108 protein-coding genes and 6 pseudogenes are annotated in these 113,081 nt (G+C 52.4%); 43 read left to right on the top strand and 71 right to left on the bottom strand.

The window, feature by feature from the left end; all coding sequences use genetic code 11:
• Positions 1 to 286: 286 nt before the first annotated feature.
• From CTZ24_RS23250 to CTZ24_RS23265, 4 genes are all read left to right on the top strand, one after another.
• Positions 287 to 913 (top strand): hypothetical protein, encoded by a 627-nt coding sequence (locus CTZ24_RS23250; RefSeq protein WP_208726778.1) that lies wholly within the window; start codon positions 287 to 289, stop codon positions 911 to 913.
• 194 nt (positions 914 to 1,107) lie between these two features.
• Positions 1,108 to 2,565 (top strand): undecaprenyl-phosphate galactose phosphotransferase WbaP, encoded by a 1,458-nt coding sequence (wbaP, locus tag CTZ24_RS23255; protein ID WP_208726786.1) that lies wholly within the window; start codon positions 1,108 to 1,110, stop codon positions 2,563 to 2,565.
• A gap of 29 nt (positions 2,566 to 2,594) precedes the next feature.
• On the top strand, positions 2,595 to 3,119 hold the full coding sequence (locus CTZ24_RS23260) for a hypothetical protein (RefSeq protein ID WP_208726788.1): 525 nt from the start codon (positions 2,595 to 2,597) through the stop codon (positions 3,117 to 3,119).
• Between the two features lie 44 nt (positions 3,120 to 3,163).
• Entirely contained in the window at positions 3,164 to 4,216 is a 1,053-nt protein-coding gene (locus CTZ24_RS23265) for an acyltransferase family protein (RefSeq protein ID WP_208726789.1), read from the top strand.
• 117 nt (positions 4,217 to 4,333) lie between these two features.
• On the opposite strand, the gene CTZ24_RS23270 is transcribed toward CTZ24_RS23265, so the two are convergent.
• Positions 4,334 to 5,326, bottom strand: a complete 993-nt coding sequence (locus tag CTZ24_RS23270; protein WP_208726792.1) for a sugar phosphate isomerase/epimerase family protein — start codon at positions 5,324 to 5,326, stop codon at positions 4,334 to 4,336.
• A 534-nt stretch (positions 5,327 to 5,860) separates the two neighbouring features.
• Between CTZ24_RS23270 and CTZ24_RS23275 the strand changes: the two genes are divergently transcribed.
• Positions 5,861 to 7,318 (top strand): hypothetical protein, encoded by a 1,458-nt coding sequence (locus tag CTZ24_RS23275; protein WP_208726794.1) that lies wholly within the window; start codon positions 5,861 to 5,863, stop codon positions 7,316 to 7,318.
• Position 7,319: 1 nt separating this feature from the next.
• Here CTZ24_RS23275 and pckA read toward each other — a convergent pair whose 3' ends face one another.
• Positions 7,320 to 8,939 (bottom strand): phosphoenolpyruvate carboxykinase (ATP), encoded by a 1,620-nt coding sequence (gene pckA / locus CTZ24_RS23280; RefSeq protein WP_208726797.1) that lies wholly within the window; start codon positions 8,937 to 8,939, stop codon positions 7,320 to 7,322.
• Positions 8,940 to 9,156: 217 nt separating this feature from the next.
• Here pckA and CTZ24_RS23285 point away from each other — a divergent pair, with 217 nt between their 5' ends.
• A complete protein-coding gene (locus CTZ24_RS23285) occupies positions 9,157 to 10,050 on the top strand; it encodes a LysR substrate-binding domain-containing protein (protein WP_021185381.1) in 894 nt (297 codons plus the stop codon).
• Here CTZ24_RS23285 and CTZ24_RS23290 read toward each other — a convergent pair.
• The 5 genes and pseudogenes from CTZ24_RS23290 to CTZ24_RS23310 form a co-directional block, all read right to left on the bottom strand.
• A pseudogene (locus CTZ24_RS23290) lies at positions 10,047 to 10,805 on the bottom strand (Fic/DOC family protein). The gene CTZ24_RS23285 and the pseudogene CTZ24_RS23290 sit on opposite strands and share 4 nt — an antisense overlap.
• Positions 10,802 to 11,185: a hypothetical protein gene (locus tag CTZ24_RS23295; protein WP_303464873.1), complete on the bottom strand. Its 384-nt coding sequence runs from the start codon at positions 11,183 to 11,185 to the stop codon at positions 10,802 to 10,804. The pseudogene CTZ24_RS23290 and the gene CTZ24_RS23295 overlap by 4 nt, the downstream one beginning before the upstream one ends.
• Before the next feature lie 7 nt (positions 11,186 to 11,192).
• Positions 11,193 to 12,068, bottom strand: coding sequence for an MBL fold metallo-hydrolase (locus CTZ24_RS23300; protein ID WP_208726799.1), 876 nt, complete (start codon positions 12,066 to 12,068; stop codon positions 11,193 to 11,195).
• A 27-nt stretch (positions 12,069 to 12,095) separates the two neighbouring features.
• Positions 12,096 to 13,085 (bottom strand): zinc-dependent alcohol dehydrogenase family protein, encoded by a 990-nt coding sequence (locus tag CTZ24_RS23305; protein ID WP_208726800.1) that lies wholly within the window; start codon positions 13,083 to 13,085, stop codon positions 12,096 to 12,098.
• An 85-nt stretch (positions 13,086 to 13,170) separates the two neighbouring features.
• Positions 13,171 to 14,088, bottom strand: coding sequence for a LysR family transcriptional regulator (locus CTZ24_RS23310; RefSeq protein ID WP_208726802.1), 918 nt, complete (start codon positions 14,086 to 14,088; stop codon positions 13,171 to 13,173).
• A 131-nt stretch (positions 14,089 to 14,219) separates the two neighbouring features.
• On the opposite strand from CTZ24_RS23310, the gene CTZ24_RS23315 reads away from it, so the two are divergent.
• Entirely contained in the window at positions 14,220 to 14,432 is a 213-nt protein-coding gene (locus tag CTZ24_RS23315) for a hypothetical protein (RefSeq protein WP_208726804.1), read from the top strand.
• A 193-nt stretch (positions 14,433 to 14,625) separates the two neighbouring features.
• On the opposite strand, the gene CTZ24_RS23320 is transcribed toward CTZ24_RS23315, so the two are convergent.
• The 4 genes from CTZ24_RS23320 to CTZ24_RS23335 all read right to left on the bottom strand — a co-directional run bounded on the left by CTZ24_RS23320 (position 14,626) and on the right by CTZ24_RS23335 (position 22,403).
• A complete protein-coding gene (locus CTZ24_RS23320; RefSeq protein WP_208726806.1) occupies positions 14,626 to 16,554 on the bottom strand; it encodes a hypothetical protein in 1,929 nt (642 codons plus the stop codon).
• Between the two features lie 83 nt (positions 16,555 to 16,637).
• A complete protein-coding gene (locus tag CTZ24_RS23325) occupies positions 16,638 to 18,569 on the bottom strand; it encodes a hypothetical protein (RefSeq protein WP_208726807.1) in 1,932 nt (643 codons plus the stop codon).
• A gap of 234 nt (positions 18,570 to 18,803) precedes the next feature.
• Positions 18,804 to 22,016 (bottom strand): hypothetical protein, encoded by a 3,213-nt coding sequence (locus CTZ24_RS23330; protein WP_208726809.1) that lies wholly within the window; start codon positions 22,014 to 22,016, stop codon positions 18,804 to 18,806.
• 234 nt (positions 22,017 to 22,250) lie between these two features.
• Complete coding sequence (locus CTZ24_RS23335; RefSeq protein WP_036627069.1) at positions 22,251 to 22,403, bottom strand: Hok/Gef family protein; 153 nt, start codon at positions 22,401 to 22,403, stop codon at positions 22,251 to 22,253.
• Positions 22,404 to 22,917: 514 nt separating this feature from the next.
• Here CTZ24_RS23335 and CTZ24_RS23340 point away from each other — a divergent pair.
• From CTZ24_RS23340 to CTZ24_RS23350, 3 genes are all read left to right on the top strand, one after another.
• Positions 22,918 to 24,531, top strand: coding sequence for a dipeptide ABC transporter ATP-binding protein (locus CTZ24_RS23340; RefSeq protein WP_208726811.1), 1,614 nt, complete (start codon positions 22,918 to 22,920; stop codon positions 24,529 to 24,531).
• An 82-nt stretch (positions 24,532 to 24,613) separates the two neighbouring features.
• Entirely contained in the window at positions 24,614 to 25,819 is a 1,206-nt protein-coding gene (locus CTZ24_RS23345) for an RHS repeat-associated core domain-containing protein (RefSeq protein WP_208726813.1), read from the top strand.
• A gap of 86 nt (positions 25,820 to 25,905) precedes the next feature.
• Positions 25,906 to 27,087 carry an RHS repeat-associated core domain-containing protein gene (locus CTZ24_RS23350; protein ID WP_208726815.1) on the top strand — a complete coding sequence of 394 codons (1,182 nt, stop codon included), beginning with the start codon at positions 25,906 to 25,908 and terminating at the stop codon, positions 27,085 to 27,087.
• A 10-nt stretch (positions 27,088 to 27,097) separates the two neighbouring features.
• On the opposite strand, the gene CTZ24_RS23355 is transcribed toward CTZ24_RS23350, so the two are convergent.
• Genes CTZ24_RS23355 through CTZ24_RS23385 form a run of 7 tightly spaced genes read right to left on the bottom strand, consistent with a single transcriptional unit; the run spans position 27,098 to position 34,529 of the window.
• Positions 27,098 to 27,907, bottom strand: coding sequence for a rhodanese-like domain-containing protein (locus CTZ24_RS23355; protein ID WP_208726817.1), 810 nt, complete (start codon positions 27,905 to 27,907; stop codon positions 27,098 to 27,100).
• Positions 27,897 to 28,868 carry an ornithine cyclodeaminase family protein gene (locus CTZ24_RS23360; RefSeq protein ID WP_208726819.1) on the bottom strand — a complete coding sequence of 324 codons (972 nt, stop codon included), beginning with the start codon at positions 28,866 to 28,868 and terminating at the stop codon, positions 27,897 to 27,899. The genes CTZ24_RS23355 and CTZ24_RS23360 overlap by 11 nt, the downstream gene beginning before the upstream one ends.
• Positions 28,869 to 29,867 carry a 1-aminocyclopropane-1-carboxylate deaminase/D-cysteine desulfhydrase gene (locus CTZ24_RS23365; RefSeq protein ID WP_208726820.1) on the bottom strand — a complete coding sequence of 333 codons (999 nt, stop codon included), beginning with the start codon at positions 29,865 to 29,867 and terminating at the stop codon, positions 28,869 to 28,871.
• Positions 29,851 to 31,278 (bottom strand): M20 family metallopeptidase, encoded by a 1,428-nt coding sequence (locus CTZ24_RS23370; RefSeq protein WP_208726821.1) that lies wholly within the window; start codon positions 31,276 to 31,278, stop codon positions 29,851 to 29,853. Before CTZ24_RS23370 ends, CTZ24_RS23365 begins: the two co-directional genes overlap by 17 nt.
• A complete protein-coding gene (locus CTZ24_RS23375) occupies positions 31,275 to 32,189 on the bottom strand; it encodes an ABC transporter permease (RefSeq protein WP_208726822.1) in 915 nt (304 codons plus the stop codon). The genes CTZ24_RS23370 and CTZ24_RS23375 overlap by 4 nt, the downstream gene beginning before the upstream one ends.
• 1 nt (position 32,190) lies before the next feature.
• Positions 32,191 to 33,039 carry an ABC transporter permease gene (locus CTZ24_RS23380; protein ID WP_208726823.1) on the bottom strand — a complete coding sequence of 283 codons (849 nt, stop codon included), beginning with the start codon at positions 33,037 to 33,039 and terminating at the stop codon, positions 32,191 to 32,193.
• Positions 33,036 to 34,529, bottom strand: a complete 1,494-nt coding sequence (locus CTZ24_RS23385; RefSeq protein WP_208726824.1) for an ABC transporter substrate-binding protein — start codon at positions 34,527 to 34,529, stop codon at positions 33,036 to 33,038. Before CTZ24_RS23385 ends, CTZ24_RS23380 begins: the two co-directional genes overlap by 4 nt.
• 165 nt (positions 34,530 to 34,694) lie before the next feature.
• Here CTZ24_RS23385 and CTZ24_RS23390 point away from each other — a divergent pair, with 165 nt between their 5' ends.
• The gene (locus CTZ24_RS23390; RefSeq protein WP_208726825.1) at positions 34,695 to 35,351 is read left to right on the top strand and encodes a GntR family transcriptional regulator; all 657 of its coding nucleotides are present in this window, start codon (positions 34,695 to 34,697) and stop codon (positions 35,349 to 35,351) included.
• Between the two features lie 41 nt (positions 35,352 to 35,392).
• Here CTZ24_RS23390 and CTZ24_RS23395 read toward each other — a convergent pair whose 3' ends face one another.
• The 3 genes from CTZ24_RS23395 to CTZ24_RS23405 form a co-directional block, all read right to left on the bottom strand.
• Positions 35,393 to 35,656, bottom strand: coding sequence for a Txe/YoeB family addiction module toxin (locus CTZ24_RS23395; protein WP_208726826.1), 264 nt, complete (start codon positions 35,654 to 35,656; stop codon positions 35,393 to 35,395).
• Positions 35,653 to 35,898 (bottom strand): type II toxin-antitoxin system Phd/YefM family antitoxin, encoded by a 246-nt coding sequence (locus tag CTZ24_RS23400; RefSeq protein WP_208726827.1) that lies wholly within the window; start codon positions 35,896 to 35,898, stop codon positions 35,653 to 35,655. Before CTZ24_RS23400 ends, CTZ24_RS23395 begins: the two co-directional genes overlap by 4 nt.
• Positions 35,899 to 35,967: 69 nt before the next feature.
• Positions 35,968 to 37,266 carry a glycoside hydrolase family 10-like protein gene (locus tag CTZ24_RS23405; RefSeq protein WP_437180290.1) on the bottom strand — a complete coding sequence of 433 codons (1,299 nt, stop codon included), beginning with the start codon at positions 37,264 to 37,266 and terminating at the stop codon, positions 35,968 to 35,970.
• A gap of 127 nt (positions 37,267 to 37,393) precedes the next feature.
• Here CTZ24_RS23405 and CTZ24_RS23410 point away from each other — a divergent pair, with 127 nt between their 5' ends.
• Complete coding sequence (locus CTZ24_RS23410) at positions 37,394 to 38,761, top strand: hypothetical protein (protein ID WP_208726828.1); 1,368 nt, start codon at positions 37,394 to 37,396, stop codon at positions 38,759 to 38,761.
• A gap of 137 nt (positions 38,762 to 38,898) precedes the next feature.
• Complete coding sequence (locus CTZ24_RS23415) at positions 38,899 to 39,207, top strand: hypothetical protein (protein WP_208726829.1); 309 nt, start codon at positions 38,899 to 38,901, stop codon at positions 39,205 to 39,207.
• Here the strand turns inward: CTZ24_RS23415 and CTZ24_RS23420 are convergent.
• The 3 genes from CTZ24_RS23420 to CTZ24_RS23430 all read right to left on the bottom strand — a co-directional run bounded on the left by CTZ24_RS23420 (position 39,204) and on the right by CTZ24_RS23430 (position 41,606).
• Entirely contained in the window at positions 39,204 to 39,863 is a 660-nt protein-coding gene (locus tag CTZ24_RS23420; protein ID WP_208726830.1) for a DUF1345 domain-containing protein, read from the bottom strand. The genes CTZ24_RS23415 and CTZ24_RS23420 overlap by 4 nt on opposite strands.
• Positions 39,864 to 39,943: 80 nt before the next feature.
• A complete protein-coding gene (locus CTZ24_RS23425; protein WP_208726831.1) occupies positions 39,944 to 41,230 on the bottom strand; it encodes a methyl-accepting chemotaxis protein in 1,287 nt (428 codons plus the stop codon).
• Between the two features lie 31 nt (positions 41,231 to 41,261).
• Entirely contained in the window at positions 41,262 to 41,606 is a 345-nt protein-coding gene (locus CTZ24_RS23430; protein WP_208726832.1) for a hypothetical protein, read from the bottom strand.
• A 559-nt stretch (positions 41,607 to 42,165) separates the two neighbouring features.
• Here CTZ24_RS23430 and CTZ24_RS23435 point away from each other — a divergent pair.
• The gene (locus CTZ24_RS23435; protein WP_208726833.1) at positions 42,166 to 43,338 is read left to right on the top strand and encodes a hypothetical protein; all 1,173 of its coding nucleotides are present in this window, start codon (positions 42,166 to 42,168) and stop codon (positions 43,336 to 43,338) included.
• Here the strand turns inward: CTZ24_RS23435 and CTZ24_RS23440 are convergent.
• From CTZ24_RS23440 to CTZ24_RS23470, 7 genes are read right to left on the bottom strand one after another with little or no spacing between them, the layout of a single operon-like run.
• Complete coding sequence (locus CTZ24_RS23440) at positions 43,279 to 44,034, bottom strand: SDR family NAD(P)-dependent oxidoreductase (RefSeq protein ID WP_208726834.1); 756 nt, start codon at positions 44,032 to 44,034, stop codon at positions 43,279 to 43,281. The two genes, CTZ24_RS23435 and CTZ24_RS23440, sit on opposite strands and share 60 nt — an antisense overlap.
• Complete coding sequence (locus CTZ24_RS23445) at positions 44,031 to 44,996, bottom strand: zinc-dependent alcohol dehydrogenase (RefSeq protein ID WP_208726835.1); 966 nt, start codon at positions 44,994 to 44,996, stop codon at positions 44,031 to 44,033. The genes CTZ24_RS23440 and CTZ24_RS23445 overlap by 4 nt, the downstream gene beginning before the upstream one ends.
• A 9-nt stretch (positions 44,997 to 45,005) precedes the next feature.
• On the bottom strand, positions 45,006 to 46,292 hold the full coding sequence (locus CTZ24_RS23450) for a hypothetical protein (protein ID WP_208726836.1): 1,287 nt from the start codon (positions 46,290 to 46,292) through the stop codon (positions 45,006 to 45,008).
• Complete coding sequence (gene hisD, locus CTZ24_RS23455) at positions 46,282 to 47,610, bottom strand: histidinol dehydrogenase (RefSeq protein WP_021185414.1); 1,329 nt, start codon at positions 47,608 to 47,610, stop codon at positions 46,282 to 46,284. Before hisD ends, CTZ24_RS23450 begins: the two co-directional genes overlap by 11 nt.
• Before the next feature lie 15 nt (positions 47,611 to 47,625).
• Entirely contained in the window at positions 47,626 to 48,387 is a 762-nt protein-coding gene (locus CTZ24_RS23460; protein ID WP_021185415.1) for an ABC transporter ATP-binding protein, read from the bottom strand.
• On the bottom strand, positions 48,387 to 49,232 hold the full coding sequence (locus tag CTZ24_RS23465) for an ABC transporter permease (protein WP_208726837.1): 846 nt from the start codon (positions 49,230 to 49,232) through the stop codon (positions 48,387 to 48,389). The genes CTZ24_RS23460 and CTZ24_RS23465 overlap by 1 nt, the downstream gene beginning before the upstream one ends.
• A gap of 17 nt (positions 49,233 to 49,249) precedes the next feature.
• Positions 49,250 to 50,239, bottom strand: coding sequence for an ABC transporter substrate-binding protein (locus CTZ24_RS23470; protein WP_208726838.1), 990 nt, complete (start codon positions 50,237 to 50,239; stop codon positions 49,250 to 49,252).
• Between the two features lie 607 nt (positions 50,240 to 50,846).
• Here CTZ24_RS23470 and CTZ24_RS23475 point away from each other — a divergent pair.
• Positions 50,847 to 50,975 carry a Hok/Gef family protein gene (locus CTZ24_RS23475; protein ID WP_244634085.1) on the top strand — a complete coding sequence of 43 codons (129 nt, stop codon included), beginning with the start codon at positions 50,847 to 50,849 and terminating at the stop codon, positions 50,973 to 50,975.
• Positions 50,976 to 51,527: 552 nt separating this feature from the next.
• On the opposite strand, the gene CTZ24_RS23480 is transcribed toward CTZ24_RS23475, so the two are convergent.
• Positions 51,528 to 52,262, bottom strand: a complete 735-nt coding sequence (locus CTZ24_RS23480) for a FadR/GntR family transcriptional regulator (RefSeq protein WP_021185419.1) — start codon at positions 52,260 to 52,262, stop codon at positions 51,528 to 51,530.
• Between the two features lie 270 nt (positions 52,263 to 52,532).
• On the opposite strand from CTZ24_RS23480, the gene CTZ24_RS23485 reads away from it, so the two are divergent.
• Genes CTZ24_RS23485 through CTZ24_RS23515 form a run of 7 tightly spaced genes read left to right on the top strand, consistent with a single transcriptional unit; the run spans position 52,533 to position 57,814 of the window.
• On the top strand, positions 52,533 to 53,060 hold the full coding sequence (locus CTZ24_RS23485) for a RidA family protein (RefSeq protein WP_244634083.1): 528 nt from the start codon (positions 52,533 to 52,535) through the stop codon (positions 53,058 to 53,060).
• Positions 53,044 to 53,706, top strand: coding sequence for an amino acid ABC transporter permease (locus tag CTZ24_RS23490; RefSeq protein ID WP_208726840.1), 663 nt, complete (start codon positions 53,044 to 53,046; stop codon positions 53,704 to 53,706). The genes CTZ24_RS23485 and CTZ24_RS23490 overlap by 17 nt, the downstream gene beginning before the upstream one ends.
• Positions 53,707 to 53,708: 2 nt before the next feature.
• The gene (locus CTZ24_RS23495; RefSeq protein ID WP_021185422.1) at positions 53,709 to 54,365 is read left to right on the top strand and encodes an amino acid ABC transporter permease; all 657 of its coding nucleotides are present in this window, start codon (positions 53,709 to 53,711) and stop codon (positions 54,363 to 54,365) included.
• Complete coding sequence (locus tag CTZ24_RS23500; RefSeq protein ID WP_021185423.1) at positions 54,346 to 55,074, top strand: amino acid ABC transporter ATP-binding protein; 729 nt, start codon at positions 54,346 to 54,348, stop codon at positions 55,072 to 55,074. The genes CTZ24_RS23495 and CTZ24_RS23500 overlap by 20 nt, the downstream gene beginning before the upstream one ends.
• A gap of 18 nt (positions 55,075 to 55,092) precedes the next feature.
• Positions 55,093 to 55,878 (top strand): transporter substrate-binding domain-containing protein, encoded by a 786-nt coding sequence (locus CTZ24_RS23505; RefSeq protein WP_208726841.1) that lies wholly within the window; start codon positions 55,093 to 55,095, stop codon positions 55,876 to 55,878.
• A 2-nt stretch (positions 55,879 to 55,880) separates the two neighbouring features.
• Positions 55,881 to 56,873, top strand: a complete 993-nt coding sequence (locus CTZ24_RS23510; RefSeq protein ID WP_208726842.1) for a succinylglutamate desuccinylase/aspartoacylase family protein — start codon at positions 55,881 to 55,883, stop codon at positions 56,871 to 56,873.
• Positions 56,873 to 57,814: a threonine ammonia-lyase gene (locus CTZ24_RS23515; protein ID WP_208726843.1), complete on the top strand. Its 942-nt coding sequence runs from the start codon at positions 56,873 to 56,875 to the stop codon at positions 57,812 to 57,814. Before CTZ24_RS23510 ends, CTZ24_RS23515 begins: the two co-directional genes overlap by 1 nt.
• Before the next feature lie 220 nt (positions 57,815 to 58,034).
• Here the strand turns inward: CTZ24_RS23515 and CTZ24_RS23520 are convergent, their stop codons facing one another.
• Positions 58,035 to 58,181, bottom strand: coding sequence for a Hok/Gef family protein (locus CTZ24_RS23520; RefSeq protein WP_071783599.1), 147 nt, complete (start codon positions 58,179 to 58,181; stop codon positions 58,035 to 58,037).
• A 448-nt stretch (positions 58,182 to 58,629) separates the two neighbouring features.
• Here CTZ24_RS23520 and CTZ24_RS23525 point away from each other — a divergent pair, with 448 nt between their 5' ends.
• On the top strand, positions 58,630 to 58,944 hold the full coding sequence (locus CTZ24_RS23525; protein WP_208726844.1) for a helix-turn-helix domain-containing protein: 315 nt from the start codon (positions 58,630 to 58,632) through the stop codon (positions 58,942 to 58,944).
• The gene (locus CTZ24_RS23530) at positions 58,941 to 60,209 is read left to right on the top strand and encodes a type II toxin-antitoxin system HipA family toxin (protein ID WP_208726845.1); all 1,269 of its coding nucleotides are present in this window, start codon (positions 58,941 to 58,943) and stop codon (positions 60,207 to 60,209) included. The genes CTZ24_RS23525 and CTZ24_RS23530 overlap by 4 nt, the downstream gene beginning before the upstream one ends.
• A 50-nt stretch (positions 60,210 to 60,259) precedes the next feature.
• Here CTZ24_RS23530 and CTZ24_RS23535 read toward each other — a convergent pair whose 3' ends face one another.
• Positions 60,260 to 60,907, bottom strand: a complete 648-nt coding sequence (locus CTZ24_RS23535; protein ID WP_208726846.1) for an SDR family NAD(P)-dependent oxidoreductase — start codon at positions 60,905 to 60,907, stop codon at positions 60,260 to 60,262.
• Positions 60,908 to 61,161: 254 nt separating this feature from the next.
• On the opposite strand from CTZ24_RS23535, the gene ompC reads away from it, so the two are divergent.
• Positions 61,162 to 62,289 (top strand): porin OmpC, encoded by a 1,128-nt coding sequence (gene ompC / locus CTZ24_RS23540; protein WP_021185429.1) that lies wholly within the window; start codon positions 61,162 to 61,164, stop codon positions 62,287 to 62,289.
• Between the two features lie 125 nt (positions 62,290 to 62,414).
• Here ompC and CTZ24_RS23545 read toward each other — a convergent pair whose 3' ends face one another.
• The 12 genes from CTZ24_RS23545 to CTZ24_RS23600 form a co-directional block, all read right to left on the bottom strand.
• Positions 62,415 to 62,630, bottom strand: coding sequence for a YdgH/BhsA/McbA-like domain containing protein (locus CTZ24_RS23545; RefSeq protein ID WP_208726847.1), 216 nt, complete (start codon positions 62,628 to 62,630; stop codon positions 62,415 to 62,417).
• 111 nt (positions 62,631 to 62,741) lie between these two features.
• Positions 62,742 to 63,515, bottom strand: a complete 774-nt coding sequence (gene fecE, locus CTZ24_RS23550; protein WP_208726848.1) for a Fe(3+) dicitrate ABC transporter ATP-binding protein FecE — start codon at positions 63,513 to 63,515, stop codon at positions 62,742 to 62,744.
• Positions 63,516 to 64,472 carry a Fe(3+) dicitrate ABC transporter permease subunit FecD gene (gene fecD, locus CTZ24_RS23555; protein WP_208726849.1) on the bottom strand — a complete coding sequence of 319 codons (957 nt, stop codon included), beginning with the start codon at positions 64,470 to 64,472 and terminating at the stop codon, positions 63,516 to 63,518.
• Positions 64,472 to 65,437, bottom strand: a complete 966-nt coding sequence (gene fecC, locus CTZ24_RS23560) for an iron-dicitrate ABC transporter permease FecC (RefSeq protein WP_208726850.1) — start codon at positions 65,435 to 65,437, stop codon at positions 64,472 to 64,474. Before fecC ends, fecD begins: the two co-directional genes overlap by 1 nt.
• Complete coding sequence (locus tag CTZ24_RS23565) at positions 65,434 to 66,300, bottom strand: Fe(3+) dicitrate ABC transporter substrate-binding protein (protein WP_208726851.1); 867 nt, start codon at positions 66,298 to 66,300, stop codon at positions 65,434 to 65,436. The genes fecC and CTZ24_RS23565 overlap by 4 nt, the downstream gene beginning before the upstream one ends.
• 14 nt (positions 66,301 to 66,314) lie before the next feature.
• Positions 66,315 to 68,618, bottom strand: coding sequence for a TonB-dependent Fe(3+) dicitrate receptor FecA (gene fecA, locus CTZ24_RS23570; RefSeq protein WP_244634084.1), 2,304 nt, complete (start codon positions 68,616 to 68,618; stop codon positions 66,315 to 66,317).
• 87 nt (positions 68,619 to 68,705) lie between these two features.
• The gene (gene fecR / locus CTZ24_RS23575; RefSeq protein WP_208726852.1) at positions 68,706 to 69,659 is read right to left on the bottom strand and encodes a ferric citrate uptake sigma factor regulator FecR; all 954 of its coding nucleotides are present in this window, start codon (positions 69,657 to 69,659) and stop codon (positions 68,706 to 68,708) included.
• Position 69,660: 1 nt separating this feature from the next.
• Complete coding sequence (fecI, locus tag CTZ24_RS23580) at positions 69,661 to 70,182, bottom strand: ferric citrate uptake sigma factor FecI (RefSeq protein WP_208726853.1); 522 nt, start codon at positions 70,180 to 70,182, stop codon at positions 69,661 to 69,663.
• 168 nt (positions 70,183 to 70,350) lie between these two features.
• On the bottom strand, positions 70,351 to 71,481 hold the full coding sequence (locus tag CTZ24_RS23585; protein WP_208726854.1) for a hypothetical protein: 1,131 nt from the start codon (positions 71,479 to 71,481) through the stop codon (positions 70,351 to 70,353).
• A gap of 391 nt (positions 71,482 to 71,872) precedes the next feature.
• Entirely contained in the window at positions 71,873 to 72,082 is a 210-nt protein-coding gene (locus tag CTZ24_RS23590; protein ID WP_208726855.1) for a response regulator transcription factor, read from the bottom strand.
• Positions 72,083 to 72,128: 46 nt separating this feature from the next.
• Positions 72,129 to 72,590 carry an autoinducer binding domain-containing protein gene (locus tag CTZ24_RS23595; RefSeq protein ID WP_208726856.1) on the bottom strand — a complete coding sequence of 154 codons (462 nt, stop codon included), beginning with the start codon at positions 72,588 to 72,590 and terminating at the stop codon, positions 72,129 to 72,131.
• Positions 72,591 to 72,716: 126 nt separating this feature from the next.
• Complete coding sequence (locus tag CTZ24_RS23600) at positions 72,717 to 73,796, bottom strand: LacI family DNA-binding transcriptional regulator (RefSeq protein WP_208726857.1); 1,080 nt, start codon at positions 73,794 to 73,796, stop codon at positions 72,717 to 72,719.
• Between the two features lie 198 nt (positions 73,797 to 73,994).
• Here CTZ24_RS23600 and CTZ24_RS23605 point away from each other — a divergent pair, with 198 nt between their 5' ends.
• The 4 genes from CTZ24_RS23605 to CTZ24_RS23620 are packed head-to-tail and all read left to right on the top strand — an operon-like array spanning position 73,995 to position 77,510.
• Positions 73,995 to 74,807, top strand: coding sequence for an ABC transporter substrate-binding protein (locus CTZ24_RS23605; protein ID WP_208726858.1), 813 nt, complete (start codon positions 73,995 to 73,997; stop codon positions 74,805 to 74,807).
• A gap of 57 nt (positions 74,808 to 74,864) precedes the next feature.
• Positions 74,865 to 75,668: an amino acid ABC transporter permease gene (locus CTZ24_RS23610; RefSeq protein WP_208726859.1), complete on the top strand. Its 804-nt coding sequence runs from the start codon at positions 74,865 to 74,867 to the stop codon at positions 75,666 to 75,668.
• Positions 75,661 to 76,404, top strand: coding sequence for an amino acid ABC transporter ATP-binding protein (locus CTZ24_RS23615; RefSeq protein WP_021185444.1), 744 nt, complete (start codon positions 75,661 to 75,663; stop codon positions 76,402 to 76,404). Before CTZ24_RS23610 ends, CTZ24_RS23615 begins: the two co-directional genes overlap by 8 nt.
• Before the next feature lie 14 nt (positions 76,405 to 76,418).
• Positions 76,419 to 77,510, top strand: coding sequence for an NAD(P)/FAD-dependent oxidoreductase (locus CTZ24_RS23620; protein ID WP_208726860.1), 1,092 nt, complete (start codon positions 76,419 to 76,421; stop codon positions 77,508 to 77,510).
• A gap of 52 nt (positions 77,511 to 77,562) precedes the next feature.
• Here CTZ24_RS23620 and CTZ24_RS23625 read toward each other — a convergent pair whose 3' ends face one another.
• Positions 77,563 to 78,831, bottom strand: coding sequence for a hypothetical protein (locus tag CTZ24_RS23625; protein WP_208726861.1), 1,269 nt, complete (start codon positions 78,829 to 78,831; stop codon positions 77,563 to 77,565).
• A 170-nt stretch (positions 78,832 to 79,001) separates the two neighbouring features.
• Here CTZ24_RS23625 and CTZ24_RS23630 point away from each other — a divergent pair, with 170 nt between their 5' ends.
• From CTZ24_RS23630 to CTZ24_RS23640, 3 genes are all read left to right on the top strand, one after another.
• Entirely contained in the window at positions 79,002 to 79,604 is a 603-nt protein-coding gene (locus CTZ24_RS23630) for a cupin domain-containing protein (protein WP_208726862.1), read from the top strand.
• Positions 79,605 to 79,798: 194 nt separating this feature from the next.
• Complete coding sequence (locus CTZ24_RS23635; RefSeq protein ID WP_208726863.1) at positions 79,799 to 80,116, top strand: type II toxin-antitoxin system RelE/ParE family toxin; 318 nt, start codon at positions 79,799 to 79,801, stop codon at positions 80,114 to 80,116.
• A gap of 2 nt (positions 80,117 to 80,118) precedes the next feature.
• A complete protein-coding gene (locus CTZ24_RS23640; protein WP_208726864.1) occupies positions 80,119 to 80,427 on the top strand; it encodes an addiction module antidote protein in 309 nt (102 codons plus the stop codon).
• A 40-nt stretch (positions 80,428 to 80,467) separates the two neighbouring features.
• On the opposite strand, the gene CTZ24_RS23645 is transcribed toward CTZ24_RS23640, so the two are convergent.
• From CTZ24_RS23645 to CTZ24_RS23660, 4 genes are all read right to left on the bottom strand, one after another.
• A complete protein-coding gene (locus CTZ24_RS23645; protein ID WP_208726865.1) occupies positions 80,468 to 83,614 on the bottom strand; it encodes a CusA/CzcA family heavy metal efflux RND transporter in 3,147 nt (1,048 codons plus the stop codon).
• Positions 83,607 to 84,842 carry an efflux RND transporter periplasmic adaptor subunit gene (locus CTZ24_RS23650; RefSeq protein ID WP_208726866.1) on the bottom strand — a complete coding sequence of 412 codons (1,236 nt, stop codon included), beginning with the start codon at positions 84,840 to 84,842 and terminating at the stop codon, positions 83,607 to 83,609. The genes CTZ24_RS23645 and CTZ24_RS23650 overlap by 8 nt, the downstream gene beginning before the upstream one ends.
• A gap of 75 nt (positions 84,843 to 84,917) precedes the next feature.
• Entirely contained in the window at positions 84,918 to 85,196 is a 279-nt protein-coding gene (locus tag CTZ24_RS23655; protein ID WP_244634087.1) for a copper-binding protein, read from the bottom strand.
• Between the two features lie 77 nt (positions 85,197 to 85,273).
• On the bottom strand, positions 85,274 to 86,656 hold the full coding sequence (locus CTZ24_RS23660; RefSeq protein ID WP_208726634.1) for a Cu(I)/Ag(I) efflux RND transporter outer membrane protein: 1,383 nt from the start codon (positions 86,654 to 86,656) through the stop codon (positions 85,274 to 85,276).
• Positions 86,657 to 86,839: 183 nt separating this feature from the next.
• Between CTZ24_RS23660 and CTZ24_RS23665 the strand changes: the two genes are divergently transcribed.
• From CTZ24_RS23665 to CTZ24_RS23680, 4 genes are all read left to right on the top strand, one after another.
• A complete protein-coding gene (locus tag CTZ24_RS23665; RefSeq protein ID WP_021185311.1) occupies positions 86,840 to 87,523 on the top strand; it encodes a copper/silver response regulator transcription factor in 684 nt (227 codons plus the stop codon).
• Positions 87,513 to 88,952, top strand: a complete 1,440-nt coding sequence (locus CTZ24_RS23670; RefSeq protein WP_208726635.1) for a Cu(+)/Ag(+) sensor histidine kinase — start codon at positions 87,513 to 87,515, stop codon at positions 88,950 to 88,952. Before CTZ24_RS23665 ends, CTZ24_RS23670 begins: the two co-directional genes overlap by 11 nt.
• A 367-nt stretch (positions 88,953 to 89,319) precedes the next feature.
• Positions 89,320 to 89,721, top strand: a complete 402-nt coding sequence (locus CTZ24_RS23675; RefSeq protein ID WP_208726637.1) for an H-NS family histone-like protein — start codon at positions 89,320 to 89,322, stop codon at positions 89,719 to 89,721.
• A gap of 178 nt (positions 89,722 to 89,899) precedes the next feature.
• Positions 89,900 to 90,676 (top strand): TraX family protein, encoded by a 777-nt coding sequence (locus CTZ24_RS23680; RefSeq protein WP_208726641.1) that lies wholly within the window; start codon positions 89,900 to 89,902, stop codon positions 90,674 to 90,676.
• Here the strand turns inward: CTZ24_RS23680 and CTZ24_RS23685 are convergent.
• Genes CTZ24_RS23685 through CTZ24_RS23705 form a run of 5 tightly spaced genes read right to left on the bottom strand, consistent with a single transcriptional unit; the run spans position 90,673 to position 95,686 of the window.
• Entirely contained in the window at positions 90,673 to 91,563 is an 891-nt protein-coding gene (locus tag CTZ24_RS23685; RefSeq protein WP_208726642.1) for a metallophosphoesterase, read from the bottom strand. The two genes, CTZ24_RS23680 and CTZ24_RS23685, sit on opposite strands and share 4 nt — an antisense overlap.
• Before the next feature lie 12 nt (positions 91,564 to 91,575).
• Positions 91,576 to 92,370 (bottom strand): carbohydrate ABC transporter permease, encoded by a 795-nt coding sequence (locus CTZ24_RS23690; RefSeq protein WP_208726645.1) that lies wholly within the window; start codon positions 92,368 to 92,370, stop codon positions 91,576 to 91,578.
• Positions 92,367 to 93,278: a carbohydrate ABC transporter permease gene (locus tag CTZ24_RS23695; RefSeq protein ID WP_208726647.1), complete on the bottom strand. Its 912-nt coding sequence runs from the start codon at positions 93,276 to 93,278 to the stop codon at positions 92,367 to 92,369. The genes CTZ24_RS23690 and CTZ24_RS23695 overlap by 4 nt, the downstream gene beginning before the upstream one ends.
• Positions 93,278 to 94,555 carry an ABC transporter substrate-binding protein gene (locus CTZ24_RS23700; protein WP_208726649.1) on the bottom strand — a complete coding sequence of 426 codons (1,278 nt, stop codon included), beginning with the start codon at positions 94,553 to 94,555 and terminating at the stop codon, positions 93,278 to 93,280. Before CTZ24_RS23700 ends, CTZ24_RS23695 begins: the two co-directional genes overlap by 1 nt.
• Positions 94,556 to 94,582: 27 nt before the next feature.
• A complete protein-coding gene (locus CTZ24_RS23705; protein ID WP_208726655.1) occupies positions 94,583 to 95,686 on the bottom strand; it encodes an ABC transporter ATP-binding protein in 1,104 nt (367 codons plus the stop codon).
• A gap of 351 nt (positions 95,687 to 96,037) precedes the next feature.
• On the opposite strand from CTZ24_RS23705, the gene CTZ24_RS23710 reads away from it, so the two are divergent.
• Complete coding sequence (locus CTZ24_RS23710) at positions 96,038 to 96,298, top strand: hypothetical protein (protein WP_021185320.1); 261 nt, start codon at positions 96,038 to 96,040, stop codon at positions 96,296 to 96,298.
• A gap of 95 nt (positions 96,299 to 96,393) precedes the next feature.
• On the opposite strand, the gene CTZ24_RS23715 is transcribed toward CTZ24_RS23710, so the two are convergent.
• The 3 genes from CTZ24_RS23715 to feoA form a co-directional block, all read right to left on the bottom strand.
• Positions 96,394 to 96,744, bottom strand: a complete 351-nt coding sequence (locus CTZ24_RS23715; RefSeq protein WP_208726657.1) for a hypothetical protein — start codon at positions 96,742 to 96,744, stop codon at positions 96,394 to 96,396.
• 212 nt (positions 96,745 to 96,956) lie between these two features.
• A complete protein-coding gene (gene feoB / locus CTZ24_RS23720; protein ID WP_208726659.1) occupies positions 96,957 to 99,299 on the bottom strand; it encodes a Fe(2+) transporter permease subunit FeoB in 2,343 nt (780 codons plus the stop codon).
• On the bottom strand, positions 99,296 to 99,523 hold the full coding sequence (gene feoA, locus CTZ24_RS23725; protein WP_208726660.1) for a ferrous iron transporter A: 228 nt from the start codon (positions 99,521 to 99,523) through the stop codon (positions 99,296 to 99,298). Before feoA ends, feoB begins: the two co-directional genes overlap by 4 nt.
• A gap of 645 nt (positions 99,524 to 100,168) precedes the next feature.
• Between feoA and CTZ24_RS23730 the strand changes: the two are divergent.
• The 3 pseudogenes from CTZ24_RS23730 to CTZ24_RS23740 all read left to right on the top strand — a co-directional run.
• Positions 100,169 to 100,703, top strand: a pseudogene (locus CTZ24_RS23730) (IS5 family transposase); the annotation flags it as partial.
• Positions 100,699 to 100,939 (top strand): annotated as a pseudogene (locus CTZ24_RS26945) (integrase core domain-containing protein); the annotation flags it as partial. The pseudogenes CTZ24_RS23730 and CTZ24_RS26945, both read left to right, overlap by 5 nt.
• A gap of 175 nt (positions 100,940 to 101,114) precedes the next feature.
• A pseudogene (locus tag CTZ24_RS23740) lies at positions 101,115 to 102,323 on the top strand (IS256 family transposase).
• Between the two features lie 58 nt (positions 102,324 to 102,381).
• On the opposite strand, the gene traI reads toward CTZ24_RS23740, so the two are convergent.
• Both traI and mobA read right to left on the bottom strand, forming a co-directional pair.
• Positions 102,382 to 104,343 carry a TraI/MobA(P) family conjugative relaxase gene (traI, locus tag CTZ24_RS23745; RefSeq protein ID WP_208726662.1) on the bottom strand — a complete coding sequence of 654 codons (1,962 nt, stop codon included), beginning with the start codon at positions 104,341 to 104,343 and terminating at the stop codon, positions 102,382 to 102,384.
• The gene (gene mobA / locus CTZ24_RS23750; protein WP_208726664.1) at positions 104,343 to 104,684 is read right to left on the bottom strand and encodes a plasmid mobilization protein MobA; all 342 of its coding nucleotides are present in this window, start codon (positions 104,682 to 104,684) and stop codon (positions 104,343 to 104,345) included. Before mobA ends, traI begins: the two co-directional genes overlap by 1 nt.
• Before the next feature lie 239 nt (positions 104,685 to 104,923).
• Here mobA and CTZ24_RS23755 point away from each other — a divergent pair, with 239 nt between their 5' ends.
• Positions 104,924 to 105,238: a hypothetical protein gene (locus CTZ24_RS23755; protein WP_208726666.1), complete on the top strand. Its 315-nt coding sequence runs from the start codon at positions 104,924 to 104,926 to the stop codon at positions 105,236 to 105,238.
• A 134-nt stretch (positions 105,239 to 105,372) separates the two neighbouring features.
• On the opposite strand, the gene CTZ24_RS23760 is transcribed toward CTZ24_RS23755, so the two are convergent.
• The 3 genes from CTZ24_RS23760 to CTZ24_RS23770 all read right to left on the bottom strand — a co-directional run bounded on the left by CTZ24_RS23760 (position 105,373) and on the right by CTZ24_RS23770 (position 106,803).
• Positions 105,373 to 105,783, bottom strand: coding sequence for a hypothetical protein (locus tag CTZ24_RS23760; RefSeq protein WP_208726668.1), 411 nt, complete (start codon positions 105,781 to 105,783; stop codon positions 105,373 to 105,375).
• An 11-nt stretch (positions 105,784 to 105,794) separates the two neighbouring features.
• Positions 105,795 to 106,142, bottom strand: a complete 348-nt coding sequence (locus tag CTZ24_RS23765) for a hypothetical protein (RefSeq protein WP_208726670.1) — start codon at positions 106,140 to 106,142, stop codon at positions 105,795 to 105,797.
• A gap of 88 nt (positions 106,143 to 106,230) precedes the next feature.
• On the bottom strand, positions 106,231 to 106,803 hold the full coding sequence (locus CTZ24_RS23770; RefSeq protein ID WP_208726672.1) for a hypothetical protein: 573 nt from the start codon (positions 106,801 to 106,803) through the stop codon (positions 106,231 to 106,233).
• Positions 106,804 to 106,980: 177 nt separating this feature from the next.
• On the opposite strand from CTZ24_RS23770, the gene CTZ24_RS23775 reads away from it, so the two are divergent.
• The gene (locus CTZ24_RS23775; RefSeq protein WP_244634080.1) at positions 106,981 to 107,949 is read left to right on the top strand and encodes a group II intron maturase-specific domain-containing protein; all 969 of its coding nucleotides are present in this window, start codon (positions 106,981 to 106,983) and stop codon (positions 107,947 to 107,949) included.
• Positions 107,936 to 108,019: an HNH endonuclease gene (locus tag CTZ24_RS26780; protein ID WP_244634089.1), complete on the top strand. Its 84-nt coding sequence runs from the start codon at positions 107,936 to 107,938 to the stop codon at positions 108,017 to 108,019. The genes CTZ24_RS23775 and CTZ24_RS26780 overlap by 14 nt, the downstream gene beginning before the upstream one ends.
• Positions 108,020 to 108,305: 286 nt before the next feature.
• Here CTZ24_RS26780 and CTZ24_RS23780 read toward each other — a convergent pair whose 3' ends face one another.
• The 7 genes and pseudogenes from CTZ24_RS23780 to CTZ24_RS23810 all read right to left on the bottom strand — a co-directional run bounded on the left by CTZ24_RS23780 (position 108,306) and on the right by CTZ24_RS23810 (position 112,596).
• On the bottom strand, positions 108,306 to 108,671 hold the full coding sequence (locus CTZ24_RS23780; RefSeq protein WP_208726674.1) for a type II toxin-antitoxin system PemK/MazF family toxin: 366 nt from the start codon (positions 108,669 to 108,671) through the stop codon (positions 108,306 to 108,308).
• Positions 108,671 to 108,943 (bottom strand): AbrB/MazE/SpoVT family DNA-binding domain-containing protein, encoded by a 273-nt coding sequence (locus CTZ24_RS23785; RefSeq protein ID WP_208726676.1) that lies wholly within the window; start codon positions 108,941 to 108,943, stop codon positions 108,671 to 108,673. The genes CTZ24_RS23780 and CTZ24_RS23785 overlap by 1 nt, the downstream gene beginning before the upstream one ends.
• 133 nt (positions 108,944 to 109,076) lie before the next feature.
• Entirely contained in the window at positions 109,077 to 109,250 is a 174-nt protein-coding gene (locus CTZ24_RS23790; protein WP_208726678.1) for a hypothetical protein, read from the bottom strand.
• A gap of 278 nt (positions 109,251 to 109,528) precedes the next feature.
• Positions 109,529 to 109,846, bottom strand: a complete 318-nt coding sequence (locus tag CTZ24_RS23795) for a HigA family addiction module antitoxin (protein WP_208726680.1) — start codon at positions 109,844 to 109,846, stop codon at positions 109,529 to 109,531.
• Positions 109,846 to 110,126, bottom strand: a pseudogene (locus CTZ24_RS23800) (type II toxin-antitoxin system RelE/ParE family toxin). The gene CTZ24_RS23795 and the pseudogene CTZ24_RS23800 overlap by 1 nt, the downstream one beginning before the upstream one ends.
• A 47-nt stretch (positions 110,127 to 110,173) precedes the next feature.
• Positions 110,174 to 110,389, bottom strand: a pseudogene (locus CTZ24_RS23805) (plasmid SOS inhibition protein A); the annotation flags it as partial.
• 1,208 nt (positions 110,390 to 111,597) lie between these two features.
• Positions 111,598 to 112,596 (bottom strand): RepB family plasmid replication initiator protein, encoded by a 999-nt coding sequence (locus tag CTZ24_RS23810; RefSeq protein ID WP_036627116.1) that lies wholly within the window; start codon positions 112,594 to 112,596, stop codon positions 111,598 to 111,600.
• Positions 112,597 to 113,081: the final 485 nt, after the last annotated feature.

Below are 113,081 nucleotides of genomic sequence, written 5' to 3' on the forward strand. Positions count from 1 at the left end.
GTTCTCCGCAGAACGATTCCAACTTGAACTGGGCAACTATATTCAAAGTAAATGGAAGGCATTTAAGCTGAGCAAAGAAGTGAGCTATTCCTGAGTTTAAGACTACTCATTAATACTTGTTGATATATAACAATTAATGAGTGCGATTCGTCTTATTATCATCTCGATGGGTTAAGGTTTTCCTATGTGTAGAACAATGTTAGTAGTGGTTTTGTATGGTAAAATCTATAAAGACTCACTAACACTAAATTCTTTGATGAACAAAGAATTCTCTAATGTGGATCTGATGATTGTTAACTACGGGCCTAACCCACTAGAATTTGATAAGGATTTTATTCACACACTGGGGTTTTATGTTCGGAGTATTATTCTAAAGCAGTTCTTGGATGGTCGATTGGTAAGTTTTATTTTTAATTCTATCATTGATGAATACAATGAGTACGAGCGGTTCATATTTTTTGATGATGAGAGTTATGTAGGAAGAAAATATTTAAAGAATCTGGATTTTTATTACAGAGATCATGTCGACCTGCAAGTGCCCAACATTATTGGGAGGGGGGATGGAAAGGTTCATTTTCCTATTATTGATGATTCTGCACTGAAGAGTAATGATGGTGTCGAAATTAATGCAAAAAAGTTATTGCGTTCCTTGGGAACAGGATTAGTAATCTACTTTTCTCTTGTGGCTAAGTTTAAAGCTATCAACGTGGAGGTTTTTGACAGCAAGTTTACTCTTAGAGAAGTCAATTGTGGGTTCTTTGAACGCCTCGGAACTTTGGATTTACAATCATCTGAAATAACTATCCAGATTGTTAATACACTTGGTCATTCTTTGTTTAGAAATGATAGCCCAACAAATAAGTCACATGCCATAGAGCGCATTCTTGCTAGTTTAGCATCAACTAAAATATGACCTTGGTGCAACCAGATAATAGTTCATGTTTTCAAATGCAAATTTATCTTGATTTCTATATGGTAGGGATATTCAGAAGGGTTTTTATCAACTCATCATTAAAGACACAAAGTGTCTGATAGATTTCCCTCTAATATAATATTTAAATCAAATTAAGTTAATCATTAACGGTTTAACTGATCGGGTCTATTCATATGAATACACTACAGCAACGCATACACATTACCTCAGACTTTACTTATAAAAACTTGCTCACCAAGATCTCTCTGGCTTTTTCAGATTTGATATTTTTCAATGCCGCCTTATTTATTGCGTTGGCATTAATTGAGTCACTCTCTCATTCTCCACTTGCAGATATCTCTGCAAAAGACCTCAATCTTAAAATCGTCACGCATATTTGTTTGTCAATTGTATGTGTTGGATGGTTCTGGGTTCGTCTGCGCCATTTCACGTATCGCAAACCTTTCTGGTTTGAGCTTAAAGAGATCTTCCGCACTGTCCTCATTTTTTCGGTAATAGACTTGTCAATTACTGCGCTATCACAGTGGCAAATGTCACGTTTCGTCTGGGTACTTACCTGGTTACTGGCCTTAATTGTGATCCCCGTAGGGCGGGCGATTGCACGACGCTTGCTGAATCATTTTGGCATGTGGAAAAAACAGACAGTGATCATTGGCAGTAGCAAAAATGCTCAAGAGGCTTGGAAGGCACTGCAAAGTGAGGAGGTTATGGGGTATGACGTCGTTGCCTACTATGATGTTGATGGCAACTGTCCACAGGCTAATATTGAAGGTATTCCGGTATTAAGAAATGAGCAGGATCTTTGGTTAATCACAAACGCAGAAACGCAGTTTATTGTTGCCGTTGAGTCAGAACAAAGCCAGCATCGGGATAACTGGTTGAAAAATCTTGCGAGACGTAATTGTCGTTCAGTTTCAGTTATCCCGACACTTCGTGGTGTGCCGCTTTATGGCACAGATATGGCGTATATTTTCAGTCATGAAGTTATGATTTTGCGTGTAAATAACAATCTTGCGAAACGTACATCCCGGTTCCTTAAACGAACATTCGATATTGTTGGCGCACTGGGTATCATTATCGCGTTATCTCCGGCTTTGTTAATTTTGGGTTATCTTGTCAGCCGGGATGGTGGCACCCCGATCTATGGGCACGAACGTGTCGGTCTCAATGGACGGAAATTTAAGTGTCTTAAGTTCCGTTCAATGGTAATCAATTCGAAAGAAGTTCTGGAAGAGGTGCTGCGAACTGATCCGGTTGCACGAGCTGAATGGGACAAAGATTTCAAGCTGAAGAATGACCCACGCATCACTAAAGTTGGTCATTTTATCCGCAAGACTAGCTTGGATGAATTACCTCAGTTGTGGAATGTAGTCCGTGGAGATATGAGCTTGGTAGGCCCGCGTCCGGTTATTGAAGATGAACTGAGTCGTTACGCTGGCGATGTCGATTATTATCTGATGGCAAAACCCGGCATGACCGGCTTGTGGCAGGTCAGCGGTCGTAACGATGTTGATTATGAAACTCGCGTTTATTTTGATTCCTGGTATGTAAAAAATTGGTCGTTATGGAATGACATCGCGATTCTGTTCAAAACGGTTGGCGTAGTGCTAAAACGCGACGGTGCCTATTAATATCCTCTGACTTATTTAATGGAGTTAATGTGATAAAACTCGAGCCACTTATCACTCATCTGGAAAATAAATTCATCGAATATGCAATAGAGAAACTTTCTCGTGACATGCCGTATAATAAGATGAACTTATTTGTCTGTGATATTCACCATTTCCTTTCGGCATTAAGTAGAGGGGAGATTAATTCAAAGTCCAGAAATATTGTCTTAATTTTTAATAATGAGCTTGAGGTGTTTATTCTTCAATCTGTTTGTGATGTTTCCTTTATAGCCCTTGATGTCCGAACGCAAGATGTGTTTGATTACTTTCAAGGTGCTAAGTTATTTAAAAAAGTTAGACCTTTTAAACATAAAGATGATAGCGCCAGAATGCGAGTTTTCCTGCTAATCTTGCGTGGTTGGGATGATGAGAGAATCTGTGATACTTTACTCATTACGTTGAAAAAATTGCGTGAATATAAGTCACAACTTACCTATACCTTCTTCGAAAAGAGAAGGAACTTGTTTTACCTGACATTAAATGGTTTCCTACAAACAGAAATATTGGCAGCATAATGCTGATGGGTATTAAGCAGGCATCCTAAGAGAAGAATGCATATATGATGAAGGAAAGAGATTTATCAATTGATATTCTCAGGTGTATCGGCCTTTTCTTAATAATATTGGCGCATGTCAGGCCTCCTGGCGTAATAGCGCAATTAAGAAATTTCGATGTTCCAATGATGGTTTTTGTCTCAGGCTTATCTTTTGCTCTCTCGAGCGGAGGTAAAGGTTTCCTGGAGTATATACATGCGAGGATAAAAAGGCTAGTATTCCCTGTTTGGATATTCGTTACCTTTTTCTACCTGGTTGTTCATTTCTTCTTTCCTGTTTTTTTTGAAAAATACAATACTATCAGCTCTTATCTCAATACGATTCTATTTATAGATTCAACGGATGGTTTAAGTGACTCATTGGGTTATACATGGATAATCAGGATATTTTTACTGATAGCCATTGTTGCACCAATGTTGAAAGTTATTACATTTAAACTCTCACAGTGGAGTGTTTTATCTTTTGCAATGATTCTTCTTGTTATGAATCAGTTTGTTTATGTCCATGAGAGTGTTTCCTGGCCAGGGTGGGTTGCTAATGTACTTAACAACTATTTGTTGCCTGTTTTATCTTATGGTGCTGTTTTTATGTTGGGTGTAAATCACCATAAGTTTTCTCGAATTACTAAGGTTTTGATCGCTTTTTTATCATTCATTGCCTTTGTTACTTTTTTGTTTTTATATAAGTCAGAGTTCAACACTGTTGTATCAACTCAAGAGTATAAGTATCCGCCAAGCGGGTATTATCTAAGTTATGCGTTTTTTATGATATTCTCCCTTGGTTTGTTTGTTAATAAGGTGGCCGTCGTTGCTAATGGAATGATTAAGGATTTTATTGTCTTTGTGTCATCTAACAGCATATGGATATATTTGTGGCATATACCTGTAGTGGAGTTTTTCATCTCCTCTCATGTTCAATATAGTTTCTTGGTTAAGTATTTTATCGCATGTTTAATTTCCATCATAATTATGTATATTCAAACTTCCATGATTTCAAGGTTGCGATCAAGACTTTCCCCTCCTGTATTTAAACATGTCAGGGATGTGTTTACTGGTTGATTTACTGACTTTATTTTAATATTTCTACTTGATAGCCGAATAAGCCGACGTTTACGTATGGTTTTACCACGACCTGAGCCTGTTTTAATCAGGCTCAGGTTGCATCCTGTGATCCCATCATTCCTCAATAGCCGTCAGCAACGCATTCTGAATAATCCTCTGCGCCAGCAGCGGATTCTGCTCCACCTGCGCAACCTGCAACGCCACAATATCCAGCTTATCCAACGCACGATAGACATGCTTCAAAAACCGAATCGACAGGTTAGCTGCTTCCACATTATCCTCGCGGAACGGGAACTGATCCAACTGCCAGACACCCTGCCAGTTATTGATCTTCAGTACGTAGAAGAACTCGAAGATCTCGGTCATATGTACCGTTCCCACCACCAGGTCATCATCCCAGCCGCGTAGGTTATCGTTCACATCCATGCCGAACAGGCGGCCATGATCGATAATCAGTTGCGCGGAACCGGCAGGGGATTCTCCGGCAAATAAGGCATGACCGAAATCCAGCAGGATACCCACATTATCCAGCCCCATTTCCTCAATACCCAGTAATGTACGTGCAGCTGAATCCCAGGTCATTTTTACCCGAGGCTCACGCGGTTTGTATTCAATGGCAAATTTAACATCCGGGTTCGCACTCGCCAGCTCGCGCATGCCATCAACCGCCAGTCGCCAGAGATTTTTATGGTCGACCTGGAATGGATAATCCCAACCATCCTGACCTGGCCAAACCTTGACATAGTTAGCCCCCAATTCGCGTACCACACTGACGGCTTCATGCATCAGTTCAAATGCCTGTTTGCGCAAAGTCGGATCCGGGTTGGTAAATGCACCTCGCGAAAAACGACGTAAGTAGATCTCCGGGGTAACACCGATAGCTTTTAAGCCGGCGTCCGCCAGGGCCAGTTTGACATCGCTGACACTGACACCTTCGGTAAAGGGATAGGGGACATCAACATACGAAAGATCTTCTACTGTACCAGCGATGCGAATCTGTTCCAGCGTACTCAGCGCGGGTCCATAACCATCCACCGCATAGCGGTCAACATAGTTAGCGAAGTGCCACAGGCCCGCGCCAAATTTTGGGTAGTTCCAGGTACTCATAAGATGTTCTCCTTAAACCACGGCTATGATGCGAATGCCGATGTCCGGCTTACATGCCGATCCATGCAGCTCGTCGAAGTATCCTGTACTACATGAATATATATTCATGTAGGTATATATATTCCATTGTGTGAGATCCAAGCACCTGTCAGCTAGCGTGATAATGCGAATTTGTCGTGGGAATCACAAAAATGGTCTGATTCACCTCTTTCAGATAACTTTCATGGTGAAAAAACGCCCCTGGTTTGACGTTCGTTCTTCTGATGACAGGGAGAGCCTAAGGAACTGAAAAGGTGGGAAATTACTCTTAATAACGCAGGTTTTAACATCTCATATCATGAATTGCGCCTGTCATGCTGCTATTCAACATGCGACTCCTCTCACTACTGAGTTATTATCGTGGTTGAGAAAGATCATCGGATATGTGCACTATAATAACGACGCTATTCGAGGGCGTATCTTCTCTTTCATGGAATAAATTTGTGGCGTCCTGGGTTTCAATTTTCAGCGTCCCGGCTTTCAGTGGGGGTTTTTATGATCAGAATGCCTGCATCAAATGTCATTTCAAACGCGTCGGCCCCCCTGTCAACGGTAATTCCTCTTCAGCTACCCTTACAGAAGATAACGGTATCGCAAAGTTCTACGAGTATATCTTCTGTAATTTACACCAGTACAACGGAACTTGATGATATTATTATACAAAAATTTCAGTTACTGCGTGATCCCCTGACCCAAATTGAAGCGTTAAAGGACATTATTTTCCATTGCGATGACTGTATATTAACGGCGCCGAAAATAAAAAAATTGATTTCTAAAATGCAGTGCCGTGGTTTGACAGTTAATCAGGAAGTGGTCGAGGGAATCATTAGGTATAAACATAAGCGCATTGATGAAGATTTTGTTGAAATATACAATAACATCAAGGGTATGTATCCTGAACTGGATCAGAGAAGAACCATGTTTTTTATGGCCGAGAGGTTAATTGAAAAAAATATCTTACTCACCCCTTCTGCCTGGCAGCAAAAGCTAAAAGCATGTGGCACTCATATACCTCATTTTAATCTTCTTAGTACTTGCTGGAGTATCGCTGACGCCGATATTACAACTGACATGAGTCTTTGGATACAGCACAATCAGCCCGGAACATTGGTTCGAAAGGTGGCTCAGCAATTTGAATGGCTTGTAAATTTTCTGAACGCGTTTCCGGATGAGCAATTTACCTGGCATCGGCTGACAAAAGTCGCTTTTTGCGCTGGTATCAATCCACAAGAGAAAATTGTCCGTAATGTAATAAAATATGCAAACGCTGAAAAAGCTCGGCTTATGGTTGCGTCAGCGTGTGACTATGAAACGCGCCTGATGGAGGCGCGTCTTCCGTCGGCAATCATAACAATGGAATCAGGTTTACCCTTTATCTCGCAGTTACCCGTATATTTAGCACCAGTTGACGGTGCTGTTCTCCCCGGGTCAGATCAGATTTTGTTGTGCTGGGAGTGCGTGAAGAAACGCTGTCATCTGTTGCAAAAGCTGTTGAATATTATTATTAGCGATGAAATAAAATGGCTGATGTTAATTCATGAAGTGCAGTTACTTACGCCTGATAAGGACACACTCTGTTTAGAAAAGATCATCACGTCGCTGGTTGAACATATTCACGCAGGAGAGTTAAACGAGGCTGCGGCTAAAGCGGCATGGGATGCCAGCAAAGCTGATTTGTCAAAGCTGGATCTGTCGATGTGTTCCGCATTTTTGCGCACAATCGATGTTAAGTCGGAGGCTGAAACAAGGGACAGCATCAGGACATTGTTTATAAACTTTCCCTGGTTAAGGAATGAAACACCGGGAGCGTTAATGCTGTTGTTGTATCGATACGAGATGTTGACGCATTCCGTCTCGCTGCTGAATTCCGTGAAGTACGAGCTGAACGACAACCCTCAACTATTACGGCAGCGTGACCCGTCATCTGCAAGCGCAGTGACGGGTCGCAGATAAATTACGCCAGGTTTGGCCCCGCCAGTGCAATCCGGGCACCTTCCGGGGTCTGCGCATATTGACTGAAGTTAGTAATAAACAGGCTCGCGAGTTTGTCTGCTGCATCGTGCCATTGTTCCGCGCTTGCCCAGCCGTTGCGTGGGTCAAGCTGGTGAGACTCCACCTCTGGCACAGCATCCGGGATCAGCAGGCCAAATACCGGCAGCGTGTTATCACCGAGAACGATACTGTCGTCCAGAATGCCCCGAATAATATTGCGGGTATCACGCAGAGAAAGTCGTTTACCTTCGCCATTCCAGCCGGTGTTGACCAACCAGGCTTCAGCACCACTTTCCGCCATTTTCTCCGCCAGCACTTCCGCGTATTGCGTCGGATGCAACATCAAGAAGGCAGCACCATAGCAGGCAGAAAAGGTTGGGGTAGGTTGGGTAATCCCACGTTCCGTCCCGGCCAGTTTAGAGGTAAAGCCAGACAGGAAGTGGTATTTCATCTGGTCGGTCGTCAGGCGTGATACGGGCGGTAACACACCAAAACCATCTGCCGCGAGGAAAATCACTTTGGATGGATTGCCCGCACGGGAAACCGGTTTAACGATGTTTTCAATATGTGCCAGCGGGTATGAAACACGGGTGTTCTCGGTTTTGCTGCCGTCGGCATAATCGACTGAACCATCTTCACGCACCACCACGTTTTCCAGTAGCGCATCACGGCGAATAGCACGGTAAATCTCTGGTTCTGCCGCTTCGCTCAGATTGATGGTTTTGGCATAGCAGCCGCCTTCAAAGTTAAAGACACCTTCGTTATCCCAGCCATGCTCATCGTCACCAATCAGCTCACGCAGCGGATCGGTGGAGAGGGTGGTTTTACCGGTGCCGGAAAGACCGAAGAACAACGCCACATCGCCCGCAGCACCACGGTTGGCGGAACAATGCATAGAGGCGATACCGCGCTGCGGCAGAAAATAGTTCATCACCGAGAACAGGCCTTTCTTCATTTCTCCGCCGTACCAGGTGCCGCCAATCAGCTGCATCTTTTCGGTCAGGTTAAATGCGACGAAATTTTCAGAGTTCAGACCCTGCGTCTGCCAGTGCGGATTGGTGCATTTTGACCCGTTCATCACAATAAAATCAGGTTCAAAATTTTCCAGCTCTTCCGCTAAAGGCGGGATAAACATGTTTTTCACAAAGTGGGCCTGCCAGGCTACCTCGGTAATAAAGCGCACCGCCAGTCTTGAGTCATTGCTGGCACCACACCAGGCGTCCACCACGTAAAGTTGCTTGCCAGATAACTGGTTTGATACCAGATGACGCAGCTCAGCCCACACCGACGGGGAAAGTGGCTTGTTATCATTACGGCCAGTACCCGCATCAGACCACCAAACGGTATCTCTGGTTAGCTCATCACGGACAATATATTTGTCCTTCGGCGAGCGGCCGGTAAATTCACCGGTATCGACCGCGACCGCCCCGGAAGCCGTCATGACACCGCGTTCATAGCCGTTAAGCGTTGCCGAGGTTTCATGTGCGATAAGCAGGTCATAATCGGGGTTGTAGATCACTTCGCTTACGCGGGTAATCCCTAAATCTGACAGGGCTGTTTTAATCTTCTCAGAGCTGGACATGTTATACCTGACTGATTGCTGGCTGAATATTGGGCTGCATAGCACTGCGGCCGATAGTTTGTTTGATAGTTAACTGAGCTGTTAATGAAATGGCGAAGTTCAGTTATGCAACTGTTCAGGATACTAGCACCAACATTCAGATGCATTGATTGCATAATTTCTATATGCCATGCATAATTTGCATGGCGACAAATAAGATTTTGTGAGAATCAGCGCGATGGTCAGTAATCTGGAAGTGAAGTGGTTTTATGATGTTATCGCTCTGGAAGAGACACGGAGCTTCACGTTAGCCGCTGAAAAGCGCAACATTTCCCAGTCTTCATTCAGCCGTCGTATTCAGTCGCTGGAATCAGCGATTGGCTTCGCCATTTTCGATCGCAGCGTTAATCCATTGCAACTTACCCGCCAGGGTAAAAGTTTTGTCGGCTACGCGCGCAATATGCTGGATGATATGGATTACCAACTGAATCGGATCAAAGGACTGGACAATTTCCGTCAGAGTATCAAATTCGACGCCGCTCCCTCACTGTCGGTTTTGTTGCTTCCGACGTTAATTGCCGGTTTTGCCGACAGCGCTGAAAGGATTCACTATGTCGAATCCATCAACGTGGATGAGGCGGTATATAACCTCAAAGAAGGGAAAAGCGACTTTATCCTGACCTTCTACAACGAAGAGTTTATGAATTACCCCTTTATCCACCACAAAATATTCGATTCATTTTTGCATCTGGTTTCACCCTGTGATGTTGATGGCAGACCGTTGTTTCGGCTCAACGACGGCGGGTTGCCATTGATGAAATATGCCAACGACAGTTATATGGGACGTCAGGTGAATCAGGTGATCGATAAAATCCCTGACAATACCTTTACCCTCAGCTTCGTCTCCTCGATGAGTGAGTTGCTTAAACGTATGATTGTAAACGGGCATGGGGTGGGGTGGCTGCCGCAATATTCGATTCAGCGTGAACTACGTGAGGGCAAGCTGATGATTCTGGATGGCACCTTGTCGTTACCGATCTCGGCCTATGTGTATCGGTCGGGCGCGAGGCTGAATCTGGCGGCGGAACGTTTTTGGCAACATATTAAATCGCAGAATATCCGGGTAAATTAATCATTGTCGTATTTTTTTACACGATATGAGAAATATGACTCCTTTTTATATATTCGTTGTACTTCAGGAACATCCAGACTTTCATACGTCACATCATCTTTATCGAGGCCGTCTAATCCTTTTATTCCGCCAATCATTTTAGGCCAATCATTTCGGCTTGAAATTTCAACGATTAATGGATTCAAATATTTATCAAGATGGCCTTTAGAAGGCTCCGCTATTTCTTCACTAAGCGCACTTAGATATTCATCTTTGTTGGTCTTCCCCTAATCTATTGAGAAGCCAGCCCGATATGAAAGTTCCATAAAAACAAGAAGTAATGTTCGCCCATTGCCATCGAGTAAGGGATGTGCAAAAGCTAATGCCCCCATCACTTCCCCTGGCTTATTTTTAAAACCATCTTGATTTGAAGCCAGGCGTAAAACGTAGTCAATTGCAGGTCGGATATAATAGGGGTGTTCGAAAGTGGTATGTCGAGGATTTTCTGGAGAACCTTTAAAAACTGCCAGATGGGGAACTAATGCATTTCTGTCTTTACCTGCCCAAGGGTAAAAGCCAGAAAACAGGATCTCATGAACCTTCAGTACATCATCATAATCAATGACTTCGAGACTAGCCAGGTAATCCAGCGCATCTTCAATACTTGATTCAAAAGCCAGATGTTCTGATTCCTTAACTTCATTTGGATTTTTCAATCCTAACGAGTTCTGTAAGTAACCAGCAGTGTTGAAATCACCAAAAGGATCGAATGTCATGCATTCAGATTCTTACCAGCATCTCTTTTTTCTCTGAGATAATCTGCCTGGATGGAAAGAGTCTCCGATTTTGTGAGGACGCCTTTACGTTTTAAATTCACAAGCATCTGTTCCACAGTGTCCAGTTCGACGGTATCACCAGCAAGACGTGTTATCGCTACAGCCATTCTGCTGGTATCGTCGCGACTTGCAGAAACATGGTGAGCTGCTGCAAGGTTACGTACTTTATTTTCTACAGTTAAGTAAGCTGTTTTAGGCATGAGCAAGACCGCTGGTATCTTGATAATTTTAACATGCCCCAGCTGGGCTGTCTTTAAAATTGGGCCATTTCGCCAATCCTTATGGAGATGTGATTGTAGCGGCGCGATGTAACGCGCCACCCACTCTTCACATCACCGGTGACCAGAGGTCATAGTTGAGTGCGAAGCTATTGCCCTCGCGTACCACCTTACCGGTAGTTGGCAAGTTAAAATGCATTCCGCTGACGGCAAGGTTGTCACTGGCGGCGCGATCCAGCAGTTTGCTGCGAACCTGCGCGGCAGCGGCGGGATCGCTGTCAAACGCGATGGTGACCTCAGGTTGTGTCACCTGGATATGCGGGAAATGCACAATGTCACCCCAAATCAACAATGATGCTTTCTCATCCCCGAGCAGATAGCCGCTGTGTCCCGGCGTATGCCCAAACAGCGGGACGGCCTGAATGCCCGGTAAAATCGCTTCCTCGCGAAAAGGCACCAACTGCTGGTCGTAAGCGCCAAACGCATTACGCGCCAGCTCAAAATAGGGACGAAACCCATCCGGGGCGCTGGCCGCAATGGTTTCATCACGCCAGAACGCTAACTCCTTTTCATGCACAAACAACTGTTGCACATGACGAAATAGCGGCGTCTGCAAAGGCCCAGCGAGGCCACCAATATGGTCAGGATGGGCGTGGGTCAGCAAAATGGTGTCAATCTGGAGTGGGTCGATCCCTGCTGCCGCCAGCGCCACCGGCAATCTGCCTCCCCAGCCTTTAATTCCGCCAGCACCGCTGTCGATCAGGATGGTACGCTGCGCGGTCTGAACCACATAAACGTTGATGTTGATGCGCGGGGCGACCGGTGCACCGCGTCGCTGGAGTAACGCTTCAGCTCTTGAGCCATCAATGCCCGACAACAACTCAAAGGAAACATCGAGATAGCCATCACTCAGCATGGTGACGAGCATATCGCCGACTTGTTTACGATTAATTGCCGGTGCCTGCCAGTTGGGTTGCATATTCATTCGGTACTCCCTGATTTCAGTGTTTTTTCAGATAGTCACAACAATCTTGCCCACCTGACCGTTCGCTTCCATATAGCGATGGGCTTCTGCAATCTCATCGAGACTGAAGGTTTTATCAATCCAGGGTTGCAGCTTGCCGCTACGTAACCCCTCAAGCACGAAGGATTTTGCACGCGCCAGTCTTTCTGCATCAGTCGTGATTTCAAACAGTTCATAACCGCACAGCGTGAGGTGTTTACCAAGAATATCAAATACCGGGACAACCATATCGCGACTGTCGAGTGCGCCATACTGGAAAAACATCCCCTGGGATGCCATCACCTGAGTCAGTTTTGCCACATCCGGGCCGCCGACAGGATCGAAAACGATGTGCGCTCCTTGTCCTGCGGTGGCCTGCTGAAGTTCCGCTACCATATCCTGCTCGTCGGTAGCGATCACCGCCGCCGCACCTGCCTTTAACAACATCTCTCTTTTTTCGCTGGTACGGGTCAGGGCGATCGGTTTGGCACCGAGCATATTGCTAATCTGGATTGCTGCCAATCCGACGCTGCTGGATGCCGCACGAATAATGACGTTCTGGCCCGCCTGCACATTACCGAATTCCACCAGCGCGCCATAGGCAGTGACATACATCATCCAACTGGCCGCTGCGGTGGCGAAAGAGAGATTCTCAGGGTGTTTTACCAGGGCGTGAACCGGGGCATTAACGACCTCGCCATACATACCATATTCGTTGAACATGAAAGAAGGTATGACGCTGACGGCATCACCTGGGTGAAATTCCGTGACGTTGTCACCAGCGGCCACAACCACACCGGCAGCTTCATAGCCAAGGCGGGCCGGGAACACCGGGTCAATAACGTACTGACCGTTGCGGTACATGATCTCGGCGCGGTTTAACCCAATCGCGTGAACACGAATTTGCACCTCATCAGCCGCGGGAGCAGGGACCTGCTCATTGATGATTTCCAACACGTCCGGTCCCCCGGTGCGGTTAAACCTGACAACTTTAGACATTTTCAGACCTCGTAATTAAGTGGCGTAGCCAATTACTCTACGGGGTGACTGACGTGGCAAAAATGTTTGTTCGGGAACTTCAGTGTTATTGGTTTGGTAACAATCCGCGTTGTTGGATGAACAGTTCACTGAACCAGTCGATAAAGACGCGCACTTTGGGGGCAAGATGGCGTTTGTCCGGGTACATAATCGACACCGGTTTAGCAACGCAAGGATAATGCGGCAGTACGACCTTTAACGCCCCTAATGCGATATGCGGAGCCAGCGCGATACAACTGGCCTGGATGACTCCCAACCCCGCCAGCGCGCACGACAGCAAAATATCCGAGTTGTCTACCAACAGGTTGCTGGTGGGGCGATACGCGACTTCTTCACCCTCAACGATAAATCTCCACGCCATCACTTCGCGGCTATTTTCGCTGAAGAAATTCACCGCCTGATGTTGTGCCAGATCATCAAGCGTGTGTGGATCTCCGTGCTGTTGCAGGTAAGCCGGTGCGGCACAGGTCACCATCTTGATCTCACCCAGTCGTCTGGCGATAAAACTGGAATCCTGTAGTTCGCCAAGGCGAATCACACAATCGACGCCTTCGGCGATCAAGTCACTCCTTTTGTCTGACGATCCCAGTACCACCTCAATCTCAGGATAGCGGTTGATGAAGTTCGGCAGATGGGGGATGAGCAGCGTGTGGGCCAGCGCGAGCGGGACATCCAGCCGGAGTCGGCCACGAGGTGGTTGAGTGGCAGAGAAACTGGACATCATATCGTCCACATCGGTCAGCAGCAGTTTGGCGCGATGATAGAACGCATCACCTTCGTCGGTGACGTTGAGTTTACGGGTGGTACGATGTAACAGCTTTACCCCAAGTTCAGCTTCCAACTGCTGAATCGCTTTACTCACCGCAGGCCGGTGTAATTGCAGGACATCGGCCGCTTTGGTGAAGCTGCCCAGCTCCACCACCTGGGTAAAGATCTGGATAAATTCGATCATATTGGCACGCATGATTTAGCCTGGTCCTTGTGCGCTCAGCATTTGTCGCAATCTGGTGTTCACTTTGCCTCACTTCACGTTTTTGTCAGCCAGGCGTTGGGTAAATTCTGGGTGAACCAGAATCTCTGATAAGGGTATGTAAAATGAAAAAAGTAACATTTAGCGCCCGTCCAAATCCAGCAGGGGTAACTAAAGCGATCCTTTCCGTGATGGCGGCAGAAGGTTGGGAATTACTCGATGCGCAACATGCCGCTGAGCCAGGCGAGATTGGTCAGTTAGATGATGTGACGGCTGAAAGGCTGAGAAAAGCCATTGAGGATGCGGCGGGGGATAAAGTGAAAATCGAGGAGGAGTAAGCTGATACGGCTTTCCTGACTTAATCTGTTTTCAGCGAAAGTCACATTACACATCCAATAAATTTCCTGTTGTGGTTATAAAAAGCGCACCAAATTGCCGATGTGCTTAAAGACGAAGGGATAACAGATATAAAAATCTCTGGTTGATCTCCGACTCCTCTCCCTGACGACAGGTCAGGGAGAGGGCTGATCACTACGGCTTCACGCGATATTGCACGGTATAATCTGCATTGGCCGGAACCCATAGCATATTGCGGTAATAGCTGACAGGGAAGCTCAGTTCATCACCATGCAACCTTTCACCGGCAGCAATTGGCAGATTCAACAGGTTAGCCTGCTGATTGATAAAACGCGCCAGATCGGCAGGCCACAAATATTGGCTGCCCCGCGTGACTTTAAACACCGGCAATGGACGTTTGCTCCCATCCGGTTGCGTTACCGTCACGTCAATTTCGGTTCCGGGTGCCAAATCACGCTCTGCGGTAATACCAGATTGTGCTGCATTCAGTTTCCACGCAGAGACGGTCTCCGGCTGGGGTGTGACCTGTTGCTCCAGGTTAAAGCCTTCGTCTTTATAGCGGTTAAAAACCCAAATCTTATTACGATATACACTTGCCAGTGGGCGAATCACGCCATTCTCATCTTTTTCGCCAATGCGTAACAAATCGCTGTTTTTATTCACATGTTCCGCAAGGGCTAATGGCCAGTGATATTGATTCAGCATGGTGGTATTGGCGTTATCAATCGTGACTTCTCCTGTCTCACGAGGAGGGCAGTGATCACAGGCTTTTCCGGTTCCCCAGCCAAACGTGGTTGTTGACCCAGGTAAAGTGTATCCAGAGAGTGTTTTCCCGGTATCAGAAAAATCCATCATATAGGAGAGATCATAATGGAATACTTTTCCCTCAACCCCAATAGATAATACGCGGTCTTGTACGGAAATATCAGCATCTTCCAGCCGGTTATAATCATGATGAAAGGAAAACAGTACATGGTTTAGCGCCCCGTTGGGCGGCAACAGAAATACGCGTAGCTCATTTGCCAAAAATGGTTGGTCCAGTACGTATGCCCAGCCGCTGGCCGCATCAAAGAGGATTTTTTTAATACCCGCATCCAGGCGAATCTGTTTAATCGTCTTACCTTCAGATTTAGTCACCCAATTCAGGGTGCCATTCTCATCCCAGGCATAGAAAATATCCCGTCCAGGTGGCAGGGCCAGATCCAGAGCCGCATTCATCTCTTTGACCCATGCCAGCTCAAATGGAGAAACACTATTGAACAGATTAAGTTTGAATAGTTTGTTCTTCGCCACACCAAAGACAGTTTTACCGTCATCCGAGGTGAGCGTAAGCGTTTTTTGCAAGGTTCCATCTGCCAGCGCAGGCGGCAATACATCCTCACTGATAATGGTACCGCTGGTTAAGTCCACCACGTAGAAATGCGTGTCGCTTTGCAGATAGAGTTGGCGCTCATCACTGCTGATCACCTGAGCCAGCACGATACTGTCAAAGCGGATTTCATGCCAGTTTTTGCTACTACCATCAAGGGACGTTTGCGTCAGCCAGGAACGGTTGCCATCCTTTCTGGTGCCATATACCGCGTTATTTTTTTCAGATATGCGCAAAGGCGTGGTAAATCCGCATTGGGTGATAGCCTTATTCTGGCATTCGGTTCTTAACAATAATTCCGGTTGTTCACCCTGTGGAGAGAGGCGATAAATCACCAGTTCCTCATAAGTACCATCTGGAGATGAAATCGAAGGTTGCTTGCCGTATTGGTTTGCCAGATACATATTGGTATCGGAACCTAACGTGGATGAACGGGACAGGATGTGATTGCGATATCCTTCTGCGCTTGCCAGCGTTACTTTCTCTACCGGATTGTTACGCGAAGTTTTATACAGGCTATCACTGACCTCATTAAGAATGTAATTTGTTCCTTGTGGCGTGATAAAAATTCTGGAGATTCGTTCCTTGTCAGAAGTGAATACCTCCCATTTGTCTTTATAATGCGGTGGTTCAGCAGTGACGGAGGCCCATGTGTTCGAAGCAAGGGTGAGAGAAGATAGCAATAATGTGCGGTAAAGCAAACTTGTTGATGCGTGGGAAATCCGGGTTTTCATAATAAGTAAGGTCCATTATTTATAGTTCTTGCGAGGAAATATTTGATCCGGATGAAAAGTCGGTCAGCAGGATCAAATAAGGGTTACGGTTTTATGCTATATTGCAGCGTATAACTCTCATTAGCAGGAACCCACAACATATTGCGGTAATGGCTGGAGGGAAATGTCAGCGCATCGCCACTCAGCCTTTCACCTGCGGCGATGGGCAGATCAAGTAGACTCGCCTGGCGATTGATAAATCGGGCGAGATCGGCGGGCCAGAAGTATTTGCTACTGCGCGAAACTGTAAAGTCAGGCAGCCGGCGTTTGCTGCCGTTGGGCAGGGTCACGCTAAGTTCAATTTTGCTGCCGATCGCCAGATTACGCTCCGCCGTGATACCGGGCTGGAGAGGATTCAGTTTCCATGAGGAGACTATTTCAGGTTGTGGTGTAACCTTGTTAGCCAGAATATATCGGTATTGCTTATAGAAATCTAATATCCATATTTTATTGCGGTACTCGCTCGCTATCGGTCGAATGATTCCGTCCTCGTCCATTTCCCCAATGCGAATAAGATCACTATTTTTATTGACATTTTCCGCCAGGAGCAATGGCCAGTGATATTGATTCAGCAAGGTCGTATTGGCGTTATCAATAGTCACGGTGCCTGTTTCTTGTGGACACCACAGGCTACAATCTTCGCCAATTTCCCAGCTAAACCTGGTGGTGGTGCCAGGTAGACCATACCCTGTCAGATTCTTACCACTGTCTGTATAATCCATTATGCCGCTTAAATCGAAATAATAGACTTTGCTTTCGACAGCGATGGATAAAATATTATTTTTTAAATTAATATCTGAATCCATCAGTGAGGCATAATCAGCACTGAATCTGAATATAGCATCGTGAATTGCCCCACTGGGTGACAACAGTGAAACGGTCAGTTGGGCACCAGGCAGTTTACGATACATCACATACGCCCAACCGCTCACAGGATCGAATTGCATTTTCCTGATGTTGTCATTCATGTCGCGTTTTTTTGAGGTATTCCCTTCTGTTTTGGTTACCCAGCGTAATTCGCCTTTCGCATCCCAGGCATAAATTACATCCCGATTTGGCGGCAGGGCGATGTCCTGAATTTCGGCCATTTCTTTGACCCATGCCAGTTCAAACGGGGATGTGCCATTAAAAATATTCAGCCTGAATAATTGGTTGCCCGTCGCGCCAAATGCCGTGCTCCCGTTGTCGCTCCTAAGAGAAAGGGGTGTTGCTGGCGGGTTTTCTGCCAGTGAGGGGGGTAACTCACCCTGAGTAGTAATGTTCCCGCTATCCAGATCAACAATATAGAAATGTGAATTGCTTTGCAGATAGAGTTGGTGGTCATCTGCACTGATGATCTGACCGGTCACGACAGTATCAAAACGGATTTCGGGCCAGCTTTTATTACCGCCATCCAGTGCGGTTTGCATAAGCCAGGAGTGATTCCCATCCCTTCTGACACTATAAATGGCGCTGTTCTTCTCTGACACCAGCAACGGAACGGTAAATTGGCAATCGCTTAATTCCGGATTCTGGCAGTCGGACTGGTGTAATAACTCCAGTTGATCTCCCGCTGGAGTCAGGCGGAAAATCTCCAGCGACTTCATCTGTTCCGGAGCGCCCTGAGAATAAGGGGCATAGGTCGAGTTTGGCAGATAGAGTCTATCATCGTAACCTAATGTCGCTTTATCGGCTCTCAGGGTTCTTTTGAACCCTGTCTCATCAGGAACCGTTATCTCTTGCACTGGTGAATTGCGTGAGACTTTATAAATAACTTTACTGTAGTGATTGAGAATATAATCAACCCCTGTGCGCGTGCTAAATTGGCGGGAAATTCGTTCATAATCAGACGTGGTGATTTCCCATTTTTCTTTATAAGGAAGCAGATTGCCTTCTATTACCGCTTGAGCTTCACCAACATAGGTAAGTGAAGCTAACGCTAAGGTGCTGTAGATAAAGCCGGAAGAGAGTGGTGAGTGAAACACCCTGGATTTCATATTGAATCCCTTTTTAATGGTAGATATGTGAGGCGCTGATGTTGTCGTGGAGATAAATATGATCTTTTATTCGGAAGGAATTTTACCTCTGAGCGTTTCGTGTCAACTTGATATTAGAGTGATTTATCGCTGAAATCAGCTTTATCACAGTAGCGCTGCTACGTTATCACGACTGCGCAAAACAGCGCGATAAATCGCGCTGCGGCTGACAAGGAATAGCAAAGCCCGGGGGAATTAAGGCGACTCCCCAAATAATTGTATATACTTTTCACGGGATAAATTTTTTCTGACGGTTTCCAGATGCTGCCGTAAGAGATCCATATCCATATTCGCCAACCATACTCTGGGCTTACATGCTAATTCATCCGCAACCATATGATGGAGCGTTTCTACCATAAATGTTGTAAGACCATATTCCGCCAGTCCCTGACTGATGCTGATAAATAATGAGTCACTATTGGCAGGGACGTGACTATATTGCCCATCCTGGCGGTTCAGTTCCCACCAGGCGGCCGTAAAATTCCCGATATGCATATCCTGGTTTGCTACCAGCGAAATCACCTTGTCATTAGCTGTGGGAGTCGTGTTCGGTTTGCGCAGTTGCATATTATTGTCTACGCCGTATCGCCGGTCAGTAATGTTAAGCACCACATCTTTTGGGAATTCAACGCTGGCAACCAGCATGCGGAGTACCCATTCAACGTGTTGCTTATGAATACCTCCTGGCTGGCGAAATGTCCCCTCTGCCAGCAGGATGATATCGTTGTCCGAAGGAAACCAGGGTGTTTCTTCGGTCGATAAGTCTGGCTCGAGCAGTGGCAACTCCAGCGGGTCAGCTCCGACATAGAGTTGGGCGAGGTCGGAGTGGAGTGAGGGTAAATCATCAAGCCAGCCATCCCGGCGCGATGCGGAAGAACGTATGGAGGGTGGCGTCATGCGAATATCCTCGGGATAAGGTGTCACCAATGCGGGTAGCGGTGATATGGCAGACGATGGCATCTGGAGGTGCTGCATGGGTTCGGGAGCGTGAACAATAATCTGCGGCGAAGTCATGGGCACATCTTCGGTGTCAGGTGTTGCCAACGCAGGCGGCGGCGATAGGGTATCCGGTTGCGGCTGGGCAAAGGGTATGAGGGGGGGAGGGTTGATCATCGCCGGCGGTGGGGAAAAACCAACGTAGCCAACGGGGACGAGCGATGGCTGTTCAAAACCTGTTGGTTCATACCATTCCTCCATACGGAATGTAACAGGAGCAGCCACGAATGCGGTTGGTGTTGTGGGCGAAGTTCCGTGGCTTTGCGCAGCAGATAAACGTCTGTTAACCGCAATCGTTGTCGATCTTCTGGTGGCCGCGGCGGTGTTGATGACAGAACTGCCCACCGCGCTGGCGATTTTGCTGGCAGATGCCGCGCGTCGTTTTTTTGCGCGTCTTGCGACCGCTTTCGTAAACCTCGGCGCGAATTTATTGCCAAACAACGCAGCAAAATCGCCACGGTCATTTTTGTCTGCGCGCATTGAAGTCACTCTGTAACCGGTTACTCGGGAAATTTCTGCGGCAGAGAGATTGGGACGGACTAAATGGAGATACAGCGAGTACTGGTAATCATCCCGACTATCGCGTGGGACGTTTTTTTCTGCCTCACGGGCTTCAGGGGTCCATTCGAGATAGTCAATCTCTGAGGAGATTGTCCAGGTGTCCAACTGCGTAATGGTACTTAATTGTTCGAGGGTTATGCTGTAGTCCTGTTGACGTATGTACAAAGCCCAATCCAGTGGATGCCGACCCTCCTGCGGATAAAGTAATTTTAGTGCTTCGGTTTCGGCGGTGGGCTTTTTAAGTTGCCAGCGGCCTCTGATGGTGGATAAGCTCACGCGGCTAATCAGTGAGATATCAGTAAGCGTCAAATCCGGCATCGTTGGATCGAGGTTATACGTCTGGAAGAGGCGGATGGCGAACTCTTTCTCTGTTTCAGGTTTCTCCCCATTGGGGCCATGTTCGCGTCGCCGTGTTTCTTTTTGAAAGGCCTTCACACCCTCCTCTGACAACTTCCAGAACAGGGGATGTTGTGCCAACTCCGTCTGCGTTATACCGGTCAGGGCGATCAGGTCTCGCGGGTTAAGGGAAGGGTTTTTCCTCTTGTACTTCATCGCCTCTTCCAATGGCGTTTTGCATTTGGTCACATCGGTCCTGTTTATTGCCAGAAGCGATCTTTTGTGCAGTATCTTGATAATTCCCCAGTCTTGTAGGGTGCGTTGAGTCCGGTCCAGAATTGCGCATTTTTGTTGGTTGGAAAGGTTAAGGTGTCGTAAACGCTTATCAAGCTCCAGTGCATACGTACGGTAAGATTCGAACATGTTCTCAGGAGGCATTGCATTCTTTATCGCCATCGCTTCAGCAGGGACATTCGCGAAGCGCCCGGTGTAACGTAACATGTCGGAAGCGTATCCGGTGGTTTCCTGGATGACTTGATAAGAACAGCCCAGACCCCGCAAACGATTCACCCATTGCTCTTCGAGTTCACCGTCTTTTTGTTTCAGCTCCTCATCAATGCTTTCCTTACGACGAGAGAGTTTAGCCATTTGTGGCGGGGAATCATGGTGTCCGGGTACTTTGCGTTTGATGGGGGGAGTAGTGGTAGGCAGCACAGCGGCGGTTGATGTGCGCGTTTCAGCAGCGGTTGGCGGCACTGAATCGGTAACCCTGCCAATCAGCTCGCCCAGCTTCACTTGCCGAATATATTCTTTGAGTTCCTGCTGGGTGCTGTGTGGCGCCTGCCTTTGTAGCACGGTTGCAAATGCATCTACTGTAGCGTCGGAGAGGGCCTGGCCAGACATGTTTGCACCAAGCCTGTTCAAGGCATGCTTCAGTAGGTTGTCCTGAAACGGACGAAAATGCGAAAAAGTGGCATTGGCGATGTTCTCCAGGGTGGTGACCATCTGATCTTCCGCATCTTTCTTTGCCTGCATCTCTGGTGTCAGCACCACTGCCGGGCGTTCCGTTCGTCTTATCCGTCTTGAAGGGGTTGGCAACCAGGCATTGTTGATTCGATTTTCAATGACATCCCGTTGGGTTCGAGTGACATTCGGTATATCGCCGCGAGCTGGGGGCGCAGTTGTGTCCGTAAAAATCTGTTCCAGAAGGGCACCCGTACGGGGGAGAACCAGATGTTGCGTTCTTAGTATCGAGCCAGACAACTGAGGAGGTTGCGCAGAGGCTGCTAACGAGTGAGCCAACGCAAAGTTATGCGCGGGAGATTGGACGTTAACGGCGGTGGGTTGAAATGCCGTGACAATGGATTGTGTGCCACCAAAAGACGATGAGAGTGTGACCTGAGCCATATTAAGGTTTGCGATTTGGAACGTTCCCGGTGTGGTGACTATCCGATCATCTGTCCGTGCTAAGGTATTTGGAGAAAGAAGGCTAACCGTGCCGTTGGCTGGATACATATAAGTCCCTTTATCGTGTTTTTGCTAACAATATTAAGTTAACAACTTAGTATGATGATGGGTTTCGCGGTTTTGTGTCTTTATCACAGTATGGGCAAAACACGGGGGATTATAGGTCAGTACCCGTCCGTCAAGGTATTGCGGCACCAGAGGAATGATGCGGAAAGAAGGGTGCCTGAGAGCCTGTGCTTTGCAACAACCGGAACGGCGGGGCGAACCCCGCCGCGATTGCTCTTACTTCCTGGATTCGTAAGCCAGTGAGACAGCAACCTCCATAACGCCGGTTCGGAATCGCACCTCACAGAGTTCCTTCCGGACGACCAACAAGACAGCCGTGGCCGTCACAAGGATAAGGGCGGTGATAATGATCACCGTCTGCTGTTTCATTGATACTCCTCCTTGTCTTTCGACAGGTAAGAGGCTACCTTTATGTTGCTTGGCATAAAGGGGGCCTCAGGTTGATGGATATTAACCTGGGGCTTTTCTCTTTCTGCCGTCAGCGAAAGCAATGCTTAAGACAGAAAGTCTCAAGCACCCGCCGCGAGTCTACTTATTCCCTGTCACAGCTGCAATTAACAGAATGCGCGAAATTTCGACGATTTTTTACAAGAACTTATATTTTTTATCATTTAAATCAATATGATGAGAAAATATAAAATAATATGATTTATTTTGTCGAGAGAAGTTATTTGTGGGCAATTTCTCTGTATAAACCATCAGAAATGATTGTTACATCACCATTCGGTGATTAACCTCACAATAATGCCGATTTACTCGTTTTTATCCCGTTTTTCTGTCACGCGCTTATATTCCTGACTTTGGGGTCATAACCTAACGTTCTTGTTAGCTTTTCTCTCAGGATATATCCTGTATTTTTCCGCTTTTACGGACCGATAGCCTTATGAATGCAACGACGCGCCTCCTGTCTGTGGAACACCTCAATCTGGCAACGGAAGACCAACGTCTGCTGGTGGACGATGTTTCGTTCCATCTCGATCAGCGGGAAATTGTGGCGCTGGTGGGGGAGTCAGGCTCCGGTAAGACACTCACCTCGCTGGCATTGATGAATTTGCTACCGCCGGGCGTGCAACAAACCTCGGGTATCATCCGTTTTCAGGGCGAGGAACTGGATGCGAGGCGCACGGCCACATTACGCGGTTGCCATATTGCGACGGTGTTTCAGGAACCCATGACCAGCATGAACCCCACGCTGCGTATTGGTGAGCAAATCGCCGAAGTACTGGTACGTCATCGGCAATTCAGCTGGAAACAGGCTCAGCACGAAGCGGTGGCATTGCTGGATCGCGTCGGTATCGTCAACCCGGCGCAACGCGCGCGCCAGTATATCCACCAACTTTCAGGTGGCATGCGCCAGCGTGTGATGATTGCCAGCGCCATCAGCGGGCAACCGGATGTGTTGATCGCTGATGAGCCGACCACCGCGCTGGATGTCACCATTCAGGTACAAATCCTGTCATTGTTGCAGGAGTTGCAACAGGAGATGGGGATGGGCATGTTGTTGATCACCCACGATCTCTCGGTGGTGGCGCGTTATGCGCATCGGGTATGCGTGATGCAACAAGGGAAGTTGGTTGAACAGGGGGATGTACGCAGCACCCTCGGGACGCCTGCGCATCCCTATACCCAAAAACTGATCAATGCTTCTTTATCACCTCTTCCCCCCACTTCTCCGGTGCGTGAGCGTCAGACACCGTTGCTGACACTGCGCGACATCTGTAAAAGCTATTCAACGCCGGGACGCCTGCCGCTGATGCCGGGCAAGCGCCAGACGGTGCTGCATCCCACCAACCTGGAGATTCAGCCCGGAGAAATTGTTGGTCTGATTGGTGAATCTGGCTCAGGTAAAACCACCCTGGGCAGTGCAGCGATCGGCCTGATCGCCGCCGACAGCGGTGAGGTGTTATTTGAAGGGAAAGCGTTGAAAGGTCGCCAGTTGAATAGCCTGCGTCGCCACAGCCAGATCATCTTCCAGGATCCCTACGCCAGTCTGAACCCGAAGATTGCCGTCGGAGAACAGATTGCCGAGCCGTTACGTGTCTGGCAGTTACGCCAGGGGGCGGCGATCAACGCGCGTGTCAACGAATTGCTGACGCTGGTGGGTTTAAAACCGGAACATGCAGATCGCTTACCCAGCGCCTTTTCGGGTGGACAGCGTCAGCGAATTGCGATTGCCCGAGCGTTGGCGATGGAACCCAAACTGCTGGTGGCGGATGAGGCGGTCGCCGCATTGGATCTCTCGGTGCGCGGGCAAATTCTGGCGTTGTTCAGCGAGTTGCGTGACAAACTTGGCTTGTCTGTGTTGTTTATCAGCCACGATCTCAGCGCGGTTCAGCAATTGTGCGATCGTGTCATTGTGATGTATCACGGCAGGATTGTGGAATCCGGCGCGACCGCTCAGGTGGTGGAGCAACCTCAGCAGGAGTACACACGACAGCTTCTCGCTGCCGCGCCGAATGTGCAACAGGCGCTTACGCAACGTGCCATTTGTCCGTAGCCGCGTGATTTATCGCGCCGTGACGGGTTTTTATAGATTGCCGGTGACATAGATTTTCCCTTTTTAATACAGGAGAAAATGTATGTCACAATCCCATGAATTTTACCGTTACGCTGCTCCCGGCGAGCGCCAGCTTAAGTACCATCACGGCACCCGGCAGCAGGTGCGTTACCTGCCTGGCGTGGAGCTGCGCAGCGGCGCGCAACAGCGTCTGCGGGTGATCGCTGTCGGGAATAGCCATATCTATCAGGCTGACGGTGAGAAAATTGTGCATTTTAACCTGGCTGACAGGCTCGCCAGTCTGAGCGGCATAGTGGATGAAGAGGGCATACTGGTCAGCCGCGAAATCTGGTATCCGTTCGGTGGCACTGCCAGTTGGTTAACCGGTGTGCAGGCTGGCGCTGCGCTTAAATTTAAGCGTTATGCAGGTAAAGAACGTGATGCCACCGGGCTGATATATTTCGGCTGGCGCTGTTATGTGCCGTGGAAAATGCGCTGGCTGAACTGCGACCCAGCAGGCACCATTGACGGATTAAACCTGTTTTGCATGGTGAGTAATAATCCGCTTACGCTGCGCGATCGGGATGGCAGGGTGGGAGAGAATGAACCGCTGGATGTGAGTATGGGAGGCGATCTGGGGGCGACAAATCCTGGAGACAGGTCGTTACCACCGATTAAGCGGTACCTGAGGATGCTCGCCATATCGCAGCCGCCGCAAGCCGAGGCCATCCCGCTCCCCGATCCCATCCCCCAGCCACCTGTGGCCCCGGTAACGGAGGACCGACCAGAGACACTGCAACCCGGCACATCAACCGACTCAAAGACAAAGAATAAATCCTGGTGTCGTAAGTGCGTTCCACCGAAATCTTTTAGTTCGTACAATAAACGTAACTTACATTTATTGCAGGTGCATAAGATTGGATTTGAGTGTAAGCATGACGGCTGTGGGAAAACATTTGCCGATAAACAACACTATGAAAGTCATATAAATGTCCATGCTGGTGAAAAGCCATACATTTGTGAAGTGGAGGGATGTGACAGGCGATTTTTCTCCATGAGTGACCTTTGCCACCATAAACATACTCATGATGAAGCTGGAGAATTTAACTGCACAAAATGTGAGAAAAAATTTAAAACCTCAAGGACCTTATCGGCGCATAATAAATATACTCATGGAATGAATGAAAAACGACATCCCTGCAATGAGAACGGGTGTAATGTGGTGAGTTACACTTTAACGCAATATAAAAGGCATGAAAAAAGCCACCGTTCTTCAGTGCGGCATTAATATTCTGCGCAACTGATGTAAATCGCTGAGATTTTTATAGATTCACGCTGATGTACATTTTCGCCTTTCACTCTCGGAGAAAATGTATGTCACAACCTCATGAGTTTTATCGTTACGCGGCCCCCGGCGAACGCCAGGCTAAGTACCACCACGCCAGCCATCAGCAACAGGTACGTTATCTGCCGGGCGTAGAACTGCGCACCGGCGAACAACAGCATTTGCTGATGATTAAAGCAGGGAACAGCCATATCTGGCTGGAGGGCAGTCAGAAGATGACGCATTTTAACCTCGCCGACAGGCTCGGTAGTCTGAGCAGCGTGGTGGATGAACTGGGTGTGCTGGTCAGCCGCGAAACCTGGTATCCATTTGGCGGCACGGCGAGTTGGCTAACCGGCGTGCAGAGCGGTGCCGCGCTTAAGTTTCGGCGTTATGCAGGTAAAGAACGCGATGCCACCGGGATGATTTTTTATAACTGGCGCTATTATGTGCCGTGGCTAATGCGCTGGCTGAACAGCGATCCGGCAGGCACCGTGGACGGGTTAAACCTGTTTTGCATGGTGGGGAATAATCCCGTTACGCTGCGCGATCTGGATGGCAGGATGGCTAATGAGGAGCCACTGGATCTAAGAATCAATAAAGCGAAAGATCTTCCTCAACAGCCTGTACCGGATGGCGTTCAGCCGCCCATAGCCGTGCTCAATCTTACCTCTGACAGTTTACATCCACCGCCGCCTGCGGCTGTTGCGACTTTGGTGACACCAGAGTCACCAAAGCCCGGTCCTTCATGCGATCCTGTGCCCACGCTGACGCCGACGCAAAAGGCGTTCGTAAAGCGGTGTCAAACCTGTAGCCAGGTTTTTAAATCTCAATACTTATATACAAAACATAAAAATCAGGAAAACAACACGCCCCTTATTTGCAGCCAATGTGGGATAAACCTTTATCATGCGCGAGATATGACCAGCCATATGCACATACATAGCGAAGACAAACCCTACATTTGTCAGAACGATGATTGCAGAAGGGCTTTTAAGAGAAGTTTTGAACTGGCTGTGCATATAAAAACACATGATCCTGAAAAGACGTACATTTGCGGACTGTGCAATAAACTATATAAAAATGCAGGAACGTTAGCTTGCCACAGATCGAAAATTCATAATAATAAAAAGCGTTTTCATTGTGACCTTTGTCCAGCTTCATTTACGATGGAAAATAAGCTGGTGACGCACAAATTAATTGTTCATCAGGACAGTTCGTTATTGAAATAAGCGCGTTGAATCACAAAATGGGCAGTTCATCATGTTCTGCCCATTCATGCCAGGAACCCACATAAATCGCTACTTGCGGATAACCCGCCAGTTTTAGAGCCGCCAGCACGGTGGCGGCGCGTGCGCCGCGATGACAATAGACCTGTAACTGTGCACCCCGTGCCAAACCTGCCGCTTCAGCTCGCTGGGCGATTGCCGCAGCGGTACGAAAGCGGCCATTTTCCAGCACATCTTCCCAGAACAGCAGGCAGGAATGCGGGATACGCCCGGCACGATGGCAGCAATCGTGCACGAAACTGCCATCAAATTCTGACGGACGCCGTGCGTCAACGTTAATCACCGTTTTGCCATCGGCGTTGATGACCTGTTGACGGCTGCTGACCCAGCGGCTGTCCCAACGCACGACAGCGTGTTCTGAATTTTGTGTGACGGTGTAACTTAGTCCCTTGCCGGGTTCCAGGTCGTCACCTGTCTCCCGCCAGGCATCCAATCCGCCATCGAGAATCAAGGCATCGTCGCGACCCAGTAGCCAGGCGAACCAGGCACCGCGCGGCGATCGCATCCCCACCTGCTGTTCAAAAAACACCGGCGTTGCGGCCGGATAGTGATCAAACAACGGTTGCAGCGCGGCAGCAGCATCGGCTGCCATCGCCGCCAACCCGGCAGGGGTGCTGTCGGCGATAAAATAATCGTAAACGTTGCAGTGCTGCGCACCGGGCAGCGTATTGGCCTGCCATTCAGCCACGTCACGCACATCAATCAATAAAAAATGTTCGCCGCGTGACTGTCTCAGCCGCAGCGCACTGGCCTTAATGATCATGCGTGACTCCATTAAATAATGTTTGCCAGTTACCAGACTGCTGCTGCTCGGCCGCTGTCAGCACGCGGGCGGCGAGGGCGATATCGAAAACGTTCAGCCCGAAGGAGGAGAAGTACACGCTATCGGTAGCGTCAGGCCGCCAGCCATCTATCACCAGCGAGGTGAGATCGGCCGCGACTTCGTGCTCAGCGAATTCTCCCGCGCGGAACATCTGGAACAAACTTTTGGCGCTGCGCTGGGCGAAATCGCCCCACGCATCCACTACCACCTGGCGACTGGCTTTGATCGCGGCAAAGCTCACTTCGTGATAGCCCACCTGGATTATCAGACGGCCCGCACGTACCGCAGACGCATCGACAATCGGTTGCGCCGCGCTGGTACAGGTGATCACCGCGTCATACGGCTTTGCCAGTGCCGCGGCGAGATCGGGTTCGGGGGTGATGCCGTTCAGGCCAGACATATTTTCCGGCGTGCGATTCCACACGCCGATTTGCGCCAGCGTCGGAAACAAGGTCTGCAACATACGCAGATGCGCCCGGGCGTGAAAACCGGTACCCAGCAGTAACACGCGTTTTACCGCACGGGGCGCGGCATATTGCAATGCCAGCGCGCTGACGGCAGCGGTACGCGCGGCTGTTAATGCGCCACTGGCAACCAGGCCGCGTGGCACGCCACTGGCGGCATCGTTGATTAGCGTTACCGCCAGGGCGGCAGGTAGCGCGTCGGGTCGCTGTGGGCGGTGGGCGGTCCACTTGACGCCCGCAGCGTTAAAATGTCCGCCAACCCTGGCGGGAAGTGCGTAGGCTTTGCCGAGCGGTGTCGCAAGGTCGATATGGTTTTCGGCAGGCATCTGCGTTTCACCGGCGCGCATTAGCGTGACAACGTCACGTACATCGGCCAGCGCTAACGCCGGATCGTCGCCGCCGAGCAGCGCCACCGTAGCTTCGTCCAGCACGCGCATTTATTGCTCCAGCAGCCGGTCGGCAAACGGATAGAGCGCGGGAGAACCACCGCAATGCACGAACGTCACGTTGGCACCTTGCGGAATACGCCCCTGTTTGACCAGCGATATCAGGCCGTGCATCGCTTTGCCGGTATAGACCGGATCGAGCAACACGCCTTCCTGCTGCGCCAGTTGGTAAATGGCGTCGATACCGCCGGCTGATGGGATGCCGTAAGCTTCACCGACATAGCCATCTTCAATCCAGATATCGTCGGGTTGCCACTGTTGAGGCCATTGCAGCAAATCAGCACAATCCTGCGCCATGCCTGAAATACGCGGCTGGAACCAGTCGGCTTTGGCACTGACGCTGATGCCGATCACTTTTGTCTCAGGCCAGTAACGGCGCGTACCAACGTGCAATCCCGCGAGGGTGCCGCCGGAACCGGTCGGTGCTACCACAAAATCCGGCACCGGGGCGGCGCGCTCAGCAAGCTGCGCGCTGATTTCCTCAACCGCACGTACATAACCCAGCGCGCCGAGCGGTGTGGCACCGCCCAGTGGGATGATCATCGGCTTCTCGCCGCGGGCGCTGGCCGCATCGGCGTGCGCCTGCATCGCCCCTTCGATCTGGGTGAAATAACCGTCCGGGTCGAGGAATTGCACCTCGGCTCCGAACAGCTTATCGAGCAGCAGGTTGCCCTGCCAACTGGCAGGCGGGTTGCCGCGCAGCACCAGCACCGGACGCATACCAAACTTACGCGCCGCCGCTGCTACCATGCGGGCGTGGTTTGACTGATGTCCACCGGTGGTGATCACCACGTTGACGCCCGCCTGGCAGGCCTCTGCCATCAGGTACTCCAGCTTACGGACTTTGTTGCCGCCGCCGCCGAAGCCGCTGTAGTCATCACGTTTGATGGTGAGATTTATGCCTAATACCTCCCCAAGCCGCGGTAGCGGCTCCAGCGGCGTGGGGAAGAACCCCAACGGCACGCGTGTAAACTCATCGACTGTCTTCATTAAAATTACCTGTAATATTTTGTTTTAGTACTTCTCTGGTGTTTCCCTGGTGTGGCGCGACCCGACCAAAGGTCGAGTCAGAAAATGCGGTGAGCCACAGGCTCAGTGACTGCTGGAAGCGCTCCAGTCCAGTCAGGGTGACAAATTCGTTTACGGCGTGGGCGTTGCCGCCGTGCCCCAGGCCGCCAATTAAAAAAGCGGGGGCGATGGCAGCGAAGGCATACGCCGGGGCGCAACCCGGTGCCCACGGCCAGATTTGCGGCTGTGCGCCCAGCGTCTGATAGCTGGCGATCAGTTCATCGACGCCGCTGGCGTGGCGACCGAAACGAATTCCCGGATAGCGATCAACCAGTTCCAGCCGGGTGCCGGTCAAATCCGGCTGTGCAAGGCGCTGCTGCGCGGCTGCAATCATCGCATCCTGATCAAACGCAGGCGGGATACGGAAAGCCAGTTCGGCGCTGGCCCGGAACGGGATCACGCCACGACCACCGACCGGATCGCTGTGCAACTCGGCCAGCGTCAGCACGGCGCTGCCGAGCAAGGTTTGCAAACAAGTGACCGCGTCACCGCTAATCATCAGACGCTGGCTGCGGCGGAAACGCAGCTCATCATCGATGCTGAACGACTGCGCCAGCGTTGCCAGCAGCGCGTTAGCCTCGGCATCCGGCGCGATGTAGCCCAGTACACCGCTGTCAGCGGCGGGGGCGATGGCGTCCAGTGCCTGCACCAGACGCCAGGCGGGATTGGCTATCCATCCGGCGTTACTGGCGTGAATGGCGGAGGAAGGGCCACCCCAGTCGCCGCCGTTGACGCTTAAGCGACCGGTGGCGAGGCCGGTAAAGCCGAGATAGACGCGAGGCGCGCCGCCGCCATATTCGCACAGCGACGGAAACAAAACCGCCTCAGCCGGTGCCACCGGACAGGGCTGTTGCGCGAGGTAACGCCGCAGCGTGCCGCTGCCGATCTCCTCTTCGCCTTCCAGCAAGATTTCGAGGTTGACCGCCAGTTGGTTGTTCTGCAACAACTCCCGCAGCACAATCAACATCCCCGCCAGCGGGCCTTTGTTGTTCTCTGCACCGCGTCCGACGAACACATCGCCTAAATCGTCCCAGTGACAGACGCCACCGACGAAGGGCGGCACATCCCAGCCCGCGTCATCCGCAGGCATCACGTCGTACATGTTGTACAGCACCACGGTTTTGCTGGCACCGGTATCAATACGGACATGCACCACCGGCGGCTTGTCGGCTGCCTGACTGGCAACCGGATAGATCACGCGGGCGTTCAGGTGCGTCACCATCCAGGATTCGAGCCACGCGGCCAGGCCGTGTTGCGCGTCAAGCTGTCCCGACACGCTTGGCCAGCGTGTCAGTTCGCTCAGCAGTTCCAGGGTGGCGTCGAGTCGGTTCACAGGCGGATCCTCGGGTTCAGCACCAGATACAACAGGTCGATCAGCAGATTAATCACCACAAACACCAGCGCGGCCAGCAGGACGATCGCCTGTACCAGCGGGAAGTCGCGGTTCTGAATCGCCTGAATCGCCAGGCGACCAATGCCTGGCCAGGCAAAGATAATTTCTGTCACCAGCGCGCCGCCGAGCAGCGAAGCGAAGTACATACCCTGCACCGTCACCACCGGGATCAACGCATTACGCAGGCCATGTCGCACCACGATACGCCACTGACTTAACCCTTTGGCACGCGCGGTGCGGATATAATCCTGTTGCAGCACTTCCAGCAGGCTGGCACGCGTCAGACGTGCCACCGCGCTCATATAAAAGGCACCGAGGCTGACGGCGGGCATAATCAGCGCAGTGAAACTGCCGTAGCCACTGGAGGGCAGCCATTGCAGGTGCAGGCTGAAAAATAAGATCATCAGCAGTCCGAGCCAGAACACCGGGATGGCCTGACCACTGAAGGCCACCAGGCGGCAGATCAGATCCCAAAAACTGTGCGGGCGCAGGGCGCTGATGATGCCGAGCAGCAGGCCGAGCAGAGAACTCCAAACCAGTGCGCTGACGGCCAGTAGTGCCGTCGCAGGCAGACGTTCACCGATTAATGCCAGCACCGGCTGGCTGTAGCGCAACGATTCACCAAAATCGCCCTGCAACACGCCACTCAGGTAGTGGCCGTACTGCCACAAAAGCGGGCGGTCAAAGCCCATGCTGTGACGAAAGGTATCAATCTCCTGCTGGCTGGATCCGGGGGGCATCATCAGCGCAGCCGGGTCGCCGGTCAGGTGCAGGCTGAAGAAAATCAGCAGCGATACGCCGAATAACACCAACACTGATTGTCCGAGGCGATTGAGTAAAATGTTCAGCATGTTAATCCAGCCTCGTATGGGTGCGACGCAGCAGGGCATCGCCCAACAGGTTGCAGCCAATCACCAGCGCGGCAATCACCAGACCGGGATACAGCACCAGCCACTGTGCCAGCAACATATACGAACGGCCTTCACCGATCAGATTGCCGAGGGTGGGCGTCGGCGGCTGAATGCCCATGCCGAGAAAACCCACTGAGGCTTCCAGCACAATCAGACGCGGAATATCCAGTGTCAGCAGCACCACCAACGGGGTGAGCAGATTAGGCAGGATATGACGCAACAAAATACGCAGTGGCGAGAACCCCATCGCTTTCACCGCCTGGATATACTCCAGCTCGCGAATTTCCAGCGTTTTGGCACGCGCCACGCGGGCGTAGATCGCCCAACTGGTCACCCCCATGATGACGATAATGTTGGTGGTGGACGTTCCCATCAACGCAATCACCAGCAGGATCAGCAGGATAAAGGGCACCGCCAGTTGGATATCGATCAGGCGCATAATCAGGGCATCAACCCAGCCACCGGCATAACCGGCAATCATGCCGAGCGCCACACCGACCACCGCACCAATCGCGGCGGCCAGCACCACCACCAACAGCGACAGACGCGTACCGGCGAGGATGCGGGAGAGCAGGTCGCGGCCCAGTTGATCGGTGCCGAGCAAATGGCCGCCAGTGCCGGGCGGCAGGAACATCTCGGTTAACTGGTTGGTTAACGGGTCCGGCAATGGCAGCCACGGAGACAGCAACGCCGCCACGATCACCACCAGCAGCAGCGCGCTGCCGATGATGGCATCACCGTAAAAAATACGGCGTGGCCGACGTTGTAAGGCTGCTGCCGGGGTAATCATTTCAGCCTCAGATCAAACAGCGGGATACGGGCATCGACACGGCCTTTAAAGGTCAGTGCGTCGCTGTGCGCGTAAAGCGTGTCTTCACGATATAACGGGATCAGCGGCTGCTGTTCAGCAACGCGTTGCTGAATCTGTTGCAGCAGCACTTTGCGCTTCGCGGCATCCACCGTCTGGCGGCTCTGGTCCAGCAACTTATCCATTTCAGGATCGTTCACCGTCGAGTAGGGTTCGCCGCTGTGCAGAATCGGGAACAGGGCGGCATCGGCGTCCAGTGTCTGGGTCGATCCCCACGCCAGCATATACATCGGGGCTTGCTTCTGTGCCGCGACCTGCTGGGTATAAACCGACCATTCAGGCACTTCGAGCTGGGCTTTGACGCCGATCGCGGCCAGATCCTGCACGATCGCCTGGGCGACATCCGCGCTGGCGATATAACGACGTGGTGCCTGGAAGCGCAGGGTAAAGCCATTCGGATAGCCGGCCTGCGTCAGCAGGGTTTTGGCTTTGGCGACATCCTGGGTGGTGGCGGGTACCGCCAGATAACCGAAATCATTAGCTCCCGCCATAGTACCGGTCGGCGTGCCGTAGCCATGCAGCAACTGCTGGGTATACGCCTGACGATTCAGCGCCAGCGACAGTGCCTGACGTACACGCACGTCGTTCAACGGTTTTTCGTTGTTTTTCAGACCGAGATAGATAGTTAACCCACCGCCTTTGACCTGCTCCAGTGCAACACCAGGGCGATTTTTCAGCGCAGGCACCAGATCGGCAGGCACGCTTTCCACCAGTTGGACTTCACCGGTCAGCAATGAGGTGATACGGGCGGTGGCCTCCGGGATCGGACGCCAGGTGACGCGGTCAATGGCAGGTTTGCCACGCCAGTAAGCGTCATTGGCGACCATCACCACTTTTTCGTCCGGGATAAAGGTATCCAGCTTGTAAGCACCGCTGCCAATCGGTTTGCGGGCAAATTCGCTGGCACCCACTTTTTTCACATAAGCGGGTGGGACGATATAGGTCGGATAACGGCTCATGCGGGTTGGCAGCAGCGGATCCGGACCGTTAGTATGGATCAACAGTTGGTAGTCGTTGACCACCTCGACCGATTTAATGGTGCGGATGTAGGAGATGGTCGGTGCGTGGTTGACGGGGTCAAGAATGCGGTCAATGGAGAATTTTACCGCCGCGGCATTGACCGGCTCGCCATCGGTGAAATTCACCCCTTTGCGCAGGTTAAATTGCCAGGTGGTGTCATTGATGGCTTTCCAGTCGGTCGCCAGGCCCGGTTGCAGCGACATATCATCGGCGCGGCGTACCAGGGTATCGAAAATATTATCCACCAGCGTGGCGGCTTCTTTGAGAAAGCCGGGATCCATAGCCGTGGCTGATGCGGGCTGGGCGATGGTCAACTCTGCCGCCTGCAAACTGGCGGGTAACAGGGCAAAAAGCAATGCGGTGGTAGCAAACTTCACTGCAGGTAGTCTCATAAACTTCATCCCAAAATGCATTCGGTAACGTAGTGAAAAGAGTGTTGCTGTGTTGATCGTGCTTCGCTTGTTTTGTAATACATGATATATCCTATAGCGGGACGTTTTGGCAACAAAACATTTAAACTTCTTACCATTTGCACAATCCGGGAAAGGAAAAAACGCATGATTGAGATGGAAAAAGCACAGCGACTCAGCCTGACTGCCCAGGTAGAAGCCACGCTGCGTAGCGCCCTGATTGTCGGTAAGCTCAAGCCCGGCGCGCGCCTGGTCACGCGTGATCTTGCGGCCCAGCTAGGTACCAGCATCACCCCGGTGCGTGAGGCGTTACTGCGCTTAGTTTCCGCTGGCGCACTCAACGCCACCCCGGCGGCAGCGTTTTTGGTGCCAGAAATGACTCTGACGCGCTTTCAGGAGATCACTCTGATACGTAAGCAGCTGGAAGGGTTGGCGGTGCGGATGGCAACACCGAATATCGCGAAAAAACAGCTCTCTGAGCTAAAAAAATTGTGCGATCGCTTTATGCAGGCCAAGTTGAGTGGGGAGGTGGAAACCGCGCTGGAAGCCAATCGTGCGTTTCGTTTCACCCTGTACGGCTATGCGAAAATGCCGACGTTGCTGCTATTGATTGAACAACTGTGGGTGCAGATTGGACCCTGTCTGAATTATCTCTATCCGCAGTCAAGTGAAATGGCCAAAGGGCATAATTATGATCACCTGCTGGAGGCGTTGCAGACCAAAGATGTGGTGCTGGCGGAGCAAGTGGTGATGAAGGCGATTGATGACGGCGCGGCGATTTTGCTGAGGACGTATTTTGTTTGATGATTTTCTGGGGCGCGATAAATCGCGCCGCTACAAAAAAGTTAAAGCTCGTAATGGAACCGACACGCAACTATCGTGATTACGCCATCACTGACGCTGTAAACCAGACGATGCTCCCGGTTTATACGACGTGAATAAAGGGCAGGGTTTTTGTAATGCCTTAACCGTTCAGGTTTACCAATACCCTGCAACGGATTCTCATGAGCGGCTTTGATCAACTCTCTGACGCGTTCAAACAACTTTGGATCATTCTCTTTCCAGTAGTTGTAATCTTCGGCACCACGTTTGGTGAATAACGTTTTCAAACGTCGATTTCAACCAGATCGCCCTTGTCCAACTCGTCAAGCGAGGCATTCAGATGTGCGGCATTAGCAGGATTGCTGAACAGATACAGCGTTTCTATCATGGCGTCATATTCCTCTGCATCAATCATCACCACATCTGGTGCATCGCGACGTAAAATGCGCACGGGTTCGGCATTATCAGACACGCGCTGCATTGTATCCGCGAAATGGTTGCGTGCTTCCGTAAACGTTAGTGTATGCATGATGGTCGCTCTTTAATGAATGTGGCCTGGTATGATTATAAACATGTACGTATATAAGTACAAGAAAACTTAACTCCCCCAGCGGCTACGCAGATAATTCACCGCCTGCTGCGTTTGCGGCTGATTAAGGTAGTTTTCTCTGAACAGAATCGTGCCGCTGATTTGCGGCAGTGATTCATTTAAATCCAGCTGTTTTTTCAACTCCGGCACACCGCCGTTGACCGTCCAGTCCGGTTCACTCTTTGAGGGTTCACCCACTTTATACAATGCCACGCCGATATAGAGGCGGGTATGCGTCGGTTTCACCACATTCGCCCACCAGTTTGCCAGCACATCATAGCGCGCCGCCTGACGTGAGAACGGCCAGTAAATTTGCGGGGCAATATAATCCAGCAAGCCCATTTGTACCCACTGACGGGTGTCGGCAAAAGCCTCATCATAAGCTGCCGCACCTCGGGTATCGGAACCGGAGGGATCATGCGACAGGTTGCGCCATACGCCAGCCGGGCTGACGCCAAACTCGACACTGGGCTTCAGTTGTTTGATGGTGTGAGACACCTGCTCGATCAACAATTGCGTATTGTGACGTCGCCAGTCGGCTTTGGACGCAAATCCCTGACCATATTGGCGGAACGTCTGGCTATCATTCAGGGCAGATCCCGGAGATTCGGCGTAAAAATAATCATCAAACTGCACCCCATCGACCGGATAATGGCTAACCACTTCCGCCACAATGCTGGTGATCCAGTCGCGTGCCGCGGGTATGCCAGGGTCAAGCACAAAGCGATCGCCGGCGGTACGGATCCAGTCACGATGCAACACAAACACACTGGCAGGATGAAGCGACAGGGTGGCGTTCAGTTCAGCCACGGTGGATGGCTTGGTGTTGACCGAAACGCGATAGGGGTTAAACCAGGCGTGCACTTTCATGCCACGCTTATGCGCTTCGTCCAGAATAAATTGCAGCGGATCATAGCCGGGGTCGGCACCGATCTTACCGGTCAGCATATCGGACCAGGGCAAAATTTTAGAAGGCCACAGCGCAGTACCATCCGGTTTTACCTGGAAAAATACGGTGTTGATACCGAGGCTCTTTAACTTATCCAGTTTATCGGTGAGCGCTTTTTGCTGCTGGCTGATGCGGCTGGCGGCACTGCTGGCATTCACCGACGCGACCGGCGGCCAGTCAAGGCGTGAAACGGTTGCCAACCAGACGCCGCGCATCGGTTGCTGATCGGTTAACGGTTTCGTCGGTAAAGATGGCTGCGCAACGGTCGGTAGCGGGGTAACCAGTGATTTTGGCGGTTGCGACGCGCAGCCGGCAATTATCAAAGCGACCGCGACAAGCCAGCCACTCCTTTTCAGCAAGAGGGTGATGATAAGCTCCGGTTGTTCTGGTGATCATATAAAAAAAGACATTTTCTGAGTTAGGCGGTCAAAGTCAAGCCAGGCGCTATGCTTTTCGTACATGGACAAATTTCGCACAGGAGTTTTTATGCACAGCATTAACGCACTGAATTTACCTCCTTTCATCCCCTCTGGCGCACCGCAAGCCTGTGAGGTGGCGTGTTGCGTCACCAGAGTCTCTCAGGTTCCTGATACACCTTCATCGTTAGTCCCCGTTGTTCCAACAGAGCGGCCAGAAATGTGGCCAGTTTTCATCATGCATAAGGCGAAAAGCCTTCTTCTGGATAAGAGTTTAAAAGATAAATCATTTGAGGAGCAGTTGTTGGAACTCGGTGAACATAGGCTGGAAACTGAGAAAACCCTTTTCAAAGACGTTCCTGATAAGGTTAAACAGGGAATGTTAATGCAACTCCATAAACTAATCGAAATCATTTGGCAAAAGATAGACCCTGACAAAAATGCCAAGGCTAAATTTACGCAGCTGGTGCTGATGCTTAATACCCTGGGCATCCGGCTGACATCGGCGGACATGAATCAAGCAATTAGCACGCTTATGAAAGGGGAACTATTTTTGTCAAATGCCCGACAGTTCCAGATAATGGCTTGTCTCTACGCAAAGGTACCTCCTCAGATAATCAAATTACTCTCGAATAACGAACCTGAAGCAAAGGAACTTAAACTTACTGGCATAGGAAATCATCTGCGACTGCTATTACCCTTACAGAAAGATCCGGGCTATTTCCATGCCAAATGGAACGAGTGGGTAAGGGCCGTGAAAGATATTTGGGGGTTAACGATATCTGATGAGACGGCACATTTATTTTGTCTGGTCTTTGAGACAAAAATACATCAGGAGCAAGCTGGCTGGTTTGCCGGTTTAGCAGATGCGCATGATTTTTTTTATGCATTAAAGAATGATGCTCATCGCCCCGGAATGCACTGGACCCAGGCATGGGTGTTATTTTATCAACATACCGGAATATGTGTATCTCAAAATAGAGTAAGAAGGGCCATGGAGGGAAATCATTGTAGGATGGACGCGTTTGTCAGCAAAGTATGGAGCAAGTGTAGGGATATGAATGTAGTGAATCAGGTCGATATGGGACATTTATACCAGATAAAATTTCTTTCTAAGATAACAGAGATAACTCAGGAAGAGCTGCAACGTACTTTGACATTACTCTGTTTCTCCTTTAATCAATGCGAGCTTGATCTCTTCTTTGCGGCGTGTAGAGAGAAGGTGAATATACCTGTCAGTGCAAAACGTAAGAGGTTAACTTATGGTGGAGATTCCACTCGCGCTTTCTGCTCTTTGATCGAACATATACAAATCCACCAATGGGTTCCGGCTCGGGCACTGGCCATATTATGGATTGATAGTGTGTTTCCCTCCAGTGCAGATGATTTTGCCCACTATCTTGCGCAGGCTAAGACATGGGCGGATAAAAAAACGTAATGCGCAACTGAGCTAAATACACGCTGGAGCAACGGTTGATAGTTTTACATTTGGCAACCAATTAAAATGCTTCTACATGAAGCATCAACACCACGATGAAATGTGGCCCATCAACGACAAGATTAAGGACAAAGGCGATGAGCGATAAAAAAATGATTTCAATCGATCAGTTCAATCCTGAGGAGCGGCTGGCGGTAGAGGAGGCGTTCAGGGGGCTGGTAGAGAAATACCACCAACGTACAGGGAAAGAACCGGATGCAAAGAAAGAGAAGGAATTGACCGCCGAAGCCCGGCAGCAGGTTATGACACTGAAACAAGCAAAAGAGAAAGCGCTGGCGGAGAAAGCGAAAAAGAAACCGTTGAAGAAGAAAAAACCAGAGTCGCAGGCGGCCAGTGAAGTTAGTGATTTCAACTGGTCGGCCTCGATGATGAAAGGGCGACGTTAACTCAACAATCCCGCGCCAACATTTACTGACAATCCAAGAATCGCCAGATTGAAGACAAACGAAATCACCGACTGAAGCAGCGCAATCTGGCGAATGTCGGTGGTGCCGGTAGCCACATCGGCGGTTTGTGCTGCCACGGCGATGGTGAACGAGAAATAGAGAAAATCCCAGTATCCCGGATTGTCCGGCTTCTCAGGAAAGATCATCGGAGTGACCTTATGACTTCGGTGCAAATAGTGATGATGGGCGTAATGCAGGGCGAACGATGTTGGCAACAACGCCCATGAAACCACCAGGGTGCTGGCCGTCAGCAACAGATGTAACACGCGCGGCGTGCCGGTAAGGTGTTTTAACGAGGGCAGCTCGATAAGGATAGCCATCAGACTGACCAGACAACCCAGCGTCACCAGGCTTAGCACCAATGTCGCACTCTCATCCTGTTGTTTGGCGATCTGCGGAATATCTTTCACGTTGGTACGTAGCATGCGAAGCCAGACGAGGATCAAATACAGCCACGCCAGTACATTCCAGCCAATCAACAACCGTTGCAGATAACCCAGTTGGGTGGGAAGCAAAAAAAAGCACAGAATTCCGGCGACAATAGAAACCAGAAAACGCAATCGGGTGCGTAGGTGAGTTCGGAAAGAAAAATCCATTGTTATTATTGCCCGACAAAATAAGCGTATAGATTAACTATAGGCGTGGAGGGCAGCGTAGTGTCCCTCCACGCCGACAATCATACATCCAGCCGATGAATTACATTTACAAACTCGTGCACACCGCGATTAATCTCTCGCAGGCTGCGTGATAAATCGCTGATTTTATCCTGTTCCGACACCACAAAATGTTTAACCTCATCCAGCTGGTGATACATCTGCTGGATCAGCCGTGCATTTTCCTCCACGACCTCGGTGATTTTATGTGTGGCGGTAGCGGTAGAAGCCGCCAGTCGCCGCACCTCGCCTGCGACAACGCTAAATCCACGTCCGGCCTCTCCAGCTCTGGCTGATTCGATGGCGGCGTTCAGCGCGAGGATATTGGTTTGTGAGGCAATCAGGTTAATGGAGGCGACCACTTCGCTGATACTTTTCGCTGACGCGCTCAATTGCGCGCCGATCTCAGTAGCGGCGTTGACCTGCACCGACACCAGTCCGGAATTACGGACAGTCTCTTCAAGTACCTCGTTGGCGTTATGGGTGATTTGTGATGTCTGTTCTGAAGTGGTTACTGCGATGTCTGCCACCCGTTTTGCTGCCTCGACGCGGGCGGTGATATCCGAGGCGATCTTGATCACCTTGTAGACTTTGCCGTCAGCGTCGAATACCGGATTGTAGCTGGCTTCAAGCCAGATGCGTTCACCGCTGGCGGTTTTACGTTCAAAGCGACCGACAAAGTGCTGACCCTTGGCGATTTTCTGCCAGAAGTCCGGATTTTCACGGTAAAAATTGTCATAGCAGAACAAGCGGTGATGTTTGCCGATAATCTCCGGCAGGGTATAACCCATATGCGTAAGGAAATTGTCGTTAGCAGTGAGAATATGGCCGTCGGGAGTGAATTCAATCACGGCCATAGAGCGATCCAGCGCTGTGATTACCGCTTCTTTTTGCTCCAGTTCCTGATGCCGCGCGGTGATATCGCTTGCCACTTTAATCACCTTGTACACCTTGCCTTTATCATCGCTGACCGGAAAGTAAGTGGCGCTGAGATAAAATCGCTGATGCTGATGGTTAAAGCGTTCGAAAATACCGGTTACTGACTCGCCTGAGGCGAGCTTCTGCCAGAAGTGGCGATAGTCCGCAGAGTGGATGTAAGCAGGGCTACAGAAAATCCGGTGATGTTTGCCCTGGATTTCTCCCAGGTTGTAGCCGGTAACATCGAGAAACTGCTGGTTGGCGCTGAGTATTTCGCCATCGGGCAAAAACTCAATCCATGCCACATGTTGTTTGATCGCCTCAATATCCTTCGCAATGCCGCCATCTCTGGAAAAATTCAGAAAAGAGCCCGACTTTTTAACACCAAACATAAGACACCCCAGGAGGTTATCGTTATCCCGATTAATAAAGCGCCTGCCGCGTATGACGGTTGCGCATGATTTTCCCTGCCGGACACTTGATCATCCGCCTGATATGGCGAAAGAGGGGGTCTCTGCTGCGCAAGGCGCAGGCCGGGATGTGTTGATCGTCATTTGTCTGGTGTTGTGAGCGTAAACTGAAAGCATCGTTGCACATTTCAGTATCGGCAGAAAACACAGAAACTTCATGAAAATTATCGCTCACATCAATAAAAATCGGGAGATGGATTTTATTAAAGCTTCTGGAGAGAAAAGCCTGGAAGATGCCGTTAGTAAATTTCATACGGGCGTCGATTTCAAGAAAGCTGTCACAATTAATAATGCTCATACAATATCAATATTAGCAATGGAGTTGCATTACGCTTTTTTAACTTTGTCGGATAATGCTGCTGGTGCATGAAGTGACGGGACTTGCAAAAAATAGTGTCGTTACGTGAATTCTGAGAGAAATGCAGGGGGATTGGGCAGGAGATTTTGCGTAGCGCTGCCAGGTGTGTTCCGGTTATTCCGTAGCGGCGCGATTTATCGCGCATCATCCAGCGGTGGTGACGTAAAACCTGCGCGATAAATCGCGCCGCGACGGGATGGGTGTAGGGTTGGTGATTAACTGGATATCGTATTTAACATAATCATGATTATGCGAACTCAATCTGTAATGGCTAAATTGGGATGTCCGCCTGGGAGATGCGGATGTTTTCCTGGACTAACCTTAGATCGCCTCAGGTTCAGCTCGCGTGTAACTATGAAATTGTTACTGGTGACGCGGGTAAAATACATATGGGGTTGTGTCACCTATTATCATAATAAGTTTTTTATATGACACGATCGTTAAATTAACCCTACTTTAACAATACACACTTATCTCGATCATAAAAATGGATGTCATAATGTCTGTGGTCACATGTTCCCGTAGCTCTCATGCCTCTGTTGTTTTCTCCGCGACCAACAATAATGCTTCTAAATTGCGTTCATTGACCTTCGTGGCCAATACCGCAGACGCCCAATATTCTGGTGCCAGGATTACACGGCAACGATCGTATTCATCTCCGGCCCAAATCAGCGGTTCATTACCGGAGTCGCAAGCTAGCGGGGGCAAGGACTTTATTGTTATTGATATACCGGATCAGGAAACTGAGCGGCCCGCTGTTCAGTCTTCTCATCTGTTAAGCAATATCGGTAATGTTGCCGCACGTAGCCTGGCGTCGGTCGCGGTGTCTACCGGGGTGCGTGAAGTGGTCAGACGCGTGGTGCTCCCGGCGGTGGCACCTGCCACGCTCAGCGCATTGGCGGTTGGCTGCGGTACGGTATCTCTGGTAATGCAGGGCGGAGCCCTGGCCTGGGATTGCTATCAGGGAAGACAGACCACGCAGAACGTTTGCGCGCGCGTGGGAAGCATCCTGTTGGCAGGCGGCTCGATGGTTGGGTTGGTATGCAGTGGCGGTCTGTCCCTGGCCGCGGCACCGTTAATCTCTGCCGTGGTAGTGTATGTTCCGATCCGCGATTTCATTCAATATTTCCTGCCATTACGTGACAATGTCACCTCAGAGGCGGATTTTCGGGCGATACTCAGTGCAGCGGCAGCGTATGCCGTCAACCAAACGGCCGTCAGTCTGGGGATGATAAAATTTGCCGATGTGCTGGAGCCGCAGCTTGGCCCGATAGCGGCCAATATCGCAGCCGTGACCAGCCTGAATTTTCTCGGCGAAACCGCAGAAGAATTAATTACCCGCCACATCAAAGCCTGGTACGCTGGCGAGCCAGACTTGCGGATTGATTTGCATCCACGTTGCGCCGAGGAGGTTACCTGGCAAAGCGTATGCGACACCTTTACCGATCCGGTCGCTGGCCGAGCTTCATTATTTACGGCAGGTTTTGCTAACTCTTTTGCCATCCCCGGCGGTGACCTGGCGGCCAGTGGCGCTGTTGGCCTGACGCTGGGGGTGGGGTTTCCGTTGTTCACCTATAGCGCCGATCATCTCCCTCCCTCCACACCTGCGCTGTCAAATCGCCGCGAGATAACCACCATCGACATAGATTACCTGTCCGGTGAGATACTTTGACGCATCGGAGCAGAGGAAAATGGCGGTGCCAACCAAATCATCCAGTTCACCAAAGCGGCCAAGCGGGATTTTTTGCAGCATCGCAGCGCACCAGACGCTGTCTTCATAGAATTCGGCAGTCAGATCGGTGCTGAAATAACCTGGTCCGAGACCATTTACCCGAATCCCCTGCCCGGCCCACTCCGTTGCCAGCGTGCGGGTTAACCCCGCCAGCCCCGATTTCGAGGCACCGTAGGCGGCCGCACCGGGCACACCAACCTCGCTGGTCAACGAACAGAGATTAAGGATCGCCCCGCCGCGCCCCACCATACCGCGTGCGGCAGCCTGGGCGACGAAAAACGCGCCTTTCAGGTTAGTATCCACGATGCGTTGCCACAGCGCTTCATCGACGTCGAGCGACGGGCACAGTTGCTCAGTCCCGGCGTTGTTGATCACCACATCAAACGGCGGCAGGCGGGCAAAAAAATCGCGGATCGCCTGTGGTTGTGAGACATCCAGCGGCCAGGCTTCGGCTTGTGGATCGATCTGGCGCAGCGCGATCAGCGCGTTATCCAGCGTGGCCGCATCGCGCCCACACAATGTTACCTGTGCGCCCGCCTGCGCCAGACCCGACGCCAGCGCAAAGCCTATGCCGCGTGAGCTGCCTGTCACCAGCGCGCGTTTTCCCTGGAGCGAGAATTGTTCTAATCCTTTCATGGGGTGATCACCGTTTTTAACCAGGGGCTGCGACCAGCAATCAAATGTGGGTAGATGCCCGGCACGTCATCAAGGCCGATGGCAGGCGCGACCAGCGTCGCCAGTTTATCCGCCAACTGTGGCAGCAAGGCCAGCGCCTGGCGTTGTTCATCACGAAACACGCTACAACCTACCAGGATGATTTCCCGCTCCACCAGGCGGTTCATATCAAAATCCGCTGAATGGTGGAATAACCCCACCAGCGCAATCCGTCCCCCGCTGCTGATCTCTTCCACCAACTGGCTCAATACCGCATTGATCCCGGTGGCCTCCACGGCAAAATCAAAAGGGCCGAGTGGCTGCAACGGGACCAGGTTTGCCAGCCGCTGGTAACGTTCAGCATTTGGCTCAACCAGTTGCACCTGGCAATGCGCCACCTCGTGCAGCAGCAAGGCGACCAGCCCGCCGATGGTGCCACCCCCGGCGACCCGCACCCGCGCCCCTGCCGCAAGCTGCAACTGGTTCACCACCCGCAGCGCCACGCCCAGCGGTTCGCTGAGCACTGCAATCTGCGGCGGCAAATCGTCTGTCACCTGAAGCAATCCGCGCGCCGGTAACAGGGTTTGCTCGGCGAAGCCGCCATCGCACACTTCCCCGACAAAGCCCAGCTTCTCGCACAGGTTGAAGTGCTGCCGGGCACAGGCCGGGCACTCACCGCACCAGACGCGGGAGTCCGCCACGACCCGATCGCCCGGACGAAAATCGCTGACGTCCGGGGCGCAAGCCATCACCTCGCCCATCACCTCGTGGCCCGGTGTCACCGGCAGATGGGCAAACCATTTGCCGGTACGGTAGTTATGTAAATCGGAACCACAAATTCCCGCTGCCAGCACACGAATCTGCACCTGACCTGGCGCCAGCGTGGGGGCAGGAACCTCCGCCACGCTCAACTGCTCAATGCCTGCTAACCGCACAGCTTTCATGCCGTCTCCTTACACCAGTTGATTGATCCAGCGATTGAAATCATCATCCCCTTCACTCCCCAGCATCACCGCCAGCGCCAGTCCCAGCGAGGAGGTCAACGGCGTATGCCCGCTGCCGCCGCCAGCCCGCAGGTCCAGTACCAGCGTCGGACAACAAAACATCGCCAGCCGCACCACCCGCTGCCAGTTACCCGGTAACCAGCCTTGCTCACGCAACGTTGCCAGCAGCGGCCGCCAGTAGTTCTCCCCTTTGCTGTCAAGGAACGCAGCACGCAACGGCGTCAGTTGCCAGTTGTGGCTGACATGCAACGTATCGCCACGGCGTACCACCGTGGCCTGATAGCGCCCGTCGGCCTGCGCGGGTTCATACAACCACAGGGGATGGGCAAAGATGTTATGGAAGGTGGCTTTCACCTCCGCCAGCAATGCCGGAATATGGCTGCCAGCGAAGGCGGGATCGAAACTGACCAACCGCGGTTGTTCGCCCTGGGTGTCATACCAGACATTGGCGTTGTGCGCATCGCCATGCGCCACGACCACACCATGCTGCGCCAACGCTGCCGGGGCCAGCAGTTGCCCGGCTTCGAGAAACAACTGACGCAGGCTGTGAGCGTAGCGCACCCCGTTGATCTCCCACTGCAACTGGCTGAGGGTTTGCCATGACAGCGTCTCGCCCGCGAGGATAAATTCTTTATCGACGTAAAAACGCTGCACGCGCCCGCCCAGTCCGGCCGGTGCATCCGGTGAAATCAACCGGTGCCAGAACAGCTGATGGATGGGTTCCGCCACTACCTCATCTACGCTGCCACGTTGCAACGTGGGCAGGGTTTTTTGCAGAATATCGCGGTCAGCGTGTTGCTGTGCCGTGATCACCGCCGCCTGCAACGCAGGATCGTCCCCCGCCTCAATCTCACGACAGACATCCGCCAGTCGCCGATCGTTACGCAGGGTGTAGAGCAAAATCTGTCGCCCCGGCTCACCACAGGCGTAGCAGGGGACATCCACCGCGAAACCATGCTCGCGCAGCAATTCGGCACGGTAGTACTCTTCGATGGTGTGTTCTTCGCTCTCTTCATGGTGATACTTGAAAAACAAGCGGCGACTGCCATCAAGGGTAACGTGGCCGTTCAGCGAATTGAGGCTGTATTGATCGCGGTTGATCGCCACATCACTGGCCGTCCCCCCCGTGACCTCACTGATCAACTGGGTGAGTTTCTGTTGCGCCCCCTGCCAGTCACCCGCGCGCGCCAGGGTACGCGCCTGCGCGGCCAACGGTTGCCGTGGTTCAGCGGTCATCCTTCTCTCCCATCAGCGTTTTACGCAGGTCGGACACCGCCAGTGCATGACCGGGGAATCCTTCATACAGCGCGAAGCGATGGGCTTTGGTTGCCAGTGCATCGTAACCCGCCGAAGTAACATAGCCGACCGAGACACGTTTCATATAATCAAACACCGACAGCGGCCCGGCGGTTTTCGCTGCACCGTTGGTGGGTAACACCGCATTCGGGCCGAGCACAAAGTTACCGAGGGTAATCGGGGTGTGCTGTCCGAGCAGGATTTCTCCGGCATTACGAATCTGCGGCATGACCGCCAGCGGTTCACGCGCCAGAATCTCCAGATGCTCTGGCGCGTACTGATTAACGAATTCAACCGCAGTGGCGAAGTCTTTGGTCAGCACCACGCCGCCATGTGTGCCGCACAGCACCGCCTGGGAAAACTCCGCGCGTTTCTCGCTCTGCTGCGCCCAGTAGCCGGGCAGCGCGGCAATCGCCTCTTCCGCCACGCGGCGGCTGGAGGTGACCAGATACGCCGAAGAATCCGGGCCATGTTCGGATTCAATCAGCAAATCTAACGCGGCCAGCGCGCCATCGACGCTGCCATCCGCCAGGATGATGCTCTCGCTGGGGCCAGCCGGGACGCCGGGATCAATCAGATGTGTCAGTTGACGTTTCGCCGCCACCACCCACGGGCTGCCGGGGCCGACAATTTTCAGGCACTTCGGCACGCTCTCCGTACCATACGCCACGGCCGCTACGCCCTGTGCGCCGCCGCATTTATAGATCTCGGTGATGCCAACCAGTTTTGCTGCGACCAGCGTGGCGTCATCCACTTTGCCATCCGGTCCCGGTGGCGTAATCACCACCGGACGCGGTACTCCCGCTACCACCGCCGGAATGGTGGTCATAATCAGCACGCTGGGAAACGATCCTTTCCCGCGAGGCACGTAGCAGGCGACGGCATCGATTGGGACGTGGCGATCGCCCGCAAATACGCCTGGCTGCATCTCCTTCAGCCACATCTCTTCCGGTTTTTGCGCCTCATGAAACTTACGCACGTTCTCCACCGAGAAACGAATCGACTCGATAACCTCCGGGTCCATTCGGGCAAAGGCGGCATCAAACTCTTCAGGCTCAGCGCGAATCGAGAAATGTTCCGGTTGCACCCCATCAAATTCACGCGCGAAGCGGATTAGCGCCGCATCCCCTTCGTTTTTTACCGCCTCGATAATCGGCGTGACGCGCGCAGCAAAGAACGAGAGATCAGACTCGGTGCGTTTAAAAAGCGCCTCCGGCAGGGTGTCGGCCTGGGTTAAATCGTGAAAAGTTACGGACATCGTGGTTTCCTTAAGTCAGTGGGTCGCGAGGGGCTGACGAATGCGTGACAACACCCGGTGCTGCAAATCAATGAACTCGGGATCGCGGCTCATTTCTTCATGTCGTGGTCGGGGGAGATTCACCGGGAAGGTGCTGTCGATAACGCCCTGTCCCATTACCACGATGCGATCGGAGAGCCACACCGCTTCTTCAATGTCATGGGTAACAAACATCACCGTCAGGCGATGTTTTTCCCAGATTTCAATCAGTAACTGCTGCATCTGATGGCGGGTCATGGCATCCAGCGCGCCAAAGGGTTCGTCCATCAGCAGAATTTTCGGGCGATACGACAGCGCGCGCGCAATCGCCACACGTTGTTTCATGCCACCGGAAAGTTCACCCGGCCAGCGGTCACCGGCATTCTCCAGCCGAACCAGTTCGAGATGTTGCTGGGCAATCTCACGGCATTGCTTTGCCGGGGTGCCCGCCGCCTTCAGGGCAAACTCAATGTTTTGCCGTGCGGTTAGCCACGGCAGCAAGGTGTAGGATTGAAACACCACGCCGCGATCCAACCCCGGTCCGGTGATGGATCGCCCATCCACCAGCACATCACCGCCTTCGAACTCCTCTAACCCGGCGGCAATTGACAACAGGGTACTTTTGCCACAGCCGGATGCGCCGACAATCGAGACAAATTCGTTATCGTTCAGGGTTAAATCAATCCCATGCAGCACTCGCCGTTGGGTTTTGCCCAGTGGGAAACTTTTTTCCAGTTTGGATAAGGTCAGCGTGGCCATCAGGAGCGCCTCCGGTTGTAGCGGAATAACACGCGTTCAGCCGCGCGCATCAGTTGGTCGGTGATCAGGCCCAACAATCCCAGCAGCAGGATGTAGCCGATAATGGTGTCGGTCTGGAAGTAGCGCTGGGACACCACGATGCGGTAGCCGAGGCCAGAGGTGGAAGCCACCAGCTCTGCCAGCACCAGCCAGGTCCATGCCCAGCCCAGACTGATACGCAGCGCATCCCAGATAGCGGGCAAGGCGGCGGGTAACACAATGCGCAGCAGGATTTTGCGATCGGGCATACCCAGGGTGCGCCCCAGACCAATAAAATCTACCGGTACGCGTTTCACCGCATCCATCATCATCAGCACCTGCTGGAAAAAGGTGCCGATCCAGATCACCAAAAACTTCTGCACATCGTCGGTGCCGGTCCACAAAATGGTCAGCGGTACAAACGCCACCACTGGCATATAGCGGATGAAATCCACCAGCGGTTCGAAAATGGCTTTGAACAGGCCATAACACCCGGCCAGCACACCGATCACAATCGACATCAACGAGGAGATCACAAAAGCAATGGCGATGCGATAAAGGCTGCTCTGCACATCGCTCCATAAGGTGCCGTCACCGGCTAAGCGCACCATGCGTTGCCAGACCTGATCAAGGCCCGGCAGAAAGATCGCCGGGATCGTGCCGTTTCGGGTTGCCAGCCACCAACTGATCAGCAACAGCGCAAACACCGCGACGGCGATGCTGAGAAACTGCCCCCGTGAGGGGGCGCGACCAATGGTAAGCAGCGACCAGCGACGCCGCCGGGCATGAGAGGGACGGTTGACGGCGTCCAGTTTTAAAGAACTCATTACGCCTCCGGGGAGGATTACTGTGCGTTAACGAAGCTGGCGTCAATCACCTGCGCGGGTGTTACCGGTTGGCTGATAATCCCGGCTTCGGTTGCCGCTTTCAGAACATGCGGGAAGGTGGTGGTGCTGTATTCGCCGCCCAGTACCGCTTTGTTCTCCGCCAGGGTGTAATATTTCACGCCATCGAACGCGGTGTTGAGATCCTCGACGCTGGCACCTACCGCTTTAGCAATAATGGCGCGATCCGCCGTAGTATTGGCCTGATAATGCGCCACGGCAGCATCCCAGGTTTTAATCAGGGCGGCAATCTGGCCGGGTTTGTTTTTGATCACGTCATCACGTACCACCAGCACGTCGCTGATTAAACCCGGGTCAGATGCACCGCTGTAGAGCATCTTCAGGCTGGGATCCCCCTTCATCGCTACCGAAAGATAAGGTTCGTAGGTCACCGCGACCGGGACGCGTTTAGCGATCAACGCGCTACCGGCAGACGACGCCGGCATCGGCACCGGTTTGATATCACTGTACTTCAGACCCGCCTTGGCCAGCGCGCTGCGCAGCAAAATGTCGCTGGTGGTGCCTTCTTCATAGGCGACCTGCTTCCCTTTCAGGTCTTTTAACGAAGTGACATCTTTGGAAACCAGCATCGCATCGGCGGTCTGACTGCGGTCCAGTAACAGGACCACTTTGACCGGCAGCCCGGCGGAGATCATGCCCATGGCGGTGTGTGTGGCAATGTTGGCGGCATCAATCTGACCACTCGCCAGCGCGGCGTTAATATCTTTATCTTCCGCGAAGTTAATCACCTCAACGTTGTCTAATCCCTGCTGCTTATACAGGTTGTGTGCCGTGGCCACATGCCATTGGCCGTAACCCAGCCAGGGTTCAATCCCCATCTTTAACGTGCCTGCTTCCGGTGCCGGTGCGGCCAGACTGCTGGCAGACGCGATCAAACCAAAACAACAGGCCGCCGCAAGGGTCGTTTTCAACGTACGCAGAGATAGCATGCTGATTTCCTTCTGGTAAAAAGTTAAGGGTGATTGTTGTCAGAGCATGTATATACAACTGCAAGCAAATTAAGTGCCAGGATTACAGCCCGCTACAGCAGGACCAACGCGAGATGTTGCACGAAAGTTGCGCACCAATGGAGAGCATTGCACAGTTTTCAGTCAGCGCAAACAGGTTGGCTGGCAATGTTAGTGATAGCGCAGGGATCCCGTCATGGCTGGGGGATTTGATTTTGCAGATAATGATGAAATGAACTGACAGATTTTCATCCCTGATGGGAGGCCAATCACAAACTTCGCATGCAATAATAAAAAACCCGGTCTTGTTATAAACATAACGTGCTGATTTAAAACAAAATTATATTTTTATTATGTGTTTTTACGATAAATCGTTACTTGTTCGCGGAATTGATGTTTAACAGACAAAAAACGTATTATCGCGGCGGGTGCTTGAGGCTTTCTGCCTTAAGCATGCAGTTGCTGATGGCGGAAAGAGAAAAGCCCCAGGAAGATTATCCATCAACCTGAGGCTGCCCTAACGCCTAGACAACGTTAAGGTAGCCTCTTACGCGCCGTAAGGCAAGGAGGTACAGGCATGAAACAGCTGATGACGAGGAAAGTCTTCATCATTGTGGTCCTTATCATTCTGGTGACGCAGAAGAATCTTTGCGAGATTCGATTGCGAACCGGAGTCGCGGAGGTCGCTGTTTCAATGGCATGTAGCACTCTGAAGTAAGATGTCACCACGGCGGGGTTCGCCCCGCCGTTTTGTTGTTGTCAGGCAAGGCACTCAGGCACCCTTCTTCATTCTCTCCTGATGGAGATCCCACTCACATTTCTCACATGAAGCCCAAAAAACAAGTGACAGTTTATTAATTAATTTGTCATTGATTTTTATCAAAATATCACAGGATATCTTGTAAAAATGAGGGCGATGTTATGCATTCGGGTAATTGATGTGCTGGCAGGGAATAAGTAGACTCGCGGCGGGTGCCTGGGGCTTTCTGCCTTATGCATGCCATTGCTGACGGCAGAAAGAGAAAAGCCCCAGGTGACTGTAAATCAACCTGAGGCCTTATCTTTATGCCTAGACAACATAAAGGTAGCCTCTTACATGCCGTAAGGCAAGAGGTAACAACCATGACGTAAGGGCCACAACGGCGGGGTTCGCCCCGCCGTTCCGGTTGTTGTCAGGCAAAGGCCTTCAGGCACCCATCTCACCCTCCAGTAGCGGCGCGATTTATCGCGCAATTACGGGAGAGTTATCGGAAAAACAGCGCGATTGCAGTTACCCATAAACACTTAATGACGCGAGAATCCGGGTAAAGTAGTCATCCGCCCGTTTCTGGGCCAGCTTACCATCGCGCGCCTCCAGAGCTTCCACCAGCGGCGTCAGCTCCCGCAACGTTTGCTCGCGCACGATGTCGCTCACCGCCGAATGCAACGAATGTTGCCCGTCATACTGCACCGCGCGACGGTCGGCGATCACGTTATCGAAGATCTGAATCAGGAAGCGGTTACGCGTCGCGGCAAACATCGCCTGGTGCACCGCGTAAATATGTTCTTTATATTGCAGCCACTCCTGCGTTTCACGAATGCCCTGCAAATGGTGGCGCATTTTGGCGAAGTCCTCTTCGGTCGCGCGGGCAGTGACCAGCGTCATCATCATCGGCTCGAACAACAGGCGTCCTTCGAGGATTTCGCTGTAAGTCGGCACTTCTTTGTGCCAGGCGGCCACCGGGCGGTCGGTGTCGCTCAACTGTTGGTTCAGGTTTTCCGACAGGTACGAGCCGCTCCCCACCTTACGCGTGACTAATCCCTGCGTCGACATCATCGCCAACACGTTGCGAATGGTGCTGCGTGAGGTCGCAAAGCGGCGCGCCAGCTCGCGCTCGTTGGGTAATTTATCCCCCGCTTTTAAATCCCCCTCACGGATGGCCTGCATAATTGAGCGGTACACGCTCACGGCGGCGGTTTTATCGTGGCCGACAATGCGTTGGGAGATGTCATCAGTGCTGTTCATCCGGCGACTCCTGGAGAATATCCTTAAATGGCTGACCAATTTGGTCAGCTGGCGGCGATTATAGCCTGACTTAGCCACCTCCGCGAGTGGCGAAATCAGCAAAGTTATGCTGTCAGATCCTTTACTTATCAGGGTGACAGCCGGATATCCGGTCTTAACGTGACCCCACTCACAACCCGGTCATACAAATTGCTTATTGGTTAACCATTATGGTTGACCAATAAAAACCAGCGTGGTCATAATGCCGAAAAAATTCATACAGGGCAAAAAATGAACACCTCCGTCGCAACGCCATTATCCCCCACTGATTGCCGCTTGAGCGACCATTTGCACACGCTGGGCATTGAACTTCCCCCGGTGCCGACACCGGTCGCCAATTTTGTCACCTGGCGGGTATTTGGCAACTTTCTTTATCTCTCCGGCCAGGGGCCGCTGGAAGCCAATGGACATCTGCATACCGGCAAAGTGGGCGATGAAGTGAGCGTGGAGGATGCGTATCAGCACGCACGCCTGACCGGTCTTAATCTGTTGGCCGTCGCCCGTCAGGCCACTGGCGATCTCGGTGCGATTAAAAGCGTGGTCAAGTTGCTGGGTTGGGTCAACGCGCAGGATAGCTTTCAGCAACATCCGCAGGTGATTAACGGCTGTTCCGATCTGTTTGTCGAGGTGTTTGGCGAGCAGATTGGGCGCGGAGCACGTTCTGCCATCGGCGCAGGATCGCTGCCGCAGAACCAGACGGTCGAAATCGAAGCCATTCTCGAACTTGAGGAGGCGGTTGCCGATGGATTACGTGTTTGATTTTGCCTCGCTGCTGCCGTACCGCGATGTACTGGCAAAGGGGCTGATGGAAACCGCCCTCTATGCCCTGCTGTCGATCCTGTTTGGGTTGTGTATCGGTGCGGTCTGTGCGTTGACGCTGGTGTATGCCCGCACCGCCTGGCGGCGACTGGTGCGCGGTTATGTGGAGTTTTTTCGCAATACCCCATCGCTGGTGCAACTGTTTTTGATTTACTTCGGCCTGCCCAGTCTCGGCTTGCATCTCTCGCCGCCGGTCGCCGGGATCATCGCCCTGTCGCTGTATTGCGGCGCCTATATGACGGAGATCCTGCGCGCCGGGCTGATTTCGCTGCCACGCGGTTTAAGCGAGGCCGGTGAAGCGCTTGGGCTATCAAAACGCCAGATCATCACCCATGTACTGACGCTCCCGGCGATGCAGAACGTGTTCCCGGCGCTCGCCAGCCAGATGGTGCTGACGCTCATCGGCACCAGCCTGATTTCGCAAATTGGCGTGGAAGAGATCTTCCACAGTGGCAGCTTTGTTGACTCACGTACCTTTCGCAGCTTTGAAATCTATCTGCTGATTTGCGGCCTCTACTTCTTCGCCGTCAGCCTGATGAAAGTGTTGCTGCGCATGGTGTGGTATCGCTTTCAGGCGCGGAGGTAACCATGCGCGGTCTCTCTTTACATGATGTCTGGATGATCGTCAGCGCCCTGCGCTGGACGTTGTTGCTGGCACTCTGCACCTTTGCCTGTGGCGCGGTGATCGGGCTGCTGGTGGCGATGGCACGCACTTCCCATCAGCGCGGCTTGCGGGCTGTGGCCTGGTTTTATGTCGAACTGATCCAGGGCATCCCGCTGCTTGGCATGTTGTTCCTGCTGTTCTTCGGGATGCCGGTGTTTCTCGGTATAGACGTCAGCTCGTTTACCGCTGCGCTGGTCGCCTTCTCGCTCTCTGCCGGAGCCTTTCTCGGCGAGATCTGGCGCGGCAGCATTGTGGCGGTGCCGCAAGGACAATGGGAAGCCTCGTTGTCGTTGGGGATCTCGCGGTTGCAAATGCTGCGTACGGTGATCCTGCCGCAGGCGTTGCGCCTGTCGCTGCCGCCGACCGTGGGTTTCTCCGTTCAACTGATCAAAAACACCTCACTGGCGGCGCTGGTGGGCTTTGTGGAGCTGACCCGATCCGGGCAGATTGTCAGCGGCTCAACCCTGCAACCGCTGCTGATTTATCTGCTGGTGGCACTCTGTTATTTCGCGCTGTGCTTTCCGCTGGCGCGTCTCTCCCTTCACCTGGAGGCACGTTTCCATGTCGCTGGTCGTCATTAATGCCGTAAAGAAAAGTTTCGGACCTAACGAGGTGCTGCGTGGCATCACCACCACCGTCGATCGCGGCGATATCGTCACCATTATCGGCAAAAGTGGATCGGGAAAAAGTACGCTGCTGCGTTGCATTAACGGGCTGGAGAAACCGGACAGCGGCAGCATTCACGTCGGCGGCCTGCCAGTGGGAGGGTCCCCCGCCGAGTTACAGAAGCTGCGCCAGAATGTCGGCATGGTGTTTCAGAGCTTCAACCTGTTTCCCCATCTGACGGCCGCAGAGAACGTGACGCTGGCACCGTTGCTGACCCGCCGCATCACCAAAGCCGAAGCGCCCGCGTTGGCAAAACGCCTGCTGGAACAAGTCGGGCTGGGGCAGAAACGTGATGCCTTTCCCTCGTCGCTGTCTGGCGGTCAGCAGCAGCGCGTGGCCATCGCCCGCGCGCTGGCCATGTCGCCGGAAGTGATGTTGTTCGATGAAGCCACCTCGGCACTCGACCCGGAGCTGGTGGGTGAGGTGCTGCGGGTGATGGAAGATCTGGCAAAGGAAGGCATGACGATGATTGCGGTGACCCATGAGATGGCGTTTGCCCGCAAGGTATCCAGCAAGGTGATTTTTATGCATCAGGGCGAGGTATGGGAGAGCGGCCCGCCTGCCGAGGTGTTTGGCGCTCCCCGCACCCCGGAATTACAACGCTTTGTACAAACCCCCGTTTAACGACACCGGAGAACAGACATGGAAACAATCGGTAAAACCCTGGCGCTGGTGGCGCTGTGTGCCCTGCCGTTACTGGCGCAGGCCAACTCGCTCGATGACATCAAATCCCGTGGCGTACTGCGCGTGGCAACCACCGTGGATGCCGCGCCCTGGGGCTTCACCGATGCCGCCGGTAAACCCACCGGGCTGGATGTGGAGCTGGCGCAGAAACTGGCCGATAACATGGGAGTGAAGCTCCAGCTTCAACAAGTCACCGGTGCTAACCGTATTCCTTATCTGATGTCACGCAAAGTCGATGTGCTGATCGCCGCGCTCGGCTCCAGCCCGGAACGCGCCAAACTGGTGAACTTCTCGGAACCCTATGCGGCGGTGTATCTCGGCGTGTATGGCGGTAGCGATGTGAAAAAAGTCACCAAACTGAGCGATCTCGGCAATGCCACCATCGCGGTGCCCAAAGGCTCAACCCCGGATTTGACCCTCAGCGATCAGTACCCGCAGGGTAACTATCTGCGTCTGGAAGACACCGCGTCGGCGGTCAGCGCCTTTTTAGCCGGTCAGGCACCGATGTTCGCTGAAAATAACCTGATTGCGCAGAAAGTCGCACAGGAAAATCCGGCGAAGCATATCGAGCTGAAATACCTGCTGCGTAAAAGCCCGGCTTACATCGCGATACGTCCTGGTCAGCCGGAGCTGATGACCGCCATCAATCAGTTTATCGATAAAAGTACCCAGGACGGCGAGCTGCCTGCGCTGCGCCAGAAATGGTTTAACGATGCGCAAAACGACCTGAAAACGGAGCAGTAACCATGTCGACAGTGTTTAGCGAGATCGATTTTAACCGTCAGGGTAAGCAGGTGGGCTTTGCGCATCTGCCGCTGTCGGCGCATACCGATGCCTGGGGAACCATCGCCATGCCGCTGGCGGTGATCGCCAACGGCAGCGGGCCGACGGTGTTGATCACCGGCGGGATCCACGGTGATGAGTATGAAGGGCCGATTATTATCAATGAATTGATCCGCGATCTGACGCCGGATCAGCTTCAGGGCCGCCTGATCCTGCTGCCCTGCGCCAATACCCCGGCGGTACGCGCTTCGATGCGTGTCAGCCCGCTTGATAACAAAAATCTGGCGCGCGTCTTTCCCGGCAACCCGTGGGGCACGCCGACCGAACAGATCGCCGCCTGGATCCACGATGCCCTCTTCCCGCTGTGCGATTTCTACCTTGATCTGCACAGCGGCGGCAGCTCGCTGTTTATTGAAGAGAGCGCGCAGGTGGTGGTGACCGAGGAACTCAGCCCGCAGGTGCGTGAGCAAAGCGAAGCAATGGCGCGCGCTTTTGCCGCCACGCTGACGGTGGTCACCAACAATATGGGGGATCCGCGCACCAGTTGTGGCGCAGCGGCGAACCTCGGCTTACCGGCGATTGCAGCGGAGATGGGTTGGAACGGCAGCGTATCACCGCGCGGGGTGAAGCGTACTCGTGCCGCGGTGGCGCGAGTGCTGAATCATTTGGGCCTGATCGCCACGGAAACAGTCCCCGCCGAGGCATCGCAACAGGTGTTTATCCCGGCAGGGGGAAATTTGCTGTCGCCGGGGGACGGCTGGTTTGAACCGCTGCACCATATTGGCGATCAGGTCAGCGCTGGGGAATTGGCGGGTTGGTTGCATCGTCTCACCGAACCCGCCGCGCAGCCACAGGCGGTCCATTTCACCACCGCCGGGCAGATTTATTCACAACGCACTTTTGGTGCCACCGCGCAGGGCAACAGCCTCGCGGTGCTGGTACAGGATGTTAAGTGATGATCGAGGATATTAACGTTAACGACTATCTGGCCGCGCTGGAACGGGTGCGTCCCTGGGTACGTAAAACGCCGCTGGTGGAGGCCGCCCCGTGGCAGCCTGTGCCGGGTATTGAACTGCGCCTGAAGGCGGAATGTTCGCAAGTGACCGGATCCTTTAAGGCGCGCGGCGCTTTTAATCGCGTGCTTAATCTGCCACAACAGGTTCGTCAGCAGGGACTGGCGACCGCTTCGGGTGGTAATTTTGGTGCCGCTGTCGCTTATGTCGGCCAGCAGTTAGCACTGCCTGCTGACGTGTTTGTCATGAACACCAGTACCGAGCTGACACGTCAGCGCATCGAAAGCTACGGGGCCAAACTCACGGTAGAAGGCGATTTCTGGGATCAGAGCTGGGATGCGGCGGGTGCGCGTATTCAGGAAACCGGCGGTGCCCTGCTCCATCCCTACGCTGACCGCGATGTGATTATTGGTCAGGGCACGATGGCACTGGAAATCCTCGAACAATGGCCCGAGGTCGAGACGCTGGTGGTGTCAATCGGCGGCGGCGGTTTGATTGCCGGTGTGGCGCAGGCGGCGAAGCTGTTGAAACCGGGTATTCGTATTATCGGCGTCGAGGCGGCAGGTTGCCCGATGATGTGGACCAGTCGCCAACAGCAGCAAATCGTCAAACTGGAGCAGGTGAAAACCATTGTGCCGATCCTCGCTGCCCGTTCAACCGAAGCGATTAACTTTGCGCTGGTGGAACAATACGTTGATGAGATTGTGCTGGTGCCGGAAGACCAGGTCGAGGCATCGGCGCGTGAAGTCTGGGCAGCAACCGGCCTGGCGATTGAATTGGGGGCCGCAACAGCGGTGGCGGCGGTGACGCGTCAGCTGTTTAGCCTCAAGCCGGATGAGAAAATTGCTGTAGTGCTGTGCGGCAGTGGCACGAATGGAATTTAAGGGTTTTAATTAAAACTCTTATCAAGATGAAATATCATCAAGGGCTTATTATAAAGCCCTTAATATTTTTTTCGTATTTTGTAGCAGCGCGATTTATCGCGCCTTTTTTATCCACAGGTGCGCGATAAATCGCGCCGCTACCGGGGATTTAAGAAGGGTGCCTGAAGGCTTTAGCCTGACAACAACCGGAACGGCGGGGTGAACCCCGCCGTTGTGGCCCTTACTTCAAGATTTCACAAGCCAGGGAAACAGCCACCTCCGTTTCCAGGGTGCGATACCGTATTTCACAGAGATCCTTGCGCGAAACCAGGATGACGGCTGCCACCGCCAGTATCGCCAGAGTGAAAAACATTATCTGCTGTTTCATGGTTGTGTTTCCTCTTGCCTTACGGCATGTAAGAGGCTACCTTTATGTTGTTGAGGCATAAAGATGAGACCTCAGGTTGATTTACAGTCACCTGGGGTTTTTTTCTTTCTGCCGTCAGCAAATGCATGCTTAAGGCAGAAAGCCCCAAGCACCCGCCGCGATAATACTTTTTTTGCTTGTTAAGCATCAATTCCGCGAACAAGTAACAATTCATCGTAAAAACACAAAAAACCATTGAAATATGGTTTAAAATCAATTGATTAAACAATCCACGTCTGAAATTTGTTTTACAGCACTTATCAGTTTTGTGATTTATCTCCCATTCGAAGTGAGGGATCAGTTGGACCTGATTAAGGTCACGATAAATCGCTAAGCATGACAACCGTGTTATAATAAAGGACATAAAATCACCCCTTATGCATAAAATATAGCATCAGGAGCTTTATATATGTCCCTTAACCTCTATTCTGAAGCCCGATTGCTGTCTGAATTAGGGCAACGGCTGAAAGATCACCGCCTGCGCCGCAATCTGCTGCAAAAGGATCTGGCGGCGAAAGCCGGGATCTCGGTTTCCGCCCTGAAGAACCTCGAAAACGACGGCAAAGCCACGCTGGAAAATTTTATGAAAGTGGTGTTTGCCCTGCGACTGGAAAAAGAGCTGACCGGGCTGTTTACTCCACCGGCGCTGAGTATCGCGCAGGTTGAAGCCCTGAAACAGCCTGGCCGGCAACGTGCGACCCAACGTAAGGGGAAAGGCCAATGATCAAGAACTATCACCCCCTTCAGCGACTGGAAATTATCTACCAGGGCTGGGGTGAACACTTCCCACTAGGTATTCTGGCGGCAGGCAGGGAACGCGGCCAATGGCTGTTTGAATTCTCGCCCGAGGGCATCGAGCGTGGCCTTGAATTGTCACCGCTGCTGCATCCGCCGGTCAGTACCACTTATGCCGACTTTGAACGACATCAGGAGGGCATTCCCGGTTTTATTGCCGACTCATTACCCGATGGCTGGGGTCGGTTACTGATGGATCGTCTGTTACGGCGTAATGATATCGAACCAGCAGCCTTGTCGGTGTTGGATCGACTGGCAATGTTAGGTGATAACACGATGGGTGCCCTCACCTATCGACCGCTGCTCGATATGCCCGAGCAGGACAACCCGCATCAGCATATTGATGACCTGACCGTTCTGGCCGGGCAGATCCAGATTGAAGTCGCCGGCCAGGACTCAGAGGTATTGCCGGAGCTGGTGAGGCTGGGTGGTTCACCACACGGCGCGCGTCCCAAGGTACTGGTAGAGTTCGATTCCGCAACTGGCCGTATTGCCGCACAACCCTTCGCGGGTAGCCATCCCTGGCTGATAAAGTTCCCCGCAGCTCAGGAAGGGGTATGGGTGTGTGCGCTGGAGGAGGTCTATGCCCGGCTGGCACGGCAGGCTGGCATTAATTTTCCTGACAGCCGCTGGTTTGATTTGGGTAACGGTTTATCTGCTTTCGGAGTGAAACGCTTTGATCGCCAGGCAGGCATGCGAGTGCCAGTGCTGAGTATGGCGGGAGCATTGCAGGCTGATTTCCGCCTCCCCTGTCTCGACTACAGCGATATCTTGCAGGCAACGGGAATGATCACCCGTTCAAGGGTGGAACGGGAAATCCAGGCGCGCCGGATGGTTTTCAATGTTCTGATGAACAACCAGGATGATCACGCTAAAAACTTCGCCTTTATCCTGAATCAGCAAGATGAGTGGCAGGTTTCCCCCGCCTACGATCTGACCTTACAAATGGGGCCGGGCGGCCAGCATCAGACGTCGGTGGCGGGTTATGGCCGCGATATCAGCCGCAAAGCCTTATTAAAAGCGGCAGCATCCGCAGATATTGCGGGCAAGACGCTGAATCGTATTATTGAAGAGGTGAGCGACGTGGCAGCGATGTTTGTGCAAACGGCGCAGGCGTTGGGCGATGCCATCCCGGCCAGCGTGATTAAAGCCACTGCGGATAAAATCAACGCCAATATCAGCGCGCTGGATTAATAATGAACACTTCCCGACTTAGCATTAAAATAATAACGCACGTCTAGTGATTAACAGATCACCATGCGAGTCGGGGTTATTTCACTCGAGATACATTCTGCCATCGAATAAGCCGCCCAGTTATTTTTTCCTGTCACAGAGGCAACATAATCTTCTGGGTTGAAATTAATAACGGATGTTTCGATGCCAAATGTGGAAAGATCATGCGTCAGTGATGAAAAAAGACTCTCCACTCCCTTGCTGATAGCATAATTTACCGCCCTGTCTGTCGGCGATTTTTTATCATGGGCAGAGGATACCAGGATAAGCCTGCCCTCATTTTTATATCGGAAGTACGGAATAATCTCACGTATCAGCAAGATCGGATTGGTTAATCCGAAGCTGACGGAGGATATAATTTCATCAGCTGACATATCCTCCACCGATTTTGTTAATAAGGTGTTGTCGCACAATATCACCCCATCGACACTGGAAAAATCGTCAATAACAGACTGAAGGTATGAGGCAATTCCCCGGCTATCATTTCGAGCGATCTCCACCCCAACAAATTGGTTTGGGAACCGAGACGTCAGGTCGGCAACTTTAATATAATCTTCAACAATAGCAGAGACATAGCATCCATTCTGCAATAACTGCACAACAATTTCTTTACCCAGCCCGGACTCCGCGCCAGTAACGATCCATTTCATCTTTTTCATCTGTCACATTGCCATCATCACACCCGGCATTGGTGTGGACTTATTAGACTAATAACACAACTGCGGGCGGTTTTAATTTACCAAACTGTGCTAAACCGTGATCAACCGCACATCAATAGAACTATTTTACCTAATTGTGCGGATTTTACTTACATAGATTTACTGAGCAGAAAATGAATGTTACATACCATCACTGCGGAAATAAGTTCCCGCATTACTAAATATTACAAGCAGTGGTTTTTTCGAGGAATAAAATGAGCAAGCACATTAAAAAGCTATCCTTAGTGGTGGCAGGTCTGATCATGGCCAACGCATCACATGCAGCGGAAGTTTATAACAAAGATGGTAACAAATTAGATATTAACGGCATGGTAGTGGGTGAAAATTATATCACCAACGATCAAAGCCAGAATGGTGACCAATCGTACATGCGTTTTGGTTTCCGTGGTGAAACGCAAATTACTGACCAGTTGACCGGTTACGGATTCTGGCAGGCGCAGTGGAATTTGAATCAGGCGGAAAACGAATCCGACTCGATGTATACCCGTAAAGGTTTCGCCGGTGTTAAATATGGCGACTACGGTTCGTTCGATTACGGTCGTAACTCTGGCGTGATGTACGATGCTCTGAGCTACACCGATATGCAGCCTGAGTTCGACGGCATGACCTATAACTCAGACACCTTCCTGTTCAACCGTGGCAATGGTATGGCGACCTATCGCAACACCAACTTCTTCGGTCTGGTGGATGGTCTGAAGTTCGCGCTGCAATATCAGGGCAAAAACGACGGTGGCGGCGAGCCGGGCGTGCGTGATGTGCTGCGTCAGAATGGTGACGGTTACGGCATGTCAGCATCTTATGACATTGGCGCAGGCTTCAGTCTGGCCGGTGCGTTCATGAGTGCCGACCGTACCAACGAGCAAAACAGCGTGACCAGCGGCATTATGGGCCACGGTACCCGCGCAGAAGCCTACACCACTGCGTTGAAATACGATGCGAACAACATCTACCTGGCCTTTATGTACACCAAAGCCTACAACGCCTCACGTTTCGGCTCCAGCTCAGGCGGTGCTTACGGTTATGCCAACCAGTCTGACCTGTTCGAAGCCTATGCGGGCTACACCTTCGACTTCGGTCTGGTGCCGTTTGTGGGATATAACCAGACCCGTGCCAAAGACCTTGGTGCTTCCGGCGATGGCAACACCTATGGCAGCCAGGATCTGGTTAAATTTATCGACATCGGTGCGACCTATAATTTCAACAAGAACATGAACGCTTATGTTGATTACAAGATCAACCTGATCGACAGCAGCGAGTTCACTGAATCCGCCGGGATCAGCACCGACGATGTTGTTGCCGTGGGCCTTGTTTATCAGTTCTGATGCGTTAATGATTTACTGAAAAAAATCCGGGAACATGCGTTTCCGGATTTTTTTTAAACAAACCGCGCGATAAATCGCGCCGCTACATGGCATGAAATTCGTAGCGACGCGATTGATCGCGTTTATTATTTGTACAGCTCTGCGGTCATATGAACGCGGTTATTGGTGTTGGCTTCAGTAATTTTGTACTGATCACCATGCTGTGCTGCCTGAGCGGCGATTTGCGCTTCAGCACCGTCCAGGGTATCGGCGGTGACAGAAACGCTCTGCGCGAAGCTGGCAAATGACATCATAGAAAAAGCGGCGACAGCGGCGATTGACATTGCTTTGATGGTTTTCATGGTCTTATTCCTTCATTTGTTTGTGTGGAAGGCGGTGTGCCTCCGATGCAGGTAATAATAACCATAGTTATCGTTTCAATATTGATAATTAGTGCGGTTATCGTGATCATGCTAACTATCATGATGCACGCACATTAACGCGCCGCTGAGTGGTTCGGGCACCACTGCTACATCGACCTGGAACACACGCTTGAGGATCCCCGGCTGGAGTACCTGCGCCGGCGTTCCCTGGGTGATCAGCGCACCTTGTGCCAACAGCACCAACTGGTCGCAATAACGGCTGGCCTGATTGAGGTCATGCAGCACCGTGACTACCGTTTTGCCCTGTGCCTTTAATTCTCCCATCAGTTTCATCAGTTCGATCTGATGATTGATATCCAGCCAGGTGGTTGGCTCATCCAACAGCACAATTGGTGTATCCTGCGCTAACAACATCGCCAGGAACACCCGCTGGCGTTGCCCACCGGATAAATCGCTGACCCGCTGCGGCGCCAGATGATCCACCCCCATCCGCTCCATCGCGACCTGTACCTGCGCCTTATCCTGTGCCGATAACCGCCCCCATAACGGCAACCAGGGATGGCGACCATAAGCCACTAACTCGGCTACGCTAACCCCTTCTGGCGTCAGATGCTGTTGTGGCAGCAATGCCAGATACCGTGCCAGTTGCCGCGCGGAAAAGCGCGCCAGGGGTTGATCGCCAATCAACACCTGGCCCTGGCTGGGGACCAACAAACGCGCCAGCGATTTTAATAATGTCGACTTACCGCAGCCATTCGGCCCCAGCAGCGCAGTGACTTGCCCGACGGCAAAGCTGACGCTGACATCCTGCAAAACGCGCTTGCCCGCGTAGCCCGCAGTCAGATTCTCAACCCTCAGTTGCATCTATCGTGTCCTGATTAACAGCCAGAAGAACCACGGAGCGCCGATTAATGCGGTGATCACACCGGCTGGCAGCTCCATCGGTGGCGACAGGGTGCGTGCCAGCACATCGGCCAGCAGCAACACCAGTGCGCCCAGTAATGCGGAAAACGGCAGCAGGCGGGCGTGGCGTCCCCCCACCAGGCGGCGTACCAGATGCGGCACCACCAGGCTGATAAAGCTGATCGGTCCACACACCGCGACTGCCAGCGCCGCCAGTGCGACGCCAACCAGCAACACGCCGCGTTGAAAAGGGTGCAACGACACGCCAAGGGTCGCCGCACGCTCATCCCCCAGCGCCAGCAGGTCGAGATCGCGGCAGAGCGCCAGACTCATCAGCAGCAACACCGGCAACGGTAACGCCAGCAGCACCATCTGCCAGTCGCGCCCCCACAGGCTGCCGGTCAGCCACAGTAGCGCGGTGTTGACGTCCTGTGGCCGTGATAACAACAGATAATCGGTGACGCTGGCAAAGCAGGCGGCAAGCGCCACCCCCACCACCGCCAGCCGCAGCGGCGAGGCAGTGCCGGTCAGCCAGTGCAGCATGACCAGCGCAGCGCAGCCACCGGCAAACGCTATCAGCGGCAGCCACACCAGCGGTAAGGCGGGCAACAGCAGCAGCGCCAGTAAAGACGCGAGACTGGCGGCATGATTGACGCCAAGAATATCCGGTGAGGCCAGCGGATTACGGATGATGCCCTGGACCAGCACGCCGGAAACCGCCAGCGCCGCCCCCACCAGCAACGCCAGTACCACCCGAGGCAGACGGTACTCCATCACCACGAAATGCACCTCGCTGCTCACTTGCCAGGCGCTCCACAGCGTTGACCAGGCGAATGACTGCACGCCGAGCTTCAGGCTGACCACCGCGCTGATCGTCAACAACAGCAACAACAGCGGCAACAGATAGCGTGTCGGCATCAGCGTTGCCTCCTTGCCAGCCAGACAAAACCGGGCGCACCGACCAGCGCCAGCACCACTCCGGCGGGGAGTTCACCGGGCCATGCCAGCCCGCGCGCCACGATATCTGCCGTCAACAGCAACGTGGCCCCCAACACCATCGCCATCGGTAGCATGACGCGCAGATCGTGCCCGATCCACGCGCGCGCCAGATGTGGCACCAGCAAGCCAATAAACCCCAGCGGTCCTGCCACGCTGACGCAAGCGCCGACCAACAGCAGCAGCGCGATACTCAGCCCACCGCGTACCACGCCAATATTGACGCCGAGGCTGTGCGCCGCGCTGTCACCCATAGCCAGCACGTTGAGCGCACGCGTCTGAGTCAATACCAGCGGGATAATCACCACCATCACCGGTAACAATTGCCACACCTCCTGCCAGCGCGCATGACCAATCCCCCCGGCTAACCAGGTCAGAATGCCGTAGGCATGATCTTCCGCCAGCAGCAACACAATGCGGGTCATTGCCATGCAAAAAGCGGATAACGCGATACCGGCGAGGATCAGCCGCTGCCGCTCGCGTGTGCCTGCCGCCAGGGTGACGCACAGCCAGCTAAGTGCGCCGCCGCAGGCAGCAATCAACGCCAGTGGATAGCCCTCCAGCTTCACCGGTGCAAAGGCCGACACCAGGGCGATGGCTAACGCCGCGCCGCTGTTGATCCCTAACACCGACGGCGAGGCCAGCGGATTATGGGTCAGCGCCTGCAACAATCCCCCCGCCAGTGCCAGCGCCGCACCCAACAGCACCGCCACCAGCGCACGCGGCAAGCGCAGATTGAACACCAACGCCTCACCGATGCTGCCAGGCTGCCCCGGCCACAACGCATGCAATGCCGACTGCGGTGCAATCGGCACGGACGAGAAGCTGGTCAGACTAAACCAGAAGGCGCAGAGCAGCAGCGCCAGGCTCAGGATCCATCGGGTCATGGCGCAAATAAGGTGACAGCGTCACGCGAAATTTTTTCCGCGGCGAACAAGCCACGCATCCGCGCCCAACTGTTGCTGTCGACGGCACGCACATGATGCTGCTGCGCCGCGCTCAACATCCCCCACAGCGGATCGGCTTCCCAGCGCTTCACAATACTTTCCTGGCGATAGTGCGCCACCAGCAGCCAGTCCGGGTTCTGCGCCAGCAGGTTTTCCAGACCCATCGGCGTCATTGCCGCGCCATTAATCGGATCCGGCACCGTCAGCCCCAGCGCAGCCAGCACCCCGCCGGTGTAGCTGTCGCGCGAATGCAGCGTGAACTGATTTTCCCGCGACGTGCCGAACAGCACCCGCGCCCCCTGTGGTAACAGTTTGGCCGCCTCAGCGATACGTTGCCGGTGCAACGCCAGGCGTTTTTCCATCTCGGCTTTTTTACCCACCACCTCGCCAATGATGGCGGCGGATTGCAGATTTTCTGCGTATGTTTCATTGCGCGACTGAAGCAACAACACCGGGGCGATACGCTGCAACGCGCCATAGATTGTGGTATGACGGCTGCTGTCGGCGATAATCAGATCCGGGTGCAGGCTGCTGATGGCCTCCAGGCTGGGCTGCCCGCGCAGCCCGACCGATTGCCAGGGTTGGAGGTGCTCACGCACCTCCGGCAGCAAACGTTGCGGATCGTTATCATCGGCAATCCCCACCGGACTGATATTCACCGCCGCCAACGCATCCGCAAACGACAGTTCCAGCACCACAATCCGTTGCGGTGTCTGGTTGAGGGTAAAGGTACCGTGTTGATCCTGCACCGTCACCGCGCTGGCCTGTCCCATCAACGCCAGCAACAATAAAAGAACGCGCATGGAGACGTCTCCCGTCAGAATTTCAGTGAACCTTGCAAATAGAAGGTGCGAGGCTGACCGGCATAAATGCCTTTGTTGTTGTCGTCATAGGAACGGGTGAAATATGCCTGATCAAACAGGTTCTTCACCCCGACCGCGAGGTTAAGGTTGGCAAGGCTGGGACCGAAAGCATAATTGGCGCGCGCGCCCCACAGCATAAAGCCAGGGATGCGGCCGGTGCTGCCATCGGCGCTTTCCTGCACGGTGTTGGCGTTATCGGCAAACTGGCTCGACTGGAATTCGCTGTTGAGGTTGAAGGTCCAGTTACCTGGCTGGTAATCCACGCCGAAGGTGCCTTTCTGACGCGGAGAGAACGGCACCTGGTTGCCATAGGTGTCGCCTTTTTCGCGGATCTCGGCATTGACGTACGCGTAGCTGGCGTAAACCGACACCTCTTCCAGCACTGGCGTCAATTCACCGAGGTTGTAACGTACCTGGCTTTCCAGACCGGTATGACGCGTCTTACCGCGCGCGGTAACGGTGTCGTTGGTCTGGTTGGAGTCATACTGGTTGTTGAAATTAATCAGGAACAGGCCAACTTCTGCCGTCAGCGCACCATCGTCATAACGGGTGCCCACTTCCCAGGTACGGGCTTTTTCCGGCTCGACGCTGCCACTTTCCACCGCTTTACCGATCTGGCTGTACTGAACGGTGCCGAAAGATCCTTCGGTGTTGGCATACAGGTTCCAGCTGTCGGTGAGGTGGTACAGCACGTTCAGCGCAGGCAGCGGCGCGTTGTAACTCACGTCCTGACGCGTACCTTTAATCGCGTTGCGCTGGAAGGATTCAATATGTTCAAAACGCATTCCCGGCGTGATGGTCCAGTTACCGACATCGATACGGTCATCCAGATACCAGGCATGAGCCTCGGTGCCGGAACGGGTATCGCGATCGTAAGGGCTGGCGGTGGACGGCAGCTCGCCGCTGGCGGTGGGCACGTAGTAACGCATCTCATGGCCGGATTCGCTGACATAACGGTAGCCCACACCCACTTCGTGCGCCGTCGGACCCAGGTTAAAGCTCTGGCTATAGCGTGGTTCAATGCCGCGCACCCAATACTCGCGCGGTGACAACGTCACGCGAGTTCCTTGTTCCAGATAGCCGCTGCGCAGCGTATGGGTGTAGAAGCCGAGGATATTGAATTTATGCTGCGCATCAGGCTGGAACTGATAACCGAAGCTGGCGAGCTGACGACGGCCCCAGAAGCGATCGACCGGACGGGTGGATTGCCAGCGGTTGGCGTCGTAAGCGGCACGGCTCAGGCCGCCCGGCATATCTGCCTCACCGTCGTAATATTGCAGCAGGCTGGTGAAGGTGTGCACATCGTTAGGTTTGTACTGACTTTTCAGCATCACATCATCAATGCGGGTGGCACTGTGTTCTCGCCAGTCGCTGCCGCGTGTCCCGGAGTACAGGATCGCGCTGCCAAACCCGTTATCGGCGGTGCCACCGATCAGCAGGTTATGCGTCTCTTTCGGGTTGTTTTGTGACGAGGTCGGGCTAAGCTGCCCTTCCACACCGGCTTCGATACCAAAATCCGCCGGGATGGCCCGCGTCACAAAGTTGACCACGCCACCGACGCTCTGCGGTCCGTAACGCACCGCACCGCCGCCACGCACCACATCCACCGCATCCATATTGCCGAGCGAAACCGGTGCCAGCGACAGTTGCGGCTGGCCATAAGGCGCAAACGGTACCGGGATACCATCCATCAGCACCGTTGAACGACTGGCGAGACGTGGGTTCAGACCGCGAATACCGAAATTCAGCGCCAGATCATGGCTACCGGTGCCGTTGTTTTCCGGTGCATTGACACCAGGAATGCGGTTGAGCACCTCGCGCATGGTGGTGGCGCCGTTTTTAGCGAACTCTGGGCGACGGATAACGTCACGCGCGCCAGGATGTTCAAACACATCGCTTTCGCGTGCTTCGCCCAGCCAGTCCCCCACTACCGTCAGGCTCTGCTCATGGGGACGTTGCTTTACTGTCCACCGGTTATCGCCCAATGGACTGGCTTCGAGCTGTGAATCGGCCAGCAGGACCGTCATGCCATCCTGCACCGAATAGTCGCCCTGCAAGCCCGCGCTGTGCTTACCGCGTGTCAGGGTGGCATCCAGCGACAGCGTAATACCCGCCGCAGAGGCGAACTGGTTTAATGCGCTGTCCAACGGGCCGGCAGCAATGTTGTACGGATGGGTGGCCGGTGTGGCCGCCATCACCATTCCCGAGGTGAAAAGTAATGCAGGAAGCAGGTGCAAAGCAGGACGAGAAACAGTCATAACCTCTCCAAAATTTATGATTTTTTGTAGTCTTCAGAGATAAGTCGTATGACGCAGGCAAAAGGGACAATGACGGGACAAAAAAATTTATCGCCGCGTGACCCGCACCCAATAACGGGTGATGCGATGCAGGGCAACAGGCAGAGTTTGCTCCAGCGCCAGTAACGCCTGGTCGCTGTTCAACAACGGAAAAGTACCGGTGACGCGTAACTGCGCTGCATCCGCATCGCAACGCAGCATGCCCTGACGGTAACGCGCCAGTTGGTCGATCACTTCCCCCAAAGGACGATCGCTCACGCTGAGCCAGCCGTTAATCCACGCCGGGGTACGTTCGACGTCGCGGGTCAGTGCACCGAAACGATCGGCGGTGAAGTGCAGACTTTGCCCCTGCTGTACGGTGAGAGATTGTGTTGCATCATGGTTGAGGCGCACCGCCACCGCATGTTGTGAAACGCGCAGCAGCGTGCTGTCAGGTTGTTGCTGCACGCTGAAGGCCGTACCCAGCGCCGTCATCTGGCCCTGACGGGTATACACCCGTAGCGGGCGCAGTGCCGCATCCTTGCCTGTGGTGATAGCCAGGGTGCCCTCAATCAGATCGATCCGCCGCTCCAGAGCCGTAAAACTGACATTTGCTGCTGAAGCGGTGTCGAGCGTCAACAGGCTGCCATCGTCCAGCGGGTAGTGACGGATCTCACCCCGTGCGGTGCGATAATCCGCACCTAATCCGGCGGCATACTCGCTGCGCCACAACTGCCATCCGGCACCCACGCCGACCGTCAGCAGCAACCCCTTCAGCACATGACGCCGCGTTATCTGCGAATCACGCAGTGCTTTGCTGGCCACCTCGCCCGGCATGCCCTGCATTTGCTGACGCAGATTTTCCACTTGCTGCCACGCCCATTGGTTATCCTGATTCGCATCCACCCAGCGCTGCCATTTCAATTCCTGCTGAGGACTGACGCGTTCACCGCTGAGCACGGCGTACCAGTGCGACGCGCTGCGCAGCGCCTCCCGTTGCGAGCTGGAGAGCGGAGCCGTCACGTCACAACCCCTGCTCGAGACGAAACAGCAGGCAATGCTCGGTGGCTTTCGCCATATATTTCTTCACCGAACTGACGGATACGGCAAGCTGCACGGCAATATCGGCATAGGTAAGGTTATCCAACTGGGACAGCAGAAATGCCTGACGTGCCTTGTGACCCAGTCCATCCAGCATTCGATCCAGTAATTGCAGGGTTTCCAGTTGGCTTTGTTGTACTTCCGGTGAGGGGGCGACCGCTTCAGGGAGTTGGCTGAGTAATTCCAGATACGCGGTTTCCAGCGCGTTACGGCGGAAACGATCCACCATCACGCGTTTGGCGAGCGTACAGAGAAACGATTTGGCATCACGAATATCAGACAGATGATGCCCGGACATCACCCGTAGAAACGTATCCTGAGCGACATCATCCGCATCAAAAGCCGAACGCAACTTGCCCGTCAGCCAGTGCTTGAGCCAGCGGTGATTGGTGGCGTAGAACAGCGCGAGAGAAGGCGCAGCGGGCGATTCAGCAGCAGGTAACATGATGTCAAAGTATGTCAAAAGGTGAAAAGTGTAATGATACTAGCTGCGAATGGTTCTCATTACAACTATGGATGATTTTACCGGACAGCGAGGTCAGGTTGCCAGGCTTGGTAAAGCCGCGGTTTAAGCTGCGACAAAAGAGCGCGATAAATCGCGCCGCTACGAAGGCTATTTGAAATACAGCGGTGCTCTGACCCGAGGGTTAGAAAAGTTATCGTTATAGATCTTATCAGCCCGTTGCGTGGCAGCGTCATCACAATACTTATCCTTTGGCCCCCCATTATCACAGCGGAAGAATCTTTCATTATGAAATGCGTCCATATATCGCTCTGCTATGGGAGAGACTTCACAATCCATACCTCCTCTTTTGGGGATTTCATCATTGGCGAAGATAAGTGCTCTGTTGATTTCAAAATTAGTGTCTTTATGTCCCGCCACAAGAGCCTCCAGGTTTTCATAGGCACCACGCGTATTCTCTGCGCTATCTTGATCCTTGATAAAATTTTTACAATTGTCAGGGAGATGATGAATTCCTTCATTAACCGACCATATTTTTTCTTGTTGATCCTCCAGTTTTCTTATATCGCTATCGACATTATTTCCGTGCATACGAAGGATTTCTCCGGAAATGGCTGAGTACGCCGTATTCTGCTTCTCAACAATTTTAATGAAACTTTCGGTATCCATTTTCTCAGTTTTCAGATTGGCAATATCATTGCTGATATTCCCCCCAAGGCACTCGGAAGAAACTCCCGTTGATACTGGCTTCCCTGTAACAATTTTCATTTCTTTGATTTCATTATTGATATTATTACACTCATCTCGCCCCCTGGTACGTGCATGATGGATAAGGTGTTTGGCCATGCGATTCATGTTAGCTATGTCATCTGAGCAATCCTTGAGAGCCTGCGCTTTGGCCCGTTTTTTTGCATAAGGGCTGCAATCATTAGAGATAGCAAACAGGCTGATCCCTCGCTTGTCTCGCTGCGGCGGGATGTCAGACGTTCCCTCGACAGGTAAAGCGCCAGCCACCGCCGCGACCGTTTGAACGACAAGAAAGCCAAGACAAACATCCTTCAGCGTAAGAGATTTACCGTTCCACTGCGGCGCGCGGAAATTAACACTCTGGTGATTTTCGCCCCGAATTTTCACAACATAGTCCTGACTTTTTGGCACCTCGATATTGTTAGTAAATTTCTTGATTTTTTGGGGTAAATGCGTTTTATTCTTATTATTTACCTTATTGTGAAAGAGGCCGGTTGTTTGAATCAATGAAGCATTGAGATTTAAATTTGGCATAGTCAAATAGTCGCATCATTGTTATCGCTGCTGGCATGGTGTTTTTAATTATGAAAAAATGCTGAACTCTTGTTAAGATGGAATATTTTACTTGCATTATTAAAGTTATGAAAAATAAAGTAAGGATTTCTCGAACACGCAAGCAACAACCTTAAAAACAACCCCTTATTAATAAATTAAGCCCAAGCTTTAATACTTGCCATGATGATATTTATTTACTTTGCGTTATATCAACGAAATGAACGTCGACATATAAAAATCATCATGGCGACGCTGACATGAGGCAGTTACAGGGGGAGTTCTCAGGCGGATTTTCTGTATTTCGATTAGCTTGTTTAATGTATTGATGTCATCATTTAAATCACAGACGACGTAACAGCGAGCAACTCCCTTAAAGAGCATGAATTAACTTCAAATCACTGGCAATTTTTATAGCATGCCTGGCATTTTTAGCATTCAACTTGTTAACAATTTTCGCCATATGAAATTTAACTGTATATTCTGTAATATTTGTCAGGCCGGAAATTTCTTTGTATGTTCTTCCCATAGAAGAGTAGTAAAGGATTTCATTCTCTCTATTCGTAAGATTAAAATCAATCAACTTATTAAAGTCCTGGTAGGAGCATAACAGTCTTTGATGTAGCTTGTTAAATAAAAAATAGCTGCTGCTCCATGTTTGGCATGTTCCTTTTGACTGTCGGGTTGGAAGATAAATTATATATTGAAAAGAGAACCAAATTATTTTGGTAATCATGAATAATAGCTGTTTGCCCATTCATAACGTTATATTCTCTTGCCTCATGCATCATCTGTGATTCCCGCGAGCCTTGTATTGAGTCTGGTTGCGTTGAGAGTGTTATCTTTTCATCCCAACAAAAACCTTCTATTCTTGACAAAGACATTTTCACAACAGGGTCAGAGAGTTGATGAAGATTTTCCAAATACGTTTCAAACCAATCAGGATGGTTGTTTATGATTTGAATATCATTAGGGTTTCTTTTATTGATTATAAAGTAACCATATTTCACTCCATCTCCATTCTGCAAGGCATCTTCTAAACTTAACTTTACCTCCTGGTTTATCTCATCATTAGCAAAAAAATAAGACATTAGTTCTTCCCTCTCCTGAATAATTTCAACACACGAGCTTCCATCTCAGAAATACGAAGAACTAATAGCCCAGGAAAAGAGAAATGGGTAATAAACAGGAGAAAAAATGCGAGAGAAATCGAAAAATTAGCGCGACAGTCTACGTGGAGCGCCTATTGACTGACGTTCAATCAGCTCCGCACTAAACATGGGTAAGGGTTCCAGCATCTCGCCACGAATTTCCGCGATCAACCGGCGCGCGGCTTCGCGCCCCATTTCGTATACCGGCTGTGCCACCACGGTGAGTGGCGGGGAGATAATTTCACTCCAGGGGAAGTTGTCATACATAACAAACGACAGGTGCTCCGGGATGAGCAAGCCACGCCGTGTCAGCTCGCGTAGCAGCGACATCGCTACCACGCTATCGGAGGCGATCAGTGCGGTGGGTGGACGTGGGCGTTGCCACAGGCGCGCTACGATCTGCTGGATCTGTTCGTCACTCCCGGCATTCACCTGCACCATGCCGGGATCGAAGGGATGTCCGGCAGCCGCAAACGCGCGCATCATGCCATCAACGCGCCGTGCTACCGGGGTCAAACCAAAGTCGCTGAGTTGCTGAAAATCGTGCTCAAGCGTCATGCTGGTGACATACACCACCTCGCGGTGTCCCGCCGCAATTAATTGGTGAGTGGCCTGTTGCGCAACGGCGGTAAAATCGCAGCATATCGCCTCCACATCCATACCGATAACCGCGCGATCAAATAATTTCAACGCCCGCCCTTCCGCCTGTACCTGCATCAGATGGCCGTTTTTCTCCCGTTCTGAGCAGCACGGTGTGACGATGATGCCATCCACCTGTTTTTCCAGCATCACCCGGACCGCATCCTGTTCCGCCTGCCATTTTTCATCGCTGTTACTTAACAGCAACTGATAACCGGCCTGACGGGTCACATCTGCCATCCCCCGCAGCGCCACACCAAAGTGCGGGTTTTCAATATCCCCGACGATCACCCCGATAGTGTTAGAACGTCCGGTGTTCATGCTGCGCGCCAGCTCATTGGGGCGATAACCCAGGGCGGCAGCCGCATGGTTAACCCGCATCTGAACCTCTTCGCTCACCGCACCATAGCCACCCAGCGCCCGTGCCGCCTGCGCTTTGGAAACGTTGGCCTCCCGCGCGACATCTGCCACGGTTGGCGCTTTAGAACGCACTTTTTGCTTGGTCATAATTAATTCGAATCACAGGTTGAGGTCAGGAACATTGACGCTGAAAAACGGGTGTGCTTAAACTCATTGTAACTCCTTGAGACCGGTCTCACAATCACTGTGTCTCGTGGAGTCACCTGCGTTGAGACCGGTCTCAAAAACATTACAGCTTACCGGCTCAACAGTCTCTGATGTTTAACCTGCAAAAACGGACGAGCTATGAAATCGCATAAATCCCTGCACGCGCTGTTCGGCGCGGCCATCGCCTTGTGTTCGCTTTCCTTTACCACCGTTGCTGTAAGTCAGGACAATCCTTACGGCCTGCTCTCTCCCGGCCATCTGCGCGTCGCCAGCGTTGGCGACGCCAAACCCTATACCTTCACCGACGCCAGCGGCCAGTTCACCGGCTTTGATGTGGAGTTTTTCAAAAATGTCGCCCATCGCATGGGTATCGATCAGGTGGATTTTGTCGGTCAGGATTTCTCCGCCATTCTGCCTGCGGTGGCGAATGGCCAGTTTGATGCTGGCGTCGCCGCCATCGGGATCACCCCGGCGCGCGAAAAAACCGTCGATTTCTCCACCGGCTATCTCGCCGGTTATTTGACGGTGCTGACGCGCAGTGACAGCGGCGTTAAGGATGTCGCCAGCCTGGCGAAACATCGCCTTGGCGTGATTCAGGGGACATTGCAGGAAAGCTATGCGGTGCAGCACTTCACCCAGACGGACATCGTCCGTTTCCCGGATAACAACACCGCCGTCTCCGCGCTGAATAACGGCACGCTGGATGCGGTGTTCCTTGATTATGAAGCGGCGAAAAGTTATGCCGAGCGCTTCAAACTGGTCTCCGCCGCGGATATCCCCTCGTTCAATGCGCCTGCGGGCGTCGCCATCGCCAAAGACAAATCCGCATTCAAAGCGGCGCTGGACAAAGCCATCAAAGCCGCCATGCAGGATGGCACCTGGAAACAGCTGTATCAAAAGTGGTTTCCCGGCTCGCCCATGCCAAAACAGTATCTGCCTGACGGCCAGTAGATCACACTTTCAACCGGTGATGGGCTTGCTCATCACCCGCCATGAAGGGAGACGCCGATGGACGTCCTGACAATTCTTTCCCGTACCTTCTTTGATATTCCGTCGATGATGGAGGTGTTGCCGCAGTTGCTGGCGACCGGCCTGGTCAACACCCTGATTATCTCACTTGCCGCCACCCTGCTCGGCACATTGCTGGGACTGCTGCTCGCGCTGCTGGGGATCTCCCCGTCACGCTGGGTACGCCTGCCCGCACGGATGTATACCGACCTGTTTCGCGGCCTGCCGTCGATTCTCACTATTTTGCTGATCGGTCAGGGATTAGCGCGCTTCAGTTATCAACTGTTTGGCCCGTCGCCCTACCCGCTGGGTATTTTCGCCCTCAGCCTGATTGCCAGCGCCTATATGGGGGAGATCTTCCGGGCCGGGATTCAGAGCGTAGAACGCGGCCAGATGGAAGCCTGTCGTGCACTCGGTATGAGTTATAGCCGGGCGATGCGGCTGGTGGTGATCCCACAGGGGATCCGCCGTGTGCTGCCCGCCATTGTTAACCAGTTTATCGCCATCATCAAAGATTCCTCGCTGGTGTATCTGCTCGGGTTGATGACTAACCAGCGTGAACTGTTTCGCGTCGGCCAGGATGCAGCGGTGCTGACCGGTAATCTGTCGCCGCTGATGCTGGCCGGGTTGTTCTATCTGATCATCACCGTGCCGCTGACCCATATGGTGAACTACGTCGATGTGCGTTATCGCACCGGACGCCGTCGCCGCAGCGCGCCACAAAGCGGTCTGAAGGAAGTGGAGGAAGTGCAGAAACCCACGAATAACGCGCTGTTCAGCAGCCTGGGAGGCAATCATGACTGAGGCAAGCTGGAAAGGTGCCAGCCTGGAGTTGCGGAATTTGTCACTGGCTTATGGTCCGATTGAGGTGTTGCGTCGGGTATCCCTGACAGTGGCTCCCGGCACCACCACCTGCATCATCGGGCCGTCCGGTTCCGGTAAATCCACCCTGCTGCGCGGCATCAACCGACTGCACGAGCCACAATCCGGCGATGTGTTGCTGGCCGGACGCTCGGTGTTGCGTGACAAACCCGATGCCCTGCGCCTGCGGATTGGCATGGTGTTTCAGCATTTCAACCTGTTTCCCGATCATAGCGCGCTGGAAAACGTGGCGCTGGCCCCGTGGAAAGTGAAAGGTTTGCCAAAATCCCAGGCGATGGCCATCGCCCGCCAGCGCCTGGACGAAGTGGGACTGGGCCAGCGTGCCGATCATCATCCGCGCGATCTGTCTGGCGGTCAGCAACAGCGCGTGGCGATCGCCAGAGCACTGGCAATGGATCCGGAAGTGATGCTGTTTGATGAAGCTACGTCGGCACTGGATCCCGAGCTGGTGAAAGGTGTGCTGACCCTGATGGCGGATTTGTGTCGGCGCGGTATGACGATGGTGGTGGTGACGCATGAGATGGGGTTTGCGCGCAAAGTCGCCGATCAGGTGGTGTTTATGGACGAAGGCGAGATTATCGAAGCAGGCAGCCCGGCAGCGCTGTTTGATAACCCGCAGTCGCCGCGTCTGCAACGTTTTCTTTCTGAAGTGCTGTGAACAAGGAATCCAACATGGCGGTAAAAAAAGTGGTGGTAATGGGTGGCGGCGTGCTGGGCGTGTCCAGTGCACTGCAACTGGCGCAACGCGGCATCGCGGTGACGCTGGTGACAGAGGCTGCGTTATGTTCCGGCGCATCGGGGCGTTCGCTGTCGTGGCTCAACTCGGCAGGGGAACGATCAACGGCCTATCATGCGCTGCGTATGGCGGGTATCGACCGCTACCGCACGCTGTTTGCCCAAGATCCGACGCGTGACTGGTTGCGCTTTGATGGCGCGGTGTTCTGGACCACGGGAGATGGCACGGCTCTCCGGGCGCGACATGCGTATGAAAAAGCCCACGGCTATGACTCACATCTTGTTAGCTGTGACGATCTGCCACAAATCAAACCCGATGCATTTAGCGGAGAAGCGATTATTAATCCGGGCGAGGGTTGGGTCAGTTTACCCGACCTGATGACTTATCTGGCGGATAAGCTCCGGGGACTGGGTGGCGAGATTATCGAGGGAGCCGGACCGGCTCAGGTGGTTACCCACGAAGGCCGTGCCTGCGGTGTGCGTTGGCAAGGGGGCGAGTTAGCGGCGGATGCGGTGCTGGTGGCCTGCGGTCCCGCCACGCCAGATGTGGTGGCCCCGTTGGGTGTACAAATCCCCAATGGTTCGCCACTCTCGATGTTGGTGATCACCCAACCTGCGGGGCAAAAATTAACTGCTGTGTTGAACACGCCGCGCGTGGCGGTACGTCCTGATCCCGGCAACCGGCTGGCACTGGATCATGACTGGTATGAACACGACATCCAGCCGCTTGCCACCGGTGGATTTACTATCGATGAAAAGGTGGTGCAGCAACTGGTGGGTGAAGCGAAAAAACTCCTGCCAGACGGTGCGGATTTGCAGGCGCAAAGCTGGAAGATCGGTTACAAACCGATTCCTGGCGACGGTGAACCGGTGCTGGGCGAGTTGCAAAAGGTGCCGGGTTGTTTTGTCGCCTTTACCCATTCCGGGGCGACACTGGCGTTGATCGTCGGGGAGCTGCTGGCGGAGGAGATCGTGAGCGGCGAACAGCACCCGATGCTGGCCACCTTCCGGCCAGAACGTTTTAGCTGATTGATGGTGCCATGCGCCACTACCCGTTGGCAGCGCGGGGTGGCGCGTCATGTTATTCCTCCCGGTCAAGCAAGAATTGCCGGGAAAAATCTTCACTACGCTGCATCGCATCAGCAACTGGGGTGTGGACCATCTGTCCCGAAACAAAATCAAAGGTAGCCATAGCAGGTACGTTTTCCACCATCAATGGTTTCAATGGGGTTGTGGGATCAGCGAACCAGCAGAATTGCGTCTTCATCTCAGTGACAGATGTTTGAACAGGTAATGAAGAGGGGAGCATAGGGCATCTGTCAGGCGCTGTTTCCGGAATTTGCAGCAAAGAAGGGTTTGGATTGCATTCAGATAAAGGACCGGAATTAACCTTTGGTTCGCGATTAGGCTCATCCTTTTTCAGAATGGCAGTGTGGTGATCATAAAGCGCAAATTCTATCCCTGATTGCGTGGCATACAGAGAAATCAGGCCACATGTCATATCGCGACGACCATCACGCAAAAGGAGTTTTTGTAACTGTTCAACGGTTATTTCCGACGGGCAACCACTGTTTTGCAGGCGGAAACTGAAATCAAGAGATTTCACGCTTTCATCGCTGAATAACGCCTTCTTTTTCTCGTACCACAGTTCCGTATTTTTGGGGATAATTGTGTTGGCGATCATATGACTAAGTTCAATATCCGTCCACGTCATACTTTCTTTCAGGTTTCTCAATGCAAATCTCAATTGTTCTTTGGAAAAATTCAAGGCCGAGAATTGAGGATTCAACTGCATCAACACCAGTTTAGTTAAATCACAATTTATCAATTTATACGTTTCGAGGAAGGACTTTATGCCTGCAATTTGCGCCTCATTTGCAGGCTCCCACATTTCCATCTCTTGCTGCATCCGTTGAGTTAATGCATTCCGTACCGTCGTATCGGACACACCAGATGTTATTATTTTATTCAGAACCTCTGTCATTTTACTTTGTTTTAAGACTTCTATCGCATTGAAATTAAAAGGGGATAAAAGTTTACTGACGATATCTACTCGATGAAATTTTTCACCCCTTTGAATTCTCTTTTCAAGAATAGCCCACCGCGCAGGAACAATTTTTTTAATTTTCCTCAGCAGGTTATCCGTAATCATTTTATACTGGTTTCTGTAGTTATCTGATTTGATCCAATTGTAAGAATTACTTTTTCCGGAATTTTGTCGCTTAGTATTGCTGTGAAGCGTTCTGTCGGTGTTTATACTCCTTTTAATGTAGCCAGTACCTTCATGTTTCAGCTGAGTATTAGGTTTTATGAAAAGATGAACATCCGCGCTGCCATAGTTAACTTCCATATCGATTTCCTTTCATTTCACATTGGTATAATCCCCTCAGGTTAATTTTAAGATGAAACCTTCACATTTGGTAACTTTATCCCTTCTGTCAAACATGCCACGCGATCACATCACATTTGTATTAAGCTTAAAAATGTGATCAATATCTCACTTAAAGTCAGGAGGAAGGGATGAATGGTTTATCTCGTCGTCACTTTATCGGAGCGTTGTCCGGCCTTGCATTGAGTGCGCCTGTGCTGTTCAACCGCTATGCCAGCGCTGCACCTGCGGCAGACAACGTCAAACTGCTGCGCTTAGAACGCAACAACTGGGTGCCAAATAACCCCCATCTGCCGGTTATTTTTTATCAAGGCGTGTTACCCCCTTCGCCTGCAATGACGGCCCCAACCGAAAGTTTATTTGAGAACAACGACTGGCCGCCGCAGTGGGTCGCGTCCATTTTCAGCTTTCATCATTATCACAGCACCGCCCATGAAGTGCTGGGGTGCGTCAGCGGTCATGCGAAAGTGATGTTGGGAGGACCAGGAGGTGAAGTTATCACGATGACGGCAGGTGATGTCGCTCTGCTCCCCGCCGGCACCGGGCATTGTAACCAGGGCAGCAGCGAGGATTTCCAGGTAGTGGGGGCCTATCCGCCCCATCAACAATGGGATATCTGCCGCACGGCACCGACCTCAGAGATGTTGCAACGTATCAGCCGGTTACCGTTCCCGGAGAGCGATCCGGTTAGCGGACGTCATGGTCCCCTGACACAGAGTTGGCAACAGGGGTAAAGATATCGGGCGAAAAGTCAAACAGAGGAAGGATATACCACCATGAAAAACTATACAAAAGTATAGTTTTTTGTTTTTTTAACATGCACACTCGTTCATGATCAGTTAAAGCCAAGGGAAAAAGGTATTTCATTTTCAAAGGTAAAGTAGATAAACATTGAAGGGTTGTAGCTTAAAGGCTACATTAGAGATAATTGAAAACGATAAAACACTATTTAACACCTGGCGGCAGGGACCTGTACGCTGACTTTTTCAGCAAAATTCGTGATTCAATTGCCAAAGCAAAAATTGCATCCCGCGTTAACCGAATGGCTACGGGGAACTTTGGTGATCATAAGCCCTGCCGTGAAGGAGTGTGGGAACTCAGAATCGACCAGGGAGCGGGATATCGTGTTTATTACAGTATCGTTGATGGCGAAGTCGTACTGTTACTTCTGGCTGGAGACAAACGCACTCAGGATGCAGACATCAATGCAGCAGTCAGCTGTCTGAAAGATTATTTATCGAGGTGACAATGGTTAAGTCCCGTTTACATGATGACGCAATGGTTGAGATCCTGCGTGACGATCCCTCTTTTGCCCAGGCATACCTACACCAGGCATTCCTTGATATAGATGAAGAAGGTGGCCAGGAGGCTTTTTTGATGGCACTGCGTCATATTGTTGAGGCCCGAGGGGGTATGGCGACCATCGCAGAGAAAGCGGGAGTTTCGCGCGAGACACTATACAGAACCCTATCGCCAGCAGGTAATCCAACCTTAAAAACGTTGCGTAGTGTGGTTAATGCAACCGGTTTCCAATTTTCTCACCTGGCATGTAACTAATACCAGATATGGCATGGCGCAATTCCTTGCGCCACTTGTATTACCCTTTAATTAACCGCTGGCGACGCAGCCAGATCAGTTTATAAGCCGCAGGGATGATAAACAGCGACAACAGCGGCGCGGTGATCATGCCGCCGATCATGGGCGCAGCGATACGGCTCATCACCTCCGATCCCGCCCCACTCCCCCACAGAATCGGCAGCAGGCCCGCAATGATCACCGCAACCGTCATCGCTTTCGGCCGTACACGCAGCACCGCCCCCTGATACAACGCTTTATCCAGCCCTTGCTGCGTGAAGGTGGTCGGGTGAGCCAGCGCAGGATCCGCCTCGATGGCATGGCGCAGATACATCAACATCACCACACCAAATTCCGCCGCCACCCCGGCCAGCGCAATAAACCCGGTGCCGGTCGCCACCGACAGATGGAATCCCTGCCACCAGAGAAACCAAATGCCGCCCACCAGCGCGAAAGGCAGGCTCATCAGGATCAGCAGAGCTTCATCAACGCGGCGAAATGCCAGATACAGCAGGATAAAGATAATCATCACCGTCATCGGCACCATCAGTTTCAGCTTCTTGTTGGCATGTTCCAGCAACTCAAACTGACCGGAGAAGGCGACGCTGGTGCCTGGCTTCAGCGTGACCTGCCCGGCAATCGCGGTTTTAAGATCCTCCACCACGGAGACCATGTCACGACCACGGGCATCGATGTAGATCCAACTGGCGGGTCGGGCATTCTCAGTTTTCAACATGGTGGGGCCAGTAACCACCCGGACATCCGCCACATCTCCCAGGGTGATTTGTTGTTTCATCGGGGTGAGGATCGGTAACTGCCGTAGCGCTGCCGGGCTATCGCGGTAACCTTGCGGGTAGCGCATGTTAATCGGATAACGCGCCACGCCTTCCACCGTTTCACCCACCGTGGTGCCACCAATCGCTGAAGAGACAAATAACTGTACATCGCCCACCGTCATGCCATAACGTGCCGCTTTTTCCCGATTGATATCCACATCAATGTAACGCCCGCCTTGCAGACGTTCCGCCAGGGCTGACACCACGCCGGGCACGGTTTTTGCCACCGCTTCAATACGCTGCGCGCTGTCATCGATATCCGCAAGCGACGTGCCGGACACCTTGATGCCTATCGGGCTTTTAATCCCGGTGGAGAGCATATCGATGCGATTGCGAATCGGCGGCACCCACAGGTTTGCCAGGCCTGGCAGGCGCACCCTGGCGTCCAGTTCATCGATAATTTTGTCGAGGGTCATGCCTGGCCGCCACTCGCTTTCCGGTTTCAGTTGAATCGTGGTTTCCACCATCTCCAGCGGTGCCGCATCGGTGGCGGTTTCCGCTTTACCGGTTTTGCCGAACACCGAGGCCACTTCGGGTACGGTTTTGATCAGTTTATCGGTAGTCTGCAACAACGCCGCCGCCTGTCCCGGTGACACGCCCGGCAAGGTCGAAGGCATATAGAGCAGATCGCCTTCGTTAATTTTTGGCAGGAATTCCCCCCCTACCTGACTTAGCGGCCACCACACGGTCAGGATTGACAACGCGGCCGCCACTAACGTCAGCTTCGGCCAGTGCAGCACCTTCAGCAGCAGCGGGTGATACATTTTGATCAATACCCGGTTAAGCGGGTTGCGGGTTTCCGCCGGGATTTTGCCTCTGATCCACAGCCCCATCAGAATCGGGATGACGATAATCGCCAGCGCCGCCGCGCCAGCCATCGCATAGGTTTTGGTAAACGCCAGCGGGCCAAACAGCCGCCCTTCCTGGCCTTCAAGGGTGAAAATCGGGATAAACGACAAGGTAATAATCAGCAGGCTGATAAACAACGCCGGTCCAACTTCGACGGAGGCATCGGTAATCACCTTCCAGCGACTTGCGCTGTCGATGGGCGTGTCCGGGTGCTGATGTTGCCACTCTTCAAGCCGTTTGTGGGCGTTTTCAATCATCACAATCGCCGCATCCACCATCGCCCCCACCGCAATGGCGATACCGCCCAGCGACATGATGTTGGCATTCAACCCCTGGAAATGCATCACGATAAAGGCGATACACAACCCGAGCGGCAACGAGATAATCGCCACCAGCGCCGAGCGCACATGCCACAGGAACAACGCGCACACCAGCGCCACCACCAGAAATTCCTCCAGCAACTTGTGGCTCAGGTTATCGATGGCACGATCGATCAACTGGCTGCGGTCATAGGTGGTCACCACCTCAACCCCGGCGGGCAGGCTGTGTTTCAGGGTAGCGAGTTTTTCACGCACCGCACCAATCACCTCACGCGCGTTTTTGCCGGAGCGCAGGATAATCACTCCGCCAGCCACTTCGCCTTCACCGTTAAGTTCAGCGATACCTCGCCGCATTTCCGGTCCAGTCTGTACCCGCGCCACCTCACCCAGCGTGACCGGCACCCCGTTGGCGGTGGTTTTCAATACGATATGATTGAAGTCGTCCAGGGTTTTCAGGTAGCCACTGGCCCGCACCATATATTCCGCTTCGGCGATTTCCACCGAGGAACCGCCCGCTTCCTGATTGGAGGCTTCAATCGCCGATTTAACTTCCGCCAGGCTGATACCGTATTGCGCCAGTTGCACCGGATTGACCTGAATCTGGTACTGCTTCACCACCCCGCCCACCGAGGCAACTTCCGCCACATCCGGAATGGTTTTCAGTTCGTATTTCAGGAACCAATCCTGCAAGGAACGCAACTCGGCCAGATCGTGCTTACCGCTGTGATCCACCAGCGCATACTCATAAATCCAGCCGACACCGGTGGCGTCCGGGCCGATCTCGGAACTGACGCCAGCCGGTAATTTTCCCTGCACCTGGTTCAGGTACTCCAGCACCCGGGATCGCGCCCAGTACAGGTCGGTACCGTCAGCAAAAATCACATAAACATACGAGTCGCCAAACTGTGAAAAACCGCGCACCGTTTTCGCGCCCGGCACGGACAGCATGGTGGTGGTGAGCGGATAAGTGACCTGGTTTTCCACAATCTGCGGTGCCTGGCCGGGATAGCTGGTTTTGATGATCACCTGCACATCAGAAAGATCGGGCAAGGCATCAACCGGGGTGTTGATGATAGTCCAGCCGCCCCAGAGGCTGAGAAACACCACGCCCATCATCACCAGAAAGCGGTTGGCGACCGAACGTCGGATAATCCATTCAATCATGGTCGTGCTCCGCCTGACGCATCCGCGCCAACGCTCCGCTGATATTGGCTTCCGAGTCAATCAGGAAGAGTCCGTTGGCCACAATGGATTCCCCTTCCTGCAACCCGTCAGCAATGCCGGTTTGTTGCGATGTGGCCTGCAACACGCGAATGGCTTTCGGCACAAAGCGCCCCGCGTGATCCACGGTAATCACGCGCTGTTCATCACCGGTATCGATCACCGCCTGGGACGGGATCAGCAACATCTCGTCGCTTTGGCTTTGCAGTTGCAAAAACGCATTCATGCCGGGTTTCAGCAATTCATCACGGTTATCCACTTGCAGGCGCACCTGAAGCGTGCGCGTGGTCTGATCAACACTCGGCAAAAGGGTCCATTTTTCGATCCTGAACGAGTGGTTCGGATAGGCCGGCACCGACACGGCAAACCGGGAATGGTCGTTCAGCAATCCGGCGACCGCTTCCGGCACCGCCGCGCTGATCCATACCGGGTCCATGCCCTGAATCTGTGCGACCACCTTGTCTTTCGAAATGTTCATGCCGCTGCGCAGATCAAAGGCGGTAATCACGCCATCAATCGGCGCTTTGATGGTGAAACGGGTCTGAATGCTGCGCGAGGTGCGTAAACGCTGGATATCTTCTTCCGGCATTCCCGCCAGACGCAAACGCTCCAGAATTCCTTTCACCTGGGTTGTCGACCCACCGCTACTGGACAGCAACAAATATTCGCTCTGCGCCGTGACCCATTCAGGAATAGTAATATCGATCAGCGGTGTGCCTTTTGGCACCTTATCGCCAAGGGTGAGCGGGTATACCTTCTCCACAAACCCATCGGCGCGCGCCTGAACAATCACAAACTGATAATCGTTAAAACTGACGTTGGCCGGAAGGGTACGGCTATATTGCAGGCGACCTTTGCTGACTTGTACCGTCTTCATGCCAAGGTTCTGCACCTGCACCGGATCAATACGGATACCGTTGCTGTTTGCCGCGTCGCCCTCATCGGCGTATTTCGGCACCAGGTCCATATCCATAAAGGGAGACTTACCCGGCTTGTCGAATTTCGTATCGGGTTTCATCGGGTCATACCAGAATAAAACTTTGCGCTCTGCTGTGGGAGAAACGGCTTTTTCGCTGGTGGTAAAATAAGGGAAAGCTGCTGCCACGATCAGCCCGCCGATTATCAAACCACCGAGAGCCACAGCAGCATATTTATAGGTTAACGATGCCATGATGTGATTATTCCGTTGTCCGTAGCGGCTCGATATTTAAACCCCGCGCGATAAATCGCGCCGCTACGGAGGGTGTTATCCAATATTGATGCTCTGCAACAGCGAAATATTCCCCTGCTGAATAAACGAGAAGCTGACCGGGCTACCCACCTTTAAGGCATTGATGCTGTCGTCCTGAGTGGTAAAGGTAAAGCGCATGGTCATGGCAGGCCAGCCAAGTGCCGGGATCTCTTCATGAGCGATGGTGATTTTTTTATTCACCAGATCAATCTGTTTGACCACGCCGCTGGCGTTAATGACCTGCTGCGCTATGGCGGCGTGCTGCTCACTCGCCTGCACACCGGGCAGCAGCATTAACGGGAAAATACTGAATAAAGCAACGTTAATAAACTTACGCATAATATTGACTCCTGATGATATGAATTAAAAAGTTATTCTGTCCAGCCGCCGCCCAGGGCGTTAAACAGGTTGATTTCATTTACCTGGCGGGAATATTGCAAATCCAGCAGGGTTTGTCGGGTGGAAAATAACGAACGTTGTGCATCCAGCACCTCGATATAACTCACTGCTCCGCTGGAATATAATCCACGCGCCCGTTGCAAAGTTATTTCCAGCGAGGACAGGTAGCGCTGCTGCGCCGCCATTTGTTTTTCGAGGCTGTCGCGCAATGCCAGGGCATCGGCCACTTGCTTAAACGCGGTTTGAATTTTTTGCTGGTAATTCACCACCGATTGTTGCTGACGCACATCCGCAACGGCCAGGTTGGCCTGATTACGTCCGGCGTTAAAAATCGGCACCTCAATTTTTGGGATAAAATTCCACATCCCACTGCCAGCGGAGAACAGATTGGTCAAATCCGTACTGCTGGTGGAAAGCTCGCTGGTCAGGCTAATCGACGGGTAGAATGCCGCTCTGGCCGCGCCGATATTGGCGTGAGCCGCCATCAACTGGTGTTCGGCTTCCATCAGATCCGGGCGCTGGCGCAGGATCTCGGAGGAAAGATGCGCAGGAAGCGTTACCGGATGAAGTTCGGTTGTGCCGGGCGGCATGGCTGGCAGGTTTTGTCCACTGCCCAACACCAGTTGCAACGCCGTCTTCGCCTGCGCCAGTTGTCCTTCGCGCGCAGCCATCTCCGCCCAGGTGCTTTCAATCAAACCACGCGCCTGCTCCACTGCCAGGACGCTGCTACTCCCGGTCATCAGCTGTTGTTCAACTAACGCATAAGATTGCTGATAATTTTGCAGCGTCTCGCGCGCGATATTCAGTTGTTCGTCAGCCAGTTGCAGGCTGAAATAATTCTGAGCAACGGTGGCTACCAACAGGATATGGACCGCACGCTGCGCTTCCTGGCTGGCAAGGAAGTTTTGCCGATCGGCTTCGCTGAGGTTTTTCAGCTTACCGAACAAATCCAGCTCAAAACTCAGGTCAATCCCGGCCTGATATTGCCTTTCCGTGACACTGTCACCTTTTATGCCTCCGCTGTAACTCGCCTGCGATGCGCCATTCAGCTGCGGGTAGCGATCGGCATCGGTGATCCGATACTGCGCGCGCGCCTCCTGCACTTTCAGGGTCGCCATGCGCAGATCGCGGTTATTGCGCAGCGCTTCATCAATCAAACGCTGGATCTGCGGGTCAGAAAAAAAGGTGCGCCAACCGCTATCCTGATAACCACGGTTCTGTGGCACCAGGCTGTTGCCTGACAGCGAAAATTGTTGCGGGATCGGCAGTTCAGGTGCCTGATACTCCGGTGCCAGCGAGACACAGCCCGCCAGTAACAAGGTCGCGGCCACAACGGTCAGTTTCAATTTGTCCATGATGTTTTCATCCGCCGCGCCGCGACGAATACCTGCAAGATATAATGGCGGCCACTGTAACCGGCTGACTCTGTTGGCAGGGTGACAGGTGAATGACAAAGCTGTCATTTTCAGATGAAGTCGTTGATATCGCCCTTTGGCCGCTTAGAATGACATTCGATGAGTCGGGAGCGCGGTGAGAAGATGAAAATACTTATTGTCGAAGACGAAGTGAAAACCGGGGAATATCTCAGCAAGGGGCTGACCGAGGCAGGTTTTGTGGTGGATCGCAGCGACAACGGCCTCACCGGTTATCATCTGGCGATGACTGCCGATTACGACCTGATCGTACTGGATATTATGCTGCCGGACGTGAACGGCTGGGATATTGTGCGCATGCTGCGTGCCGCCAATAAAGGCATGCCGATTCTGTTGCTGACCGCGCTCGGTACCATTGAGCATCGGGTGAAGGGGCTGGAGTTGGGGGCTGATGATTATCTGGTGAAACCTTTTGCCTTCGCCGAATTACTGGCACGGGTCAGAACCCTGCTGCGGCGCGGCGCTAACATCATTCCTGAAAGCCAGTTTCAGGTGGCTGACCTCACGTTGGATCTGGTTTCCCGTAAGGTATACCGGGGCAGTAACCGCATCACTCTCACCAGCAAGGAGTTCACATTGCTGGAGTTTTTTATTCGCCATCGTGGCGAAGTGCTGCCGCGCTCGCTGATTGCCTCGCAGGTGTGGGATATGAATTTTGACAGCGATACCAATGCTATCGATGTCGCGGTTAAGCGGCTGCGGGCGAAGATCGATAACGATTTCACCCCGAAACTGATCCAGACCGTGCGCGGTGTTGGCTATGTCCTTGAGGTGCCCGATGAGGATTAACCGCTTGCGCCGCCCGCTGTCGCTTGAGTTTCGACTGACCTTTTTTATCAGCCTCACCACCATCATCGCCTTTGCCGCTTCGGCCTGGATTATGTTGCATTCGGTGCAGCATCATTTCGCCGAACAGGACGACAACAATCTGCGCCAAATCAGCACGACCCTGTCCACCATCCTCAATAATCCGGACGAATCGGAACAACAGAAAGTCGATAAAATCAGCATCACTCTGAACAGCTATCGCTATATTTCGGTGTTGTTGCTCACCGCGGAAAATCAGGTTCTGTTCCGCTCGCCAGATGGCCCGGAGTTGATGCCGGTGGTGCACGATCCCGCATTTCGTCAAAAGCTGGCGTCCGGCGAGGTTTTTCTCTGGTCGGATGGCATGGCTGCACACTCGATGCGCAGCGCCAGCTATCGGATTATCGCTTCATCGATTGCGCCGGGTAATGACCGGTTGTTGATTGCACTGTCGATCGATTTTCATCTGCACTATCTCGATGCGCTGAAACATAACTTGCTGATTATCGCTTCGCTGATCAGCCTGCTGATCATCTTTATTGTGCTGTTTGCGGTGCATCGCGGTTATCAGCCACTGCGTAATGTCAGCGGGCGGATTAAGAACATCACCTCAAAAAATCTCGATGTCCGGCTGGAACCGAAAAGCGTGCCGATTGAGCTGGAGCAACTGGTGATCTCCTTCAATCATATGATCGCGCGTATTGAAGATGTGTTCACGCGTCAGGCCAATTTCTCCGCCGATATCGCCCATGAAATCAGAACCCCGATCACCAATTTAGTCACCCAGACGGAGATTGCGTTAAGCCAGCCACGAAGCGTGAAGGAGCTGGAGGATGTGCTTTACTCCAGCCTTGAGGAGTATAACCGCATGGCAAAAATGGTCAGTGACATGCTGTTCCTCGCCCAGGCAGACAATAATCAGCTGATGCCAGAACGTATCGCCCTGGATCTGCGTAGTGAAGTCATACGGGTGTTTGAGTTTTTCGAGGCCTGGGCAGAAGAACGCGAGGTGCAGTTAACGCTGGAAGGGGAAAGCGCCGTGGTGGAGGGTGACCCGTTGATGCTGCGCCGGGTGATCAATAATCTGCTTTCCAACGCCATTCGCCATACGCCTGCCGGTCAAGCCGTTACCGTCCAGCTCCAGCCGCGCGGGAATCAGGTGGAGATGGTGGTTGCCAACCCTGGCGTTCCGATTGCGCCAGAGCATTTGCCACGACTTTTTGATCGTTTCTACCGCGTTGATCCTTCACGCCAACGAAAAGGCGAAGGCAGCGGTATCGGTCTGGCGATTGTAAAATCGATTGTCACCGCCCATCAGGGGGAAATCAGCGTGGTGTCCGATGCCGTTACCACCCGATTTACTTTGCTGCTGCCGGGAATTAACGTTAAAAATGCGCCGTCGCGACTTTAATAATTCATCCCTGACAAATCACAAGTTCCTAATAAAGAAACACGATTGTTCTGACAAAACAACCCATCCTGATCCGACCGCACATTTTGTATGTCTGTCACAAAAAATAAATAAATAATTTCCTTAATACCGGAGCAAATGTTGTCATTGTTACCAGGTTGGCTTTAGAATCGCTTCATCACTTGCCGTTCAATGCACAGAAAAAGTTATAAGTACCGTGCAATCTGCTTTATTCTAAGCCAGAGTTGTGCTGTACTTCTCTGCACAGAAATGTAAGGGTCAAATGTTCTACCTATAATTGCGCAGTACAAAATCAAACAAAGCTTAATTTATTCGTTCAATGACACAGAATTTTTGGGAGAAGTCGATGAGTGATTCACTTAAGGCGTTTAATAATATTCGTACCCTGCGTGCTCAGGCGCGTGAAGTTCATCTGGCAGAACTGGAAGATATGCTGGAGAAGCTCACTATTGTGGTTGCCGAGCGTCGTGAAGAGAACCACGCAGAAGAAACAGCGGTGCGTGCGAAGGCAGAAAAGCTGGCTAAATACCGTGATTTGTTGCTGGGCGATGGCATCGATCCCACCGAATTATTAGATGCATTGCAGGCCGCCGGTAAACAGCGTACCAAACGCGCTCCTCGTCCGGCGAAGTATAAATATACCGATGAAGACGGGCAGGAAAAAAACTGGACCGGTCAGGGCCGCACACCTGCGGTGATTAAAGCGGCGATTGCCAGCGGTAAATCGCTTAATGATTTCTTAATCTAAATCCTGTACTGAACGTAGCGGCGCGATTTATCGCGCTCTTTTTTGCTAACACACCTTGCGCGATAAATCGTGCCGCTACGGAATGTGCCAGAAGTTATTCGGATTATTACCGGCTTTACTCGCGAGGATGCGCATTGTAATGTTTGGGTTAAAACATAATAATAGTCGGTGACTTTCTATGCATGCTTTGCTGACATCGCTAAGATTCCCCTCACCTTTTGACCAGGTTAAATCATTTAGCCCATTTCAGGCCGATATCATTAAAACCATTGCCCTGATGGCGATGCTGGCTGATCACATCAATACCATTTTATTAAATAGTCACAACGCCCTTCTTACGGCTCTTGGTCATAGCGCTTTTCCTTTATTTACCCTTATCTGGGCCGCCAACCTGCCCGATGATGCTGCACGGCTGCGTCAGCGCGCCAAACGGCTCTGGATGTGGGCGATAGCCACCCAACCGCTGTTCTGGCTGGCTTTTATGATGAAAGGTCAGTCATGGCTGGCACTTAACATCCTGTTCGCCTATGCCGGTTGTACGCAACTGCTGAGCTGGTTTGCACGATGGGGTGTCAATGGTGCGATGGCAGGGCTGGCGGTGCTTCTGCTGCTGGCATGGCCCTTGACACCTGCCAGCTACGGCATTCCCGGCATCGTATTTTGTTTGCTGTGTATGGCCGCCAGATGCATCAGTGCTGTCGCGGAAAGTCGCTTGTTTCTGCTGCTGGTGTGCGCGGCGTTGACATGGCTGAGTTTGCCCGGTCACGGCTTTCAAGACACCCTTGTTTACGATTTACTGCCAGGGCTGGTGCTACCACTGCTGATTATTGCCGCAGTCGCTGCGCTGCCGCATATCTCAGTGGCTCGCCTCTGGCCCCGGCGTTTTTTCTATCATGCCTATGCCGGACATCTCACCCTGCTTGGCGTGCTGGCGGTAATGCCGGTGCGCCTTTAGCGGCTGATTTCACCGCCATATCCGGTTACCTTCAGTACATCTCCGATCATTTCCACCACGGCAAATGGCGCGGCCTCTGCGCCATCCAACAGCCCTTGCAGGGTAAAAAATTCAGTATCGCCGATACGCGCATAGCCGCCGCGATGATCATGTCCCGCAAAACAGGCACGTACCCGGTAACGGCAAAATAGCGCCGCCAATTGGGGACCATTCCACAGAATATGCGTGGTATGCGGTGCCAGCGGATAGTGACCAAATACGATCACCCGCTCATCGCTCGCCTGCGCCTGCTGCAACTGCTGTTCTATCCATTGCCACTGCTGGCTGCCTACCCCGCCATTCCACGGTTGTGCCTGCGGCTGCTGGTTTGTCACCAGTTCTGCCAGCATGGCTTCAGCCTGCTGACGTTCGGCACCGCTGCAATACAGACTGATATCGTTACCGTCATACACCACAAAACGCCAGCCTGGCAGGCGGAAGCTGTAATAACTTTTTGGCAGCGGAACATCGGCCAGACGGTCAACCAGGCTGAGTGCATCATGGTTACCCATCACCACCGCATGCGGGTGTTGCAGGCGCTGATAAATCGGCAGCAGCGCGGCATAATCTCCCCAGTGACGATCAACCAGATCCCCAAGCGTTACGACAAAATCCAGCGGCTGCTGGTTCAGTTGCCCGATGATCGGCGGCAACTTGTGTAATGCATGGCGGTAGTAGCGGTTTTTCTCATGATCCGCCTCGATATCGGCGTACTGTGGGTCCGCCAGCAGGCCAAAGCGCAAGACCGGATTGAGTAAACCAGGGCGTAAAGTCGGCAATTGATAAAACTGACTGACATCGCCCAATAAGCTGCGCTGCTGTGCGGTTAACGGCTGAACAAATGACATGAAGATTGCTCCTTAACGAATACCGGCACGCATAAATGACTGAATAAATTGACGCTGGAACAGGAAAAACAGCAGCAACAGCGGCAAGGTGGTCATCAGGGTGGCGGCACCAATTAATGCCCACTGCACCCCCTGCTCCGGGGCGGAAAACAGTTGCAGCCCTACCGTTAATGGTCGTACCTGCACGGAATCGGTAATCACCAGCGGCCAGAGAAAATCATTCCAGTGAAAACTGATCGACACCAGCGCAAAAGCTACGTAAATCGGTTTCGCCAGCGGTATATAGATTTTGCGCAGGATATAAAAACGGCTGGCCCCTTCGATAATTGCCGCCTCTTCCAGCACCAGCGGAATACTTTTGAACGCCTGACGCAGCAGGAATATCGCAAAGGCCGAAGCAAAATAGGGCAGCGCAATGCCGGTCAGGCTATCGCGTAATCCAAGCGCGCCAATCGTTTTGTAATTATTCAGGATCAGCACATCGGGGCTGATCATTAATTGCAGCAGGATAAGCGCAAACAATATGCCGGAATATTTCATGCGAAAGCGCACTAACGCGTAAGCCGCTATAGTAGCTAAAACCAACTGCACGACCACGATCATCACAACCAGCAAGCTGGTGTTAATAAAATAACGCCCGAATGGCGCGGCATGCCAGGCGTTGACGAAGTTTTGTAGCGTCAGTGGCGCAAACAGCGAAAAACTGCCCTGCTCCGCCGCCGGATGGATCGCCACCCACAATGCCACCAGAATGGGTAAAAACCACAGCAGCGCCGCCAGCCAAATCACCAGGTTGAGCAATCTCATTGATAATGCGCTCGCTTATCCAGCAGGTTAAATTTAATCAGGGCAATGCTGGCTAGGATAACCAGCAATACCACCGTCATCGCGGCAGCAGCGGGCATATCCCAGTAGCTGAATGCGGTGCGATAAATATAGAACAGCAACAGACTGCTGCTGTTATCCGGACCGCCATTGGTCATGGCAATCACCTGATCAACGATACGGAAGGCGTTCATCGACGCATTGATCAGCACAAAGAGCGTGGTGGGCATCAGTAGCGGCCACTGCACGCGCCGGAAGAAATAACTGCGCGATGCGCCTTCTATGGTGGCCGCTTCACTCAGACGTGGATCGATTTGCTGCAACGCCGCGAGGTAGAAAATCATAAAAAATCCCGCCTCACGCCACACCGACACCGCCATCAGACAATACAGGGCACTCCCCGGCTCCCCCAGCCAGTTGACGGCGGGTAACGAGAACAGCGCCAACAGTTTGTTCAGCAAGCCAAGCTGCGGCGTGTAGAAAAACAGCCACAGATTGGCGATGGCGATCATCGGCAGCAGCGACGGAATAAAGAAGGCTGCACGCACCAGCGCGTTACCTCGCAGATGGCGGTTGACCGCCAGCGCCATCATCAATGACAGCGCTACCGCCAGCGGAATGGTGATCAACGCATACAGCAGGTTATTCCACAGCGAGCGGATAAATACATCGTCATCCAGCAACGCCAGATAGTTATCCAGCCCGACAAAGCGGGCCGGATGACCATTGCGTGCGGCACTGAACACGCTCTCCCACAGCGTCGCCAGCGCCGGATAATGGGTAAACAGCAGCAAAAAGCCCAGCGCCGGTAATATCAGTAAGTAGCCATACAGTTGAAGTGACCAGAACCGGGGGCGGCTGACCGCCACTGTTGGGAGGAGCGTGCTCATTATTGATACGCTTTTAACAGACGGTCGGCCTGTTTCTGCGCTGATTCCAGCGCCTCAGCCGGTGTTTTTGTCTGCGTCACCGCCGCCTCGATCGCGTGGTTCAGCGCTTCCTGGATCTGCACGCTGTTATAGGTCGAGAGTTCCGGCTGCGCGTACTTAAGCTGTTCGCGAGCGACCAGCGCCTGCGGCACATCCTTAACATAATCTTTCATCACGCTGGTATCCCAGGCGGCGGGCGACGTGGCAACGTAGCCGGTGGCGATACTCCAGCGAGCAGCCTGTTCCGGTGCAGACACCCAGCGGATAAATTCCATCGCGGCTTTTTGCTGTTCCGGTGAGGCATTTTTAAACACGTAGAGGTTGCCGCCCCCTGTCGGACTGCCACGCTGGGTTTTCTCCGGCAACATTGCCACACCGAACGGAAACTTCGCGTTTTCACGCACCACAGTCAGATTGCCGGTGGTGGTGACCATCATCGCGGTTTTGCCGCTGATAAAATCCTGCGGCGTGGTGCCCCAGGCGATGGCGCCTTGCGGTGACACGTTTTCTTTCTGTCCGAGATCGGTCAACCATTGCAACGTGGCAATATTGCCGGGGGTATTGAAATGCACCGCCGTGCCCTTACCGTTATCCAGACGACCGCCGTTAGTGGCAGACAACCCCTGGAAGTTCCAGTAGCCGTTGGGCGTTGACGGGATCTCAATCCCCCACTGGCTGACGCCGTTGTTATCTTTGATCACCAGCTTCTTACCGAAATCGACTACCTGCTGCCAGGTGGCTGGCGGCGTATTGGCGTCCAGTCCGGCTTTTGCAAACGCTTGTTTATTCCAGTACATCACCACCGTGGAGCGCTGGAACGGGATCCCCCAGACTTTACCGTCGATACGACGCAGAAAGGCTGGATAGAATCCGTCGATCCATTGCTTTCCTTCGGCATCATTCGCCAGATCGCTGGCAGCAACGATAGCGCCAGCATCAATCAACGAATACGCCTCAATATCGCCAATCACCGCCATCTGCGGCGCATTGCCGCCGCGAAAAGCGGTGAGCGCTTTGGTGACGGTGGTGGCGTAATCCCCGGTATAAACCGGCTGAATGCTGACCTCAGGGTGCACTTTTTCAAAGTCAGCCACCAGGGCATCTACGGTGTGGCTTACCTTTCCCCCAACCGCAATCGGGTAGTACATCTGCAATGTAACCGGTTCGGCGGCCAGTGCTGCTGAGGATGCGCAAAGTAATAAAGCTGAAGCGAGGCGTATGTGACGAAGTGCAGACATGATTTTTCCCTGATCGAAAGATGAAGGTTAAACAGCGTATTTTTTTTCGCATGAATAGAGCGTTTGCTCAGCCAGCCAACAGCGCTTTCCGCTGTGACTGGCAAACAAATATTGTTGCGAGGGAGACCATTGCAGCCCGACCAGACTGCCTTCCTCAAAGCGTTGCATGCCAGGCACCTTGACGGTGAGCGCGTCAGTGACGTTCGCCAGTGCACACACCAGCAGGGTGTCAGCCCCCATATATTCGTAGCTGATGACGTGGGCGGTCAGTTGTGCGTTATTCGGCTCGACCAGGGTGATATCTTCCGCTCGTAATCCCAGACTCAACGCGGATTCATCAGGATCGATCACGATCGGTGCCACCATGCGGCTGAGATAGTGCGCACTGCCCCGACAATGCAGCGGCAGAATATTCATCGGCGGGGCACCAATAAATTGTGCAGCGAAAATGCTGGCAGGATTGTTGTAGAGGTCATCTGGCGTGGCGTGCTGCTCGATGCGGCCGTCATTCAGCAAAATGATGCTGTCGGCCATGCTCATGGCTTCGGTCTGGTCGTGGGTAACGTATAACATGGTCAGACCGAGTTTCTTCTGCAAGGCACGGATCTCACGCCGCATACTCTGGCGTAGTTTGGCGTCCAGATTCGACAGCGGTTCGTCCATCAGACACAGACGGTGTCTGGCGATCACCGCCCTGCCGAGCGCCACACGCTGTTGCTGACCTCCAGAGAGTTGAGAGGGTTGGCGATCCAACAGTTTCTCCAACTCCATCAGCTTGCTGACTTCAGCCAGACGCGCGGCAAACGTCTGTTTATCCTCACCACGCGCTTTCAGACCGAACAACAGGTTTTCGCGCACGCTGAGGTGGGGAAACAGGGCATAAGACTGGAACACCATCGAGAGTTGGCGCTGTGACGGCGGCAGATGACTCATCGCATTGTCGCGACAGTAAATTTCACCCTGGTCGGCGTTTTCCAGCCCGGCAATGGTGCGCCGTAAGGTTGATTTACCGCAGCCGGACGGTCCCAGCAGTGCGACAAAAGTCCCTTCTTCCGCGGCAAAACTGATGTCGTTCAGGGCAACTTTATCGCCCCAGGCTTTGGTGATGTGTTGAAGAGAAAGGTAGCTCATGCGCCCTCTGGCCCGGAATCAGAATGGCGGTAACTTAGCTGGGGAGAGTGAAGGAATTATTTAAGTTGAGTGACGTTTAGATGATGGCAGGGTGATCCGGGTGCCGCATTAACACCAATTTATTGTCCGAACGATAACTCGTACTGTCATAAAATTTGACCCATATAAATTTCGTATAACATTATTCTGAAAATGTTGTTTCAGCTGATTATTCCATATCATAACTTTCAATGGGTTGCATCATCTTGTAACGAAACGTAATAAGCGCTCTTCCGAAAAAAATACAAAATAATTACACTTTTTCGGACCGGTAAGAGATGCTGCCTTCCCGATCACACAGAGATAATAACAATGAAAAACACCTACTACATCAGCATCTCCAAAACCAATGATAATCATATCCTGCATAACGCTACCTGCCGAATTTATGCGGAAAATAAAGAGGATATGATTCTGATTGGTCGTTACGAGCAACTTGTGATTGCACTGGGCGTTTCTCGCAATAACTTCAGAAAAGTCACACCCTGCCCGCAATGCGTCCTGAAACGTCGGTTGTATAACTTTTCACGACCACGGCAGGAACCTGTCCCGGTGCGCCATTTCCCGGATTAATTACCGGGCATGGCTGACAATCGTAGCGGTGCGATTTATCGCGTGATGATGCTAAAACGCGCGATAAATCGCGCCGCTACATGTCAGAGCCTTCCTCAATTGCCCCGCGTTTCCCGCCGCCAGGCATAGCTACAGGCGATAATCGCCAGCACTAACGCCGACGCTTTGACCAGCCATTCGGCGGTTATCACGCGCCTGAGCATACTGAAATAACCTTCTGCATAAAGCGGCACATTGGCGATTTTCAATGCAAAAATATAGAGGACACCCAGGACGACAAGCTTACCGATAAACCAGCCAACCGCTGGGACAAGCAGCCAGAGTTTGCGGTTGGCAATACGATTCCTCAGGCAAACGAAGCACAGCAGCGGTATCATTGCCGGGATTATCTGGATGCTGTTCACCGCAATCAGTTGCACCCACGGCACGCCGAATTGTTGACGCATCTGCTACGACATGGCGATATCAACAGGTAACGCGCAATACAGCAGCAAAAAACAGACAACACCCCATACCAGGGCAGCCCTTAACGCATTATTCATCCTGGTTCACCTCACGAGATATGTTGCGTGTATCGAACAATGCATAACAGTAAAGTTATTTACCGCCATGAAATCTGATATTTTTCTGAGAGTTACCAGGAATTTTCTTTGAGCGATTAGGTTTTTGCTACGCGGTGATCAGCCTGATTATTACAACACCCGTGACACCCCCCACATTCTGCGGTCGTGTTCTGTGGTGCGAGCGTAAACTGATGCGACGTCATGCGTTTACCCAGACGACGCATCACCATCAGGATGACACCATTCAGTGCGATCACGCTGACCACGCAAAGCGAACTGAAGCCTGGATGTGCAGCAAAACTCACGCTTTGATAAAACAGGGTAGCCAGCGACCAGGCAATGTTTAATCCCCAGAAGAAGGAGAACAGCATCCAGTTGCGCCCTGCTTCACGGGCAATCGCCCCCATTACTGAGACGCAAGGCACGTAAAGCAGCACAAAAATCAGATAGCTGTAGGCAGCGAATCCATTACCAAATTTCGCACTCATCGCGCCCATCTGCCCGGCATCCATCACACCATCGCCTTTACTGGCCTCGATGGGGTTTGACAAGGCGCTTAAACTGAAAGCCGCCGTCAGGCCATCGCGGGTTTGTGTCAGTGCGTCTTTGATTTCACTTAGCAGATTAAATTCGCGCGGGTCGAATTTCCCACTCTGAATATCTTCCCCGGTATAGAGACTGTTCAGCGTTCCTACCACCACTTCTTTTGCCATGATGCCAGTAACCAGCCCAACCGTGGCCTGCCAGTTATCTTGCGTGACGCCAATGGGTAGTAAGACTGGGGTAATCACTTTGCTGGCAGCAGCCAACGCCGAGTCATTGATGTTATCGACCATTCGGCCAGTTAATGAAAAACTACTCAACACGCCAATCAACATGCTGACCAGGATAATGACCCTGCCCGCCCGTACGATAAACATTTTCAGCCGCTGCCAGGTTTGCAAGAGCAGGCTTTTAAGATGGGGTCGGTGGTAAACCGGCAGTTCCATAATAAACGGCGAAGCCTCACCCCGTAACAACGAGTGCTTTAACACCAGGCCGGTGCCAATCGCTACCACCATACCCAGTACATACAACGAGAAGACCAGGCTGGCACTGTGCGTATCAAAAAAGGCAGCAGCAAATACGGCAAAAATTGCCAGACGCGCGCCACAAGACATAAAGGGGGCAATCAAGACCGTAATCAAACGTTCACGCGTGGTATCCAGGGTACGAGCGCCCATTACGGCAGGCACATTACAGCCAAAACCGACAATCAACGGCACAAAGGATTTGCCGGGTAGCCCCAGCGATTGCATCAGACGGTCCATCACAAAGGCGGCGCGCGCCATATAGCCGGAATCCTCCAGGAACGACAGGAAAAGATACATCAGACCAATTTGTGGGATGATCGGCAGCACCGTGTTGATCCCGGCTCCGATGCCCTGAGCCAGAAAGGTTGTCAACCAGTCCGGGAAATGCCAGCTGTAACCCAGCCATTGCGTACCATGAATAAACAACGCCACCGAACCGGCATCAAAGATAGGTTGTAGCGCAGCGCCAATATTGATCGACAACACAAACATCAAATACATCACGGCGAGAAACACCGGAATGCCCGCCCAGCGGTGAAGAAGGATATTGTCGAGTCGCTCGGTAAAACGACTCGGGGTACTGTGCTGAATATTGCTGACGGCGGCGCATAGTCCGTTTATGGCACGGTAGCGTGCATCGGCGATTGACATTGCGGGGTCATCGCCGGCCTGTCGGGTGAGGTCAGCGAGGTGTGGCACCACTGCCGGACAGAGCGACTGACTATTGATATCGCCTTCCAGCAACTGCAATGCCAGCCAGAATTGTTTTTCTGCTGGAATATCAGACGGCATCCAGGCACATAAGCGCGGGATAACCGCATCGATCGCCGCCGGATAAATGACCTGCCTGACTGGCTGATGAGTCCGTTCGCTGTCAATCACCGCCTTCAGTTGGGCTATGCCTGCACCACGCGTCGAGGTGAGCGAAACCACCGGACAACCCAGTCGTTGTGATAGTGCGGCAATATCGATATCAATGTGCTGGCTGGCGGCAATATCCTGCATATTCAGCGCAATAATGCAGGGCACACCCAGTTCCAGCAGTTGGAAAGTGAGAAACAGATTGCTTTCGAGGTTGGATGCATCAACGACGTTAATTACCAGGTCAGCATCATCATTAAACAGGTACCGGCAGGCGATGCTTTCATCAATCGAGCTGTCGGCAGAGAGGGTGGTCAGCGAACGCGTTCCCGGCAGGTCAATCAGACGGACATCCGCCTGCGCGGTGAAAAACTGCCCCTCTTTACGTTCCACCGTGACACCTGCCCAGTTTCCCACACGTTGGCGTGCGCCGGTCAGCTGGTTGAATAAAGTTGTTTTGCCGGTGTTGGGATTGCCAATCAGTCCGATGGTGAGTTGTTTCATGACACCACTTCCTCAAGCAACAGCGAGGCCAGATCACTGTGTCGTACCGCCAGGCTGACGCGACGGGTGCGAATTTGCACCGGATTCCCTAGCGGAGCGACACGGATAACCTCAATCAACGATCCAGGTAACATCCCCATGGTTAACAACTTCTGCCGCCAGTGTGGGTTTATCGCAGGTTGGTAACCCGCAATGCGCCAGGTGGTTTGCGTTTTTATCTGCATATCATCAGCCAGTCCGGTAATCAGGAACGGCGATTATATAAATGATAAGCATTCCACTTTTTTGATCTGAGACGTGATCAGAGTGGGGAGCAGGGTTTTAATTTCAATAAATGTTAACGGCGAGCGTATTTGTGCGGATTTTCAGGTTTTCATCAGTCTATTGCCAGGCCGACGAGCTCACTAGGCGTCTGGCGGGATCTGCTATAAAGGCAAAAGGATGTTGTAATTATTATCAGAAACAGCCTCACCAACGCGTTGGTAAAACTAAGAATGGGTCACGCAGCAGCGCCTTAAATAACGCTGCTGCGGAAATAATGCCGCTAATGTTTTCTGCTATGTGCCCCCAAGCCGGAATAATTGACAAAAGACCTGCCGCTGTCTTTGCAAATTATATCCACTTTTTTGTGTGTTTCTTTGTGCATGGGGAGTTCGGTTTCAGAATAAAAAAACGCAGGGCACCCCTCAATATCGCAACGATATATTGGTGCCAGATTATGAGATTGCAGGTGCTGATAATAGGTGGCAAAGCTATCAAAAACTCGACTGCATAAGGGGTTCATACACTTGAAATTATTCATTCCATGATTTGCCACAAGGAATGTAAGGAATACATGGCGTTGTTGAATAAATCGAACTTTTGCTGAGTTGCAGGATCAGATCACGCATTCTCCTGACTACGCAGGCAGTACCGTCGCAAAGCAGAAGTTCAAAATCACCAGCTGGTCCACCTACAACAAAGCCCTCATTAACCGTGGCACCCTCACTTTCCGGCTGGACGATGAGGTGATTCAGGCCTGGTATGAGTCAGCAACGCCTTCATCCGGGGGAAGACCTCCGCGCTATTCTGACCTCGCCATCACCACTGTGCTGGCGATTAAACGCGTATTCCGGCTCACTCTGCGGGCTGCACAGGGTTTTAATGATTCCATTCTTCCCTGATGGGCGTTCCGTTGCGTTGTCCGGACTACACCAGTGTCAGCAAACGTGCTAAGTCGGTCAATGTCAGTTTTAAAACACCCACCCGGGGTGAAATCGCTCATCTGGTTATTGATCCCACCGGACTGAAGGTCTTCGGTGAAGGTGAGTGGAAAGTCAAAAAACACGGTAAAGAGCGCCATCGTATCTGGCGAAAGTTGCATCTTGCTTTGATGGTGAAACACATGAAATCATCTGCGCAAACTAACGGTATCAGCGATACGGTTCCACAAAACGATACTGAACGAGTTTTATCAGGTAACGTTCCGTAAAAAGTTACACGGTGATCTTGATACATTGCAGTCGGATCTTGATGAGTGGGTTGCTCACTATAACAATGAGCGAACTCATCAGGGGAAAATGAGCTTTGGGCGGACGCCAATGGAAACATTACTTGATGGAAAATGCATCTGGTCAGAGAAGAATTTAAACCAGATGTAATCTGACAGATACCTGTATAAATAACCGGTAACTGTCAGATCAGGTCTGAGCTAATACATTCTACAGGTCTTCAACCCTGTGCCATCAGCGACAAAATCCTTCCGTTTGGTTTATGTCTGGGAGTGTTAGAAATTCTGTGTCATTCCAGTAATATGCAATTAAAAAGGAATGACACATGTCTCAGCCCTTCGATTTCGATAAAGCGCTAAAGGCACTCCAGTCCGGTCAGGCATTAACTGGCAGGGATGATGTCTTAACGCCATTAATCAAACAGTTAACCGAAGCCGCTCTTGCTGCTGAACTTGACTCACATCTGGCTCAGGATGTGGAGGCCAATCGTAAAAACGGCTCCGCTAAAAAGACCATTAAAGCCCCGACCGGACCCTTTGTACTGGCAACTCCGCGTGAGCGGAATGGCACTTTTAAGCCGGTGTTGACAAAGAAGCATCAGACCACGCTGTCTGATGAGATCGAACGCAAGATCATTCGGCTGTTTGCGTTGGGAATGAGTTACCAGGATATCAGCCGGGAGATTGAAGCTCTTTATGCCTTCAGTGTCTCTACTGCCACCATCAGTTGTCACCAACAGTGCAAAAGTGATTCCTGAACTGAAGCTATGGCAGCAGCGCCCACTGGGAAAGGTGTACCCGTTCGTCTGGCTGGACGCCATCCACTATAAAGTTCGTGAAGATGGCCGCTATCAGAGCAAAGCGGTTTATACCGTGCTGGCGCTGAACCTGGAGGGCAAAAACGAAGTTCTGGGCCTTTATCTGTCGGAAAGCGAAGGCGCGAATTTCTGGCTGTCGGTATTACGTGACCAGCAAAACCGCGGCACTGAAGACATCCTGATCGCCTGCGTGGACGGACTGACCGGCTTCCCGGAAGCGATAAACAGCATTTATCCGCAGCCGGAAGTTCAGTTGTGCATTATCCACCAGATACGCAACTCAATCAAATACGTGGCTTCAAAGCACCACAAAGCGTTTATGGCAGACCTGAAGCCGGTATACCGCGCAGTGTCAAAAGAGGCAGCGGAAACGGAGCTGGATGAGCTGGAGGCAAAATGGGGTGAGTAGTATCCGGTGGTGCTCCAGTCGTGGCGGCGAAAATGGGAAAATCTGTCAGAATATTTCCGCTATCCGGCGAATATTCGCAAGGTGATTTACACGATAAATGCCATTGAATCGGTCCATCGCCAGTTCAGGAAACTGACAAAAACCAAAGGCGCTTTCCCGAATGAAAACAGCCTGCTGAAACTACTTTATCTGGGGCTGATGAATGCACAGGAAAAAAATGGACAATGCCCATCCAGAGCTGGAATTTGACATTGTCGCAGTTTGCCATTTATTTTGACGGTCGATTGAATAACGTGATGATGTTGTAGCATTTTTAACGTGACACAGAATTCTGAACACTCTCTTATGTCTCTCTATTTAATCTCCTCATGGTCGTGGTAAATCTCTGATAACACGAGCAGGAGTATTTTCCGGCTCATTAGAATCATAACGAGGCACTGACTCCATCTCCGCAGCATTGTTGCGGTACTTCTCACGGAACCACGACTCGGTAACGTCAATTCGATCCTGCTGGGCTTTATTGCCAACGCTGAACCGATGGACTGCATTATTGGCATTCAGTACCGCGCCGCTGTCCAGCAGGCGGGTCACCGATTTTTGCTCACCATTGATGACTGCATTCTCGCCCGAACGACGTGCGGTTACTGCCGCTGCAAGCCACCACGTTTCCTGATCGGCTTCGCTTTGTGGATACACCTCCACCCTGTCGCCATAATCAACAACCTCAGTCTTTCCATTACGCTGGTATTCAACGCATCCGTGTTTGCTAAGCATGACATCATGTGTCGGATTACGAAGAAGCGGAGCATCATCACCCGGCCCAAAATAAACCACTGCGTCAGGAGATTTATTCTGAGTGCCACGTTCCTTAGCAATACGTTTCTCACGGTAAGCCCAGCCACGCATCTGACTCAGTGCAGCAACGTCACCATTCACCGCTTCACGTTCAACCCATGACTTCCAGCTCAGCGGACGGCTTTCTCCCGTATCTTTAAGAGTCTGACGCTCCTCACGCAGCTGCAGCCGTAATTCGGCCATTGCCTTCATCTTTTCAAACTCGGCAACGCGGTACATCAGTTTGCGCATAAGCGGGTCCCTGACGGTGTCACGGACGTGGGCTTTGGCGACCACACAGTGGGACGCAATCTGACGGAACCGCTCACCTGAGCGCAGGTCAGGCTTCTCCCAGCCGGTGCGATAAGCGTCATAACGGGCACGCAGAATGTCACGCGCTATCGCGCGGGCTTCGCGACGTTCACGACGCGCTTCCTGGTCACGAACGTGAAGCTGAGGCATGTAACAGTTCTGCATGTCCAGCATGCCGTCTTCAGGACGGTCAGGGTTATAAACCGGAGGGGCTGGCTGATACTTTCCGTGCTGACTGACCATCGAGACCAGACTGATGTCCGGATGAACGTCAGAAGCTTTCACGCTGACGCCTTCCGGGTTCATCAGATCGTATACGGCCAGCCCACCGCTCTGCTCGCGCAGTCCCAGACCGCGGGTATAGAGAATATTATGCAGACGGTCCCAGCTCATGTTGTCCTGCGCAATCACGTCAGAAAGTAACTGCCGGGTTTCCCGTACCGCATAGCCGTGCAGGCTTTCTTTGTCTGAGAAGATTTCACGCTTAGCAGCACCGCGCGGAGCAGACGGCATATCGCGACGGGTACGGTGAAGGTCACCGTACTCATCCATATGCCAGCTGCCGTTATCCACTTTGAAATCGAACTCACGTTCCAGCACGCGGCAGCACTTCTGTAATTCATCGGCGTCGTTCCACATGTTCTGCGCGCGGAACGTGGTCGGGTGTACGCGGTTAGCCGATACGTGGCAGTGGATATTATCCGTGTCACGGTGAATGGCAGCCACGTACTGGTGTTCTTCCATGCCCAGCTGTTTGAGGCTGTAACGCACGGAGCGGAATACCGCATCGGGTGACGGGTCCTCATCGCCCTGCCAGGACAAAATAAAGTGATACACCGCGTCTTTACAGTGGCGGTTCTGCGAGGCGGTCATATCCATTTCTGATGCGGCAGTGTCCAGAGACCAACAGTTGGTTTCACACAGCACTTCACCCGAGAGCACGCGTTGAATGCCCTCGGGTGAAATGCTGACGATTTCGGTGGCAGGTGCTGCGCGCTTACGCCCGACGTAATCAACCAGCTGGCCAAATCCCGGCGTGGAGACATATTCGGTACCGGTGCTGATCGCTTCATGCGTCACGGCTTCACCCGGTTTCTTTTCCTCGCGCGTGCTCACGTAATTGACCAGCTTCCTGAAGCTGGTCTTCTTATCGCGACGCTTTGGCGGGATGATAACGTTCATCAGTCTTTCATGTCCTCGACAGGAAAAGGGGTCATATCCAGCGCGTTTATGGCGTGCTTGATGCTGGTCAGCACCTCGGAAAACTGGAGGCTCAGTTCGGTCGTCATATTCGACTGCATCTGGGTATACAGGTGTTTCTGCAGGCCGCCAAGACGCTGTAGTTCGTTCATCATGCGAATGTCAGTGCGCACGGTAATGCGGCGGTTAAGTGCCGTGCGGCGAAGGTACTCAGATGTAGTCAGCCCTGCAGCTTCCGCCTTCTTATTAATGGCCTCGTACTCTGCATCCGTACAGCGGCATTTGACCAGTTTATCTCTCTGACGCTTTTCACTTTTCGACATAACTCAACCTTGGCACATTACCCGGGTCTCGGGGCGGAGCCCTGAGCAGGTCGTTTTGGGAATCACTGCCAGCGTGCTGGCGGTGGTCACAAAACATTTCCTGTCCTGTGTTTTAAAAACTATTCGTATTTTTCCACTTAGCTGGTCCGAAGTAAACCGGCGTCATGTGAGGTGAAGGGGGGAATGGTGGTATAAATCCAGAAAAATCGAGTCTTTACCAATGCGAAGGAAGAAATGAGATGGCGGTACGTAATGTTTTCACACAGGAGCGGCTGGATGAGGCTCGCAGGAGGCTGGAAAATCTGCCGGATTTGACTCCGCAGCGCATCACCAGAGAGGCCGCACTGAATGATACCATTCTGGTTCTGGCGAAAGAGAAAGGTTACACAGTAGCGGATATCAAATCAGCACTGGACGCAATGGATTTTCGTTTCAGTGATAAAGCTATTTCTGCGGTGATAAACGGAGTAAGTGGGAAGAAAAAGCGTCAACCTCGTAAGTCTGAACCAGCACAGGATAAAATCAAACCGCAGGACAGTCAGACGGCATTATGAAAATCTCCGGCAGGAAAAACATTAACCTGCCGGAAATTTTCAACCAGTTGAGAACGGATAAAATCACTCCATTAAACAGGCTTCAGCGCCTGAGTGAATCAACTATGCCTGACACCTTCATTAAGATTTTCAATTCAGAACCGAAGGATAGTGAAACCCGTGTCAAAGTCATACACCGCAAACGGATAACTGTCACGGAGGTAAATTTTACGCCCATCCGGCTCATCTGTGGGTTCATCGATGACGGTGAGTGACAGAAATTCTTTACCCTGAATTCCGCCAGACCTGCTGAAAACACCGCAGCAATAAAGGTAGTCAGCAAGGTCATTGAACTGCTCCGGAGTGAGCGACTTATCTGTATTTTCTGAATTTCCTTTAAGCTGATTAAGCGCATAATAAATGGCACACTCGGTGATATTGTAAATCATCAAATGTTCCTCATCAGTCAACGGGCGACCGAGTCTGAAGGAAACAGAATCGGTCACCAGTTCGGTGAATCCATCATGCGAGTCAGTCATCGCTTCTGTAATATCTTTGACGGTCATTTTCATTTCGTTCAGTCCCACTGTGTATCTTCGTCGGATTCCACATCGAAGTACATCCTGGCGGTATTCAGTGCACCTTCAAAAGAGACAGGACCACTGTCCGGCCAGCAGTGCGCGCACAGATGCATCAGGTCGGTCAGAAGATCAGTGACGGCAGTGTCAGCCGGTTCGTAGCTGTTTCCGATGCCCGTCATATCCGCGAAATGTAACAGCACGGATGCAGCAAGATTGATGCGGCGTGCGTTGTCTGTCTCCGTTTCGACAGCCAATGCCCGTGCCGACAGGGCCTGTAAATCCAGGTTGGTGAACGTTTTTTCAGAAAGCGATGCGGTCAGCGTGGTGCTGGTTTCAGAATGCATAATCATTGCCTCTGCGGTGGTCTGGCACAAAGGTGATTTCCGGACAAATGACGTACCGGGGCCGGTCATACACTGGCCCCGGTACGCATCACGCGCAGATGGTTCGGTTATAAATCACCTTAAAATCGGTGTACTCCGGGCCATCCCGCAGCGGCTCCAGCCGCACCACGTTCTCCGCAACGCCGTTCATGGTCAGCACGCGCTCGATGCCCGCGTGCCAGTCTTCATCCGCGCTCAGCGGAAACCAGAGGTTACTGTTAGCGCCGCTCAGTAGCGGGTCGGAGCAGACGTGCACGCCGCGCCCGTGGCGGGTGTTATCGCTGGCCGTCACGATCAGTTCACCGCGCACCTGACGTGTAAATGACGCGTGTACCAGCTGCGTCACGACGTCGTCCCAGCACCACTCCTCATCATCCGGGACAGGCAGCTCGACGCAGCGCAGTGACTTACACCCCGCGCGCGCCATGCTTTGTGCCAGCCCCAGCACGGAGGGCTCACCGCTCGCCGCATCCGTGCCGGTGAGCCAGTAACCGTTGTGATAAAACGCTTCGTCGCCGTTATCCAGACGCATGAAAGTGTATTCGCCCAGCACGCGGATAATGTCGTTCTGCGTCACGGCTGGCTTCGCGAAAGGTAAATTCAGGGGCGTTGCAATGCTCATGCCTGCACCTCCAGCTGCTGACGCACAGCGCGCATGAAGTGGGGCCACTGACTGGTTAAAGGTCATTTTTGGTACACGCACGCCGCGTCCGCTGTTGAAAGCTTTTACAAACGCCGTTGCCTGTGCGAGGATTTGCGGGTCAAAAATCATATTACTCTCCTGAGAGTCTGGTCTTTGATGAGGCAGCCAGCTCGAACTGGCCGCCGTAATGAAGCAGGGGCAACCCTGCTTTTTTTACGCCTGTACGTTGCCGCCCTGCTCCAGCTCAGCAGTCAGCCACTTGCTCGCCTTCAGCCAGAACTGATGCGCACATTCAGGAAGAGCAGGTATTACGGGAAAAAACATCAGGTGAACTATGTGCGCTATGACGACGACTTCATATGCTCAGGGATCTCCCGCGAGTTACTGGAGAATGAGGTAAAACCCCTGATAGCTACGTTCATGCAGCAACGGGGGCTTGCGCTGTCTGAGGAGAAAACAGCGATAACGCATATCGAAGAAGGCTTCGACTTTCTGGGGCAGAACGTCAGAAAATACGGCGGCAAGATGCTGATCAAGCCAGCCAAAAAGAATCTGAAGAACTTCCTGAGCAAAATCAGAAGATTAATTAAGGGTAATCCGACACTTCCGGCATGGAAACTGATTAACCTGCTCAACCCCGTGATCCGCGGATGGGCTAACTATCATCAGCATATCGTGGCCAAAGATATCTTTAATTACGTCGATACCCATATCTGGCGGGCAATATGGCAGTGGTGTAAACGGCGGCATACCCGTAAAGGCCGGCGTTGGGTTGCAGATAAGTATTTCACGTTCGGGGACAGGCGCTGGCTGTTCAGCGCAGCGACTCCAGAGGGTAAAACACTCTATCTCACCCGGGCGATGGATACGCCCATCAAACGCCCCATCAAGATCAGGGGCGACGCAACCCCTTATTCGCCCGGCATGGAAATCTACTTCGAGCGGCGTCTGGATCTGATCTGGACCGGAAAACTGAATAAGATGAAAACCGTGGCGGCATTGTGGAAACGTCAGGGTAAATGCTGCCCGCGTTGCAGACAACTCATCACCAACCAGACAGGCTGGAATATACACCACCGGTGTCAGGAAGGTTATGGGCGGCAGCGACGATATGTCCAATCTTGAACTGCTACATCCCAACTGTCACCGTCAGTTACACAACAGGGAAGCCGGTGCCCATAACGGGTATTTATAAAGGCTTGAGCGGTATGCGGGGAAACTTGCACGTACCGTTCTCAGGGGGCGGTAGCGCAGTAATGCGCTGCTGCTACCCGACCACGCTGTTGCTGTTAAAACGTAGTTTTATGCGGCGGGCAGTCGAAACTGACAGGAAAACCTCAGAAGCGGGACCCGATTTGGATATTGTGGCTATACGCATCCGGGCGGAGGGAACCGGTGCGCCAGCACCGGCTTTCCCGGTCCGCAGGGCGGCGGTGTTGCCGTTTCGGGCTGGCAGATAGCGCAATGTAACACCGCGCCTCTCAGCGCGGGTCGATCAAATCCACGACCATCGACAGTATCTCGTCCATGATGTGTGGGGCCACCTTAGTGCTGTAGGTGGCCTTACGTGCAGCCAGGTCGAGCGAACGCAACTGATAGCACAGCGCAACGCCCGTCACCTTACCGGATTCGGTGCTGTCTCCGTCTAACCAGACCGTCACGGACTGCGAACGCGCGGCACCACCACTACTCGTTATCGGTACACAGACCGCCGTACCGAGCGCCGCAACAAGCTCCCTGGGGGAAATCACCAGGTAATAGTGTGGCCCTTTAAACTCCTTTCCTTCAACCGGATCGCCGTTAACATGCCAGATTTCACCTTTCTGCGGGATTCTGCGCGAAACCATCAGATAAACTCCCTTCCCTGTGGTCTCTCATTCGCGCCGTCGCTGATTTCGTCGTTTAACTGGCGGATTTCATCCTGGTCAATGCCTGCCAGTAGCTGCGCCACTGTCTTACGCCCACGGGCAACGCGACCTGACGGGCGAATACTTACAGCATCCCCTTCAGCGGTAACGTCCAGCAGTGTGCCAACGCTCCAGCCTGCTCTGGCTGCAATGTCGCTTGGGATGGTCAGCACAACCGCCCCGCCCTGTTGCCTCAGTTTTGTTACTGCCATATGCCCTCCGGCGTGTGTAACTTTGTCACACTTATAATAGCATTAAGTGAAACAAAGTCACACTTTATCGATCCTTTAATCTCCTTTTTTTCGTTCCGACATATCGTGTAGGCATACTCTGCGTTGTTGTTTATCACCGGCCGGGCAAAGGATGTTCCGGGCCGTCAGTTTGTTCGGCATCAGCCAGCGGTTCATCGCTTTCTGCGCGCTGTCCATGTACAGCGCGCAGGTGTATTTCCCCCGCCACTTCACAGGCGACATCTCCGGCGTACAGCTGAAGGGTTGCCGGCTTGCCGGTTAGCGACATAGGGCTCGACGACCCGGCTTGCCGAGGCGCCGAAGGGGGCCCATGCTGTTGCTGTTGCTGTTGAAATGTATTTTTTTACGGTGGGAGCCTCACGAAGGTGGAAGATGATTCAGACACACGCATGATGGACATACACGGCCTGCCGGGAAAGGACGGTGCACCAGCACCGACTTTTCCCTGCCCTCAGGGCGGCGGTGTTGCATTTTGCGGAACGAGCTGGGGGCACAGGAAAAACCGCGCCATTCAGCGCGGTGTGCGCAGGTTTGTGCCAGAGTGCGTTACTTTACGGCGCGGTGAGGGGCAGAACCGACATTCATACCCGGATGCAGATGAACACCGGAAACATCGGTGGTTTCACGCGCCTTATGCAGGTCGCAGGCAGCCTGCATGGATAACCACAGGCGCGCCGCAATCCCCAGCTCCGCCTCCAGCCGTACTGCCATTTCCGGGCTGACAGATGCCTTTCCGCTAGCGACCTTGCTCATCGCCGAAGCTGACACGCCCAGCTCTTTCGCCAGCACACGCAGGCCGATGTTATTATCTTCAATGTACTCGGTGATCAGACCGCCCGGATGCGGGGGAATGAACATGGCCATCAGTGGTAGTCCTCCAGGTTGAGAATATAGGCATCGCCGTCCGTGAATTCGAAGGTGATACGCTAGTTAGCCCTGACCGTGATGGAAAACAGGTTTTTCCTGTCTCCCTTCAGGGGGTGAAACCAAAGCCCGGATAGTTTCTGAATTCATCCGTGGAAAGCGCCTCATCGATGGCCAGCAGGCGGAGCCGGACGCGTTCAGCGCCCTTCGCCTGTACGCCGCTGATATCACCTTTTTCAAACAGCTTCTGTAATCCTTTGTGCTTCCAGCTTTTAATCACTTTTCGGCTCCGCGTTTCCCATTGAGAAACAGTATATCATTTTTTTCTCAGTCTCGGTCTGACGGCGTCTGGGTCGTCAGCTTGTTGGGCACCACCCAGCGATTCATTTCTTTTTGAGCGCTGTCCAAGTGCAGCGATCGCAAATGAATTTCCCCGGCTACCTCACAGGCGGTATCTCCGGCATACAGCTGAAGTGTTTCCAGGCCGTCCAGCGACGGAAAGCATCGCGCCCAGGCGGCGATCATATTTTTCATATCGTTTTCCGGTACTCTGTCACACTAGGCGGCAAACCAGCTGCGTAATTGCACCTGACTTGACTACCCATTTGCATTTTACTTGGCGACCGTTTGCAGATTACTTGACCATTGCCAACACAAATTGGCGTATAGCTCACGTCTCATGACGAATCCCGATCTGAACGGCTGCAGTGTGCCAGGAGCGGAAGTTGGAGTGCCAGAGACTCTAAAAGTTGGTGGTTCTTTTTGCAGGGATGCTTACACTTGACTGGTGGAGGAAGTCTCCCATGGATTCGGCTCTGCATGCATATCAGTCCGACATGGCGCAATTCTGTATCCCGTGACGTATCGAGACAGTTACGAAGCCGTTAAGTCCTGCATCTCGTCATAGATTATGTTGAGCTTCCTTCTACTCATTACAGTTTATATCCCTGTGCGATGTCCCAAAGCCGTGCGAATAGTCACCCTTATAGGCGCGACGTTACCAAAACCCTTTCATGACGTTTCCCTAATAATGGAAACATCATAATTTATTGTTATATTTAATTAGTGACACTGTCGCAATGTGTTTCTGACTCTTATTTTGTTTTCCCTCTGACACTTCCCTCAGGCCGTTATAACGCCTTTATCCTGGCGTTTACTGCAAAGATCCCGTTCGCTCTCTATAGCTTATATAAGCTATAGAGAGCAGGCTTATACGGCAGCACTGCATAAGCTAGAGAGAGAGTTGAGATAAGCTGTAGTGAGTACAATACTTAGTTATCACGCCACCCCACAAATGTTAGCAATCACTAACATATTATAAATCATGTGGTTATATGTTAGTGGTTACCAGGGCGGTAGCACAATATAAGCTATAACAAGTAGGCTACTCCTCTCATGCTATATATAAGCTATAGGGAGTAATATATCTGTTCTGTCACGTCCCGATAAGCTGTAGTGAGTAATTCATGGCCCATGAGGATAGTCAGCATAAGCTGTAGTGAGTAAAAAATGTGATGCCCTACCCTTTTGGCAGGCACCGGACAGGCCTTCTGCTCACTATAGTTTATTTCATAAGCTATAGTGAGCAGAATACATAAACTATAGGGAGTAACAGCCACCGATCAAACATGAGAAGATGATGATAAAAAAATAATAAATCAGGATATTAACCGGATAAGATAAACTGTAGGGAGTGTAGTGGGAGGTAACATAAGCTGCAGTGAGTAACCTACTCACTGCAGCTTATCGGCTTATTTGCCTTTGAAGAGTTTTTCGAGATCGGCCATAGAAATGCCTAACTTACTCAGAAGGTTGAGCTTTTCCTGAAGCTCCACATCAACAGGTTCAGCAGGTGTGACAGGCACTGGTGGTTGTGCGTTTTCAGCACTCTCGTTCCTGGGCGCTTTCAGCTTTGGCCGACGATAATGCACATTAAAATAGACGCTACGCCCCCGTTGCACCTCGGAGTAATCGAGATATCCAATCTCCTTAAGTTGCTCCATAGCACGCCGTACCGTCTGGTTTTGCGAAAACACCGGTGACTTCAGGTTCAGCCTGTCACGCAAGCGAGCCAGTGAGATCGGTGCCGGATTCTTTGGCAGGCTTTCGATATAGGTGTACAGCGCCTGAGCAGACTCACGTCGCTTTAGCGCATTAATCGCTTTAAGCTGCAAAAGCACCTTACGATCAAACTCATACAGCTCAAACAGTTTGGGATCCGCTTGTAAAATCACGATATCTTTTTTGGTATCGTAATAGGCTGACTGAACCAAATGCGTGATGTATTCCTTACCATCTTCCCCCATATTGCTGGTAAAGGAGATCGTTGTCGCTGCGATACGCTTCAGAGACGGACTGATGCGCTCTCTGAGTTTTTTGGAAGAACGGCTGGAGGGGATTCCGCAGAGTTTGGCAAATTCAACGAAGGGAAGCTGTACCTTGTCACCGATGACTTTATGTTTGGCAAAAGAGTGAATGATCCCGACCCAGGTCTTGAAATCATTGTCCATATCCAGGCGCGGACCGACTATCTCGACTTTGTCAAATCCCTCTGCTTTAGCCAGCGAAAGTCGGGTCAATTCTTCCGTTGCATCAGTGGTAGAAAAGGTTTTATTTTTACTGTTTTTCAATGACTTAAGCGTAGGGACAAATACACCGAGCCTCATCAATGCAACGGGTTGAACGGTATTATTTGCATTCGGCGTTAGCGTGATCACCTCACCTGTAATTTTGTCCGTTTCTTCAAACAATTTTTTGAGGTCAAGATTTTCGCTGTCCACAGGCTTTCTCACGGTTTTCGATGATGATCGACAAAAGGATCGAGGCATCTGGATTTGTGAATGACAGAACAACAACTCACGCAGGGCGAGCCTAATTGCATGAAGACAGGAAGAAAAAACTATCCACAGCAATATCTGTGTTCAAGGCGTTTGACTCACTATAGCTTATGTCGCTTTCTAACTACAGCTTAGATTTAACAATCTATAGCTTATTATAAGCTGCCTATAGTTTATAATTTACTTTCTATAGCTTATGCAATACCCCTTTCAGGCCAGAACTGGTGCGGGCTGGCGCGATCGGGGATCTCTTTGGGATCTATATGGGATCTAAAATGGATCTAAATTATTGGGATCTGGACTGTGGATAAGTGGATATCTTGCTGACCGTTCTCAGTAATTCTGAGGCTTATGTGAAAAATGCGAAGTCAAAATCGTTCTGCAATAAGACAAGTTTT

Source organism: Pantoea phytobeneficialis, assembly GCF_009728735.1.
Classification (GTDB): Bacteria; Pseudomonadota; Gammaproteobacteria; order Enterobacterales; family Enterobacteriaceae; genus Pantoea; species Pantoea phytobeneficialis.

What these genes read in the sequence shown, in the direction of transcription:
- CTZ24_RS23770 (WP_208726672.1), bottom strand. Translation starts at nt 106,803, where the DNA reads ATGAGCATTGCAACGCCCCTGAATTTACCTTTCGCGAAGCCAGCCGTG.
- pckA (WP_208726797.1), bottom strand. Translation starts at nt 8,939, where the DNA reads ATGTCCAGCTCTGAGAAGATTAAAACAGCCCTGTCAGATTTAGGGATT.
- CTZ24_RS23285 (WP_021185381.1), top strand. Translation starts at nt 9,157, where the DNA reads ATGGTCAGTAATCTGGAAGTGAAGTGGTTTTATGATGTTATCGCTCTG.
- CTZ24_RS23340 (WP_208726811.1), top strand. Translation starts at nt 22,918, where the DNA reads ATGAATGCAACGACGCGCCTCCTGTCTGTGGAACACCTCAATCTGGCA.
- ompC (WP_021185429.1), top strand. Translation starts at nt 61,162, where the DNA reads ATGAGCAAGCACATTAAAAAGCTATCCTTAGTGGTGGCAGGTCTGATC.
- CTZ24_RS23690 (WP_208726645.1), bottom strand. Translation starts at nt 92,370, where the DNA reads ATGAGATTGCTCAACCTGGTGATTTGGCTGGCGGCGCTGCTGTGGTTT.
- CTZ24_RS26780 (WP_244634089.1), top strand. Translation starts at nt 107,936, where the DNA reads ATGTCCAATCTTGAACTGCTACATCCCAACTGTCACCGTCAGTTACAC.
- CTZ24_RS23680 (WP_208726641.1), top strand. Translation starts at nt 89,900, where the DNA reads ATGCATGCTTTGCTGACATCGCTAAGATTCCCCTCACCTTTTGACCAG.
- CTZ24_RS23615 (WP_021185444.1), top strand. Translation starts at nt 75,661, where the DNA reads ATGACTGAGGCAAGCTGGAAAGGTGCCAGCCTGGAGTTGCGGAATTTG.
- CTZ24_RS23505 (WP_208726841.1), top strand. Translation starts at nt 55,093, where the DNA reads ATGGAAACAATCGGTAAAACCCTGGCGCTGGTGGCGCTGTGTGCCCTG.
- CTZ24_RS23665 (WP_021185311.1), top strand. Translation starts at nt 86,840, where the DNA reads ATGAAAATACTTATTGTCGAAGACGAAGTGAAAACCGGGGAATATCTC.
- CTZ24_RS23790 (WP_208726678.1), bottom strand. Translation starts at nt 109,250, where the DNA reads ATGTCGCTAACCGGCAAGCCGGCAACCCTTCAGCTGTACGCCGGAGAT.
- CTZ24_RS23650 (WP_208726866.1), bottom strand. Translation starts at nt 84,842, where the DNA reads ATGGCATCGTTAACCTATAAATATGCTGCTGTGGCTCTCGGTGGTTTG.
- CTZ24_RS23385 (WP_208726824.1), bottom strand. Translation starts at nt 34,529, where the DNA reads ATGAGACTACCTGCAGTGAAGTTTGCTACCACCGCATTGCTTTTTGCC.
- CTZ24_RS23425 (WP_208726831.1), bottom strand. Translation starts at nt 41,230, where the DNA reads ATGTTTGGTGTTAAAAAGTCGGGCTCTTTTCTGAATTTTTCCAGAGAT.
- fecI (WP_208726853.1), bottom strand. Translation starts at nt 70,182, where the DNA reads ATGTTACCTGCTGCTGAATCGCCCGCTGCGCCTTCTCTCGCGCTGTTC.
- CTZ24_RS23360 (WP_208726819.1), bottom strand. Translation starts at nt 28,868, where the DNA reads ATGCGCGTGCTGGACGAAGCTACGGTGGCGCTGCTCGGCGGCGACGAT.
- CTZ24_RS23525 (WP_208726844.1), top strand. Translation starts at nt 58,630, where the DNA reads ATGTCCCTTAACCTCTATTCTGAAGCCCGATTGCTGTCTGAATTAGGG.
- CTZ24_RS23685 (WP_208726642.1), bottom strand. Translation starts at nt 91,563, where the DNA reads ATGTCATTTGTTCAGCCGTTAACCGCACAGCAGCGCAGCTTATTGGGC.
- CTZ24_RS23620 (WP_208726860.1), top strand. Translation starts at nt 76,419, where the DNA reads ATGGCGGTAAAAAAAGTGGTGGTAATGGGTGGCGGCGTGCTGGGCGTG.
- CTZ24_RS23775 (WP_244634080.1), top strand. Translation starts at nt 106,981, where the DNA reads ATGAGGCAGCCAGCTCGAACTGGCCGCCGTAATGAAGCAGGGGCAACC.
- CTZ24_RS23645 (WP_208726865.1), bottom strand. Translation starts at nt 83,614, where the DNA reads ATGATTGAATGGATTATCCGACGTTCGGTCGCCAACCGCTTTCTGGTG.
- CTZ24_RS23250 (WP_208726778.1), top strand. Translation starts at nt 287, where the DNA reads ATGATTGTTAACTACGGGCCTAACCCACTAGAATTTGATAAGGATTTT.
- feoB (WP_208726659.1), bottom strand. Translation starts at nt 99,299, where the DNA reads ATGAAACAACTCACCATCGGACTGATTGGCAATCCCAACACCGGCAAA.
- CTZ24_RS23435 (WP_208726833.1), top strand. Translation starts at nt 42,166, where the DNA reads ATGTCTGTGGTCACATGTTCCCGTAGCTCTCATGCCTCTGTTGTTTTC.
- CTZ24_RS23600 (WP_208726857.1), bottom strand. Translation starts at nt 73,796, where the DNA reads ATGACCAAGCAAAAAGTGCGTTCTAAAGCGCCAACCGTGGCAGATGTC.
- CTZ24_RS23305 (WP_208726800.1), bottom strand. Translation starts at nt 13,085, where the DNA reads ATGTCTAAAGTTGTCAGGTTTAACCGCACCGGGGGACCGGACGTGTTG.
- CTZ24_RS23710 (WP_021185320.1), top strand. Translation starts at nt 96,038, where the DNA reads ATGAAAAACACCTACTACATCAGCATCTCCAAAACCAATGATAATCAT.
- CTZ24_RS23610 (WP_208726859.1), top strand. Translation starts at nt 74,865, where the DNA reads ATGGACGTCCTGACAATTCTTTCCCGTACCTTCTTTGATATTCCGTCG.
- CTZ24_RS23760 (WP_208726668.1), bottom strand. Translation starts at nt 105,783, where the DNA reads ATGACCGTCAAAGATATTACAGAAGCGATGACTGACTCGCATGATGGA.
- CTZ24_RS23545 (WP_208726847.1), bottom strand. Translation starts at nt 62,630, where the DNA reads ATGAAAACCATCAAAGCAATGTCAATCGCCGCTGTCGCCGCTTTTTCT.
- CTZ24_RS23430 (WP_208726832.1), bottom strand. Translation starts at nt 41,606, where the DNA reads ATGAGCATTATTAATTGTGACAGCTTTCTTGAAATCGACGCCCGTATG.
- CTZ24_RS23465 (WP_208726837.1), bottom strand. Translation starts at nt 49,232, where the DNA reads ATGAGTTCTTTAAAACTGGACGCCGTCAACCGTCCCTCTCATGCCCGG.
- CTZ24_RS23270 (WP_208726792.1), bottom strand. Translation starts at nt 5,326, where the DNA reads ATGAGTACCTGGAACTACCCAAAATTTGGCGCGGGCCTGTGGCACTTC.
- CTZ24_RS23705 (WP_208726655.1), bottom strand. Translation starts at nt 95,686, where the DNA reads ATGAGCTACCTTTCTCTTCAACACATCACCAAAGCCTGGGGCGATAAA.
- CTZ24_RS23660 (WP_208726634.1), bottom strand. Translation starts at nt 86,656, where the DNA reads ATGGACAAATTGAAACTGACCGTTGTGGCCGCGACCTTGTTACTGGCG.
- CTZ24_RS23640 (WP_208726864.1), top strand. Translation starts at nt 80,119, where the DNA reads ATGGTTAAGTCCCGTTTACATGATGACGCAATGGTTGAGATCCTGCGT.
- CTZ24_RS23695 (WP_208726647.1), bottom strand. Translation starts at nt 93,278, where the DNA reads ATGAGCACGCTCCTCCCAACAGTGGCGGTCAGCCGCCCCCGGTTCTGG.
- CTZ24_RS23445 (WP_208726835.1), bottom strand. Translation starts at nt 44,996, where the DNA reads ATGAAAGCTGTGCGGTTAGCAGGCATTGAGCAGTTGAGCGTGGCGGAG.
- CTZ24_RS23510 (WP_208726842.1), top strand. Translation starts at nt 55,881, where the DNA reads ATGTCGACAGTGTTTAGCGAGATCGATTTTAACCGTCAGGGTAAGCAG.
- CTZ24_RS23625 (WP_208726861.1), bottom strand. Translation starts at nt 78,831, where the DNA reads ATGGAAGTTAACTATGGCAGCGCGGATGTTCATCTTTTCATAAAACCT.
- CTZ24_RS23380 (WP_208726823.1), bottom strand. Translation starts at nt 33,039, where the DNA reads ATGATTACCCCGGCAGCAGCCTTACAACGTCGGCCACGCCGTATTTTT.
- CTZ24_RS23420 (WP_208726830.1), bottom strand. Translation starts at nt 39,863, where the DNA reads ATGGATTTTTCTTTCCGAACTCACCTACGCACCCGATTGCGTTTTCTG.
- CTZ24_RS23595 (WP_208726856.1), bottom strand. Translation starts at nt 72,590, where the DNA reads ATGTCTTATTTTTTTGCTAATGATGAGATAAACCAGGAGGTAAAGTTA.
- CTZ24_RS23330 (WP_208726809.1), bottom strand. Translation starts at nt 22,016, where the DNA reads ATGTATCCAGCCAACGGCACGGTTAGCCTTCTTTCTCCAAATACCTTA.
- CTZ24_RS23485 (WP_244634083.1), top strand. Translation starts at nt 52,533, where the DNA reads ATGAACACCTCCGTCGCAACGCCATTATCCCCCACTGATTGCCGCTTG.
- CTZ24_RS23375 (WP_208726822.1), bottom strand. Translation starts at nt 32,189, where the DNA reads ATGCTGAACATTTTACTCAATCGCCTCGGACAATCAGTGTTGGTGTTA.
- CTZ24_RS23410 (WP_208726828.1), top strand. Translation starts at nt 37,394, where the DNA reads ATGCACAGCATTAACGCACTGAATTTACCTCCTTTCATCCCCTCTGGC.
- CTZ24_RS23515 (WP_208726843.1), top strand. Translation starts at nt 56,873, where the DNA reads ATGATCGAGGATATTAACGTTAACGACTATCTGGCCGCGCTGGAACGG.
- fecD (WP_208726849.1), bottom strand. Translation starts at nt 64,472, where the DNA reads ATGCCGACACGCTATCTGTTGCCGCTGTTGTTGCTGTTGTTGACGATC.
- CTZ24_RS23320 (WP_208726806.1), bottom strand. Translation starts at nt 16,554, where the DNA reads ATGAAAACCCGGATTTCCCACGCATCAACAAGTTTGCTTTACCGCACA.
- CTZ24_RS23335 (WP_036627069.1), bottom strand. Translation starts at nt 22,403, where the DNA reads ATGAAACAGCAGACGGTGATCATTATCACCGCCCTTATCCTTGTGACG.
- traI (WP_208726662.1), bottom strand. Translation starts at nt 104,343, where the DNA reads ATGAACGTTATCATCCCGCCAAAGCGTCGCGATAAGAAGACCAGCTTC.
- CTZ24_RS23265 (WP_208726789.1), top strand. Translation starts at nt 3,164, where the DNA reads ATGATGAAGGAAAGAGATTTATCAATTGATATTCTCAGGTGTATCGGC.
- CTZ24_RS23785 (WP_208726676.1), bottom strand. Translation starts at nt 108,943, where the DNA reads ATGGCAGTAACAAAACTGAGGCAACAGGGCGGGGCGGTTGTGCTGACC.
- CTZ24_RS23490 (WP_208726840.1), top strand. Translation starts at nt 53,044, where the DNA reads ATGGATTACGTGTTTGATTTTGCCTCGCTGCTGCCGTACCGCGATGTA.
- CTZ24_RS23450 (WP_208726836.1), bottom strand. Translation starts at nt 46,292, where the DNA reads ATGACCGCTGAACCACGGCAACCGTTGGCCGCGCAGGCGCGTACCCTG.
- CTZ24_RS23535 (WP_208726846.1), bottom strand. Translation starts at nt 60,907, where the DNA reads ATGAAAAAGATGAAATGGATCGTTACTGGCGCGGAGTCCGGGCTGGGT.
- CTZ24_RS23310 (WP_208726802.1), bottom strand. Translation starts at nt 14,088, where the DNA reads ATGCGTGCCAATATGATCGAATTTATCCAGATCTTTACCCAGGTGGTG.
- CTZ24_RS23765 (WP_208726670.1), bottom strand. Translation starts at nt 106,142, where the DNA reads ATGCATTCTGAAACCAGCACCACGCTGACCGCATCGCTTTCTGAAAAA.
- CTZ24_RS23605 (WP_208726858.1), top strand. Translation starts at nt 73,995, where the DNA reads ATGAAATCGCATAAATCCCTGCACGCGCTGTTCGGCGCGGCCATCGCC.
- CTZ24_RS23390 (WP_208726825.1), top strand. Translation starts at nt 34,695, where the DNA reads ATGATTGAGATGGAAAAAGCACAGCGACTCAGCCTGACTGCCCAGGTA.
- fecC (WP_208726850.1), bottom strand. Translation starts at nt 65,437, where the DNA reads ATGACCCGATGGATCCTGAGCCTGGCGCTGCTGCTCTGCGCCTTCTGG.
- CTZ24_RS23530 (WP_208726845.1), top strand. Translation starts at nt 58,941, where the DNA reads ATGATCAAGAACTATCACCCCCTTCAGCGACTGGAAATTATCTACCAG.
- CTZ24_RS23470 (WP_208726838.1), bottom strand. Translation starts at nt 50,239, where the DNA reads ATGCTATCTCTGCGTACGTTGAAAACGACCCTTGCGGCGGCCTGTTGT.
- CTZ24_RS23700 (WP_208726649.1), bottom strand. Translation starts at nt 94,555, where the DNA reads ATGTCTGCACTTCGTCACATACGCCTCGCTTCAGCTTTATTACTTTGC.
- CTZ24_RS23755 (WP_208726666.1), top strand. Translation starts at nt 104,924, where the DNA reads ATGGCGGTACGTAATGTTTTCACACAGGAGCGGCTGGATGAGGCTCGC.
- CTZ24_RS23325 (WP_208726807.1), bottom strand. Translation starts at nt 18,569, where the DNA reads ATGAAATCCAGGGTGTTTCACTCACCACTCTCTTCCGGCTTTATCTAC.
- CTZ24_RS23500 (WP_021185423.1), top strand. Translation starts at nt 54,346, where the DNA reads ATGTCGCTGGTCGTCATTAATGCCGTAAAGAAAAGTTTCGGACCTAAC.
- CTZ24_RS23480 (WP_021185419.1), bottom strand. Translation starts at nt 52,262, where the DNA reads ATGAACAGCACTGATGACATCTCCCAACGCATTGTCGGCCACGATAAA.
- hisD (WP_021185414.1), bottom strand. Translation starts at nt 47,610, where the DNA reads ATGTCCGTAACTTTTCACGATTTAACCCAGGCCGACACCCTGCCGGAG.
- feoA (WP_208726660.1), bottom strand. Translation starts at nt 99,523, where the DNA reads ATGCAGATAAAAACGCAAACCACCTGGCGCATTGCGGGTTACCAACCT.
- CTZ24_RS23655 (WP_244634087.1), bottom strand. Translation starts at nt 85,196, where the DNA reads ATGCTGCTGCCCGGTGTGCAGGCGAGTGAGCAGCACGCCGCCATAGCG.
- CTZ24_RS23795 (WP_208726680.1), bottom strand. Translation starts at nt 109,846, where the DNA reads ATGGCCATGTTCATTCCCCCGCATCCGGGCGGTCTGATCACCGAGTAC.
- CTZ24_RS23670 (WP_208726635.1), top strand. Translation starts at nt 87,513, where the DNA reads ATGAGGATTAACCGCTTGCGCCGCCCGCTGTCGCTTGAGTTTCGACTG.
- CTZ24_RS23400 (WP_208726827.1), bottom strand. Translation starts at nt 35,898, where the DNA reads ATGCATACACTAACGTTTACGGAAGCACGCAACCATTTCGCGGATACA.
- CTZ24_RS23415 (WP_208726829.1), top strand. Translation starts at nt 38,899, where the DNA reads ATGAGCGATAAAAAAATGATTTCAATCGATCAGTTCAATCCTGAGGAG.
- CTZ24_RS23315 (WP_208726804.1), top strand. Translation starts at nt 14,220, where the DNA reads ATGAAAAAAGTAACATTTAGCGCCCGTCCAAATCCAGCAGGGGTAACT.
- CTZ24_RS23495 (WP_021185422.1), top strand. Translation starts at nt 53,709, where the DNA reads ATGCGCGGTCTCTCTTTACATGATGTCTGGATGATCGTCAGCGCCCTG.
- CTZ24_RS23715 (WP_208726657.1), bottom strand. Translation starts at nt 96,744, where the DNA reads ATGCGTCAACAATTCGGCGTGCCGTGGGTGCAACTGATTGCGGTGAAC.
- wbaP (WP_208726786.1), top strand. Translation starts at nt 1,108, where the DNA reads ATGAATACACTACAGCAACGCATACACATTACCTCAGACTTTACTTAT.
- CTZ24_RS23630 (WP_208726862.1), top strand. Translation starts at nt 79,002, where the DNA reads ATGAATGGTTTATCTCGTCGTCACTTTATCGGAGCGTTGTCCGGCCTT.
- CTZ24_RS23780 (WP_208726674.1), bottom strand. Translation starts at nt 108,671, where the DNA reads ATGGTTTCGCGCAGAATCCCGCAGAAAGGTGAAATCTGGCATGTTAAC.
- CTZ24_RS23365 (WP_208726820.1), bottom strand. Translation starts at nt 29,867, where the DNA reads ATGAAGACAGTCGATGAGTTTACACGCGTGCCGTTGGGGTTCTTCCCC.
- CTZ24_RS23300 (WP_208726799.1), bottom strand. Translation starts at nt 12,068, where the DNA reads ATGAATATGCAACCCAACTGGCAGGCACCGGCAATTAATCGTAAACAA.
- CTZ24_RS23350 (WP_208726815.1), top strand. Translation starts at nt 25,906, where the DNA reads ATGTCACAACCTCATGAGTTTTATCGTTACGCGGCCCCCGGCGAACGC.
- fecE (WP_208726848.1), bottom strand. Translation starts at nt 63,515, where the DNA reads ATGCAACTGAGGGTTGAGAATCTGACTGCGGGCTACGCGGGCAAGCGC.
- CTZ24_RS23355 (WP_208726817.1), bottom strand. Translation starts at nt 27,907, where the DNA reads ATGATCATTAAGGCCAGTGCGCTGCGGCTGAGACAGTCACGCGGCGAA.
- CTZ24_RS23520 (WP_071783599.1), bottom strand. Translation starts at nt 58,181, where the DNA reads ATGAAACAGCAGATAATGTTTTTCACTCTGGCGATACTGGCGGTGGCA.
- CTZ24_RS23565 (WP_208726851.1), bottom strand. Translation starts at nt 66,300, where the DNA reads ATGCGCGTTCTTTTATTGTTGCTGGCGTTGATGGGACAGGCCAGCGCG.
- CTZ24_RS23675 (WP_208726637.1), top strand. Translation starts at nt 89,320, where the DNA reads ATGAGTGATTCACTTAAGGCGTTTAATAATATTCGTACCCTGCGTGCT.
- CTZ24_RS23585 (WP_208726854.1), bottom strand. Translation starts at nt 71,481, where the DNA reads ATGCCAAATTTAAATCTCAATGCTTCATTGATTCAAACAACCGGCCTC.
- CTZ24_RS23345 (WP_208726813.1), top strand. Translation starts at nt 24,614, where the DNA reads ATGTCACAATCCCATGAATTTTACCGTTACGCTGCTCCCGGCGAGCGC.
- CTZ24_RS23275 (WP_208726794.1), top strand. Translation starts at nt 5,861, where the DNA reads ATGATCAGAATGCCTGCATCAAATGTCATTTCAAACGCGTCGGCCCCC.
- mobA (WP_208726664.1), bottom strand. Translation starts at nt 104,684, where the DNA reads ATGTCGAAAAGTGAAAAGCGTCAGAGAGATAAACTGGTCAAATGCCGC.
- CTZ24_RS23460 (WP_021185415.1), bottom strand. Translation starts at nt 48,387, where the DNA reads ATGGCCACGCTGACCTTATCCAAACTGGAAAAAAGTTTCCCACTGGGC.
- CTZ24_RS23440 (WP_208726834.1), bottom strand. Translation starts at nt 44,034, where the DNA reads ATGAAAGGATTAGAACAATTCTCGCTCCAGGGAAAACGCGCGCTGGTG.
- fecA (WP_244634084.1), bottom strand. Translation starts at nt 68,618, where the DNA reads ATGACTGTTTCTCGTCCTGCTTTGCACCTGCTTCCTGCATTACTTTTC.
- CTZ24_RS23475 (WP_244634085.1), top strand. Translation starts at nt 50,847, where the DNA reads ATGACGAGGAAAGTCTTCATCATTGTGGTCCTTATCATTCTGGTGACG.